Source organism: Microcoleus sp. A2-C3, assembly GCF_036706065.1.
GTDB lineage: Bacteria > Cyanobacteriota > Cyanobacteriia > Cyanobacteriales > Microcoleaceae > Microcoleus.
Genome location: NZ_JAUBVX010000024.1, coordinates 1 through 95496, shown reverse-complemented (window position 1 = coordinate 95496; position 95496 = coordinate 1). Strand labels below are relative to the sequence as shown.

At 45.1% G+C, this 95496-nt stretch carries 84 protein-coding genes, 1 tRNA gene and 2 pseudogenes; 44 read left to right on the top strand and 43 right to left on the bottom strand.

Annotated features, from left to right (window positions below):
* Positions 1-33: 33 nt before the first annotated feature.
* The gene (locus tag QUB66_RS15215) at positions 34-666 is read right to left on the bottom strand and encodes a macro domain-containing protein (RefSeq protein WP_332967386.1); all 633 of its coding nucleotides are present in this window, start codon (positions 664-666) and stop codon (positions 34-36) included.
* 93 nt (positions 667-759) lie between these two features.
* On the opposite strand from QUB66_RS15215, the gene crcB reads away from it, so the two are divergent.
* From crcB to QUB66_RS15200, 3 genes are all read left to right on the top strand, one after another.
* The gene (gene crcB, locus QUB66_RS15210) at positions 760-1158 is read left to right on the top strand and encodes a fluoride efflux transporter CrcB (protein ID WP_332967384.1); all 399 of its coding nucleotides are present in this window, start codon (positions 760-762) and stop codon (positions 1156-1158) included.
* A gap of 408 nt (positions 1159-1566) precedes the next feature.
* Entirely contained in the window at positions 1567-1788 is a 222-nt protein-coding gene (locus tag QUB66_RS15205) for a hypothetical protein (RefSeq protein WP_332967382.1), read from the top strand.
* A gap of 250 nt (positions 1789-2038) precedes the next feature.
* Positions 2039-3382 carry an ABC transporter ATP-binding protein gene (locus QUB66_RS15200; protein WP_265235617.1) on the top strand — a complete coding sequence of 448 codons (1344 nt, stop codon included), beginning with the start codon at positions 2039-2041 and terminating at the stop codon, positions 3380-3382.
* 166 nt (positions 3383-3548) lie between these two features.
* Here the strand turns inward: QUB66_RS15200 and QUB66_RS15195 are convergent, their stop codons facing one another.
* Entirely contained in the window at positions 3549-3734 is a 186-nt protein-coding gene (locus QUB66_RS15195; protein ID WP_332967379.1) for a hypothetical protein, read from the bottom strand.
* On the opposite strand from QUB66_RS15195, the gene QUB66_RS15190 reads away from it, so the two are divergent.
* The 3 genes from QUB66_RS15190 (at position 3709) to QUB66_RS15180 (ending at position 8242) form a co-directional block, all read left to right on the top strand.
* Entirely contained in the window at positions 3709-5445 is a 1737-nt protein-coding gene (locus QUB66_RS15190) for an ABC transporter permease (RefSeq protein WP_332967378.1), read from the top strand. The genes QUB66_RS15195 and QUB66_RS15190 overlap by 26 nt on opposite strands.
* 311 nt (positions 5446-5756) lie before the next feature.
* Positions 5757-7154: a magnesium transporter gene (gene mgtE, locus QUB66_RS15185; RefSeq protein ID WP_332967376.1), complete on the top strand. Its 1398-nt coding sequence runs from the start codon at positions 5757-5759 to the stop codon at positions 7152-7154.
* Positions 7155-7318: 164 nt separating this feature from the next.
* Positions 7319-8242, top strand: a complete 924-nt coding sequence (locus QUB66_RS15180; RefSeq protein ID WP_265235613.1) for a hypothetical protein — start codon at positions 7319-7321, stop codon at positions 8240-8242.
* Here QUB66_RS15180 and QUB66_RS15175 read toward each other — a convergent pair.
* The 3 genes from QUB66_RS15175 to QUB66_RS15165 all read right to left on the bottom strand — a co-directional run bounded on the left by QUB66_RS15175 (position 8225) and on the right by QUB66_RS15165 (position 10074).
* The gene (locus tag QUB66_RS15175) at positions 8225-8368 is read right to left on the bottom strand and encodes a hypothetical protein (protein ID WP_332967374.1); all 144 of its coding nucleotides are present in this window, start codon (positions 8366-8368) and stop codon (positions 8225-8227) included. The genes QUB66_RS15180 and QUB66_RS15175 overlap by 18 nt on opposite strands.
* 87 nt (positions 8369-8455) lie before the next feature.
* Positions 8456-8971, bottom strand: coding sequence for a hypothetical protein (locus tag QUB66_RS15170; protein ID WP_265235611.1), 516 nt, complete (start codon positions 8969-8971; stop codon positions 8456-8458).
* Positions 8972-8991: 20 nt separating this feature from the next.
* A complete protein-coding gene (locus QUB66_RS15165) occupies positions 8992-10074 on the bottom strand; it encodes a ParM/StbA family protein (protein ID WP_265235610.1) in 1083 nt (360 codons plus the stop codon).
* Positions 10075-10765: 691 nt separating this feature from the next.
* Here QUB66_RS15165 and ftsH2 point away from each other — a divergent pair.
* The 5 genes from ftsH2 to QUB66_RS15140 all read left to right on the top strand — a co-directional run bounded on the left by ftsH2 (position 10766) and on the right by QUB66_RS15140 (position 19770).
* Entirely contained in the window at positions 10766-12655 is a 1890-nt protein-coding gene (ftsH2, locus tag QUB66_RS15160; RefSeq protein WP_265235609.1) for an ATP-dependent zinc metalloprotease FtsH2, read from the top strand.
* Between the two features lie 208 nt (positions 12656-12863).
* The gene (locus QUB66_RS15155; RefSeq protein WP_332967373.1) at positions 12864-13262 is read left to right on the top strand and encodes a hypothetical protein; all 399 of its coding nucleotides are present in this window, start codon (positions 12864-12866) and stop codon (positions 13260-13262) included.
* A gap of 122 nt (positions 13263-13384) precedes the next feature.
* Positions 13385-15955: a PAS domain S-box protein gene (locus tag QUB66_RS15150; RefSeq protein WP_332967372.1), complete on the top strand. Its 2571-nt coding sequence runs from the start codon at positions 13385-13387 to the stop codon at positions 15953-15955.
* A gap of 8 nt (positions 15956-15963) precedes the next feature.
* Entirely contained in the window at positions 15964-17190 is a 1227-nt protein-coding gene (locus QUB66_RS15145) for a hybrid sensor histidine kinase/response regulator (RefSeq protein ID WP_265235606.1), read from the top strand.
* Positions 17191-17286: 96 nt separating this feature from the next.
* Positions 17287-19770 carry an ATP-binding protein gene (locus QUB66_RS15140; protein WP_332967371.1) on the top strand — a complete coding sequence of 828 codons (2484 nt, stop codon included), beginning with the start codon at positions 17287-17289 and terminating at the stop codon, positions 19768-19770.
* A 102-nt stretch (positions 19771-19872) separates the two neighbouring features.
* On the opposite strand, the gene QUB66_RS15135 is transcribed toward QUB66_RS15140, so the two are convergent.
* Both QUB66_RS15135 and QUB66_RS15130 read right to left on the bottom strand, forming a co-directional pair.
* Positions 19873-20457 carry a D-glycero-alpha-D-manno-heptose-1,7-bisphosphate 7-phosphatase gene (locus QUB66_RS15135; RefSeq protein WP_265235603.1) on the bottom strand — a complete coding sequence of 195 codons (585 nt, stop codon included), beginning with the start codon at positions 20455-20457 and terminating at the stop codon, positions 19873-19875.
* Between the two features lie 185 nt (positions 20458-20642).
* Positions 20643-21359, bottom strand: a complete 717-nt coding sequence (locus QUB66_RS15130) for a DUF305 domain-containing protein (RefSeq protein ID WP_332967370.1) — start codon at positions 21357-21359, stop codon at positions 20643-20645.
* A gap of 244 nt (positions 21360-21603) precedes the next feature.
* Between QUB66_RS15130 and QUB66_RS15125 the strand changes: the two genes are divergently transcribed.
* From QUB66_RS15125 to QUB66_RS15105, 5 genes are all read left to right on the top strand, one after another.
* Positions 21604-21798 carry a heavy-metal-associated domain-containing protein gene (locus tag QUB66_RS15125; RefSeq protein ID WP_265235601.1) on the top strand — a complete coding sequence of 65 codons (195 nt, stop codon included), beginning with the start codon at positions 21604-21606 and terminating at the stop codon, positions 21796-21798.
* A 214-nt stretch (positions 21799-22012) separates the two neighbouring features.
* Positions 22013-24265, top strand: a complete 2253-nt coding sequence (locus QUB66_RS15120; RefSeq protein ID WP_332967369.1) for a heavy metal translocating P-type ATPase — start codon at positions 22013-22015, stop codon at positions 24263-24265.
* 19 nt (positions 24266-24284) lie between these two features.
* The gene (locus tag QUB66_RS15115; protein ID WP_265235599.1) at positions 24285-24797 is read left to right on the top strand and encodes a cupredoxin domain-containing protein; all 513 of its coding nucleotides are present in this window, start codon (positions 24285-24287) and stop codon (positions 24795-24797) included.
* Positions 24798-24907: 110 nt separating this feature from the next.
* The gene (gene gloA, locus QUB66_RS15110) at positions 24908-25303 is read left to right on the top strand and encodes a lactoylglutathione lyase (protein WP_265235598.1); all 396 of its coding nucleotides are present in this window, start codon (positions 24908-24910) and stop codon (positions 25301-25303) included.
* A gap of 124 nt (positions 25304-25427) precedes the next feature.
* Entirely contained in the window at positions 25428-26078 is a 651-nt protein-coding gene (locus QUB66_RS15105; protein WP_265235597.1) for a Uma2 family endonuclease, read from the top strand.
* Positions 26079-26267: 189 nt separating this feature from the next.
* On the opposite strand, the gene QUB66_RS15100 is transcribed toward QUB66_RS15105, so the two are convergent.
* Positions 26268-27218 (bottom strand): SGNH/GDSL hydrolase family protein, encoded by a 951-nt coding sequence (locus QUB66_RS15100; protein ID WP_265235596.1) that lies wholly within the window; start codon positions 27216-27218, stop codon positions 26268-26270.
* A gap of 126 nt (positions 27219-27344) precedes the next feature.
* Positions 27345-28760: an MBOAT family O-acyltransferase gene (locus QUB66_RS15095; protein ID WP_332967368.1), complete on the bottom strand. Its 1416-nt coding sequence runs from the start codon at positions 28758-28760 to the stop codon at positions 27345-27347.
* 251 nt (positions 28761-29011) lie between these two features.
* Here QUB66_RS15095 and QUB66_RS15090 point away from each other — a divergent pair, with 251 nt between their 5' ends.
* Positions 29012-31978 carry an ATP-dependent Clp protease ATP-binding subunit gene (locus tag QUB66_RS15090; protein ID WP_332967366.1) on the top strand — a complete coding sequence of 989 codons (2967 nt, stop codon included), beginning with the start codon at positions 29012-29014 and terminating at the stop codon, positions 31976-31978.
* 82 nt (positions 31979-32060) lie between these two features.
* Positions 32061-32318 carry a DUF433 domain-containing protein gene (locus QUB66_RS15085; RefSeq protein ID WP_332967365.1) on the top strand — a complete coding sequence of 86 codons (258 nt, stop codon included), beginning with the start codon at positions 32061-32063 and terminating at the stop codon, positions 32316-32318.
* Between the two features lie 95 nt (positions 32319-32413).
* Here the strand turns inward: QUB66_RS15085 and QUB66_RS15080 are convergent, their stop codons facing one another.
* Entirely contained in the window at positions 32414-32644 is a 231-nt protein-coding gene (locus QUB66_RS15080) for a photosystem II protein, Psb35-related (protein ID WP_332967364.1), read from the bottom strand.
* A 380-nt stretch (positions 32645-33024) separates the two neighbouring features.
* Between QUB66_RS15080 and treS the strand changes: the two genes are divergently transcribed.
* Entirely contained in the window at positions 33025-36411 is a 3387-nt protein-coding gene (treS, locus tag QUB66_RS15075) for a maltose alpha-D-glucosyltransferase (protein WP_332967389.1), read from the top strand.
* A 144-nt stretch (positions 36412-36555) separates the two neighbouring features.
* Here the strand turns inward: treS and QUB66_RS15070 are convergent, their stop codons facing one another.
* The gene (locus QUB66_RS15070) at positions 36556-36876 is read right to left on the bottom strand and encodes a 2Fe-2S iron-sulfur cluster-binding protein (protein ID WP_265235590.1); all 321 of its coding nucleotides are present in this window, start codon (positions 36874-36876) and stop codon (positions 36556-36558) included.
* 129 nt (positions 36877-37005) lie between these two features.
* A complete protein-coding gene (locus QUB66_RS15065) occupies positions 37006-37653 on the bottom strand; it encodes an RNA polymerase sigma factor (protein WP_265235640.1) in 648 nt (215 codons plus the stop codon).
* Positions 37654-37852: 199 nt separating this feature from the next.
* Between QUB66_RS15065 and QUB66_RS15060 the strand changes: the two genes are divergently transcribed.
* A complete protein-coding gene (locus tag QUB66_RS15060) occupies positions 37853-38125 on the top strand; it encodes a hypothetical protein (RefSeq protein WP_332967361.1) in 273 nt (90 codons plus the stop codon).
* Positions 38115-38342 carry a hypothetical protein gene (locus QUB66_RS15055; RefSeq protein ID WP_332967359.1) on the top strand — a complete coding sequence of 76 codons (228 nt, stop codon included), beginning with the start codon at positions 38115-38117 and terminating at the stop codon, positions 38340-38342. Before QUB66_RS15060 ends, QUB66_RS15055 begins: the two co-directional genes overlap by 11 nt.
* A gap of 163 nt (positions 38343-38505) precedes the next feature.
* Here the strand turns inward: QUB66_RS15055 and QUB66_RS15050 are convergent, their stop codons facing one another.
* A complete protein-coding gene (locus tag QUB66_RS15050; RefSeq protein ID WP_332967358.1) occupies positions 38506-42240 on the bottom strand; it encodes a hydantoinase B/oxoprolinase family protein in 3735 nt (1244 codons plus the stop codon).
* A gap of 230 nt (positions 42241-42470) precedes the next feature.
* On the bottom strand, positions 42471-43322 hold the full coding sequence (locus tag QUB66_RS15045) for a M20/M25/M40 family metallo-hydrolase (protein ID WP_332967356.1): 852 nt from the start codon (positions 43320-43322) through the stop codon (positions 42471-42473).
* Between the two features lie 47 nt (positions 43323-43369).
* On the opposite strand from QUB66_RS15045, the gene QUB66_RS15040 reads away from it, so the two are divergent.
* From QUB66_RS15040 to QUB66_RS15030, 3 genes are all read left to right on the top strand, one after another.
* On the top strand, positions 43370-44611 hold the full coding sequence (locus QUB66_RS15040) for an AAA family ATPase (RefSeq protein ID WP_332967355.1): 1242 nt from the start codon (positions 43370-43372) through the stop codon (positions 44609-44611).
* Positions 44612-44692: 81 nt separating this feature from the next.
* Positions 44693-44983, top strand: a complete 291-nt coding sequence (locus QUB66_RS15035; protein ID WP_332967353.1) for a hypothetical protein — start codon at positions 44693-44695, stop codon at positions 44981-44983.
* Positions 44980-45399, top strand: a complete 420-nt coding sequence (locus QUB66_RS15030) for a type II toxin-antitoxin system VapC family toxin (RefSeq protein WP_332967351.1) — start codon at positions 44980-44982, stop codon at positions 45397-45399. Before QUB66_RS15035 ends, QUB66_RS15030 begins: the two co-directional genes overlap by 4 nt.
* Positions 45400-45412: 13 nt before the next feature.
* On the opposite strand, the gene QUB66_RS15025 is transcribed toward QUB66_RS15030, so the two are convergent.
* Positions 45413-46483, bottom strand: a complete 1071-nt coding sequence (locus QUB66_RS15025) for a DMT family transporter (RefSeq protein WP_332967350.1) — start codon at positions 46481-46483, stop codon at positions 45413-45415.
* Between the two features lie 215 nt (positions 46484-46698).
* A complete protein-coding gene (locus QUB66_RS15020; protein ID WP_332967349.1) occupies positions 46699-46890 on the bottom strand; it encodes a hypothetical protein in 192 nt (63 codons plus the stop codon).
* A 16-nt stretch (positions 46891-46906) separates the two neighbouring features.
* Here QUB66_RS15020 and sppA (QUB66_RS15015) point away from each other — a divergent pair, with 16 nt between their 5' ends.
* The 4 genes from sppA (QUB66_RS15015) to QUB66_RS15000 all read left to right on the top strand — a co-directional run bounded on the left by sppA (QUB66_RS15015) (position 46907) and on the right by QUB66_RS15000 (position 48973).
* A complete protein-coding gene (gene sppA / locus QUB66_RS15015) occupies positions 46907-47725 on the top strand; it encodes a signal peptide peptidase SppA (protein ID WP_332967348.1) in 819 nt (272 codons plus the stop codon).
* A 196-nt stretch (positions 47726-47921) separates the two neighbouring features.
* Complete coding sequence (gene aroH / locus QUB66_RS15010) at positions 47922-48329, top strand: chorismate mutase (protein ID WP_321161626.1); 408 nt, start codon at positions 47922-47924, stop codon at positions 48327-48329.
* A 228-nt stretch (positions 48330-48557) separates the two neighbouring features.
* Positions 48558-48803 carry a hypothetical protein gene (locus QUB66_RS15005; RefSeq protein WP_265237140.1) on the top strand — a complete coding sequence of 82 codons (246 nt, stop codon included), beginning with the start codon at positions 48558-48560 and terminating at the stop codon, positions 48801-48803.
* Positions 48794-48973, top strand: coding sequence for an HNH endonuclease (locus tag QUB66_RS15000; RefSeq protein ID WP_332967346.1), 180 nt, complete (start codon positions 48794-48796; stop codon positions 48971-48973). Before QUB66_RS15005 ends, QUB66_RS15000 begins: the two co-directional genes overlap by 10 nt.
* Positions 48974-49130: 157 nt before the next feature.
* Here the strand turns inward: QUB66_RS15000 and crtR are convergent, their stop codons facing one another.
* Positions 49131-50021 carry a beta-carotene hydroxylase gene (crtR, locus tag QUB66_RS14995; RefSeq protein ID WP_265237216.1) on the bottom strand — a complete coding sequence of 297 codons (891 nt, stop codon included), beginning with the start codon at positions 50019-50021 and terminating at the stop codon, positions 49131-49133.
* Positions 50022-50450: 429 nt separating this feature from the next.
* On the opposite strand from crtR, the gene pyk reads away from it, so the two are divergent.
* The 4 genes from pyk to QUB66_RS14975 all read left to right on the top strand — a co-directional run bounded on the left by pyk (position 50451) and on the right by QUB66_RS14975 (position 54254).
* Positions 50451-52238 (top strand): pyruvate kinase, encoded by a 1788-nt coding sequence (gene pyk / locus QUB66_RS14990; protein ID WP_265237144.1) that lies wholly within the window; start codon positions 50451-50453, stop codon positions 52236-52238.
* Between the two features lie 93 nt (positions 52239-52331).
* Positions 52332-52403, top strand: a tRNA-Thr gene (locus QUB66_RS14985).
* 425 nt (positions 52404-52828) lie between these two features.
* Complete coding sequence (locus QUB66_RS14980; protein WP_332967344.1) at positions 52829-53887, top strand: hypothetical protein; 1059 nt, start codon at positions 52829-52831, stop codon at positions 53885-53887.
* Between the two features lies 1 nt (position 53888).
* On the top strand, positions 53889-54254 hold the full coding sequence (locus QUB66_RS14975) for a hypothetical protein (RefSeq protein WP_265237148.1): 366 nt from the start codon (positions 53889-53891) through the stop codon (positions 54252-54254).
* A 134-nt stretch (positions 54255-54388) separates the two neighbouring features.
* Here QUB66_RS14975 and QUB66_RS14970 read toward each other — a convergent pair whose 3' ends face one another.
* From QUB66_RS14970 to QUB66_RS14930, 9 genes are all read right to left on the bottom strand, one after another.
* Positions 54389-55447, bottom strand: a complete 1059-nt coding sequence (locus QUB66_RS14970) for a potassium channel family protein (protein ID WP_332967342.1) — start codon at positions 55445-55447, stop codon at positions 54389-54391.
* A gap of 80 nt (positions 55448-55527) precedes the next feature.
* Positions 55528-58470 carry an AAA-like domain-containing protein gene (locus QUB66_RS14965; protein ID WP_332967341.1) on the bottom strand — a complete coding sequence of 981 codons (2943 nt, stop codon included), beginning with the start codon at positions 58468-58470 and terminating at the stop codon, positions 55528-55530.
* A gap of 19 nt (positions 58471-58489) precedes the next feature.
* Positions 58490-59026, bottom strand: coding sequence for a type IV pilin-like G/H family protein (locus QUB66_RS14960; protein WP_332967339.1), 537 nt, complete (start codon positions 59024-59026; stop codon positions 58490-58492).
* A 53-nt stretch (positions 59027-59079) separates the two neighbouring features.
* Entirely contained in the window at positions 59080-59577 is a 498-nt protein-coding gene (locus QUB66_RS14955) for a type IV pilin-like G/H family protein (RefSeq protein WP_332967337.1), read from the bottom strand.
* Between the two features lie 106 nt (positions 59578-59683).
* Entirely contained in the window at positions 59684-60070 is a 387-nt protein-coding gene (locus QUB66_RS14950; protein ID WP_332967336.1) for a type IV pilin-like G/H family protein, read from the bottom strand.
* A gap of 382 nt (positions 60071-60452) precedes the next feature.
* Positions 60453-61013 (bottom strand): SPFH domain-containing protein, encoded by a 561-nt coding sequence (locus QUB66_RS14945; protein ID WP_332967335.1) that lies wholly within the window; start codon positions 61011-61013, stop codon positions 60453-60455.
* A 121-nt stretch (positions 61014-61134) separates the two neighbouring features.
* Positions 61135-61677 carry an NfeD family protein gene (locus QUB66_RS14940; RefSeq protein WP_265237157.1) on the bottom strand — a complete coding sequence of 181 codons (543 nt, stop codon included), beginning with the start codon at positions 61675-61677 and terminating at the stop codon, positions 61135-61137.
* Positions 61678-62230: 553 nt separating this feature from the next.
* Positions 62231-62851, bottom strand: coding sequence for a type IV pilin-like G/H family protein (locus QUB66_RS14935; protein ID WP_265237159.1), 621 nt, complete (start codon positions 62849-62851; stop codon positions 62231-62233).
* A 33-nt stretch (positions 62852-62884) separates the two neighbouring features.
* Positions 62885-63022, bottom strand: coding sequence for a hypothetical protein (locus QUB66_RS14930; protein ID WP_332971247.1), 138 nt, complete (start codon positions 63020-63022; stop codon positions 62885-62887).
* 175 nt (positions 63023-63197) lie between these two features.
* Between QUB66_RS14930 and QUB66_RS14925 the strand changes: the two genes are divergently transcribed.
* Entirely contained in the window at positions 63198-65009 is a 1812-nt protein-coding gene (locus QUB66_RS14925; RefSeq protein ID WP_265237161.1) for an AAA-like domain-containing protein, read from the top strand.
* A gap of 7 nt (positions 65010-65016) precedes the next feature.
* On the opposite strand, the gene QUB66_RS14920 is transcribed toward QUB66_RS14925, so the two are convergent.
* Entirely contained in the window at positions 65017-65577 is a 561-nt protein-coding gene (locus QUB66_RS14920; protein WP_265237163.1) for a Uma2 family endonuclease, read from the bottom strand.
* Positions 65578-65868: 291 nt separating this feature from the next.
* On the opposite strand from QUB66_RS14920, the gene QUB66_RS14915 reads away from it, so the two are divergent.
* The 3 genes from QUB66_RS14915 (at position 65869) to QUB66_RS14905 (ending at position 69037) form a co-directional block, all read left to right on the top strand.
* Positions 65869-66432, top strand: a complete 564-nt coding sequence (locus QUB66_RS14915) for a type IV pilin-like G/H family protein (RefSeq protein WP_265237165.1) — start codon at positions 65869-65871, stop codon at positions 66430-66432.
* 23 nt (positions 66433-66455) lie between these two features.
* Complete coding sequence (locus tag QUB66_RS14910) at positions 66456-67760, top strand: sterol desaturase family protein (RefSeq protein ID WP_265237167.1); 1305 nt, start codon at positions 66456-66458, stop codon at positions 67758-67760.
* A 176-nt stretch (positions 67761-67936) separates the two neighbouring features.
* On the top strand, positions 67937-69037 hold the full coding sequence (locus QUB66_RS14905) for an iron-containing redox enzyme family protein (RefSeq protein WP_265237169.1): 1101 nt from the start codon (positions 67937-67939) through the stop codon (positions 69035-69037).
* A gap of 52 nt (positions 69038-69089) precedes the next feature.
* On the opposite strand, the gene QUB66_RS14900 is transcribed toward QUB66_RS14905, so the two are convergent.
* From QUB66_RS14900 to QUB66_RS14890, 3 genes are all read right to left on the bottom strand, one after another.
* Positions 69090-69809 carry a methyltransferase gene (locus tag QUB66_RS14900; protein WP_265237170.1) on the bottom strand — a complete coding sequence of 240 codons (720 nt, stop codon included), beginning with the start codon at positions 69807-69809 and terminating at the stop codon, positions 69090-69092.
* A gap of 784 nt (positions 69810-70593) precedes the next feature.
* Complete coding sequence (locus QUB66_RS14895) at positions 70594-71076, bottom strand: YqhA family protein (RefSeq protein ID WP_265237171.1); 483 nt, start codon at positions 71074-71076, stop codon at positions 70594-70596.
* 342 nt (positions 71077-71418) lie between these two features.
* Positions 71419-71787: a Lin0512 family protein gene (locus QUB66_RS14890; protein ID WP_332967328.1), complete on the bottom strand. Its 369-nt coding sequence runs from the start codon at positions 71785-71787 to the stop codon at positions 71419-71421.
* A 306-nt stretch (positions 71788-72093) separates the two neighbouring features.
* On the opposite strand from QUB66_RS14890, the gene QUB66_RS14885 reads away from it, so the two are divergent.
* On the top strand, positions 72094-73008 hold the full coding sequence (locus QUB66_RS14885) for a branched-chain amino acid transaminase (protein WP_332967327.1): 915 nt from the start codon (positions 72094-72096) through the stop codon (positions 73006-73008).
* 121 nt (positions 73009-73129) lie between these two features.
* Here the strand turns inward: QUB66_RS14885 and fghA are convergent, their stop codons facing one another.
* From fghA to QUB66_RS14865, 4 genes and pseudogenes are all read right to left on the bottom strand, one after another.
* Entirely contained in the window at positions 73130-73984 is an 855-nt protein-coding gene (fghA, locus tag QUB66_RS14880) for an S-formylglutathione hydrolase (RefSeq protein WP_332967325.1), read from the bottom strand.
* 90 nt (positions 73985-74074) lie between these two features.
* A pseudogene (locus QUB66_RS14875) lies at positions 74075-74341 on the bottom strand (S-(hydroxymethyl)glutathione dehydrogenase); the annotation flags it as partial.
* 28 nt (positions 74342-74369) lie between these two features.
* Positions 74370-75436 (bottom strand): ISKra4 family transposase gene (locus tag QUB66_RS14870; protein WP_332967387.1). Its coding sequence is split into 2 segments (ribosomal slippage): positions 74370-75268 and positions 75268-75436, totalling 1068 coding nucleotides; the frame shifts between segments, so codons are not numbered across the junction.
* 78 nt (positions 75437-75514) lie between these two features.
* A pseudogene (locus QUB66_RS14865) lies at positions 75515-76372 on the bottom strand (alcohol dehydrogenase catalytic domain-containing protein); the annotation flags it as partial.
* 81 nt (positions 76373-76453) lie between these two features.
* Between QUB66_RS14865 and QUB66_RS14860 the strand changes: the two are divergent.
* From QUB66_RS14860 to sppA (QUB66_RS14850), 3 genes are all read left to right on the top strand, one after another.
* Positions 76454-77137, top strand: coding sequence for an SDR family oxidoreductase (locus tag QUB66_RS14860; RefSeq protein WP_265237180.1), 684 nt, complete (start codon positions 76454-76456; stop codon positions 77135-77137).
* A gap of 180 nt (positions 77138-77317) precedes the next feature.
* Entirely contained in the window at positions 77318-78367 is a 1050-nt protein-coding gene (gene fni, locus QUB66_RS14855; RefSeq protein WP_332967323.1) for a type 2 isopentenyl-diphosphate Delta-isomerase, read from the top strand.
* A 217-nt stretch (positions 78368-78584) separates the two neighbouring features.
* On the top strand, positions 78585-80405 hold the full coding sequence (gene sppA, locus QUB66_RS14850; RefSeq protein ID WP_265237184.1) for a signal peptide peptidase SppA: 1821 nt from the start codon (positions 78585-78587) through the stop codon (positions 80403-80405).
* A 235-nt stretch (positions 80406-80640) separates the two neighbouring features.
* Here the strand turns inward: sppA (QUB66_RS14850) and QUB66_RS14845 are convergent, their stop codons facing one another.
* Entirely contained in the window at positions 80641-80910 is a 270-nt protein-coding gene (locus QUB66_RS14845; RefSeq protein ID WP_265237186.1) for a GlsB/YeaQ/YmgE family stress response membrane protein, read from the bottom strand.
* Between the two features lie 298 nt (positions 80911-81208).
* Here QUB66_RS14845 and QUB66_RS14840 point away from each other — a divergent pair, with 298 nt between their 5' ends.
* Positions 81209-82396, top strand: coding sequence for a tetratricopeptide repeat protein (locus tag QUB66_RS14840; RefSeq protein WP_332967320.1), 1188 nt, complete (start codon positions 81209-81211; stop codon positions 82394-82396).
* A gap of 173 nt (positions 82397-82569) precedes the next feature.
* On the opposite strand, the gene QUB66_RS14835 is transcribed toward QUB66_RS14840, so the two are convergent.
* Positions 82570-83280: a carbonic anhydrase gene (locus tag QUB66_RS14835; RefSeq protein WP_332967319.1), complete on the bottom strand. Its 711-nt coding sequence runs from the start codon at positions 83278-83280 to the stop codon at positions 82570-82572.
* Between the two features lie 217 nt (positions 83281-83497).
* On the opposite strand from QUB66_RS14835, the gene QUB66_RS14830 reads away from it, so the two are divergent.
* Positions 83498-84313 carry an MOSC domain-containing protein gene (locus QUB66_RS14830; RefSeq protein ID WP_332967318.1) on the top strand — a complete coding sequence of 272 codons (816 nt, stop codon included), beginning with the start codon at positions 83498-83500 and terminating at the stop codon, positions 84311-84313.
* Between the two features lie 169 nt (positions 84314-84482).
* On the opposite strand, the gene QUB66_RS14825 is transcribed toward QUB66_RS14830, so the two are convergent.
* The 3 genes from QUB66_RS14825 to QUB66_RS14815 all read right to left on the bottom strand — a co-directional run bounded on the left by QUB66_RS14825 (position 84483) and on the right by QUB66_RS14815 (position 87738).
* A complete protein-coding gene (locus QUB66_RS14825) occupies positions 84483-86096 on the bottom strand; it encodes an adenylate/guanylate cyclase domain-containing protein (RefSeq protein WP_332967317.1) in 1614 nt (537 codons plus the stop codon).
* Between the two features lie 75 nt (positions 86097-86171).
* Positions 86172-87026, bottom strand: a complete 855-nt coding sequence (ylqF, locus tag QUB66_RS14820; protein WP_265237196.1) for a ribosome biogenesis GTPase YlqF — start codon at positions 87024-87026, stop codon at positions 86172-86174.
* Positions 87027-87324: 298 nt separating this feature from the next.
* Positions 87325-87738: a universal stress protein gene (locus QUB66_RS14815; protein WP_265237199.1), complete on the bottom strand. Its 414-nt coding sequence runs from the start codon at positions 87736-87738 to the stop codon at positions 87325-87327.
* Between the two features lie 185 nt (positions 87739-87923).
* Between QUB66_RS14815 and QUB66_RS14810 the strand changes: the two genes are divergently transcribed.
* A complete protein-coding gene (locus QUB66_RS14810) occupies positions 87924-89123 on the top strand; it encodes a phosphoglycerate kinase (RefSeq protein ID WP_265237202.1) in 1200 nt (399 codons plus the stop codon).
* Positions 89124-89314: 191 nt separating this feature from the next.
* Entirely contained in the window at positions 89315-90031 is a 717-nt protein-coding gene (locus QUB66_RS14805; protein WP_332967315.1) for a pentapeptide repeat-containing protein, read from the top strand.
* Positions 90032-90156: 125 nt separating this feature from the next.
* On the opposite strand, the gene QUB66_RS14800 is transcribed toward QUB66_RS14805, so the two are convergent.
* The 4 genes from QUB66_RS14800 to QUB66_RS14785 all read right to left on the bottom strand — a co-directional run bounded on the left by QUB66_RS14800 (position 90157) and on the right by QUB66_RS14785 (position 95190).
* Complete coding sequence (locus QUB66_RS14800) at positions 90157-90822, bottom strand: response regulator transcription factor (RefSeq protein ID WP_265237206.1); 666 nt, start codon at positions 90820-90822, stop codon at positions 90157-90159.
* A gap of 314 nt (positions 90823-91136) precedes the next feature.
* Positions 91137-92483: an EAL domain-containing response regulator gene (locus QUB66_RS14795; protein ID WP_332967313.1), complete on the bottom strand. Its 1347-nt coding sequence runs from the start codon at positions 92481-92483 to the stop codon at positions 91137-91139.
* 425 nt (positions 92484-92908) lie between these two features.
* Positions 92909-93178 carry a hypothetical protein gene (locus QUB66_RS14790; RefSeq protein WP_332967311.1) on the bottom strand — a complete coding sequence of 90 codons (270 nt, stop codon included), beginning with the start codon at positions 93176-93178 and terminating at the stop codon, positions 92909-92911.
* A gap of 80 nt (positions 93179-93258) precedes the next feature.
* Positions 93259-95190: a serine/threonine-protein kinase gene (locus QUB66_RS14785; RefSeq protein WP_332967309.1), complete on the bottom strand. Its 1932-nt coding sequence runs from the start codon at positions 95188-95190 to the stop codon at positions 93259-93261.
* Positions 95191-95496: the final 306 nt, after the last annotated feature.

The window sequence follows — 95496 nt, the reverse complement described above, 5'->3', positions numbered from 1 at the left end:
TTTTTTATTGTCACAATCAATTATTGCATATAATTATATCATAATAAGTGTAGATAATGATTTAGGATTGCTATATAATAAATGATGAGACTTTTGGGCATCCAGCCAAGATGCAGGAAATTCATATTGAGATAGGAAGATATCTTGAAGAGCAACTTGCATCTGATGCGCGCAGATATCCGGCGGCACTTTACCTGTACCCGTACCCATGCCGGGAATTGCGATCGTTTCAATGATATGTTTAACAGGCGTTCCATCTGGAACAGTACCAAATTTTACGAGAGTTAAAATAGCGCGAGTTGCTAGATAAACATTGACTGTCTCTGTTAAGATTGTCGGAACGCGCATGGTTGGGGCAGCGATTAAATAGGGAATTTCTGCATGATCAGTATCTACAACTTCGGCTAATCCTACTAATAGTTCGCCGTGATATCGAGTCTGAATTAGTTTTTGCAGACGTTCTTGAACGTGACTGCCAAAATATTCCGAAATTGCTAAATCTAAGCCGCCGTCCATAAAGCCAAAACTATTCGCCGGACTCACAATCGCATCGCATTTCACATCAAAGATTGAGCCTCGATGTATTTTGACGTTTTCAATATTGCCACAAGTGCTTTCCCAGGCTCTAACTAAGTCATTGTCTACGGCAGCCAGCACAATTTGCATAGATACTCTCTATAATTTTAAAAATGGCGATCGGCATTTTAATCATACAATAATTTAGATGAGTCCGCTCAATCTCAAATCTAAAATCCTTTGATGCTGCAAGACCCGAATCTCCGCCATCCGATCGCCATTAGTTTCGGTGCCATTGCCGGCGCATTGAGCCGGTATTATATCACCTTATGGTTTGCCAACCGTTTCGGCACAGCTTTTCCCTACGGAACTTTTTTTATTAACATCACGGGTTGCTTGGCTATGGGATTTTTTATCACCCTGGCTTTTGAACGGGTGCCGGCGATTCCGACGGAAGTGAGGTTAATCGTTGCGACGGGATTTTTGGGCGCTTATACTACTTTTTCGACTTACGGTTTAGAGTCAAATGTCTTGTGGCGCGATCGCTTTTACAGCTTGGCTACTTTTTACTGGGCTGGCAGTGCCATACTTGGAGTAATCGCCGTTCAGTTAGGTGCAACATTAGCTCGTTTAGGAAAATAGAGACAACTGATAAAAATTAATAATCGACAACATACAAATCCCCGTGATTTTGAACCAGGAGCGTTTGAAATCAAAGGGAAGGTCTGCTGAAGCCTATTTTGGGTTTATTTAGGTGCTGTAGGGCTGATTGAGTCGGGCTATGCAGATTTTCCGCTGATTGCGTTTCACTTTCACAAAAGCGCGATCGCCCCGCTCAACCAAATTCCGCTATTCTAGGCTTGGGCTACTGCCGTTGACCCAGCAGCCGCTTTCGTCTTTGGGCGTTTGTTCGATCGCATCGGCATCTCGGCTCTCATCTTAACAGTCGTTTGCTCTTCACGGTTTGCCCGATCAATGTTCTTCGGTAACGGGCAGGGGGCATTGCTAGGAATGGCTTGATGCGTTATAGGTACGGGAGTCCAGGAATTGATGGTGAAAGCCGCCGTAGCTGGACTCGTGCCTGCGGACAAAAGAGGTTCCGCCTATGAGATATTTAACACAGGCTATGGCTTATCATGGTTTCTGGGCAGTTTGGCGATGGGAATTTTGTGCGATCGCTCAATTACTGGGCTGGTTGTATTTTCAGTTGCGCTCCAACTCGCTGCTATTCCAGTCTTATTCCTGGTGAAAAGGCGATCGTCTATCACATGAAATTGACCGAATACTCGGCAGTCAGTGATCAGTAATCAGTGATCGGTCAACAGTTGTGATTTTCGCAGAGTCTTTTGCTAATGACTAATGACTACTGACTACTGACTACTGACTACTGACTACTGACTACTGACTACTGACTACTGACTACTGACTACTGACTACTGACTAATGACTACTGACTACTGACTAATGACTACTGACTACTGACTAATAACTAAATTTCAACAACAAGCGAGGGGGTTTAGCTGTGATAGCTAAAACAGCAACAGAGTGCCTCATTACCTTAAAAGACGTTAGCAAAGCTTACCAGCAGCCAAACGGTCAAAAAATTTCTATTTTAGAGCCAATTAATTTAGAACTGCGATCGGGCGAAATAGTAGCTTTGCTCGGGCCTTCCGGGTCAGGTAAATCAACATTAATGCGGATCATAGCCGGACTAATCCCGCCCAGCGAAGGTCAAATTCTCTACCACAATCGTCCTTTAGTCGGCTTAAATCCTGGGGTAGCAATTGTATTTCAAAACTTTGCTCTTTATCCCTGGCTGACGGTACTAGAAAATGTAGAATTAGGCTTGAAAGCTAAAGGAGAAATGCCAGAGCCGCGCCTCCAAAAAGCCTTGAAAATGATTGATATTATCGGTTTGGACGGATTTGAAAATGCTTATCCGAAAGAACTTTCCGGCGGAATGCGGCAGCGGGTGGGATTTGCTAGAGCTTTGGCGGTGGAACCCGAACTGCTTTGCATGGATGAACCGTTTTCAGCTTTAGATGTTCTGACTGCTGAAAACTTGCGGTTTGAGTTATTAGATTTGTGGCTGGAAAAAAAGATTCCGACTAAAGCTGTGTTAATCGTAACTCACGGGATTGAGGAAGCGGTTATTTTAGCCGATCGCATTGTAGTCCTCGGCCGCAATCCGGGGCGAATTCGCGCCGAATTGACCGTCACTTTGCCACATTATCGTGATCGCAAAACTCCCCAATTCCAAGCCCTCGTAGACCAAGTGTACAAAATTCTGACGAATCCAGAGTTAAGCTGCGAAACCGTGGTTGCACCCGCTGCAAGTGCCACTACTGTGTCTCAACCTGAACCCGCGCCCAGTGCTAAATACCAATCTCTGCCGCAGGTGCGAACAGGTGCGATCGCCGGCTTATTGGAACTCCTGGAAGATCGCAAGGAAAAAGACCTCTACCGCCTTGGTCAAGAATTAATGTTAGAGGTTGACGACATTTTGCCGATCGTAGAAGCAGCAAAATTAATGGATTTTCTAATAATCCAAGAAGGCGACCTGCTGTTAACACCAGTTGGCATTCAATTCATTGCCGGCGGAATTGACCAGCGCAAACAAATTGTTCGCACCCAAATTCTCAGCAACATTCGCCTCGTACAGCAAATTTCTCGAATGCTTCAGGCCAAGCGCAATCACCGCATTTCTGAAGAGTTAATTCTGGATATTCTGGAAGCACACTTTAGCCCGAAAGAAGCCATGCGACAATTGCAAACAGCTATTGATTGGGGTCGCTATGCCGAATTATACAGTTACGACGAACCAGGGGGCGAAATCTTCCTAGAATCAGAAACTAAAGATGAGTAGTCAGTTGAAAGTTGAAAGTTGATAGTAGTCAGTTGATAGTTGACAGTTGATAGTAGTCAGTAGTCAGTTGAAAGTTGATAGTAGTCAGTAGTCAGTAGTCAGTAGTCATTGGTATTTTTACCGAATCATTAATAACAACTTCTGACTTCAACCTTCCATTCATCCGTTAAATCCGTTGCCGAACCTTCCATTCATCCGCTAAATCCGTTAAGAAATCCGCTGCCGAACTTCCTTCTGCCTTCTTCCTTCTGCCTTCTTCCTTCTTCCTTCCTTCCTTCTTTCTTCTTCCTTCTGCCTTCTGCCTTCTTTCCTCTTCCTTAGGAATTATGACAAGACCTCTAACACCCGCCAATAAAACATTAGAAAGATCAGCTTGGACTTGGCAAGACGGCTTACTAATTTTAGCAATTTTCTCTCTAATATTAGTAATTGTCCAAACAGCATCTCAATTCAACAGTGACTACAACCCAAACTTTAAAATTGAGACCACGCTAAATGTCTTGCCAGCGTATACAGCCCAGACTCTTTTACGCATGACAGCAGCCTATTTTTTAGCCTTGCTATTTACCCTAGTTTATGCTTATTCAGCTTACCGATTTCCCCTTGCAGCGAAAATTTTAATTCCCTTATTAGACATTTTGCAGTCGATTCCGGTTTTATCCTTTTTACCCGGAGTTGTTTTAGCATTAGTTACTTTATTCCCAGGTCAAAGAATCGGCGTAGAACTCGCATCGATTATCTTAATATTTACTGGGATGACTTGGAATATGACCTTTAGTTTCTATCAGTCGCTTTCCGGCATTCCGCAAGAACTTAAGGAAGCTGCTCAAGTTTATCGGCTGAATGCTTGGCAGCAGTTCTGGACGTTAGAATTGCCCGCTGGTGCGATCGGACTGGTGTGGAACAGCGTCATGTCAGTGGCGGGCGGCTGGTTTTTTTTAATTGCGATCGAATCCTTTACCTTGGGCGAGAAAAATTTTAATTTGCCCGGACTCGGTTCCTATTTGGGCAAAGCAGCTAATGAAGGCAATTTTGGGGCGATCGGCTGGGGTTTAGCTGTATTAATTGGTGTGATTATCGCGATCGACTTTTTGATCTGGCAGCCTTTGATTGCTTGGGTAGAAAAGTTTAAATATCAAGCCGTAGAAGCGACGAATGTACCGCAGTCCAAAGTGTTGGATTTTTTAAGGCGATCGGCGACGCTGCGGGTGTTGAAGTCGCGAATATCGCCCGTAGGTGACAGTTTCGATCGCGCGCTGGCAAGAGGTTTTGCACCTGCTCATTTACCAAAAAGCCCTCGGCAACAAAGCCGCCTCGGCAATTGGATAAATTGGATATTTGTCAGCGGGTTTGCTGCGATCGTACTTTGGGGAACCTGGGAAGCGGTGCTGCTGCTCAGGTTCCTGAGTTTGTCTGACTGGCAAAACGTCGTGGGAGGTGCATTTTTCACGGCTTTGCGAGTGATTTGCGCCCTATTTCTATCGCTGTTGTGGACGGTGCCTGTCGGAGTTGCGATCGGTCGAAATCCGCGTTTAGCCCAGATTTTGCAACCATTAGTACAAATAGCCGCTTCTGTACCAGCAACGGCTTTATTTCCCGTATTGCTGCTAGGTTTAATTCACGCTGGAGGCGGCTTGCAAATTGGTTCTGTGGCGCTGATGATGTTGGGTACAATGTGGTATTTGCTGTTTAATGTGATTGCGGGCGCTCAAGCCATACCTTCGGAGTTGTTTGAAGCCGCGCAAGTTTACAAGCTTTCCCTCATGCAACGCTGGAAAACTTTAATTTTGCCTGGAATATTCCCTTATTTAATTACAGGAATCATTACGGCGGTGGGCGGAGCTTGGAATGCGAGTATTGTCAGCGAATACGTGCAGTTTAAGGGTGAAATTATTAGAACAAGCGGTTTGGGCGAGACGATTTCTGAAGCTACGGCATCGGGCAATTTTCCTTTACTGTTAGCGGCTACTTCTGTGATGTCGCTACTGGTTGTATTGACTAACCGTTTGGTGTGGCGACCGCTTTACCGTTTGGCTCAAGAAAAATATCAGTTGTTGGTTTAAATTGACAGTTGACAGTTGACAGTTGACAGTATAGCCATTCTCAACGGCGATCAGGTATGTCAGGTAATTGGTAATGGGTAATTGGTAATCGATCGCACTTTCCCGAACTCACGCTCTTTGGCGCTAGATCAAAAACACAATAGCAAGAAACTCGGTTTCGACAATACAGCTTGGTTTTGGTGGTGCCGCATCTGCCAAAAAATTGGGTTGCTCACCCCGCCCGTGTAAATCGTATAACTGCAACCAGTGGTGTCAATAGGCTATAAACTGGATTCAGGAAGGCGCGCAGCACAGGTTTAGGAGGGTCATCAGTGACAGAAAAAAATTATCAATCGTCTTCGCTACCCATCTACGCGCGAAAAGAACTGCGGGAATTAGTTCGATCGCAGTTAAAGGCCCTGTTGGAACAAGGAGACTTTCAAGGAGCAAAAGCGATTTTACAGCCGGTGCAGGAAGCAGACATCGCTGAAGCTATCGAAGGCCTACCAGAAACCATGCAAGTAATAGCTTTCCGGTTGCTTGCTAAAGACGAAGCGATCGCAGTTTACGAATATCTCGACTCCAGCGTTCAGCAGTCCCTCTGCGAAAAATTCAAACGCCAAGAAGTCATCGATATTGTAGACAAAATGTCCCCGGACGATCGAGCTAAACTTTTTGACGAACTGCCGGCAATCTTAGTCCGCCGCCTCTTAGGTGAATTGAGCCCAACGGAACGCGAAGCTACGGCCCAACTTTTGGGTTACGAAGCCAGTACCGCCGGCCGGATCATGACCCCAGAATACATTTCTCTCAAAGAAAGCTTTACCGTCGCCCAAGCTTTAGACCGAATTCGCTCTTTGGCTAGAACTACTGAAACAATTTATTCTCTTTACGTCACCGATGCGGCGCGATGCTTGAGTGGCATTTTATCCTTGCGGGATTTAGTCACTTCTCCCCTCGACAAAACTGTCGGCGAAATTATGACCCGCGAGGTAGTTTCTGTTCAAACGGGAACGGATCAAGAAGAAGTAGCGAGGCTGATCCAGCGTTATGATTTTTTAGCTGTGCCCGTTGTAGACCGCGAACAGCGTCTGGTGGGGATCATTACAGTTGACGATGCGATCGACATTTTAGAACAAGAAGCCGACAAAGATATTTATGCCTTGGGTGGCGTCCAGTCTGGTGGTGACAATTATTTTCAGACCGATTTAATCACCGTTGCTCGCAAAAGGGTCGTATGGCTGTTTATTCTGCTTTTAACCAATACTGTCACTGGCGCAATCATTAGAGCTCAAGAAGATATTTTGCAACAAGTAGTCGCCCTAGCAGCCTTTATTCCGCTGCTGACTGGCACTGGAGGTAATGTCGGAGCTCAGTCCTCAACAGTTGTAATTCGCGGTTTGAACACTGACGAAATTACAGCAATGGGGCCGATGAAAATAATTGTGCGGGAGGGGATGGCGGGAGCGCTACTAGGAGCTATATTGGGGACGGTAGCGACTGGCTGGGCTTATATTCTGCAAGGGAGTTTAGCGGTGGCCATCGCGGTGGGGGTGAGTTTGTTTGCGATCGCAATTTTAGCTTCTATTGCCGGTTCATCTCTGCCGTTTCTGTTTCGTTCTTTGGGTTTAGACCCCGCTTTAATGTCAGCTCCTTTTATTACCACCGCAGTTGATGTCCTCGGAGTTTTGATTTATTTCACTTTAGCTCGACTAATTTTGCAAATTTAATATATTTAAGTAGATTGTTATATAAAAAAAACTATAGTAATTTTCAATTCGGCGATCTACAGCCTCCCAATGCCCAATGCCCAATTCCCAATGCCCAATTCCCAATACCCAATTCCCAATGCCCAATGCCCAATTCCCAATTCCCAATTCCCAATTAATAACCTATGTCATCATCTAATTCATCAACCAAAATCCAAAATCCAAAATCGAGCAATTTGTTAGAAACTGCTGAATTAATCTTTCTTGCTGCCTCGGCTGTGGGATTGGCTGCGAGTTTGGTTTGGCAGCAGAGCGTTTATGCTCAAATTCCTGTAGTGATTTCCCTCGTGTTGAATTTTGTGAACCGCCAGAAGTTGCGCGGGCAAGTTAAAACAAGTACGGTGGCTGTGTTCGATCGCGTAAACCAACAAGCAGCTACTAGCGATCGCGCGATCGAACAATTACAACTCGCTGTCAATGCTGTAGACGAAGCTCTTGCTCAAACATCTCGCGAAAATCAGAATGTTGGACAGGGAGAAAACACACACTCTATAATTTCAGCAATTGAGAACCTGCGCCAGCGGATCATAATTTTAGAAAAAACTATAAAAATGATTCAAAGCGAGATCGAAATCACCAGCCGCCAATTCAAACAACGACCGGAGTTGCAACAAGTCGAAACTTTGACAACAATAATTCTGGACTTGCAGGAGTTTATCAACGAACTGCCGCAGTGGGGAAATTTGCAGCAGCGGCAGCTAACAGAACTTCAGCAAAAAGTAGACAATGCTTTGGCTGAGCTGGCTCAAGAAATGGCTGTGATTCCCCACCGTTTGCAGGAGGCTGTAGCTAGTCGCGGCGGGGAAATTAATCAACCGTTGGGTTCTGGTTTGAATGTCGAGCCAAAAAATGCCGATCGATCTAAAACCCAAAATGAGAAAATTCGCCAGAAATATCCCAGAGCTTATATCAAGTGGAGTCGGGAGGAAGACGAGAATTTGCAGAAAGAATATGCAAGCGATCAACAAATTGGCGAATTAGCTCAGAGATTTCAGCGACAGCCTGCTGCTATTCGTTTGCGATTGCAAAAATTAGGATTGATGGAATAATATCGAGGTAATTGATAATTGGTAATTTGGCAATTTTTCCCTCTCCCCTCTCCCTTCTTCCCTCTTCCTTCTTCCCTCTTCCTTCTTCCTTCTTCCATAACAAAGTCGATCGCCCTTTTTATTCAAAAGAGCGATCGACTTTGTTTATTTATTCAGTACCCGCTGCCAACAGCGAGCCACTAACATCACATCTCAAGGCTAAAAAGCCTTGGCCTAGAAATCTTGCGGTAACAAAGAACTTAAACGCTCCAATAAAGGATCGGACTCCCGACGAGGAGCAACCTCAGCGTCAGAAACTAGATCATTCGCTACAGATTCAGACTCAATCGGATCAGGCTCTACTACTTTTGAAACTTGGGCAAAAGAAACTTGAGCAAACTTACTGTTAACACTCCCCTGCAACTGATCCAACTGTGCGCCCAATTGACTCAGGTGATGTTCCAGTCCCTCCAAACGGCTTAATTCCTCAGCAGAAACATTGCGCTCAAACTCAGCAAATCTGACCGCAAGTTCAGCAATACGCTCTTCCAACCGCTGAGAGCTATCTGTAGAGATAGGAGACTCAGATACAGACAAAAACTGCCACAAAGCTTGCTTGCAGAGATTGCTGAAAGTCTGATACTTCGTAAAAGCCAACTCTTTTTCAATAGCCGCCAGCAAAGTTTGATCCGCAGCATCTTCCGTAAACGCCACCGAGAAATTCGCCTTATTTTTTGCCCACAGTGCCATAGGGTTCAAGCCTTAATGCGTTACTTTATCGTGGCTAGCTGAGCCTCAGCATAAATAAACTGTCCCAAAGCATTAGCTTTCCGAGAAGGCTGAGCCAAGTGAGCCTTAAGATTGGCGTCTTTCAGCAAAGGTTGGAGAACCTCCCAGAAAAACTCGCCGCCACCGCCAGTCAGAACTACATCCGTCACCCGTTCCGGCAGCCACTGCACCAAACGTTCGGACAGTTCGTTAGCGAAAGCCTCCCGCAAATCCTTAATAATCGGATCTAAATTAGTCGGCTTAGTCGCTCCTCTAGGACGGTAGAAACGTTGGCCTTCCGGCTTATTCACCGCTTCTAGTAAAGACAGAGATTGAGGGTCTGCGCCCGGAATCTTTGAGGCAACTTGTTCGTAGAACTTGTTCATGGCGAAGGAATCGCTCTTAGAAGCCGCGCGGGCGAACCGGAAACGATCGACCATTAACAAATCGGTAGTTTGGTGTCCGATATCGACAACAGCCACCGACAGTTCCGGCAACTCCGGCGAAAACTCCTTGTTGTCTTGAGCCTCGCACCAAATTAGGCTGCCGAATCCTTCCGGCATCACCCAAACGTGGCGGATGTCAATTTCCAAACGTTCGCCGCGATAGATCACAACGTGGGGAGAGCGCAGTTGGCTGATAATCTCTTCCTTTTCTTTCTCAAACTGATCCTGCGAATAAAAAGGCAAACCCAGCACTACTGCCATTTCGCCCTTCATTTGGAAATATCCAGCACAGGAAAAAACCTTAACCAAAGCATCTACTACTTTCGACTGGTCAGCGCCGCCGAGATTAGCGCCAAAGTCCGCGGCCAGTTGGCCGATGGCGTACCCCTTGCCTTGGTGCTCCAGCCACATATCCAACAGAGGGTCTGTTGCTTTTGACTCAAAGCTGCCGCCCCGCACCTTTTCGACGGGCATCGCAGCCACGTTGGCAGGGATGAATACAACACCATTTGGGTTGCGACTCACGCAAGCTTTAGTTGCTGTACGACCCAAATCAGCACTAATAATCGATTTGTGAGAAGCGATCTTAGTCTGCTGCGTCAGCATAGCCGAATTAGGAACAAGCTGTCTAGTTGTCATCAGAAAAATGGGTAGAAACCCCGTCCTTCTAGGACGGCTTTATTATTGTTTTGGATATACTACCGCCTTGGGATTGGTTGGTTCGGTGTGCTTTTGTGTTGCACTCTCAACGGGACAGTTACCGTTTCAAGTCTCCCAATCCTGTACGCATAGCATTTTGCTCTTTCGAGCCTCCCTTGCGGGGTAAAGTTAGCTTGTCGGCCAATGTTTTCTGAGCTTTTTAGACTTGCAGCACTGTTTCAGTGACCTTGAAACTGTTTAACTGCAAATGACATGGCAGGGGACTAGCTAAGCATCCGCCCGGTGTCGTGACTCAAAAAACGTAGTCAGTTAAGACTTAGGCTGGTCAGAACGGCTTGCTAGATTTCTCTTTCAAGCCTCATGCCGTCAGGGCTGAGGTTCCTGACGCCTTATCCCTTGACACTGCCGCGCTTAAAGACAGTGGGTTTTGCGGCGATTCTTCTAACTTTACCTAGATTGGTATCGAAATCAGCATCAAACATTATATTCGGGACGATCGCCCTTATGGTAACTAACCTAACTTTTTCTTGATCGCGACGATCGTCATCATCTTGCCCGATCGTGCATTGTTAAGTTAAATTTAGTTAAGATTCTGAGTGTAAACTTTTGTCACACTCATCCCACACCGCCAGCTTACCCGATCTGTCCCCAATTCAAGGCACCCGCATTTATGAAAATTTCTTGGCAAACTATACTACTTTGGACTTTACCCGCCCTAGTCATCGGCTTTTTCCTGTGGCAGGGAGCCTTCGCCGCATCCCCCGCAGAGATGAGCAAGAACACCGCCAGCACCCGCCTGAGCTACGGTAGATTTTTAGATTACTTAAACGCCGATCGAGTCACCAGCGTTGATTTGTACGACGGAGGCCGCACAGCGATCGTCCTAGCCGTCGATCCCGAACTGGACAATCACGAGCAGCGGTGGCGGGTGGACTTGCCCTCAAATGCCCCAGAACTCGTTGCTAGACTCAGAGACTCCAAAATCAGCTTCGACACTCACCCGCTGCGCAACGACGGCGCCATCTGGGGAGTTTTAGGCAATCTAGTATTTCCCCTATTGTTAGTAGGAGGGCTGTTTTTCCTGTTCCGCCGAGGTGGCGGCAACGTGCCAGGAGGCCCAGGTCAAGCCATGAATTTTGGCAAATCCAAAGCACGCTTTCAAATGGAAGCTAAAACAGGCGTACTGTTCGACGACGTAGCAGGCGTAGAAGAAGCCAAAGAAGAACTCGCCGAAGTCGTGACATTCCTCAAAAAACCCGAACGCTTCACCGCAGTCGGCGCGAAGATTCCCAAAGGCGTACTGCTAGTTGGCCCTCCCGGAACAGGTAAAACCATGCTAGCAAAAGCGATCGCAGGCGAAGCCGGCGTCCCTTTCTTCAGCATCTCCGGTTCCGAATTTGTCGAAATGTTCGTCGGTGTCGGCGCATCCCGCGTCCGCGACTTGTTCAAGAAAGCTAAAGAAAATGCTCCTTGCATCATCTTCATCGATGAAATAGATGCAGTTGGTCGTCAGCGCGGCGCTGGTATCGGCGGTGGTAACGACGAACGGGAACAAACCCTGAACCAGTTGCTGACCGAAATGGACGGTTTTGAGGGCAATACTGGCATTATCATCATTGCTGCCACCAACCGCCCCGACGTGCTCGACTCAGCGCTGCTGCGTCCGGGACGTTTTGACCGCCAAGTTAGCGTCGATGTACCGGATATCAAAGGTCGCTTGGAAATTCTGGAAGTTCACGCGCGCAACAAGAAGCTATCTGCGGAGATTTCTTTGGATGCCATCGCCCGCCGGACACCCGGTTTTACTGGCGCTGATTTGGCTAACTTACTCAACGAAGCTGCTATTTTAACGGCGAGACGACGCAAAGAAGCGATTACGATGCTCGAAATTGACGATGCAGTCGATCGCGTCGTCGCAGGTATGGAAGGCACACCGCTGGTAGACAGCAAGAGCAAACGCTTAATTGCTTACCACGAAATCGGCCACGCGATCGTCGGTACTGTAATTCAAGCCCACGATCCCGTACAAAAAGTTACCTTAGTTCCTCGCGGACAAGCCCGCGGCTTGACTTGGTTTATGCCTAGCGAAGACCAAGGTTTAATTTCTCGATCGCAAATCCTAGCCCGCATTAGTGGTGCTTTGGGTGGACGCGCCGCCGAAGAAGTAGTTTTCGGCGATGCTGAAGTCACCACCGGTGCCGGCAACGACTTACAGCAAGTCAGCGGCATGGCCCGCCAAATGGTGACTCGCTATGGGATGTCTACCTTGGGGCCGATCGCCCTAGAAGCTCAACAAAGCGAAATTTTCCTCGGCCGCGACTACACAGCGCGATCGGAATATTCCGAAGAAATTGCTTCTCGGATTGACTCGCAAGTTCGGGAAATTGTCGATCGTTGCTACGACGACGCCCGCCGAATTATTCGCGAAAATCGCACTGTGATCGATCGCCTAGTAGATTTGTTAATCGAAAAAGAAACCATCGACGGCGAAGAGTTGCGGCTAATCGTCTCTGAATACACTTTTGTTCCTGAAAAAGAACAATATGTTCCTCAGCTTTAAAAAGCTAATCTTGACGGCAAATATTCAGGGCGAATAGAATTCGCGACTACACAAACAAAGTCCGCCGACGCGGACTGAAGAAATTCAACCCGCCTTACAGCGGGTTTTGTCTGTCTAGGAGCGATTTTAACCGCTGAGTTGATTTTTCGATATAATAACCGCAGATGTAGGCGCTTCGCCTTCGGGAAGGGTACGCAAATTAACGCAGATGCAAACTAGATTTTTAAAACATACAACTAAGAATTTGTCAAGCCTTTTTCTAGCTACTTTGATTTTTGTTTCCGTCAATACTTTGAGCGCCAGCGCCGAAAAATTAAGATGTTTTGTAGATATTTGCATCGATCCCAGCAGCGTAAAATTAAGTAAATCAAATTTTCCCGGCGCTCCCTCTTATCCAGTCAGAATTATTTTAGGAACTCAGAAGTTTAGTGACCAGAAAATGCGGGCGCAGATGGAAGTTAACTGCAAGCAGCGAGAGTTTAGAACTGTCAGAATTAGCGAAGATGGTGAAAACTGGTCGAATTTCGATCCCAGATGGACTTTAGTCGATCGCGACTCATTTTTGTCAAGGCTGGTTGACTATACCTGTAAATTGGCGATCGAATAAGCATAAAATGTCGATGGAGACTTCCTAATTAGACCTCTTGCAAAAATAGCTAGAACGGGCAAGATTCCCAATTCCCAATTCCCAATTCCGAATCTGTACCTCACTCACTTGAGAATTGCTATATGTGTATTGATCCCACCGAGTACGCGCGACGTAGCTATCCCGCAGGAAATCAACTTCTCGATACCTGCGAAGCATTGGTAGCAGAGCAAAGCGAAAAAATTCGCGAACTCGAAGAGCATTTGCAGCAGCAGAGAGAATTGTGTCAGAAATTAGCAGCACAACTCAAAGCAGTCAAAAATGCAGGTTCTTTGGGTTTCGCAACTGAATTGGATATCGCCGACGACGAGCGAAGTCAGTTAATCGCATCTCTCGAAAAAAGTCAGGAAATGTACCGAACTCTGATCAAACATTATCCGAATGGCTCGGTGTTTTTGTTCGATCGCGATTTGCGGTATACTCTCGTTGACGGTCAAGGTTTGGCACCAGTTGGTTTGTCCAAAGAACTGTTGGAAGGCAAAACATTGTGGGAAGTATCGCCACCTGAAGATTTGCCACTTTTTGAGACTACATATCGCGCGGCTTTGGCAGGAAAAGAGAATAATTTTGAATATAAATACCGCGATCGCATTTATTCAACAACAATTGCTCCCGTTAAAAACGACCGGGAAGAAATTTTTGCAGGAATGGTCGTTACTCAAGATATTACCGAAAAAAAACAGGCAGAAATAGCGCTGGAAGAAATCAAAAATCAGCTAGAAATTAAATATCAAAAGCGCACTGAAGACTTAAAAAAAGCTAACAATCAATTGCAGGAAGAAATTATCTATCGCTGGCGCGCCGAAGAAGCTTTGCGGGAAAGCCAGGAACAGCTAGAATTGTTTTTCTCTCAATCTTTAGATGGCTTTTTCTTTATGATGCTGGACGAACCCGTGCACTGGGACGATACAGTTGACAAAGAAAAAGTTTTGGATTACGTATTTACTCACGGGCGGATAACGAAGGCAAACGATGCTTTAATAGATCAATACGGAGGTACTAGGGAAGAGTTTATTGGCCAGACGCTTCACTCTTTTTTCTCCCACAACTTGACTGGTGGCAGAGAGATAATCAGACAATTGTTTGATGCTGGCAGAATTCACATCGAAAATGACAATCGCAAGTTTGACGGGGTTCTAATTTGGGTGGAAGGCGACTATATTTGCATTTACGATTCCCACGGCAGAATCGCGGGCTATTTTGGCGTGCAGCGCGATATTAGCGATCGCAAAAAAACCGAAGCAGCACTGAAAGAAAGCGAAGAAAGGTTCCGACAGCTAGCAGAAAACATTGAAAGCGTGTTTTGGATGGTAAACGTTCAGCCCCAGGAAATTATTTATATCAGTCCGGGTTACGAAAAGATTTGGGGCAGAAGCTGTGCTGATTTGTATGCTTACGGGCGCTTTTTTGCAGATTCCCTCCATCCAGAAGATCGCGCTCGCGTTATTGATAATTTAACTAAAAAAATTGAGTCTGAAGGCGAGATAGAATATCGAATTGTCAGACCAGACGGTAAAATTCGCTGGATTCGCGATCGGGCTTTTCCCATTATAAATCAAGCTGGTGAAGTTTACCGCGTTGTTGGCATTGCAGAAGATATTAGCGAAAGCAAACAGGCCGAAAAAGCGCTCCGTGAAAGTGAAGAACGCTTTCGCCAGCTAGCAGAAAATATCCAAAATTCCTTCTGGCTAATGTCTGCTGAATTCACCGATTTATTGTATCTGAGTCCAGCTTACGAACAAATCTGGGGGCGCAGCAACGAAGAATTATATGCCGAGCCCTTAAAAATGATGGAGTGGGTGCATCCAGAAGATAAACATTTGTTGGAAGACTCAATGGGGCGAGTGTTGCAGGGTGAGTCCACCAATATCGAATATCGGATTTTTCGGCCAGACGGCACAATGCGCTGGGTGTGCGATCGAGCTTTTCCTATTTACGATGAATCGGGCAATATTTACCGCATCGCTGGTATTTGCGAAGATATTAGCGATCGCAAATTGACTTCTGCTCGCATCCAAGCAGCACTCCGCGAAAAAGAAGTATTGCTCAAAGAAATTCACCACCGAGTCAAAAATAATATGCAGGTAATTTCCAGCCTGCTGCAACTTCAAGCTCAATACATTGAAGACGAACCTACGCTAGCTTTATTTGAAGAAAGCCAAACCCGCATCCATTCAATGGCTCTGATTCACGAGCAACTTTATCAATCCGAAAATCTCGATCGGATCGATCTCCCGCCCTACGTTGAAAATTTGGTTGCTAATTTGTATCAATCTTTTAGTTCCGGCAATACTTCCATCCAATTCAATATCAACGTTGATCCAATTTCTTTAAATATAGAAACCGCAATTCCTTGCGGTTTAATCATTAATGAATTGGTTTCTAATTCCTTAAAATATGCCTTTACCAAAAGTTTGGCAGGTGAAATTAATATTAATTTTCATGAAATAACTTCTCAGCAATTTCACTTAAGTATTCAAGATAACGGCAGGGGATTTCCGGCGGGTTTCGACGTAGAAAATACCGAAACATTAGGATTGCGATTAGTGCGGATGTTGACTTGCCAATTAGATGGAACTCTTGTCATTGACAGTGAGTGCGGAATTTGTTACGATATTAGTTTCGCTGAGTTGACTTATCGACGGCGCATTTAAAAAATAATATGAACCCGATCAAGATTTTGGTGGTCGAAGACGAAGTGATTGTCGCCGAAGACATAGCAGGCAGGTTGAAAAAACTGGGTTATACAGTAACAGCTACGGTTGCTTCAGGGGAAGAAGCCCTGGAAAAAGTCGCAGAAGAACGGCCAGATTTAGTGCTGATGGATATCGTGCTTAAAGGTGACATGGATGGTATAACAACAGCCGAAAAAATCAGAACCAAGGTAGATGTACCAACAGTATTTTTAACAGCTTATGCCGACGAGAAAACGCTGCAAAGAGCGAAACTTACAAACCCATTTGGTTATATTATCAAACCATTTCAACAACATGATTTGCGGGTGGCGATCGAGATTGCCCTGCACAGGCACGAAATCGAAACCAAGATGCGACAAGCTCTCAAAGCTTCGGAAGCAGCGAGAAATTCGGTGGAAGAAAAATCGCACCGCCAAAACCAATATATTTCAATGGCTGCTCACGAATTGCGGAATCCGCTCAACGCGATTTTAATCTCTGCGGAACTCCTAGAGCTCGATCGCACTCGCAGCAGTGACGAATCCCAAGTCAGAACCCTGCGGCTAGTCCACTCAGCTACCCAGAAGATGAACCAGCTAATCGACGATATGCTGTTCATGGGGCGAGCAGAAGCAGGCAAACTCAAATGTCATCCATTACCGATAAATTTAGTCGAATTTTGTCAAGACTTGCTGGATCAATTGCAGTTAGGAAATGAAGCAAAACACAAACTAACATTAATTACGTCAGATGTTACCAGCGCCATATTAGATCAACAATTGCTCCACGGCATTATTTCTAACTTAATCGTCAACGCTATCAAATATTCGCCAAACGGCGGGCAAGTCATTTTGGAATTGGAATGCCGTCAAGCAGGCGAGGGAGACAAAAAAGCTATTTTCTGCTTATCTCCTCAGTGTTTGTTTGCCAATTCCCAATTGACAAATATTAACTCTCCGTTACTAATTATGCGCATCCGAGACGAAGGTATCGGCATCCCAGAAACCGAAGTAGGGAAAATATTTGAAATGTTCTACCGCTGCAAGAATACTGGAAAGATTAAAGGTAACGGTTTGGGATTAACAATTGTTAAAAAAGCGGTTGAATTGCAAGGAGGTGCGATCGGCTGCGAAAGCAAAATCGGCGTTGGTACTACCTTTACAGTCGCGCTTCCTTACGTGGCTCTTTCCTGCAAAACTCAGTCAGATCGATGAGAAGAAAAGAAAACTTGCACCGAACTGCGGCTGGTTGCTTTGTATTTCAAATGGTAAATGAGACTATCAAGGTAATAGCTAAGGAAAAAGGCAACGATGGAGTATTCCACACCGATTCGGTTACAGCGCACCCTCACTGTTGCGGAAGCCTGGGGCTTTAGTGTCGTGGGATTTCTCATCTGGCTGACGCTGGCTCCCACGATCAATCAAGAACTGGGTACAGCCGCCCTGTGGGTTTGGATTCCCGGTGTGCTGGTGGGGATGCTATTGAGCCTACAAATGCGGCAACTTGGCAGCAAGTGGCAAGATGTTTCCGGTGGGACTCCCAGCTATGTGGCTCGCTTGCTGCCGAACTATCCGGCAGTGGCGCGATATGTGGGTTTTGCCTACTATTTGAGTTGGGTGTCGGTTCCTCCGATTAACGCGATCGTCCTCACGGCTCTGGTGCAACATCATCTCGAACCGATGAATCTGACAGTGCCAGAGAAAGCCCTGGAAATTGGCTTCACGCTGGTTGCATATTTTGTGGCGTTTAGTGGGTCGCGAGCGCTGGCAATTTTGCACCTCTTCTTTGTGCTACCGTCGATCGGCTTTCTCTTCCTATTTATTGCTCAAGGCTTAGGCTGGTTAGCCTTTGCACCCGACAGTCCGGGCTTGTTGCCATCTAAATTCAGCTCCATTAGTTCTCCCAACGGGCTGAAGTGGTATTTCTGGGCAGCCTATGCTTTCTACTCCTCTGACACTGTGGCCGCCTTTATTGCAGATAGCAAAAAACCAGAGATGACCCTCAAATTTCTGTCCTGGTTTGCCTGGTTAATGCCCTTCGTTTACATTGGGGGCTCCTGGGTGTTCATGCGACTGGCAAGCGACACATCGCTCGGTAGCGATCTCTATGCCAATTTGGTGGCAGCAGCTAAACCGTTTTGGGGATCTTATACCTCTTTGTTGATGACCCTGTTGATTACCTCTAGCTGCCTTCTGGGAACCGCCACAACAGTGTCCAATACGCCGCGCTTTTTGTATCAGGGAGCGTTAGATGGAAACATGGCTCCAGTGTTTGGAGTGTTGTCGCGTCGAGGAACACTGGAACCTGCGCTGATTTTAACCTTACTCAGTAGCCTCCTGTTTTTGGTATGGGGTGATGTCAACCGCATTGTGGTGATCTCTTGTGTGTGCTTGGTCGTTTCAATTATGTTCGTTCATCTGGCGCTGTGGCTGCGCCGCCACGATCCTGATGTCCGATGGGGACATTTGTCCCTTGGGATTGCGATCTTTGAATTTATTGCCTTAGTAGTGGGAGGGGTTGCCTGGGGTTGGCAAGATTTTCTGATTGGTATTCTGTTGCCGATCGTTCTGATTGCCCTGGATGCGATCGTTCGACGCAGTTCCTTCGCGCCATTCGGGCCCGCCTGGTGGGATCGACTGCACGCGAAACCCCAAAACCCAGTCAAAGACCGAGATTTTCTAATGGCTCAGGTCAGCATTCTAATTTTGCTGGTCTGCGCTGCATCCACGGTAAGCTGGTTCGTGTGTACCTGGATTCGCCCTACAAGCAATGCTCTCAATCCCGAAATTCTGATTATTTTATTGATGACGCTGGCGTTTGTAGCGGTGGCGATCGCCTGCTGGACTTCCCTACCTCAAGTTGCTGCCATTCACGAACTGGCAGTCATCGCCACCGATCAAGCTCGGCAGCTAGAGCAAACCCTGAGCGCGCTGCAAACCGCTCAAGTGCAAATGGTGCAGAACGAAAAAATGTCCAGCCTGGGTCAACTGGTGGCAGGGGTTGCCCATGAAATCAACAATCCAGTCAACTTTATCCACGGCAACATCACGCCTCTGAATGATTGCACTGAAGATTTGCTGCGGATGATCCGCCTCTACGAACAGCGCCATCCGGGCGACGATCCAGAAATTCGCGCCTTAGCTGAGGAAATCGATCTGGAATTTCTGGTAGAAGATGTGCAAAAAATGTTGTCTTCTATCAAACTTGGCACAAATCGGATTCGGGAAATTGTCATATCGCTGCGAAACTTTTCTCGCCTTGATGAGGCCCAATTCAAAGCGGTTGACATTCATGAAGGCATTGACAGTACATTGCTGATTCTGGGACATCGCCTCAAAGTCAAGACGGAGAACCCTGAGATCGAAGTGATTCTGGACTACAGTCAGTTGCCTCATGTCGAATGTTACCCCGGACAATTAAATCAGGTGGTGATGAATATTTTGGCAAATGCGATCGATGCGTTGGATGAAGCGAATGCCCAGCGTACTTACCAAGAAATCAAAGCCAGCCCCAATCAAATTATCATCCGCACTACGATGTTAGGTTCAGATTGGGTAGAAATTGCGATCGGCGACAATGGATCGGGAATGCCTGAATCGGTGAAACAGAAAATCTTCGATCCATTTTTCACCACTAAGCCCGTAGGCAAAGGAACGGGCATGGGGATGGCAATCAGCTATCAAATCATCACCGAAAAACATGGCGGTAAGCTAGAGTGTTTTTCCACGCTGGGCCAAGGAACTAAGTTTTTGATTCAAATTCCGATCCGTCAGCCAGTCCGTGAGGCAGCATAACGAGATTCCCTAAAAAGTCTTCCACCTTAGACAATATTGCAAAAATAATTGGGACGGGCTCAAAGCCCATCCCGAATATACAATGTTTATTTGCTGACTAGCTTAATCATCAAAATCTTGCAAAATCCACTCAACCCCCGCAGCTAAATTTGCAGCAATAAAATCCGGTTTAGTATGGTGCTGATACTCCCCGCTCAACACGCTTTCGCCGTAACCAGTCTGCACTAAAATACCAGTACAACCGGCATTGTGAGCCATATCAACATCAGTCGCTTTATCCCCCACCATAAAACTATTGGGCAAATCCAAATCGTGTTCCCAAGCCGCCGCTACTAACATCCCCGTATTCGGTTTTCGCCAAGTCGTATATCGCGTAAATTCTGGGTTTGTTCCGCCTTCCGCTTCGCTCAAATAAGGACAGTAATAAAGAGCATCTAACCTCGCTCCAGCTTCTTGTTCTAATAACAAACACAGGCGTTTGTGCAAAGCTTCAACATGGCTGACCGGATAATAACCCCTCGCAGGCCCGGATTGATTGGAAACCAAACAGCAAAATATTTGTCGATCATTTAAACGGCGTACAGCTTCAGCTATGCCTGGGATTAAATGCAAATCTTCTAGTTTGTGAATGTAGCCAGCTTCGATATTGAGAACGCCATCGCGGTCGAGAAATACTGCTCGTTTCATAGAATTGCGATCGGATTGTAGATACTGTCTGGAACTGTCAAGGAGTAGCGCTCAAATAATTGGAGTTTAAAGGCTTTTGGGATTTTAAGATGCCAAAAACCGTTTGACCTCAATTATACTCTAGCTACCATGAAAAATTCAAGCCAGTATCCATAGATATTGCAATTAATTGATCCGCCCCGTCACTACTTTTTGTACCAAGCTTGGCGCCACTCTTTCATTTGCTCAATTTCTTGCTTTTGCGAAGTCAGAATCTCTTGAGATAATTTCTTCATTTCCGGCCGTTTCGACTTGTTCAAAGCATCTTCAGCCATCACTAAAGCTCCTTCGTGGTGGGGAATCATCGCATTCAGAAATCGCAGGTCAAATTCAGCATCAGCCGCCCCTAAATCCATACTCATCATCATGCTTTGCATTTGTTCGGGAGTCATTGCCATCATGTCACCCATTTGAGCGTGATAAGCCATCGGTGTATTTTCGGCTTTGGCGTACCAGTTTTTTCGCCACTGTTTCATTTGATTGATTTCGCGGTTTTGAGCGGCAATCATGTTATTTGCTAGTTTTTTTATTTCCGGGCGTTTGGATTTATTTAGCACATCTTTCGCCATGTTTATAGCACCTTGATGGTGTACTGTCATGCCATCAATAAATCGCAAATCGTAGTTGGCATCAGCAGGGCCTAAATCCATTGACATATTGTGATTCATGCCATGATTCATGCCACCGCTGCCGCCTTGTGCCACGTCTTGCTTGTTGTTCGTTTGAGTTGCTGTCGTAACATTTGGAGCTTGAGTTTGGCTTGTCGGAGCTTTTGAACAAGCTGCAAGCACTCCGCTGGTTAAAACGGCTGTGGCGGTCAATGTCAGCGCTGCAAAGCCTGTTTTTAATGAAGTTGATTTCATTGATTTTATATCCTTAAAACTGCCATTTATATTTAGTTTCTCAGATAGAAATGAAATCAGGATGAAATTATTGATGATCATCTGTAAATAATTCTTGCTGTGCCGTCTCAGGTAGCGTGTTAAACCACTTTTTTCATAATTCCAGATTTATTTCGCAATTCCCTTGACTCTCCTGCTGACTGGAGACTTTACAATGGAGTTAATTCATTAATTGAGCAGAGTAGTTTCTGCTGAGGTTCCAATTATGACTTTACAGCTAAAAGTACCCAAGATGGCTTGTTCTGCTTGTGTGAATACAATAACCAAAGCAGTCCAAGCCATTGACTCAGCCGCCGCTGTTGAGGCGGATCTCAAGACAAAATTTGTCACGATTCAAACGGCTAAGGAGGAAAGTGAAGTTAGAAAAGCGATCGCATCTGCTGGCTATCCTGTAGATTAATTTTTAGGTCAACGCCAGCGGTTTCTAACTTTAGGAATACAGCCATTTCATCTTAATTTCACATTAGGGTGAAATGCTGAAAACTATAACCGTAGCGTCCAGCAATCGCACCAATCATTTCGAGCGCAATTCTCCTCAGTAATTTGGAAACTCGGTCATGCCAATTACTAAATACCTTGGCAACCTGCGCTCTTATTTAGTTTAGGAGTACCCTATGGACAATCTTACACTTAAATTGGGGGGCATGAGTTGTGCTTCTTGTGCTTCATCTATCGAACAAGCGATTAAATCTGTTCCCGGCGTAATTGAGTGCAGCGTCAATTTTGGGATGGAACAAGCAGCTATCCAATACGACTCTAAGCAAACCAATTTAGCAGCAATTCAATCGGCGGTTGATGCTGCGGGATACGAAGCTTTGCCACTTCAAGAAATGGTGGCTGAGGATGATACAGCCAAAGCCGATCGCAAATCTGAGTCTCAAAACTTGCAGCGAAAACTCTGGACAGCAGGTATCATCAGCATCCTGCTGTTTGTGGGTGGTATTCCAGCCATGACTGGCTTGCACCTGCCATTCATCCCCGCATGGCTGCACAATTTTTGGCTGCAATTAGTGCTGACATCACCGGTACAGTTTTGGTGCGGCAAATCATTCTATGTGGGCGCTTGGAAATCCTTCAAACGGCGCGTCGCTACAATGGATACCCTGATTGCTTTGGGAACGAGTGCTGCTTACTTTTATTCGGTATTTGTGACATTTTTTCCCGGCTTTTTTGCGGCACAAGGTTTGACTCCTAGCGTTTATTACGAAGTTGCCGCCAGCGTTGTAGCTTTAATTTTGTTGGGGAAAACCTTAGAAAATCGGGCGAAGGGAGAGACTTCGGAAGCTATTCGCAAACTCATGGGTTTGCAAGCAAAAACTGCTCGGATCGTTCGCAACGGAGAAGAGTTGGAAGTGCCGATCGCCAAAGTGGAAATTGGCGACATCGTACAGGTGCGGCCGGGCGAGCAAATCCCCGTAGACGGAGAGGTAATTGAAGGCTCTTCGACGGTAGACGAAGCAATGGTTACGGGAGAAAGTTTGGCTGTCAAAAAGCAGCTTGGCGACGAAGTGATCGGAGCGACAATTAACAAAACTGGCAGCTTTAAGTTTCGCGCGACAAGAGTTGGCAAAGATACATTTTTAGCTCAAATTGTCAAGATGGTGCAGGAGGCACAGGGTTCAAAAGCACCGATTCAAAAGTTAGCAGACCAAGTAACTGGTTGGTTTGTTCCCGTAGTAATTGCCATCGCTTTAGCTACTTTTATTATTTGGTTTAACGCGACGGGTAACTTCACTTTGGCGACTGTGACAATGGTGGAAGTGTTAATTATTGCCTGTCCCTGTGCTTTGGGTTTGGCGACTCCGACTGCTGTGATGGTGGGAACTGGTAAAGGTGCGGAAAACGGGATTTTAATTAAAGGAGCCGATAGTTTAGAATTAGCGCAAAAAATTCAAATTATTGTGTTAGATAAAACTGGGACTCTCACGGAAGGGAAGCCGACTGTAACTGATTTTGTGACTGTCAAAGGCACGGCAAACAGCAATGAGTTAAAGTTGCTGCAATTAGCGGCTTCTGTAGAGCGAAATTCGGAGCATCCTGTGGGGGAAGCTGTTGTGAGGTACGCTCAATCTCAAGAGGTGAATTTGACAGATGTTCGGGATTTTGAGGCCGTCGCGGGTAGCGGTGTGCGAGGGGTTGTGGGCGGAAAGTCGATCGCCCTAGGGACTCTCAGGTGGATGCAGGAAATGGGCTGGGATACTGAGTATCTGGAACTGCGCGCGAGAGCTTTGGAAGTTTCGAGCAAAACGGTGGTTTGGATGGCTGTAGAGGGCAAAATTGAGGCAATTATGGGCATTGCTGATGCCCTGAAACCATCGTCAGCGCAGGCTGTGAAAGCGCTGCAAAAGCTCGGTTTGGAGGTGGTGATGCTGACTGGGGACAATCGATCGACTGCGGAGTCGATCGCCCAATCTGTCGGTATTACTCGCGTTTTTGCCGAAGTTAGACCAGACCAAAAAGTCGCTAAAATCCAAGCGCTGCAAGGGGAAGGCAAGATTGTGGCGATGGTGGGAGACGGGATTAATGATGCACCGGCTTTGGCCTTAGCAGATGTGGGAATTGCGATCGGTACCGGCACCGATGTGGCGATCGCAGCCAGCGACATTACCTTAATTTCAGGAGATTTGCAAGGCATAGTTACAGCAATTCAACTGTCACGCGCTACCATGCGGAACATCCGCGAAAACTTGTTTTTTGCCTTTATTTACAACATCGCTGGAATACCGATCGCCGCGGGCATTTTGTACCCAATTTTTGGCTGGCTGCTAAATCCGATTATCGCCGGTGGTGCAATGGCTTTTAGTTCGCTTTCGGTAGTGACTAATGCTTTGCGCTTGCGGAATTTTAAAGTTAAATCTGTTGCGTAAATTATGAGGAATTTGAAAAATGTTTAGTCAGCGTCAAATTTTAGGAAGCATCGGAAGTTTAGGAATTATAGTGGGAATGGCTTTCGGAGTCCAAGCTTCCCAAATGCCATTCAAAAATTCTACTTCAACCACTCAATTTCGCCCCATTCAACAACCATTCGGTTTAAAAGTTGGCGTAACTCTAGGAGGGTTGGCATTAATTGGTCTAGAATTGTGGTGGTTTCTATTTAGTAAAACTCAAGGGCAGCAAGCTGAGTCTATTCAGGGAATACAAGAGTTAACTATTACTGTAGACGGGGGTTATGAGCCTTCCACTGTAGTTGTGAAAGCAGGTCAATTAGTCAGGCTCAATTTCTTGAGGCGCGACCCCAATAGTTGTCTTGAAAAAGTGTTGTTACCAGATTTTCACATTGTGCGAGAATTACCTCTAAATCAGGTAACGGCTGTTGAATTCACCCCTCAAAAACCTGGACGATACCTATTTACTTGCGGCATGAATATGTTTAGGGGTGTGGTGGAAGTACAAAGCTAAATCAAATAGACAGTTATCAACCTGCGGCAACTGCGACGGTTGAGGCGCGAGTTTTTTAAGCAAGAAATCGCTAAAATAGATGAAAGCTTAAGAAATTTGGAGTGAGCTAAATGCAACTACTACACACGATGCTCCGAGTCGGCAACCTGGAAGAGTCCCTCAAATTTTACACCGAGGTTCTGGGCATGAAATTGCTGCGGCAAAAGGACTATCCAGACGGTAAATTTACTCTGGCTTTTGTGGGCTACGGCGACGAATCCGATACTACGGTTTTGGAATTAACATATAACTGGGGTGTCGCAGAGTACAATTTAGGCGATGCTTACGGTCATATTGCGATCGGCGTTGACGACATTTACGGTACTTGCGAAGCAATTAAAGCCCGCAGCGGTAAAGTTATTCGGGAACCAGGCCCGATGAAACACGGTTCAACTGTCATCGCTTTTGTGCAAGACCCAGATGGATATAAAGTTGAATTAATTCAACTGGAAAATCCACTCGACTAATCCAAGAAACCGGGTTTCTGCGATATTTTTGGTATCCTCACGAGATTTTGCAAGAAACCCGGTTTCTGAGGCTCCACACGATCGCTGTTATCATCAAATCACTTCAGATCAGAAGGGAACGACTATGCAAACCCAAGAAAAACCAGCAATCGCCAAGCAACCGCCAACCGAAAAACGCCACTACACCCCGGAGGAATATCTCGCATTAGAAGAAAGTGCGATCGACAAAAGTGAATACCATGATGGAGAAATCATACCCATGACAGGCGGAACAGCGAACCACAATAAAATTGCACTAAATTTTTGCCGAAAATTCCCCTTGAGTGTGAATGGTCAAGATTACGAGACTTTTATCAATGATCTGCGGCTGTGGATACCCCTAACTCGCCGCTACGTCTATCCCGATATCATGGTGATTCAAGGAGAACCACAATATCAAGGAAGTAACAAAACAATTGTTACAAATCCTCTGGTAATCGTCGAGGTTTTATCGAATTCAACCAAAGACTACGATCGCGGTGGTAAATTTCTCGCCTATCGCTCAATTCCTGAATTTCAGGAATACATTTTAGTAGATCAATATAGCTATCACATTGAGCAATTTGCCAAAAACTCTAACGGGAAATGGGTATTAACAGAATATGATTCAGAGGAATCTCTATTAATCCTAGAATCCGTAGAATTTCAAATGCCACTGAGAGAGATTTACGAACGAATTAACTTTGATGTTAAAGACGAAGAAGTAAGCCAGCCAACAAGTAATATTGAAGAATAATATCGAGTTTTCCCATAATCTAAGAAACCGGGTTTCTGCGATAATTTTGGCATCTTCACCGAGGTTGAATGAAGAAACCCGGTTTCTGACTAGCACACATCGCCCCATAATCTAAGAAACCGGGTTTCTGCGATAATTTTGGCATACTCACGAAGATTTAGTGAAGAAACCCGGTTTCTGACTCCCAATTTATGGCTTATTCTTAGGAACCTTTAAGACTTTATCCTTCGCCATTTTGTCAACAATTACGTCGCTGATAATGTGAGCTCCGTGGGAAGTAAAATGCACGCCGTCATTAATTTTTACATAGCCTCGCTTCCCCGATTTGTCAGCAACTATCGGAACAAATTTTCCCGATTCTGCAAAAGTTTCCCAAGTAGAAATAAATTCAATTTTGGGAGAAGCTTTTTTAGCATTTTTATAAATATTGTTCATGATTGGAAAAGCTTTGATATACGCAGATCTATTAGAGTTAGATTGACCTATCCAATACACTTTTCTTACGGAGGAAGAGCCAAGTAACTTGGCATATTTATCTACTCTTTCTTGATAAGCTTTTTGCCATTCTGGGGTCAGGATTGCCCGGTATTTTCCTTGAGAATCAATGATATCTTGAGGATCGTTGCCTCCGAACAAAATTATCACTACATCTGGTCGATAATCCTGGATAATTTCGCTGGTTCTGGCATACCAGTCATAATAATCTATCCGATTTAATCCGCTCGATACTTTGTAGTCAAGTTTTGTATTTGCGATATTGTATTTTTCCTTGAGAGTGTACTGGAGTTGAGTTCCTAAGTCGAACATTACGGAATCTCCAATAAATAAAAATTTGCGATAAGGTACGGTTAGTTTTGGTTTAGCTGGAGTTTGTTTTTTAGCAGGTTTTGGGGCTGCAACTGCCGATTTTGTTGCGGTTGTTACAGGAGAAGTTGCGGATTTTTTTGGAAGGCTATCGAAATTAATATCTTTAATTTTGCTCCAAAAATCTTGTTCTGATTTCCTGAAACCGTCTATTTCAATCTGGCGCGCTGCTTGTTTAATTTCGGAACTGGCTAAAGGAGTTGAAGAAAAGCTTTTCAGAAATAAGGATAAATTAGAAAACATTAAAGTGAGAATTACAGAAGTAACGATCAGCAAAAATTCTCGGTCTCTCATAAGAAGGAAGAAGGAAGAAGGAAGAAGGGAAGAAGGGAATAAGACATACACAGGAATCTTTTTAGCGATCCGTATTTTACGTTTAATTAGGTGGATTTACTTGCTTTTTTAGAAATTAAAGTAAATAAAAGGTGGGACGGTGCTCGGCCCCAGCATCAAGATAGCATACACGAACAGCGAAACTAAGACAACCCGAAAGAACAGGTTTTTTAAGGAAAATACGGTTTGCAATAGCTTGGAAATGCGATCGCCCCACAGGTTGATCGCGCCAATGACGGCAATTACTAGATACAATTGCCAAAAGTTGAATTGAAAAGTTGCAGCCGAAAAACGAAAGATTCCCTGAAAAAACCCGATCGCAGTTTCCCAGTTGGGAGTACCGAAAAATACCCAACTACAGGTAACAAAGGTAAAGGTTAACAACCAACTGCAAAATTTTGTAAATGTGGGAAAGCGATAGTCTATTTTCCAGCCGATAGCTTGGGGGATATCTTTACATAGATGGTTGACAACCAATCCTAAACCGTGAATTGCTCCCCAGACAATAAAGTTTAAACCTGCGCCGTGCCAAAATCCGCCGATCGCCATTGTGATCAGTAAATTTACGTACTTCCGCAATTTGCCGTATTTATTGCCGCCCAAGGGAAAGTAAAGGTAATCTCTCAGCCACTCGGAAAGACTGATGTGCCACCTTTTCCAAAATTCTTGCAAGCTGAGCGATCGGTATGGCATATTAAAGTTGGCAATGGGTTTGAAACCCAGCAAGCAAGAGATGCCATTAGCTAAATCCGAGTAGCCGCTGAAATCTACATAAATTAAACAGGAATAGGAAATTGCGGCGAGGATTAAATCGATGCTGCTGTATTGCTGGGGAACTTTGAATGGGAGTTGGGTGAAGTTAAACAAAAAGCTCGATAAAGTATATTTTTTGAAGAGTCCCGACAAAATTAAAACTATAACTTCTTCGATTTGATAATCGTATTTTTTAGGTGAATTTAGCTGCGTGTAAAATTCGCCAGCCCGCGAGATTGGCCCGGAGGCAATTTGGGGAAAGTAGGTAATGTAGGTGGCGTATTCTACAAATTTTGGACAGGAGATTTTGTGTTGGTAGCAGTCGATTAAATGGGAAATCATTCTAAAAGTGTAGAATGATACGCCGACGGGGGCGATTATTTGCAACACTTGAAAGGTAGCGGGAATCTGTAGCTGGTTTAGTACCTCAAATAAGGAAGTTACAAAGAAGTTGCAATATTTAAAGATGCCGAGGTTGGCAATGTTGAAAATTATGCCGGAGACAAAAGCAAGTTTTTTATATTTGCTGTGGCAGACAGCCCGGAGAATGATATAATTGTAGACAGTGCCTAAAACTAGGAGCCAGAGAAAATCAAAACTCCAAAAGGAATAAAATAATAAACTGGAAACTAGCAAGACAATTTTATATAAATCGATTTGAGGCTTCAAAGAGAGGATTGTGCTAAAAAGAATCAGGAAAAATACTAAAAATTGGTAAGTGGGAAATAACATAAATCTCAGTCGATTTTTTTTTAAATGCTGGCAATATTTTCCTAAGTTCGATCGCGCGATCCGGTCAGACTACACCAAATTTTGGGGTGGATTGCGGACGGTAAGCTTGTACAAGCGGTCAATTGTGTGGCAACTTCCGCTCTTGTTAACCGCACTCATAGATTCACACATCGTGTTTCAAGATTATGATGGTTGTGAGACGATATATTGACGAATAACAACAGGAATCCCCTTGATTGTGAGGAACCAACGTGCAGCCAACAGACCCTAGCAAATTTACAGATCAAGCCTGGGAAGCCATAGTCAAATCCCAGGATGTAGCCCGCCGCTTTGCCAATCAGCAGCTAGAGGTTGAACATTTAGCGATCGCCATTCTAGAACAGCAAGCCCTAGCAAACAGCATTCTCAGCCAAGCTGGAGTCGATGTCCCCCGCTTGGCGCAGCAGTTAGATGCCTTTGCTAAACGACAGCCGAGAGTTGCCAACGCTGACCAACTATACCTTGGCCGCGGCTTAGAAGTGATGTTAGATGCTGCTGAGTCTGCCAGACAGACTTGGCAAGATAATTTTATCGCCGTTGAACATTTATTAATAGGCTTCCTAGAAGATGAACGAGTTGGTAGGCGATTGCTGACTAGGGGCGATGGGCCACCAGGCCGCCCCGGATACGATCGCAAACCAGCCCCAGGGACGATCGATCGCGCCAAACTCGAAGAAGCAATCAAATCGGTTCGCGCTACTACCAAAGTCAAAGATCAAAAGCAAAGCCAAAGCCAAAGCCAAAGCCAAAGCCAAAGTCAAAGTCAAAACCAAAATCCCGAAGCCAACTCCGACGCGCTGAGTAAGTACGGCCGCGATTTGACAGAAGCCGCCAAAGCAGGCAAACTCGACCCAGTAATCGGCCGCGATGAAGAAATTCGCCGCGTCGTCCAAGTTCTTTCGCGCCGCCAAAAAAACAATCCGGTGTTAATTGGCGATCCCGGAGTTGGAAAAACTGCGATCGCCGAAGGTTTAGCCCAGCGAATTGTCAACGGCGACGTGCCCGAATCTTTGAAAAATCGCCAACTATTCAGCCTCGATATGGGCAGTTTAATTGCTGGGGCAAAATTCCGAGGTGAATTTGAAGAACGATTGCGTTCTGTCCTGCGAGAAGTTATCGATTCCGACGGGCAAATTGTCCTATTTATTGACGAATTGCACACCGTTGTTGGCACTGGCGGCGGCGGCAGTTCCGGTTCGGGAATGGATGCTGGCAATTTGTTGAAACCGATGTTAGCCAGAGGCGAATTGCGCTGTATCGGCGCTACAACTCTCGATGAATTCCGCAAAAATATTGAAAAAGATCCGGCACTAGAACGCCGCTTTCAACAAGTATTTGTTGGCGAACCGACTGTGGAAGATACTGTTTCAATTTTGCGCGGATTGAAAGACCGCTACGAACGCCATCACGGGGTAAAAATTACCGATTCGGCGCTGGTTGCTGCTGCAACTCTGTCTTTTCGCTATATTTCCGATCGCTTTTTGCCGGATAAGGCGATCGACCTTGTAGATGAAGCGGCCGCCCATTTGAAAATGGAGATTACCTCCAAACCCGTGGAATTGGAAGGAATCGACCGCCGGGTGATGCAGTTGGAAATGGAAAAATTGTCGATTGAAGGCGAGGGAAAAGGTTCTCCCAGCCCCACCATCAGCCCCCGGATCGATCGCATCAAAACAGAGATTGACATCTTAAAAGTCAAGCAGGAAAAATTGTCATCTCAATGGCTGGGCGAAAAGCAGTTGTTGGATGCAATCAATAAATTGAAAGCAGAAGAAGACCAATTGCGAGTGCAAATCGAACAGGCAGAAAGAGCTTATGATTTGAATAAAGCGGCGCAGTTGAAATACGGTAAATTGGAGACTGCGGTGCGCGATCGCGAAGCCAAGGAAGCCGATCTTTTGAAACAGCAAGCTCAAGGTTCTTCACTGCTGCGGGAAAAAGTTACTGAGGGCGATATTGCGGAAATTGTGGCGAAGTGGACGGGAATTCCGGTCAATCGGTTGTTAGAGTCGGAACGCCAAAAATTGCTGCAATTGGAAAGCCATTTGCACAAAAAAGTCATCGGTCAAGAGGAGGCTGTAACGGCGGTTGCTGCGGCGATTCGGCGGGCGCGGGCGGGGATGAAAGATCCCGGTAGACCGATCGGTTCTTTCTTGTTTATGGGCCCCACAGGCGTGGGAAAAACCGAGTTAGCGCGGGCGTTGGCGGAGTTCTTGTTTGACAGCGATGATGCGATCGTCCGCATCGATATGTCCGAATACATGGAGAAGCACAGCGTCTCCCGGTTAGTCGGAGCTCCCCCCGGATATGTCGGTTACGACGAAGGCGGACAACTTTCCGAAGCTGTGCGGAGACATCCTTATTCGGTAGTGCTGTTTGACGAAGTAGAAAAAGCGCACCCCGATGTATTTAACATTTTGCTGCAAGTGTTGGATGACGGCAGAATTACCGATTCTCAAGGTCGAGTTGTTGACTTTAGAAATACCGTAATTGTGATGACTAGCAATATCGGTAGCGATCACATTTTAGAGGTGTTTGCGAAGAAAGAAAAAACCGCCAAGAAACCAGCAACTCGCAAGCACGAACCGAAGGAGGTATCAATTCCCAAGACAGATTATAAAGTTGCTGATGATGGTACTGTCGAGGTGTCAGCCCAGCGAGTTGATATTGACAGTGAAGGTAAGACGGAAAGTAAGATTGAAATTAAGTCTGAAAACAAGTCTAACAATGAAAAATCCTTGACTCAAGAACGGGAGACAGACGAAGAGTACGAACAAATGCTAAAACGGGTGATGACTGCTTTGCGATCGCACTTCCGGCCAGAATTTCTCAATCGGGTGGATGAGATCATTTTGTTCCACACGTTGAGCAAGATCGAACTGCGGCAAATCGTCACCATCCAAGTGAAGCGGATCGAGCGGTTGTTGGCGGAGCAAAAAATCACTTTGGAACTCTCAGATGCGGCGAAAAACCATATCACAGATGTCGGTTACGATCCAGTTTATGGCGCTCGTCCCTTGAAACGCGCCATCCAGCGGGAGCTGGAAAACCCGCTGGCTAACAAGATTCTGGAAAATGCGTTTGTCGAAGGTGATACAATTGCGATCGACTGCGTAAATAACGCTTTGCAGTTTCGCAAAAAAGACTCTCTCCCCGCCCTGGTAGGTAACAGTTTGTAGCTGGATTTAGGAACAGGCTTTCTGGCCTGTTCCACCAAAAATAAATCTTCTTGTGTCCCAGAAAGCCTGGTAGTTTACAATCATGAAACAACTAACTAGAATCACTCTGAATCCAGAGGTAATGGGTGGAAAACCCTGCATTCGCGGCTTGCGAGTCACTGTTGGCACGATAGTCGGACTGATGGCATCGGGACACTCAGCGTCCGACATTTTGCAGGCTTATCCCTACCTGGAAGAAGCAGATATATATGAAGCACTTGCCTATTCAGCGTGGCGAGTTGAAGAAGTAGAAATTCCTATCAAGGTGGAACAGGCATCCTGCCTGTTATTGAAAAATTAAAAACAGGCTTTCTGGCCTGTTCCACAAGCAGATTAATTTTTGTGGAACAGGCCAGAAAGCCTGTTATTGAAAATAGTGAAGCGTGCTACTGAATATTACGAATTGGACATGGTGCGGCTGGTATAAGCATCCATGCTGTATGCGGGAACGCGAACGCGGTAATCAATGTCTGTTCCAGTCACAGATTTTGCCAGTTGTTCAAAAGATTCATCATTCCAATTGCGATCGTGAATGGGCTTTGACTGTTCGCCCAGAAAATATGCTTGAGTACCAATCACTGAGGCCGCTACCCAACCGACGACCAAAAGAGCGATTACAATAATCATTTTTGTTTTTTCCTTAACTTTTGTTGCTTTATGTAAATAAATGTAACAAAATTTAGCAATCAACGTCAAGGTAGTGTAATGTCGTGCCAACCGTCCAGCAGGTACGGGATACCGCACCTTTGAGGGAAATATAGGGTGTAGTTAGCAAGCACCGGTATCCCAATTGTGAACTGTATCCGCAATAGCAAAATAGATTGTTTAATTTTTTAATTAAGAAATTATAAGTTTTGCGTTAATAAATTACGATTAAAACTCTGCCGCTAGCATGACGAATCGTGGCAAAATTATGCGTTATGATTTATCAGTTTGGATTTGAACTAACAAATCTCAATTACCAAATCGCCATTCCCAAATCAAAATTACCAATCACCATAAAAATTATGCCCAACTCAATGTTAAATGACGATCCATTGTGGTTCAAAGACGCCATCATTTACGAAGTACCAATTCGCGCTTTTGCAGACAGCAATGCAGACGGCATCGGCGACTTTCGGGGACTGACAGAAAAACTGGATTACCTGCAAAACTTGGGAGTAACAGCAATTTGGGTACTGCCATTTTTCCCCTCGCCGCTTCGAGACGACGGTTACGATACATCTCACTATACCACCGTCAACCCAATTTACGGCACGTTAGAGGACTTTAAAGAGCTTTTAGAAGCAGCGCACCAGCGGGGAATTAGAGTCATTATTGAGTTGATTGTCAACCATACTTCCGACCAGCACGCATGGTTTCAGCGAGCGCGCCGCGCCCCGAAAGGCAGTAACGAAAGAGATTTTTATGTGTGGAGTGATACGCCGGAAAAATATCAAGATGCTCGGATTATTTTTCAAGATTTTGAGACTTCTAATTGGGCTTGGGATGCGGTAGCAAAAGCTTATTACTGGCACCGTTTTTATTCCCATCAACCAGATTTGAATTACGACAATCCAGCCGTCCGCCAAGCTATCTTAGATGTGGTAGATTTCTGGTTGGAACTGGGAGTAGACGGACTGCGGATGGATGCGGTGCCTTACCTGTACGAGCGCGAAGGTACTAACTGCGAAAACTTGCCAGAAACTCACGTATTCCTGAAGCATTTGCGCAAGCACGTAGATGAGAAATTTCCCAACCGGATGCTGCTTGCTGAGGCGAATCAGTGGCCGGAGGATGCGGTTGAATATTATGCTGGTGGCGATGAATGTCACATGAACTTTCATTTTCCGCTGATGCCGCGTTTATTTATGGCTTTGCACATGGAAGATAGCTTCCCAATTAGCGATATTCTCCAGCAAACTCCGCAGATTCCCAATAATTGTCAGTGGGCATTATTTTTGCGGAATCACGATGAATTGACGCTGGAAATGGTGAGCGATGAAGACCGAGATTATATGTATCGGGTTTACGCTCAAGACACTCAGGCGAGAATTAATTTGGGTATCCGCCGCCGCTTGGCTCCGCTGATGGGAAACAACCGCCGCCGCATTGAGTTGATGAATGCTTTGTTGCTGTCTCTTCCTGGTACGCCGGTGCTTTATTACGGCGATGAGATTGGGATGGGTGATAATATCTATTTGGGCGATCGCAACGGGGTGAGAACTCCGATGCAGTGGAGTAGCGATCGCAATGCAGGTTTCAGCCGCGCTAACCCGCAGCGGCTGTACGCGCCGCCAATTGTTGACCCTGAATATCACTACGAATCGGTTAACGTGGAAGCGCAGCGGGCGAATCCGAGTTCTCTGTGGTGGTGGATGAAACGCTTGATTGCTGTTCGCCAACGCTTCCAAGCATTCGGCCGCGGAACTTGCGAGTTTCTGTACCCAGAAAACCGCAAAGTTTTAGCTTTTGTGCGCACTTATCAAGACGAACACATTCTGGTAGTCGCTAATTTGTCGCGCTTCGTGCAGACGGCAGAATTAGACCTTTCACCGTTTAAAGGTGCTGTTCCGGTGGAGATTTTCGGTCGCACTGAGTTTCCGCAAGTTGGCGAGTCGCCTTACTTTTTGAGCTTGAGTCCTCACACGTTTTACTGGTTTACTCTTACTGTTAAACAAGAAGATTTTTCACACGGCTTTAAAACAGAGTTGCCGAGTTTGGCGGTCATCGGCAATTGGAAAAATGCTTTTGCTACAAGTCAATTAAGCGAGATGCTGCTCTCTGTTTTGCCTAATTACTTGCACAACCATCGCTGGTTTGTGGGTGCAGATAGGACGATTCAATCGTTAGAAATTAGCGATATCGTGCCTGTTGAATGCCACAATAGTACCGGAGATGATTCTAAAGTTTACATTCTGTTTTTGTTGTTGAACTATACTGAAGGAATGCCGGAAACTTATGTTTTGCCTTTAGGTTGGGAAGAGATCAAAGGTGATTTGGACGATCGGGCGATCGCGCGCCTGCACTTCCCTGAAAGCAACGAAGTCGGGGTGCTATTTGATGCTGCTGGGGACAAAGGCTTGCTGAGCGCGCTGCTGGGGGCGATCGCCAATTCTCGCAGTTACGCAGGTGCAGCAGGTCAACTGCTAGGAATTCCTGACATTGCATTCAGCTCAGAACAAGATTTATCCGACCTGGAGCCTCACCTGTTCAAAAAAGAACAAAGCAATACATCCGCAGGTTACGGCGATCAATTCGTCTTGAAAATATTGCGAAAAGTCGAGGAAGGCATCAACCCCGAATTAGAAATCGGACGCTTTTTAACAGAGCACAACCCGATCCAACACTACGCTCCAATTGCCGGAGCATTGGAATACCGCACAGCAGAAAAACAAGTAATTACAGTTGGAATACTGCAAAAACTCATCCCCGACAGTAGGGACGCTTGGTCTTATACATTAGACACACTACGCGACTATTTCGAGCAAGTAATGACAGTAGAAGCAAAGTATTCCGGCGAGTTTTTATCTACTTCTCCCGAAGATTATTTACCCAGCGCTTTGACCGCACAAATGCGACAGTCAAACTCGCTAGTAGCCGATTTATCCCTAGAAATTCCGGCATTAGCTCGCGAACTCATCGGCTCTTACTTAGCATCAGCCGAACTTTTAGGTCAGCGGACAGCCGAACTCCACCTCGCTTTAGCTTCTGAGCCAGAAAATCCCGCTTTTGCCCCTGAAAACTTCACCTCATTTTACCAGCGTTCTATCTATCAACAGATGAGAAATATGGCAGGAAGAACTTTGCTGCTGCTGAAAAAGCATTTGTCCAAACTGCCACCAGAAGCACAAAAAATGGGACAAAGTATCCTCAACCGCGAAGATTTGCTCATGGAACATTTCAAGTCTATTTTGAACTTGAGAATCACGGCCGATCGAATTCGCTGTCATGGGGACTTTCATTTCGGGCAAGTTCTTTATACAGGCAAAGACTTCGTAATTATTGATTTTGGAGGAGAACGCAATCGACCATTAAGTGAGCGGCGGATGAAGAGATCGCCCCTGCGAGATGTTGCGGGAATGCTACAATCTTTCAATTATGCTTCTGTTTTTGCACTCCGCAATGAAGTACAAAGTGGCATGATTCGCCCTGAAAATCTTCCGGAGATGCAGCAGTGGGCGAACGTTTGGCACCGCTGGGTCAGCCTCACTTTTCTTAACAGCTATTTGGTAACAGCAGCCGATGCAAATTTCTTACCCAAATCTATACCAGAACTGCAAGTTTTGCTGGATGCTTACATTTTGGAAAAAGGGGTTTCTGAGCTGGCCTACGAGCTCAATTACCGATTGGATTGGGCGGAAATTCCGCTGAAACGGATTCTAGAATTGCTGAATGTCAATCACAGGCCGTAGCTGATTTTTAAGTAGTGAGTAGGGTGCGCAGTGCGCACCTTATATTAACTAAATCTGCTTTGATATTGATTTTATCGGCGAATAGAATTCGCGACTACACAAACGAAGTCCGCCTTCGCGGACTCAAAAATAAACCACTTTGCATTACTTAAAATAAAGAGCTGCTTGATATAAAACTTGTTCTTGATGAGTTAACAAAGTGCAATCAGAAAGCGGGTAAGCAACACAAGTAACAGCGTAGCCAGCTTGCAATTCTGAGGGCTTCAAAAACTTTTGTTCGCTTTGGTCGATTTCACCGCTGAGCAGTTTGACAACGCAAGCAGAACACTCTCCTTGCTTGCATCCATTGGGCAAGCGGATGCCGGCTGCTTCTGCCATATCTAAGATATACTGGTCGTCCGGTACGGCGATCGTGCGATCGAGGGCGATCGCTTCATTCACTAGCCGAACTTGATAAACTGCCATTTCCACCTCTTATATTATGTCTGAGTTTGAGTTTCAGGAGTCGGCGGTTGAAACCGCTACTACACAAACGAAGTCCGCCTCCGCGGACTGAAGAATAATTGGTATTAGCGAATTTATCGGATACAACATTTAGACCAGTGCTTGTTGATATTCGAGATGTTCATCTAGATAAATAGCGCGAATATCCTCCGGCAAATTTGATTCTAAAGTTTGATATCCTTTTTGGAGCAAAGCCTTGACTTGAGCGGGCGAAATTGCTTCACCTTCTGCTTGCAAATAAGCTGCGATTCGAGTTTCGCTCCAGCGGAAAGTCTGAGCCATCAACACGACTAAACGCGGCAGTGGCGCTAACAATTCTAAGGCTTGTCTGACGTAACACCAGAGGGGAGGTGAAGCGGATTGCAGAGAGTAGTGAATCGACTCTACAGGGGGCAATTCGGCTTGATTGATGCAGATAGCGGTGACATTAATCAGCCAGTTTTGGAGGCTGAGATTGTCGCCATCAGAGTCTGGCATTTCGTGGCGCAAATCGAGGCCTCGGAGCTCGTGATAGATGTGCAGCCAAGTGTGGGCGAACAGGTAATCGCCTTGTACGGGCGATCGCACGGAATGGCGGATCAGGGAGTGGACAATTTGAGCGTAGCGGCAAAAAATTGCCGTGAAGAAGCGCCCTTGATCGGGATGGTTTTGAAACAAAGTCAATAATTCGCGATCGCTGTGGTGGAACAGGGATTTGACCACAGGATGGTTTAGTTCGGAAAAAACAGGTGTTTGCACAATTGTTCTGGAACGGTTGTGGGAATAAATGCTGGTGCAGCATGATTCTACACGATTTGTCGATCGACATTCCAGATTTGAGGGCGATTTTTTAGCGGTACGATGCCCGCAGATCGGTATTCCTGGCATTTTGCCGGTGTTTGAAGATAGTATATAATGTGAATCCGCGCGATCGAGCTTTTCACAGAGCAGAAAAGTTATGAAAAACTCAGGCTATATTACTCCCAATCAACAAGAACCCGTACCAGAAAAACCTGTAGCGGTTGATGACGGTCAATTAAGAGCGATCGCCTACAGTATGGATGCTCTGATTCCCGGTTTTTATGCTTGGTTTGGCCCGCTTAAAATCCGTCTTGGTGGCAGTGAAGCGGAAGAAACATATCCGGGAACAATTCACAGTTTTGCTGGCCTAGGGCTAGTATTGTCAGACTATCGAATCTATACCACTTATCAGGGGAGTTATGACCCTTGACAAGCACACAATTCAAGGTGTTTCGCCAATTCTATCTAAAACTTTGCCTGTAGCTGACTTTGAACAACTGATGTTCAATGCAGGTTACACTCGTATTGGCTCAGCTCCAGCAAAAGGCAGTAGAATTAAATTTTGGTGGAGTCATCCGACTTTTCCTAGAGTCGAGTCTATCTACAGTTCTGACCTAAAAACTGCCATAACTGCTTACCATGTTTAGTGATTCGCAGCGTTTACAGTGCATACCTTATATCATGTCAGGCAAATGACAATAACAATGACAGTTCGATCGTTTGGACTTCAGTCCACAGCTTGAGAACGGACTGAAGTCCGCATTAAAAACCAATCTTATTGCGGTCAATCGATCGGACATGATATTACTACTAAATAAAACCATAACCGCCGCCACCCGGAGTCTCAATTACAAACACATCCCCAGCCTGCATTTCCACACTCGCCGTACTCCCCAACTCCTCAACATTTCCATCAAATCTCTCAACATAATTCCGCCCAACTTTCCCCGATTCACCCCCATGCAAACCGCAGGGAGAAATCACCCGCCGCCCCGATAAAATTCCAGCCGTCATATCCTCCAGAAACCGCACTCGCCGCACCACTCCATTACCCCCGCGATGAGCTCCATTCCCGCCGCTATTAGCCCGGATTGCAAAACTTTCTAACAACACCGGAAACCGCCATTCCAACACTTCTGGATCGGTTAAACGCGAATTAGTCATGTGAGTTTGCACCGCATCAGTACCGTCAAAACTTGCACCAGCACCCGAACCGCCGCAAATTGTTTCATAATATTGATAGCGGTTATTTCCAAAGGTGAAATTATTCATAGTGCCCTGGGAAGATGCGCTCGCCCCCAGCGCACAATACAAAGCATCCGTAATATTCTGCGACGTTTCCACATTTCCCGCCACCACAGCCGCCGGATAGCGTGGATTCAGCATACAGCCTGCTGGATTGATGATTTCCAGAGGTTTCAAACAGCCCGCATTCAGGGGGATATCGTCATCTACCAAAGTGCGGAAAACATACAATACAGCCGCTTTACACACCGCCGCGGGAGCATTAAAATTGTTAAATTGCTGAGAAGATGTGCCAGTAAAATCTATTTTTGCACGGCGCGCCGACTTGTTAATTGTAATAGCTACCTTAATCTGTCCGCCACTATCCATAGGATAAGTAAACTCGCCATCTTTCAAAACCTCAATTACGCGCCGCACCGATTCTTCAGCATTATCTTGCACAAAGCCCATATAAGCTTGTACCGTTTCTAAGCCGTAATGTTCAACCATCTTGAGAAGTTCTGCTACACCGCGATTGTTTGCAGCAACTTGAGCTTGCAAATCCGCGATATTTTGTGCGACATTGCGAACCGGAAAATCTCCGGCTGTGAGAGTTTCTAGTAATTCTGATTCTCTAAAATTCCCCTCGCTAACTAGCTGGAAATTGTCAAATAATACGCCTTCTTCAGTTACTATTTTACTATGCGGAGGCATGGAACCGGGAGTAATGCCGCCGATGTCGGCGTGGTGTCCCCGCGAGGCTACATAAAACAAAGGAAGGGAGGAAGAATTATCAAATACGGGAGTAATTGCGGTGATATCTGGTAAATGCGTGCCGCCGTTGTAGGGATTGTTAGAAACATAAACATCCCCAGGTTTAATTGTATGACTTTGTGCTAAAATTAAAGCTTCTACGCTTTCGCTCATTGAACCTAGATGCACGGGAATGTGCGGCGCGTTGGCAACTAATTGCCCGTTTTGGTCGAATACTGCACAGGAAAAGTCGAGGCGTTCTTTGATGTTGACGGATGAACTTGTATTTTGTAATGTAACGCCCATTTGTTCGGCGATCGCCCGAAATAAGTTATTAAAGATTTCCAGCAAAACTGGATCTGATTTAACCGCAGATAAACGCGAATTAACGCGGATGCGATCTGCGTCTATCTCCGTGGATCTGCGGTTCAAAATTAAATCGTTATTTTCCGTGATCGTCGCTTCCCATCCAGGCTCTATAATATTAGTTCCAGTTGCTTCTACGATCGCAGCAGGGCCGCTAATGCAGTCGCCCGATCGCAAATCTTCCCTCCGATAAACAGGCGTTTCCCGCCACTCACCAGCAACATACATTTGCACGGTAGAGATTGGCTGCTGGGCGATCGCTTCCGCATCACGAGAATTAGCAACTGTCGATTCATCCGGCACATTCATGGTTTCTACAACTTCCACCGAAACCGCCTCAACAATCAGCGATTTTTCCCGCATAATAAAATTGTATCGCTGTCGGTGCAATGCTTCAAACTCAGCCTGCATCTCCTCAAGATTTACCGCAAAATTTACCAGCAAAACCGCATCACTTCCTTGATATTTTAGATGTAGCTTCCTAATAACTAAAACCTCTTTCTCTTCCTCTGTGCCCTCTGCGCCTCTGCGGTTCAATTCCCTCTTTCCCTCCGCCTCCAATTGCGCTAAAATATCCTGTAAATCACCAATTAATTCACCAGTTAATAATTCCTCGATCGCCCTTTCGCGCATAACCCGCACATCAGCCAAACCCATACCGTAGGCGGATAAAACCCCCGCGTAGGGGTGAATAAACACCCGTTTCATGCCCAAACAATCGGCGATCGCACAAGCGTGTTGGCCACCAGCGCCGCCGAAACAGCACAATGTATACTCCGAAACATCATAACCGCGCTGAAGCGAGATTTTTTTCACCGCATTAGCCATCTTTTCCACCGCGATCGCCAAAAAACCCTCCGCCACCTGTTCCGGTGTCTTCTCGCCCCCAATTTCCCCCGCTAACTGCACGAATTTTTGCTTGACTACCTCAGTGGCGATCGGCAAATCTCCCTGCAATCCAAACACTTTCGGAAAAAAATCCGGTTGAATTGTCCCCAACATCACATTACAATCAGTCACCGTCAAAGGCCCACCCTTCCGATAGCAAGCCGGGCCTGGATTAGCGCCCGCAGACTCCGGCCCGACGCGGTAGCGCGCCCCGTCAAAAAACACAACGGAACCGCCACCGGCTGCTACAGTGTGAATTGCCATCACGGGCGATCGCAATCTCACTCCAGCAATTTCCGTCTCAAATTCCCGTTCGTATTCGCCGTTAAAATGGGCAACATCTGTCGAAGTTCCGCCCATATCAAAGGTAATAATTTTGTCGAAACCTGCCTTTTTACTGGTTTGAACTGCACCGACAATTCCCCCAGCAGGCCCGGATAAAATACTATTTTTTCCGTGGAATTGGGCGGCATCTACTAAGCCGCCGTTTGACTGCATAAACATTAATTTTGGGGATTGGGGATTGGGGATTGGGGATTGGGCATTGGGCATTGATAATCCCTCATTCCGAGGATCTACCTCAATTAACTCACTGGTGACTTGTTCGACATAACGGCGTAAAATCGGAGATAAATAAGCATCGACAACTGTGGTATCTCCCCGCGAAACTAATTTCATTAAAGGGCTGACTTCGTGAGATACTGAAATTTGAGTAAAGCCAATTTCTTTGGCTATTTGAGCAACTTGTTTTTCGTGTTCCGAGTAGCGGTAGCCGTGCATAAAGACGATCGCACAACTGCGAATTCCCTCATCATAAGCTTGCTGCAAAGATGGGATAAAATCCAAATTCACAGCCATTAATTCTTCACCTTGGGCGCTGTAGCGTTCTGCAACTTCGATCGCGCGATCGTAAAGCATTTCTGGTAAAATAATGTGGCGGGCAAAGATATTCGGGCGGTTTTGATAGCCAATTCTCAGCGCATCGCCGAAACCCTTAGTAATTAGCAGAATAGTGCGATCGCCCTTACGTTCCAGTAAAGCATTTGTCGCCACCGTCGTACCCATTTTAATCGCAGCAATCTCCCCCACCGGGATCGATTCCCCCGCCGCAATCCCCAAAATATCGCGAATTCCTTGCACTGCTGCATCCGTGTAGCGATCGGGATTTTCCGACAGCAGCTTGTGAATAACTAACTTACCATCGGGCTTTTGGGCTACTATATCGGTAAAAGTGCCGCCGCGATCGATCCAAAATTGCCAGGAAGTGCGATCGGGAAAATCAGCATTCAGATTTTTATGATGGATGTTTTGCATGAATTTTTGATAGATAAGTCAACCGCAGATGAAAGGCAGATGGACACAGATTAACGCAGATAATTTTAAGTTATACCAATTAAAAAAACATTGCTACAAAAAATAAATTAGAGGTTTTTACCTGTAGGGACACGGCACTGCCGTATCCGGTAATTTATGATTCTGATAGATAATTTATATACGATTAATAACCGTAGCAACAATTGGTCAAATGGTATTAAATAAAACTACTATCTAATGTTTTTAATCGCCTCAACCAAACCCCGACAAACACCCGCAAGAAAATCCAAATCCAAAGTCTCAATCTTATCACTCGCTTGATGATAATGCGGATTCCGCATATTAGCCGTATCCGTCACCATAATAGCCGGATAACCATTATCCCAAAAAGGAGCGTGATCGCTGCGGCGAGTATCCGGTACAATTAAACCTCGATTCGGCACCGGCAACCACTCGCAAGGCTGACCAGATTTGCGAATATTCCCGCTCAAAGTAATCATATCGCGAACAGTCCGCAAGTTCCCAATTAAAGCAATAAAATTGCCAATATTCGGATAAAAATATTTTAGTCCCGCCGGGTAGCTTTGGGAGTTGGGAGTGCGATCGCAATAACCCAACATTTCCAAAGAAATCATCAACCGAATTGACTGTTTCTGTTGCTTGTATTTAGCTGCATAATGCTTGCTTCCCCAACAACCAGCTTCTTCCATATCGAAGGCAACTAATTGTACTGGATATTTGAGCGGCTGAAGTGCGATCGCCCTAGCCAATTCCAGCAACACAGCCACACCCGTAGCATTATCATCAGCCCCAGCCGTCCCCGGCACAGTATCATAATGAGCGCCTATTATAATCGGCAGCAACCCCTGCTTCGTCCTCTTTTCGGAGGGGGGTAAATCCAAGATAAAATTGTGATGAATTCGCCCGCGCACCGCAAAATTGTCGATTTCTACAGTTCCCCACTGTCCCAATTGTTCGCGGAGGTATTGCTGCACGTAGAAATGCCCTGCAGAGGCTAAGTAAGGATTGCGATCGCGTACAATTTGAATTAGATGGCTGTGCAGGCGTTCTTTGAGCTCCATGCGATCGCAGATACAATGAGTACACTAAGATTATATGGGATTGAATTATGATTGGAGAAGTCAGAATCGAAAATTACAAGTCTATTCAAAAGCTGAAGCTGGAATTAGGACGAGTCACCGTATTGATTGGGGAAAATGGCTGCGGTAAGAGCAATATTTTGGAGGCGATCGCCCTGGCTTCTGCGGCGGCGAGTGATAAACTTGATAACGAGTTCCTAGCTGCACGGGGGGTTCGGGTGACAGAACCTCGATTTATGCGATCGGCTTTTGAAAGGAAAAATTTGGTTAAAAATATCAAAATTGATATTAAAGAAAACCAAGGAGAAAACTTTAGTTATCTTTTACACAATGATAACTATCCCTATTCAGACTGGGAAAATAAAATTTTATCTGCTAAGGCAATTTATTTAAAAAATCTTGTTTCTTACTCTAGGCAAAGACAAAATGTTATATCTACAAACCAAAAAAACAAACCTGAGAAAGTAAGTTTAGAAGCCTTTAAAAAAAGTATAAAAGCATTAGAAGGAGGATTAGAAGACGAATTAGAAGCAGGATTAAATCCCAAAACAGTACAAGAACTCTTGTTGTTGTTAGGATCAATAAACAGAATGTTTTCCCCGGATCATTTAATTGACTTCACAATTTACTCTCCGGAAAACCAAGCATTACGAACTTTTGAAAAAGAAGGACAGATTCAACCATTAGGCATTAATGGTGAAGGCTTGTTTAAACTTATAAATGTTTTGAATGCAGAGCAAAACCAAGATAAACTTAATCAAATCAAAGAAAAGTTGCGATTGATAGATTGGTTTAAAGATTTTGAAGTTCCTCAAAATCTATCAGCAATGCAAACTTCTCTCCAAATCACAGATAGATACTTAGATGCAGATTTAAGTTACTTTGACCAAAGAAGCTCGAATGAAGGCTTTTTATTTTTACTGTTTTACTTTACCTTGTTCATCAGCGAACTCACGCCTAAATTTTTTGCAATAGATAACATTGACGCTTCTCTCAACCCTCGATTATGTCGCAGATTAATCGAAGAATTAGTCGAACTAGCAAAAAAGAACGATAAACAAGTCATCTTTACAACTCACAACCCGGCAGTTTTGGATGGTTTGGATTTAGATGATGACGAACAGCGCCTGTTTGTGATCTACCGCAGCCAATTAGGGCATACTAAAGCAATACGCATTCTCAAACCTGAACCTTTGGAGGGACAAGAATCTGTATCATTATCAGAGGCATTTTTGAGAGGCTATATCGGCGGACTTCCTAAGAATTTTTAATATGATTAGTTTTGGATTGATTACAGAGGGACTTCCCAAATTTTTATGTCGTATAATAGAGACAAAACTTAGGAGATTAGTATGCAAGCATACAAACTTAGAGGTAAAATCGATGCAACTGGCAATTTGGTAGCTTTGGAACCCGTGGATATGCCGCCCGGAGATGTGGAAATCATCGTTTGGCCGGTGGCTAATGCGGTTGTCAGTTCCCCAGAGTTAGTAGTTGAGTCGCAGGAAGCAAATCCTAAAAGAAAAGTGACAACTAAAATCAAGGCTTTGCAAGCCTGGTTTGAGAATACTCAGCCTGTCCCGCCTGACTTCGATGCAGAGGAAGCTAGATGGGAAGCTTTGAAGGAGAAACACAATCTATGAAAATCTTGCTAGATACTAACATCATCTTAGATATCGCCCTTGAACGACAGCAATTTTTTGATGAAAGCGAACAAGTTTTGTCCTTTGTTGAACAGGGACAACTAGAAGGCTATATTTCAGCCTCTACTTTTGGCGACCTTTACTACATCATACGCAAAGTTAAAAGTCGAGATTCAACGCTTGAATTTTTGAGACATATAGCCACATTTTGTCAAGTCGCGACAGTCGATAACTCTGCTATTTCAATGGCATTAACCTCCAATTTCAAGGATTTTGAAGATGCGATTCAGTACAGCACTGCCGTAGTCAATCAAATTGATGCCATTGTCACCCGCAACCCGCGAGATTTTCCGGTGACTATTCCTCGAATTGTAACTCCAAATCAGTTAATTCAAGAGTTAACCAATTCTCCCTAAATTTCCCCAATCCCTAAACCTCAGATTCCAATTCTGTAGCCCGTAATTTCACTGGAAATTCAACCTTCTTCAACTCGGACGACTCTAATAACTGCACTTTTTCCTCAGAATTAGCTTCACCATTCCGCCCTTTTCCCAACTTCTCAGCCAAAGTATCCCGCTGGTTGATCAAATAAATACTCACCAACGTCAGCCCTACTCCCATCGATTGCAGCGGATTCAACACCTCACCCAAGAACAAATTGCCGAACAGCAAAGCAAAAACTGGGGTAAGAAAGGTAAGAGAACTTAAACTTGTCAGACTGCCGCTAGAAGCAAAATAAAAGAATAAACCGTAGGCGATCGCACTTCCGAACACTGTAGAATAACCTAAAGCCATCCAACCAGAAAAATCGATATTCACAAACTGCTCCGACTCAGTAGCCGCCGACATCGCCAACAACGGCAAACCGCCTAAAATCATGTGCCAGCCCGTCGCCACAATCGGGTCAACATAACGGCAAACCCAGCGCACCAAAACCGTACCCACAGCCATCGACAAAGCCGCCAACAGCATCAACCATTCCCCGCCCTCAAACACACTTTCGATACCCGCAGAAACCTGCGCGCTTTCAGGATGAAACAGCCCCAAAATAAAGCCATCTGGCAACCCAATTAAACTGATGCCGATAACGCCGATTGCTAGTCCCAACCAGCCCCAAAAACCGATTTTTTCTTGAAACAGCCACAAACACAAAATCGCCACTGCTAGCGGTTGAGAATCAATCATCACCGAGCCCAAACCCGCACCGGTTCTCGCCAAACCTTCGGCTAAAAAGCCTTGAAACAAAGTACCGTCCACCAAAGCAAACAACGAAATCCACAGCCAAGCCTTCCAACCCTGTGGTTGCTTTTTTCCCATCAATGCCGCCGCCAGCAACACCAACACGCCCGCAGGTAATAAACGCACGACAGCCACAAACAGCGGTGTCGTTTGTGGCATCACCCCTTTCATCGCTACCATCGCGGTTCCCCACAGGAAAAACGGCGCGATTAGCAACAGCGGCGCAAAGGGCAGTTTAGAATCGGTAATTTTTAGCTGCATGGCGGGACTCCAAATAATTGATGAGAGTGGCTCTCACGGGAATGATGTAGATTTGTTAAGCAATTTTTACAATTATAGATCGAAGGTGGGTTAAGTGCGATCGACCGATCGGCAAGAAACCGGGTTTTTTCACCCAGATATTTCCCTCAAACCGTTAATATCGCTAAAAAACCCGGTTTCTTTAGTCTCATCGAGTAGCCAGAAACCGGGTTATTTCACCCAAATATTCGCTTTAAACCGTTAATATCGCTAAAAAACCCGGTTTCTTGAGTCTCACGAGTTCCCGTCTTCCCTCTTCCCGTCTTCCGTCTTCCCTCTTCCCTCTTCCTTCTTCCCTCTTCCTTCTTCCCTCTTCCTTCTTCCTTCAGATGAGTCACACTATAGTTAGCTACAAAAAATCGTAACATTGCCTGTAAACTGCCCATGATTTGGCCATTCAAGCCCCGCTACCGCAAACAAATCGCCCGTATCGAAGTCACCGGCGCGATCGCCGGAGAAACCCGCAAACGAGTCCTAGAAGCTCTCAAAATCGTTGAAGAACGCAAATTTCCCGCCTTGCTGCTGCGGATAGACAGCCCCGGCGGCACAGTCGGGGATTCCCAGGAAATTTACAGCGCGCTCAAGCGTTTGCAAGAAAAAATCAAAATAGTCGCCAGTTTCGGCAATATTTCAGCTTCTGGCGGAGTCTATATCGGCATGGGAGCTCACCATATCGTTTCCAATCCCGGTACAATTACCGGCAGCATTGGCGTGATTATCCGGGGTAACAACCTAGAAGGGCTGTTAGAAAAAGTCGGCGTTTCTTTTCAGGTGATTAAATCGGGGCCGTATAAAGATATCTTGGCATTCGATCGACAATTAACTGATTCCGAACAGCAAATTCTGCAAGACTTAATCGACACCACCTACCAGCAATTCGTCGAAACCGTCGCCGAAGCCCGGAAACTCCCAGTTGAAAAAGTCAAAACCTTTGCCGACGGTCGCATTTTTAGCGGTCAGCAAGCCTTAGAATTGGGTGTAGTCGATCGACTTGGAACCGAAGAGGACGCTCGCCGCTGGACAGCCGAACTCGCAGGCCTAGACCCCGAAAAAACTGAATGCTGCACCCTAGAAAAAGCCAAACCTTTCCTAAATCGGGTCTTGGGGAGTAGTCTGGATACATCCGGGCTTTCAGCTTACAAAAACTTGCTGGAATTCGAGCTTTCTACTAGCGGTTTACCGCTGTGGCTGTATCGCCCGTGATTTAATAGTCAGTTGGCAGTTGGCGGTTGGCAGTAGTCAGTTGGCAGTTGGCAGTTGGCAGTTGGCAGTAGTCAGTTGGCAGTGGTAATTGGTAATTGGTAATTGCAACTAACAACTAACAACTAACAACTAACAACCAACAACTAACAACTAACAACTGACAACTGACAACTAGCAACTGACAACTGACAAAAAAATGGAGAATATTTGCGTGGAATGGCAAGTGCGGGCGATTCGCGGGGCAACAACTGCCAGCGAGAATTCGGTAGAAGCAATTCGAGAATCGGTGAGAGAATTGTTAGATGAATTAGAAACAAGAAATAATTTAGAGCCGGAATTAATGATTAGTGCTACGTTTTCAGTCACCCGCGATTTGGATGCTGTCTTTCCGGCCGCGATCGCCCGCGAACGTCCCCGCTGGTGCAATGTTCCTTTGTTGGATGTCCAACAAATGCACGTTAAGGGTTCTTTAGAACGCTGCATCCGCTTTTTAATTCACATCAATTGGCCGGCACATACCGAAATTTATCATCCTTATTTGCGCGGAGCTCAAAATTTGCGCCCCGATTGGAATTTAGCCGTCGCGCTTGCCGCAGAAAAATAAGAAAATCACTTTTTGATTGATTCAAGAGTTAACCCACCAGCAACGGTGGGTTTATTTTTAACTGAGTTAGCCCACTTTTCAGAAATGGGAAACGATACAGACGCTCTTCCGTTTCTCTACAAACGATCCTCTATAAACTTTATAAAAATTAACCCAAAAGAAATAAAATTGAGTCAATTTTATGGTATAATTAGTGTTTAAAATTAGTAATTAAATCATTAAATAACCATGATAGCTGAACTTATGGTACAACCTTCCTACTGGATTGATAGTGACATATCAATTCAGAAAGTCAGAAATCTTTGCTTATTCAAATTTACCGAAAATCTGCAAGCTAGATTGGAAGAACTGGCAGAGGGAAAAAAGGCTAATGTTTTAAATTCAGAAGAGGTTGTAGAATTAGCAAGCTTACTAGAACTGGATCGGATTTTTACCTTAATTAACGCTAAAGTTATAGCAGCCTCATGTCCATAAACCGTACTACTCGAAATTTAGTAAGAAGTAGGGCTAGTTTTTTTTGTGAGTATTGCCATTCTGCCGAAGAAAGTAGCTCTACTTTATTTACGATAGATCATATTTTACCTCGATCAATTGGTGGTAGTGATGAACTCGAAAACTTAGCTTTAGCTTGTCATTACTCCTAATCTAATTCGCTCCGCACCATCTATTCCAGAGGTGCGTCAGTTGTGAGATTGTGAGGAAAGTCACGAAAATTTAATTCTTCCCTCTTCCTTCTTCCTTCTTCCTTCTTCCCTGTTCCTTCGCAAAAAAACCGGCTTCTCAAAGAAACCGGATTTTTCGTCAATCATTAGCCTTCTTGTGATGCAGCCTAATCCCTAAAAAGATGTCATATATAAAACTCCAAAAATCCTTTTTACCTTCCAATATTCCCAGACTTTGAGGAGAACCCTTTTCATCTAATAGCGGCTTCACAGCTTCGTAAGCTGGCTGGTAATTGTACCAAGGAATTGAAGGCCACAAATGATGAATCAGGTGATAGTTCTGCCCCAAAATTAAAATATTCAGAATTGGACTTGGATATACTCTGGCATTTTTCCAGCGATCGCGCTCGTGAAACGGACGGTGCGGCAAATAATCAAAAAATAACCCCAAGGCTAATCCCACCACCAAAGCAGGAGAAAACCAGAAATTCAGCACGTAACCCAAATGGTCGTATTGAATTGAGATATAAACCACTCCGATTACAAACAAGCGGCTAAAAAACCATTCCCAAAGTTCGTATTTCCGCCACAGTTTACGCTTAAAGAAGAAAATCTCGTGGTAAAAGAACCTTGCAGCAATCAACCACAGAGGCCCGCCAGTAGAGACATAATGGTCTGGATCGTTTTCTGGGTCATTGACGTGGGCGTGATGCTGCATATGTACCCGCGTAAATACGGGGTAAGCAAAGCCCAACATCAGCGCGCTACCATGTCCCAAAATAGCGTTAATTGTGCGATCGCGATGCGCTGAATGGTGAGACGCATCGTGAATGACTGTTCCGGCCATATGCAAGGCCAGCACGTTCAGCGAAAAACAACACCAATCTGGCCAGTTTCCGTACCAGTAACCCACAAAGGAAATCGCGATAATCGCTAATGCACTCAAAAACAACAGCAGCGTCGGATTCAAGTCACCCGGAGGACTCAGAAACTCTTTCGGCACTGTCAGTGGCCGTCCTGCCTCCGACATCTTTGTTAACACTCCTTAATATTTCACCCTTGCGTAGTATAAGATATCAAGTCTCCAAATAGTAAAGTTTGGTAAAAAAACTGAGTTGGCTCAGAAGACACTAGCGCCTGCACCACAAGCAAAGTATTGCTGCTCGGAAACCATACCAATGCTAGATTAGTCAAAGGGCAGAGCAGCCCAACTCAAATAAATGGGTATATCTGTATTTATGTCAAGCCTGGAATCGGAAATATTTTCAAAAAAGGGCGATCGCCAAGAAAAGATTACCGATCGGTAAAAAGTCAGATATTGTATATATTGGTCAATGCCTGCTGTTTTGACCACTATCAAAATTTTTAAGACTTGAGACTAGCGTCATTCCTTGTAGTAAAAGATGAAACGTTAGCCGAAATTTAAACAAGAAATCCTCCAGCCACCCCATCTCAATTCATGCAACCGTCAAAAGCCCTACGCCGAACTAAAATTGTCGCCACCATTGGCCCAGCCACATCCAACCCACAAGTGCTGCGGAACCTCATAGAAGCTGGTGCGACAACTTTGCGACTCAACTTTTCCCACGGAACAGAAGAAGACCACCAGCGCAGCATTCGCTTAATCCGGCAAACCTCCTTTGAACTCAACCAGCCGGTCGCCATCCTCCAGGATCTCCAAGGCCCAAAAATTCGTTTAGGGCGCTTTGAAACAGGCTCTATAGTTGTCAAAAACGGCGATCCTTTCATTTTGACCAGCCGCCCGGTTGTCGGCACAGAGCTCATTTCTTCCGTCACCTACGAAACCCTAGCTTCGGAAGTCCCAGAGGGAGCCACGATTCTGCTCGACGACGGGAAAGTGGAAATGCGCGTCGAAAAAGTAGACCGTGGCGCGGGAGAACTCTACTGCCGCGTTGTCGTTGGTGGGCCGCTTTCCAACAACAAAGGCGTGAATTTTCCGGGAGTATACCTGTCAATTAAGGCGCTGACTGATAAAGACCGCAAAGATTTAATGTTCGGCCTCGACCAAGGTGTCGATTGGGTAGCCCTGAGTTTCGTGCGGAATCCCCAGGATATGCTCGAAATTAAAGAACTGATTGCCAGTGCGGGTAAGCAAGTACCGGTGATTGCTAAGATCGAAAAGCACGAGGCGATCGAACAAATGGAAGAAATTCTCGCCCTTTGCAACGGCGTGATGGTCGCCCGCGGCGATTTGGGCGTGGAACTACCCGCCGAAGACGTGCCGATTTTGCAAAAGCGGCTGATTGCGACTTCCAACCGCATGGGGATTCCGGTAATTACCGCTACCCAGATGCTCGACAGCATGGTCAACAATCCCCGTCCTACCCGCGCCGAGATTTCCGACGTGGCTAACGCCATTCTGGACGGAACTGATGCGGTAATGCTCTCCAATGAAACCGCTGTCGGCAACTTTCCTGTGGAAGCGGTGGCGACGATGGCGAGAATTGCCGTCCGCATCGAGAGGGAAGGAATTAGGGGCAATATTAGAAATGTAGAAGATGTTGGTCGATCGATCACCAACGGCATCAGCCAAGCAGTCAGCCAAATCGCCGAACAGTTAAACGCCGCAGCGATTATGACGCTGACCAAAACCGGCTCTACAGCCCGCAATGTCTCCAAATTTCGACCAAAAACTCCAATTTTGGCAATTACTCCCCACGTAGACGTAGCCCGACAACTGCAATTAGTCTGGGGAGTAAAACCCCTGTTGGTGCTAGATTTGCCCTCCACAGGCCAGACATTTCAATCTGCGATCAATGTCGCCCAAGAAAAAGAATTATTGTCCGACGGAGATTTAGTGGTGATGACCGCCGGTACTCTGCAAGGGGTTGCCGGATCGACGGATTTGATCAAAGTTGAAGTAGTGACAGCGGTTTTAGGCAAAGGCACCGGTGTCGGTTTGGGCTCGGTAAGCGGGATGGCCAGGGTTGCTCGCACTGCTACGGATGTGGCGAATTTCCGCGCTGGCGACATTTTGGTAGTGGAGCGCACCAGCGCCGATTTTGTGGAGATGATTCGCAAAGCCGCTGGTGTGGTGACGGAGGAGGAAAGTTTGACTTCTCACGCTGCGATTATCGGTTTGCGCTTGGGCGTGCCAGTGATGGTGGGTGTGGAGAATGCGATGCGAATAATTCGGGACGGCACTATGCTGACGCTGGATATGCAGCGGGGTTTGGTTTATTCCGGGGCCAGAGCCGGCTCAAATGACGGGGAACTGGTTGTTTAACAAGTTCTGAGTTAGGAGTTGTGGAGTTTTGAATTTAATTCTACAGCTTCTTGCTTTTTTATCGAAGTTATGCTATAGTCAAAAGTTGTTTGTGCCGATGTAGCTCAGGGGTAGAGTATTCGATTCGTAATCGAACGGTCGTGGGTTCAAATCCCACCATCGGCTTTAAAAAATTTCGACCTTTGGGTATTCTGGGGGTTAGCTGTTCCGCGAGGCGCTGGATCTGGATTTTGACGGGTAAGTTTGTTGTGTCGGTGTGGTTGGATGTGATTTATGGGCGATCGCGTGAGAGAGTAAAGAAGTAGGGTGCGATCGCTCCAAATGGTAAAGTTTGATAGGTCGAGGGCGATCGTATGACTGAAAACAGGTGAGCCTGTGATTCCGGTATGGTTATATCGGATACAGCATTTGGCAAGTAGGTTAGCAGGGGAGAACGAGAGTGCTATTGCCTGTGTTGGGAGTGCTATTGCCTCTGTTGGAATAGTGCGCCTTGTCAGAGATACAAGGCTAGAGATACCAGAAAAAAAATTTAGCTTTTAAGCCTTTTTTAGGTTAAGATTAAGAAACAATAAAAGCCACTATATAGAAAAATGTCTCTCGCACAACCCCCAGAAGCAAAAGCCACTATCCGCTTGATGGGTCAGGAAATGGAGAATTGTGAAGTCCCCATCGAAATTTTAGTGCGTGTTCTAGGTGGATTGCAACAAATTATTTACCTACTCGCTACTGTCGAAGAAAAAGGGACAGTGAAACAACGATTTAAAGTGCCTTTGGAAATGCAGCAGCGTTATGCTTTACGTGCTAGCATTCCTCAACCTGGAAGCTATACCCTTCCAGTTGTGCTGAACTCAGGTTTTAATAGTCACGTGGGCAATTATACAGCAATTATGGACAAACTGGAGGAATTTTTTTCCAGTTTAATCCATTCAAACTTTAACCAAGTTCAGGATATTTTCCCCGATTCTAAACTCAGGAATAGAGCTTTATTAGAAAGTAAAAGAATCCTACCAAAAGCCGGAGAAAATTGGAGTTTAGGATTTTCACTAGCTGATAGACCTGAATTAAATCTCACCAACGAATCTACCGCTTATATCAATGATTGGCTCAATCAAGAATCCTCTGAAGATACTGTAATGACAGTCACAGGAGAACTAATTCGCATTGACTTTGATAAACACACGGTAGTTTTAAAGTATCCACCTACTCATCAGGAAATCGAATGTTTTTACCTGGAAGAGTTAGAAGATTCAATGATTAAAAATCGTCGCCTGCCAATCCAGGTAACAGGTCAGTTTACTTTGGATGCTGATGGTCATCCTACTAAACTAACAGATGTTACCAGAATAGAACCTGTAGAACTATCTCCCATTATTCTGCGAGAAATTTCCTGGTTAGATAGAAAGCTTATTTGCAAAAATCCCCTAAGACTGACCCCTAAAATGGATGAAGATACCAGTCAATTATTTGTTGTTGAAGAACCTAACATAGGGATTGACGTTTTTGCTTATACTCGTGATGATTTAATTAATGAAATTAATGAACAAATTGTGATGATGTGGGATGAATATGCCAAAGCGAGTGTTGAGGATCTAGCCTCAGATGCTCAACATTTAAGAAAGCAGTTACTCAACCAAATTGAAGAGGTCTAGAATGCCACGCCCGAAATCAAAAGTTGAGTCTGGATTATTAAAAAAGGGATTTCAAGAGTCAGAAGGAGATCATCATTATTTCATTTACTTTACCCGAGACGGCAAAAAAACAGCAGTAAAAACTAAAACAAGCCATACAAAGAAGATGAAAGATATTCCTGATAATCTTTTGGGTCAAATGGCGAAACAGTGTTTTTTAGCAAAGCAACAATTTTTAGATTTGATTGATTGTCCACTGACTCGAGAAGACTATGAAAAAATTCTCCAAGTCAAAGAAATTATAAATACTTCTGATACTTCACCATTTCCCCAAACTCCAGAAAACAATGCTGACACTGGCCATCCACCCAAAGGGCCGACACCTTAAACCGCGCCCCACAATGAGGACACTCCGATCGCAACCTTAACCCATGCCTCCCACAGCCCTGCATCCCCTTAAACTGCCACTCAATCTTCTGACAAGGCGACTCCCCATAACAAGCCCCACATAACTCGGCTCTATTACTTCGGAGGGCGAGGGACGCGAGAACTCAGCGGGCTGAGGATTTGATTCAGGGCTCGCAATTGTTCAGCAGTACCCAAACAAATCAGCATATCTCCTCCTTCGATCGCAGTTTCTCCAGTTGGCCCCACAATCAAATGGCCGTCAGCCCGCCGCACTGCTAAAACTAAGGCCCCGGATTGCGATCGCAATTTGGCATTTCTCAAAGTTTCTCCGACGTAAACACAACTATTCGGATCTACCAGAAATTCTTCCATGTAAAAAGAACTATCGGTTCCCGTCAGAACCCCATCTAAAAAATCCATCACTTGAGGGCGCAAAGCAGCCGCTGCCATCCGTTTGCCTCCGGTAATGTAGGGGGATACGACGGCATCGGCGCCGCCCCGCTGCAACTTCTTTACAGCTTCTTCTGTGGTGGCGCGGGCGATCGCCCTTACCTTCGGATTCAGAGTTTTCGCCGACAGCACAGTGTATAAATTCTCAGCATCCGATGGCAAAGCTGCTACGATACAAATTGCGCGATCGATCCCCACATTCAGCAAAATTTCGTCCAGCGTCGCGTCTCCCTGCACCGCCTTGTACCCCAGCGCCAAGGCAGCCTCGATCGAATGTATCGCCAAATCTACCACCACAAAAGGGATTTTTTCTGCTTCAAATTCCAAGGCAATCTGCCGGCCGGTGCGCCCAAAACCGCAGAGAATATAATGTCCGATCAAAGAATCTACCAAACGCCACTGCTGCCTAATTCTTGCTCCTTCTTGAAAATACCCTTGAATCAGCGCTTCTGTAAAGCGGTTAACGATATAACCAATCACCATCACACCCATCAAAATCAAACACATGGTAAACATTCGCCCGCGGCTGCCCAGGGGGTGAATTTCGCCATAGCCGACAGTTGCTAAAGTAAATACAGTCATATAAACTGCATCCAGCAAAGACCATTTTTCTACTTGCCAATACCAGAGAGTACCCGTGCATAAAACGCCACCAAGGGCGATCGCGCCGCCCCTTAACTCTTTTTCCAAATTCTGATACTTTTGCTCTTGAGTTGAATACACCGATCGCCCTGACCTATTATTTATTAGCTGCTACATCTTAGACCAAGTTTCAAACTCCCAGATTTATCTGTGGAGTAAATCTAAAATCTCAAATCGACTGACTGAGTTCCAATCCCGTCGCAGAGGTAGCGATTGTTTTGATTTGCGATCGGATTTGTCTGAAAATAATTGCGGGCAACCTTGCAACCCTGCACCAACAAATCGTCAAGATTAAAATTCCACAGCATCACCGTACCGTCAGCACTAGCACTAGCGATCGCCTTACCGTCAGGACTAAAACTCGCACTCCAAACAGCATCCTTGTTACCTTTTAAAGTTCCGATCAATGTGCCATCAATTTTCCACAACCTCACCATTTTGTCTGTGCTTGCAGATAGCAACATTTGACTGTCGGGACTAAAGCTAATATTTGTCAATCCACTTGTATGTTGCAAAATACTCACCGGCGTGCCGTCTTTGCTCCAAAGTCTTGCAGTTCCCCCAGCACTTGCAGCCGCTAGCATTTCACCGTCGGGACTGAAACTTACACTCATAATTTTATCACTTTCTATGTGTAAAATTCTGAGCAATTTGATATCCCTACTTGCCTCGATTGACTGCTGTTTTTGCAATTGTTCCACAACCTTTGTCAAACTCCAAAGTTTAACAGTGCCATCAGTACTAGCCGCAGCAAGTATCTGACCGTCTGGGCTAAAACTAGCACTGGTTATCCAACCTCGCTCCACTTTTAAAGTTAAAAATTCTGCACCGTTTATTTGCCATAGCTTAAGAGTTCCATCGGTACTTGCTGAAGCAATAATTTTACCATCTGGACTCAAACAAACGCTGGTTAATTTAGCGCTATGTCCTTTTAAATTGTGCATCAATTTTCCGTTGTTTTGCCAAATTTTGACAGTTTGGTCGTCGCTGGCGGAGACAATTATTTGACTGCTAGGATTGAAGATTGCACTTATAATTTTATCTGTATGCCCTGTCAGTGTTGCTTGCAAAGTTCCATTAGTTTGCCAAAGTTTGATAGTATTGTCATCGTTAGGTGTAGCCAGTATCTGACTGTCGGGGCTGAAACTGACGAAAGCAAGGGTACTGGTTTCACCCTGTAAGTGGCGGCGTTCCCGAAAGCTGTAAACTATTTGTTCTAGGGCGATCGCCACTCGCGTCTGAATTTCTGAACTCACTCCGAGCGATCGCTTAATTTCAGTAGCCGCCCTGATGCTTTCTAGCAAAGCTTCATCTTTTTTGCCAGCAGCAAATAGCGTTTCTGATAATACACTGAGAGTCAGAATTTTGTTATTTCCTTCTTCGATTGACGGTTTCACCCAAAATGCTACAATCAGGATTGATATTAATATTCCTGCGGCCCCTGTAATAGTTGCTAATCTGAGGTTGTACTCGCGCCATAACTTATATTGAGTAATTCTTTTCTGTTTTTGTGCTTCTGCTAGTTCCTCTAGTAACTTTTTTTCGCGGCGCAGTTGCTCCATTTCAGCTTTAGTTTGTTTTTCGCGATCGCGAAATCGGGCAAATTCCGCTTCTTGGCTAGCACCTAAAAATTGATAATCTTGCGCGCTCAAGCTCTTATTTGCCGACCACTCTCTAGCCTCTTCCAGCGCTTGACCGCGCAACAAGCGAGATTCGTCTTGACAATCTGATGCTATCCATGCTGTTAGGGATTCCGCATAGGGGCGCAAGTCGCCGAGTGCTTTTTCTACCCAGTTTTGATTGAATATAGCTGCATAAATGCGGTTGGATACGGTTAATTTGCCACCTCGTTTTACCACTAATCCGCTCAGCCGCAATTCTGTTTCTTCGGGAGTATCATCGGCCCCGATTCCCCCTGCCCCCCTTAACAAGGGGGGTTCTGAAAGTTCCTCATTCCTGGTTAATTTGACTGAGGGGAATTCTGGCATTTTCTCCCCCCTTGTTAAGGGGGGTTGGGGGGGATCGACTTGCATTTTCTCCCCCCTTGTTAAGGGGGGTTGGGGGGGATCGACTTGCAAGATTTTTTGATACAATCCCAATAACCTACTAGCGCGGTGCTGACTTCTCAAAAGGCGATCGCGAATTGTTTTAAGGTGTACCGGTTCATCGGATGATTCCCAATTATCAATAATCTGAGATTGCACTATCTCAGCAATGAATAGGTTCGTAGTAAGGACTTCAGTCCTTCTTTCCTCCAGGTTCGTAGTAAGGACTTCAGTCCTTCTTTCCTCCATTGCACCATAAATAGTAGAAGCATCTTCTAAGCATTTGATATTTTGAAGTATAATTTTGCAAAGCTTTTGAGTCAGAAATGGTTGCCCTCCCGTCCAATCCAAAATCTCTTGCAAAACCTCTTGAGGATTGTCAACTTTTCCATCAAATCCCTTAGCTAAAGGCAGAGCTTCCTGTAAATTAAAGCCGTACAATTCAATAGCCAAACCAATATTAAACGGCGTGCGGATTGGATCTGAAATCAAATCAGACGGCGAAGCTACTCCCAGCAAAGCAAAAGTTAACCGCCGGTATTCTGATTTGTGAGCGCGTTTGTTGTAGCAAGCTCTAATTAACGCAAAAAAATCATCTAGCGGTTCTTGGAAACTGAGAATACTATCAATTTCATCAATAAAAATTACAATAGGTTGAGCAATTTTTGCCAGCAGCAACTCCTCAATTAACTCTCCTAAACGCTGCACGGGCGGCATCAACTCTCTCTCCCGCCACCAAGCCATAAACTCGACGGCGTTAAATAGGTTGAAGCTGCACAAAAGCTTGTAAGCGACGCCGCCGTACCACTTATCCAGAGAGACTTGCTGGCTGCCAATGTCCGAAAGGTCGATCGTAGCACAAGAAATGCGATCGGCCGAGAGCTTTTGTACAGTTTGAACTAATAGGCTGGATTTGCCCATTTGTCGGGAATTGAGCACGTAACAAAACTCTCCAGCTTTCAGGGCTTGATAAAGTTCCGAGTCAGCTTGACGCATTACATAAGTAGGTGCATCTTGCGGGAGACTGCCGCCGATTTGATATTGGTAATCGACTGTCATAATGTTGCCTATAGTTAGATTATTTTGTCACTTGAGTTGTGTCTTGACCGCAAATAAGCTTGCCATTTTGATAAGTTGGTTCCGCTGGTTTCATTGTACCCGGAGCATCAGCTTCGCACAAGATGGATATGGATGATGTTGTCATCGCATCTTTAGGATCATTGGGATAAACAGGAACTAGAAGCACACCGCCCACATAACTTTTTGCTTTTTTTTGCTTGGATACTCCATAATTAAAAGCAGCTTGCTTTGTCACACGAAGTGAATATTTGTAGTTGGTGGTTTCTGTTTTAAGTCCAAGTTCTAAAGCTTCAATGGAAGTGGAAAAAGCATTTTTTTCTGCATAATAAGCTTGCTGACCTTTGTTCAGCGAACTAACATACTGTTTTGCTTCCGATTGCGGAGCCCTATTTACGCTATTCAGATAAGATGGTAGAGCGATCGCTGTAAGGATCATTAAAATCACTAAGCATCCACAACTATTATATAAAATTCTAGCTGACTTAGAAGGACGCTTATAGAAAAGGCTAGCTGGCTTAAAATCATGTTGACTCATGGTATTGTCTCCTCTCTGTTTGTAGTCAGGAATTGATCTTGGTTCTAATTAGATTATTTGGCCACTAATGTTGTACCTTTACCGCAAATAACCTCGCCATTTTGATCAATTGGTTCTGGTGGTTTAATTGTACCGGGAGAATCAGCTTCGCACAATATAGAGTAAGTTGTTTTTGCCTCTCCAGCGTCAACTAAAAAGACACCGCCGACATAACTTTTTTCTGTTTTGTGCTTGGATACTCCATAATTAAATGCTGCTTGCTTTGTGGCGCGAAGTGAATATTTGTAGTTGGTTGTTTCGGTTTTAAGCCCAAGTCCTAAAGCATTAACAGAATTGCTAAAAGCACTGTTTTCTGCATAATAGGCTAGCTGACCTTTGTTCATTGAACTAATATACTGTTTGCCTTCCGATTGCTTGGCCTTATTTGTACTACCACACACAAAAAATGATAAAACTAAAACACCAATTACTGGTGTAAGCAATATCAAAAGCACTAAACATCCGCAACCCTTGGGTAAAAAGCTAGGTGAATTATAATCTCGTTTACTCATGGTATTTTCTCCTCTCTGTTTGTAGTAAGGACTTGAGTCCTTAAATAGTGAATTAAATGCCGATTTGAGCTCGTAATCGGCTGTCATTATCCGCCCTGGAATTCGATTATTCTGTTACTGCTATCGTGCCTTTGCCACAAGCAGTTTTACCATTTTGATAAGTGGGTTCTGCCAGTTGAATTGAACCGAGAGAATCAGCTTTGCACAATATGGCTATTGCCTTGAGTTCATGTTGGGCAGCATTTGGTTCAACTTCTTTAGCAGGAACTACAAAGACAGCGCCCACATAACTTGTACTTTTGGGGTGCTTGGATACTCCATAATTAAATGCTGCTTGCTTGCTGGCGCGAACTGAATAGTTGTAATTTGGGGTTTCAGTTTGAATGCCTGTTCCCAACGCTTCAACAGAATTAGCAAAAGAGTTTTTTTGAGTAAAATAGGCTGTTTGTTCTCTGTTCATTGAGCTAAGATACTGTTTTGGTTCCGATGTCATCTCCAGAATTTCCTCGTTACGTTAATAAATGAGGGGCTAGCTAGCACGCCAATTACTCCGACGTAGATTAAAAACAACAAGCATTCGTAACGATAAAGTGAAAGGCTAGATAACTGAAATTTTTCTTGACTCATGGTAGTGTACTCTTTGTGTTTCTAATAAAACCGATAATCCGACAGTCCGACAGGGAATGAATTCCCTGTCTCAAAGCTTAAGTCCTCTGAAGAGGACTATGAGTTTAAAAGTCTTCTTCTTAGTCCTCTAAAGAGGACTTTCGCTTTGAGACAGGGGTTTAAACCCCTGCTGGAATGTGGGAAAGCGCGTGTTCGTTGTCAGGGATGGGCAGATACTTGGAACGAGGAAAACAAGGAAATAGTAATTCCTAATATCGCAACTTTTGTGCTTCTTTTTTGTCGGAATATTCGGGTTTAATCGCTTTAGTGCCGATCGCAAAATCGCGCAATTCCACCCTCGTAAACTTCACACCCCACGGATCGGTGGTTGTATCCAACTCCTCCACTAAAGTATTATTGAGTTGATGACGAACTGTATGAAGTTCCTCGACGGTTAATTTAGCAATCTGAGTCCGAATCGAAAGAATCAGCATATTGAACATAGCTTCCTTGAGGTTCTGCACTTTGTAAGAAGCTTTTTCTAAGTCAATGATTCGCCAGTAAACAATAAAATCAAGGGTAACAAAAACCCGATCGCTAGTTGCACATTGTTGCGGTGGCAGTTTTAACATTTGCTCCCGCAGAGTTTGTTTATAGGCGACTGTTTCGACAAACGGAATCAGAAATGTCAAGCCAGGTTCGAGTTTTTTGCGATCGTACTTTCCGAAAATTTCAACTAAGGCTTCATCTCCTTGACGGACGATTTTCACGCTGCTGACTAAAGATACTCCGGTGATTGCAAACAACACCATCAAAAAATACTGATACATAGTGAATCTCCTGGTAAATAGTTGACAGTTGAAAGTTGATTTGTTAGTCCGCGAAGGCGGACTTTGTTTGTGTAGAAGCGATTTCAATCGCCGATTGATTGAGGAATCAACAAACCCGGATTTAGCTGTTGATGTTAATTAATCTGTCAGGTATCACAATCAGCGTGTTGCCTTCGCGACGCAAAACGTATACTTTTTGTCTGGGTGCGATTACTTGGTTATCTTCATTGCGAGCTTTCCACGAAGCACCTTCATAAATCACCATTCCGATTTCTCCAGATAAAATTTCTGAGATAGTTGTTGCTGATGTTGCTTCGGGAATCACAAACTTTTTGCGAACAATGAAAATTGGTCGAATCCAGATACTCAGCGCGAGGGCTATTCCCATCCAGTAGGATATCTGCCAGTCAAAATCTTCATACATTACATTTGCCCAACTAAACTCAAATGCGACTGATCCTCTCCACAAAATAAAGGATGAAATTAGAGCAGCAACTCCCATCATCAGCAGGTAAAACCTGTATTTTTGGGGCTGAGTTTTTTGGATGAATAGATCGATCGCACTTAGCACAACTCCCAGCACAAACCAAAACATCGGCGGTGTGAAAGCGAAAGTTGGTTGATTAGTGGCTGACGCCAGCGACCAAATTAGGATAGAATGCACAATGCTTTTACCTCGTTGTGATGGGATTCAACCTTGTTATTTCTAATCTAATCAGGCCGCTATTTGAGTTGGTGAGTGAGTTATTTGAGAATTCATCGACTTGTCATCGACTTGTCATCGACTTTGGGGACGTTTAGCAGTCAATTTAAGGTCAAACGCGCATTGAGGCAGGGGTTTAAACCCCTGCCTCAATGCGAAAGTCGGTTAAAACCGACTATCAATTTGAGATTTGAGATTTGAGATTGGTAATTATTGATTTGAGATTGGAGTTTTTAGATTTAAAATTGAGGATTAAAAGGTTTATTTAATTAGCTCTTCAGTCCTCTTTGAGAGGACTTTCACTATGAGACAGGGAATTAATTCCCTGTCGGACTGTCGGACTTACAAACGATATCGGTACAGGTACAGCATTTTAATTCCATAACAATCGGCGGTTGAAACCGCTACTACACAAACAAAATCGGCCTGCGCCGATTAAAGAATAAAGGAGATGAAAAACCTGGTTATGGTATCAGTTATCAAGCTGAAATATTCTGGAAATTGCTTAGTTAGATTATCTGGTCAATTCTGTTGTGCCTTTACCGCAAATAACCTCTCCATTTTGATAAATTGGTTCTGCTTGCTCATCCGGCTCATCTGTTCGTTTAACTCTAAAGAAAGGGCGCTTTTCAGTTTCGCAAAGTATGGTTACAGTCATCATTTCATCTCGACGGGCGTTTGGATCTAATTTTTGAGCAGGAACTAGAAAGACACCGCCGACATAATTTTTAAGAGTCTTGTCCTTGGCAACTGCATAATTAAATGCTGCTGTTTCAGTGGTATGAGTTGAATATTTGTAGTTGTTAGTTTCTGTTTTAATGCCAAGTCCTAAAGCATCAACAGAAGTGGCTAAAGCATTATTTTCGTAAAAATAAGTTTGCTGGACTCTGTTCATTGAACCAACAAACTGTTTGCCTTCCACCTGCTTAGAATTAGTTACCATACTTGCAGATAACCCTAGCAATATCTCAACTTGCTTATCCCTAATTCCAAAAGAAAAAAATAATGGCATGACAAACAGGGTGAAAAATGCAATCAATCCAATGTACGCAAGCAATAAGCATCCACCAACCTTGAGTAAACCGCTAAAAACCTGGAGTAAAATGCTATTTGACTTAGACTTTTGTTGACGCATGGTATTTTTTCCTCTATGTTTACGATCGCAATTTTATCTGGGCGGGTGAGTTGTGAGAATGAATAGATCGATCGCACTTAGCGCAACTCCCAGCAACAATATCGGCGGTGTGATGGCGCAACCTGGTTGATCTGTAGCTGATGCTAGCGAACAAATTAGGAGAGAATACACAATGCTTTTACCTCGTTTTGATGCGATCCAACGTTGTTATTTCTCATCTAATCAGGCCACTATTTGAGTTGACGAGTGACTTATTTGAGAATTCATCGACTTTTCATCGACTTTTTATCGACTTTAGGGACAATAGGCATTTATGATGGTTTCAATGTCTCGATCGTTATAACCAATGCCTCGATCGCTCAGGCTGCATCTCCAGTACATTCCCACAGTTAAATCGTCTCTGCTGAGAAATGGCTTTCCCAGTCAGAAAATCTTGGCTGAGGATTTAGGGATAGCCCAATCTACTGTCAGTCATTTCCTGAATGGCAAACCTGTGGATTATGCTAATTTCATCGAAATTTGTCGCGGCTTGGGCCAGGAATGGCGCGATATAGCCGATTTTGAGACTCAGTGCGAATCGGTAGAAACACAGTCGATCGCAGCCAAAATAGCCAAAATTGCGATCCTCTTCGTTGATCAGCCTCCCGTAGGGGCGGGCAACGCTTACGCGCGATCGAACCCAAACCACACCCTGATTCAACAATTGCACCAAGCTTTGACTTTTGCTAGCCACGAAGTCTTTTTAGTTAACAACAGCAGCAAAGATAACTCATATTTAAAGCTTTGCGATTATTTGCTGTTACCGATATCCGCAGAATATGCCGCTAGCGAAATGATATTAGAACAAGTACAGCTAGCCCAAGAATTGCACAGTTTCACTAATAAAAAACCAGCCATATTACCAATTTGCATTGAATTAAATGCACCATTTTCTTTTGATTTATTGCATTATTTAGCAGGAGTCCAGTCTTGGCATTGGCGGTGTGCGGCCGACTCATCAAAGTTAATTTCAGAAATTTTAACCGTAGTTAAAGAAGGTCGCACATCCTTAAATGCAGACCATGAATTAGCTGTCAATTTGAGCGAAATTCCTAGCACAAAAAATTCGATAATTCAACCCATACCAGCAGCAGCGCCAGAATTGCCGGGAGGACAAGTAGATTTAGTTTCTCACTTTTATGTCGATCGCCCTCCGATAGAATCCCGCTGTTACGAGGCGATCGCCCAACCGGGAGCCCTGATCCGCATCAAAGCACCCAGACAGATGGGCAAAACTTCATTGATGGCGCGGATTTTGCATCATGCAGAAGCGCAAGGTTCTCGCACGGTAGCGCTGAGTTTTCAGCTAGCAAATAGGAGAGTTTTCGCGAATTCAGATACATTTTTGCAGTGGTTTTGTGCTAGCGTCGGTCAAGAGTTGGGAATGCTGGATCAGTTACCTAAATGCTGGGAATTAGCAGATTTGATTGGCAGCAATCAGTGCTGTAAAGCTTTCTTTGAACAGTATTTGCTGTCGGAATCGTCACCACCTCTGACATTAGGCTTGGATGAGAGCGATCGCCTGTTTGAATCGCCGGAAATTGCCGATGACTTTTTTGGGTTATTGCGCGCTTTGCACGAAGAAGCAAAACGGCGAGATATTTGGAAAAAGTTTCGTTTAATTGTGGTACATTCCACCGAAGTTTATATTCCGCTGGATGTGAACAAATCGCCGTTTAATGTCGGATTGCCGATCGAATTGTCGGAGTTTAGTTCGCAGCAAGTGCAAGAGTTAGCAGCGCGACACGGACTGAATTGGAATGCGGTAGAAGTTGAGGAATTGATGGCGTTAGTGGGAGGACATCCCTATTTAGTGCGGCTGGCTATGTATCGCATTGTCTGTCAAGATGTGACTTTAAATAATTTGCTTAAATCGGCGACAACGGAGGCAGGAATTTACAGCGATCATTTGCGTCGGCATTTGTGGAATTTAGAAAAATATCCAGAATTAATCGAGGCGATGAGAGAGGTTGTGAGTGTCTCAAATCCGGTTAGATTGAAGTTAGAATTAGGGTTTAAATTAAATAGTATGGGGTTGGTGAAACTGGAGGGAAATTATTGCAGTGCGAGATGCAGTTTGTATGAGGAGTATTTTCGCGATCGCCTAGAATGCAAATAATCCCAATTTAGCCGATCGCCAAATCCACACTAACTACAAATTCTGGAAATGCCAGCGGCGAAACTTCGTCGCCCCGCCAAAACCTGAGAATTACACTGTAACCGTTAACCGTTGGCTGGCGGTATACTTCCAAGCAATTTTCCTGTAAATTGACGATCCAGACTTCCTGAATTTGCGATCGGGCATAAATAGGAAGTTTCACATCTCTGTCATAATCTATTGAAGTGTCAGCTACTTCTATTAACAGCAAAACTTCCGATGGTAGGGGATGGGCGGTTGAATAGTAATCGGCGCGAGGTTGTAACAATACTAGATCGGGTTGCGGTTCAGTGCGATCGCTCAACTGGACGGGGTTCTGCACATCAAAAGTAGCCAAATTTTCGGGAATTTGGCTGCACAGTCTGGCTAAGCGCCTCACAGAGGAAGCATGACGAGTTCCAATAGCGGCCATTTCAACAAATTCTCCTTCGATCAATTCTACGCGATCGCCCTCCGAAAGAATCCCAGCTTTACTCATTTGATGGTATTCTTCTACTGTGAAAAGTCTTTTGAGCAACTGCACAGCCATAACTTACCGTTCCTCTAATCATTTCTTCAATTATAGTCAGTCGCACCATTAAATACCACTAATTTCTAAAGTCGATGAGAAGTCGATGAGAAGTCGATGAGAACTCACTCATGTTCTCAAATAGCCTGGTGATTTAATAGAGATAGAGTAGAAGCAAAGCACAATATGCGAGGTTTACAAACCTCACCGCACTCAAATGAGGCATTTACCTAAAACCTAAATATGCTCGCGCATCTCCTCTAATTGTGACTTGCTTGGAAACTACTCTGCTAACTCATTTGGAGAACAATCATGTTGCTTAAAATAAATCCTCGACTCGATCAACTCAAGAAACAAGCAAAATTTTCACAAACAAACATTACTCGCAACAAAAAAAACGATGGGGGATTCACTTTAGTAGAACTCACTATTATACTCATGATAATTACAATCCTTTCTGCGATCGCCCTCCCTGAATTCGCCCGTTGTAGGCCGTATAAAGCTATGCAGTCAGAAGCTAAGCAATATGTTAGCTCAATTAACCGCGCCCAACAAGCTTATTTTGGGGAAAAAGGTGCATTTTCTAATTCCATTAATCCTTTGGCTATCGGCATTAAAACTGAGACAACCAATTATAACTATTCAGCCATAGCTACCAAAAATGCTGCGTTTAGTTATGGGGTATCCCGTAGCAATAATATTCGTAGTTATGTCGGGGCTGTATTTTTACTACCTGTTTCCCCAGCTAACAACGACAAGACTACTGTAGGCATTCTGTGTGAAGCAAATTCTCCTGGGAAGATCCAACTGCCTAATCCTATCCTTCAGAATAATGTTCCTGTCTGCGCTGCTGGTAGTAGTGAAGTGACTAAGTAAATATCGACATTACCGAGAAGCTCATGTTACCAGAAATTGTCAAAGGCTTCATCATCTTAGCCTGCATCTTCATTCCCCTAGAAAGAATCTTTTCCTTGCACAAGCAAAAGATATTTCGTCTCGGATGGGCAACCGATGTCACCTATTTTTTTACAGGTCACTTTATTGGCAGATTTGGTGCCATTGTTGTGACACTAACTTGGTCACTGATGACGAATTTTCTCAACTCAGAATTGCAAAGCAAAGTAGCTTCTCAACCTATTTGGTTGCAGTTTGCAGAAGCAGTTATCGTTTCAGATATGGCATATTATATCGCTCACCGTCTGCTCCATGAAGTACCCTGGCTTTGGCAATTTCATGCAGTCCATCACAGCATTGAACACATGGACTGGTTGGCAGCAGTGCGGGTGCATCCCTGCGAGCAACTCTTTACTCAGATTTGCAAAATTATGCCTCTTGTCTGGTTGGGATTTAGCAAAGAAACTTTTGTGGTTTATGCTCTTTATTCGGCGGCGATCGCCTTTTTGATTCATGCTAATATTACTCTCAAATTTGGAGTGCTAAAATGGTTTGTGGCTACCCCGCAATTTCATCAATGGCATCACACTAAAATTCCGGAGATTTACAACAAAAACTTTGCGGTTCAGTTGCCACTCTTAGATTTACTATTTGGCACTCTGTATATGCCAGCAGGGAAAAGACCCCGAAAATATGGTGTCTCCGATCGCATACCTGTTGGCTATCTCGGACAATTACTCTATCCGTTTTTCGGAAACATTAAAATGGTAAATAACCAATTAAAACAAGGCATGAGTCGCTATTTTCGCCCTTTGCCTGTAACGCTTGGTGCGATATTAGTTGCGGTTAGTTCTCTGAGTGCAGTTTCCTTAATTAATCACATGGATATTCCTACTTTTATTGCCAGTTTGAATTCCCAAAAAATAACTGTTGCCGAATTGCAGCAGGGTAAGTTGAAACCTGTGATTTTGATTGACGTGCGATCGCCCGAAGAGTACGCAGAAGATCGCATCGGTGAAAGTCCGCTGGTTCCCCTCATTGACATTGAAGCTGGATTCGGTGTCAAGCAAGTGCAAGCTATTGCTCGATCGAGCGTCAAATCTAATCAAACTCAGCCAACTATTGTACTTTATTGCGCGCGGGGAGGGCGATCGGTTAAAGCTTACCAAAAATTGCAAAAAATAGGCTTTAATTTAGCTTTTCTATCGGGAGGAATCGCCGCGTGGCGGGAAGCTGTGCCTGCCAAACAAGACTCTGAAGTATTAGCGCCAATTATTCGATCGCCAAAAGAGACTGTCAGAAGTAATTAGTTAGTTAAAAGAAAAGCAGAGAACAAGGGAAACTCAAAAATATCTATCAATAGAAAGGTGTATCCGGCTGACTGATTCGCTATCTTGAAAACAAGTAGCCAAAATCTTCAGCAATCTGCAAAGGTTGGCTGTTTTGGCAAGCTCCACAATAATCTGAGTTAGCATAATTTGATTCCATGCAAAACACCCTAGAGATACTTTCTACTTCTGAGTCGCCGAGTCTTCCCAAAAATCAGCAGGCACTCCCAAATTATGAAGCAGCCGATCGCCAATTTGTCAATTTGCTAGAGGTAGAGGATTTAGACAAGACAGTGGCGGCTAAACCGTTACTCGTCAGCGATTTTGAAAGCGCGATCGCCTATGCACTTCAAGCAGCTTACCAACAGGAACCGGGCGACGAAGCCGCGCACCGTTTCTTGCAGCGCGTGCTCTACCGCATCAACCGCCTCAACTTGTTTTGGTACGACGATTTGCGCCGCTACAACAACGAGCGATCGCACTATTTGCGAGGAGTGCGCGATCGCATCGAATCACCCTGGCAGCAATGGGAAAGCGCCCAAATCGACGTTGCAGCGCTGCAAAACATCGAGGATGTCAAGCAAGCCCTGCGCGATCGCGCGGCCGCTGATGTCGATCCAGAGCTCACTGAGATCGATCGCTACCTGCGGGAACAGATGACTGAAGAGGGATACAAGCACTTGCTGGCGATCGCCTCCTTCGACGGTTTAGTGGAAGCCAGCCGCGTTTCTCGGATCATCGGCGGTGCTGGCAACGAAATTCAGTCAACGCTGACGCGGGTGCTGATCGAAGAATACGGCGGCGGTCGCTTAGCCCGCAAACACTCGACCTATTTTGCCCAAATGCTGGCAGAATTCGGGATGAGCACGGAACCGGAAGCCTACTTCGATTTAGTGCCTTGGCAAGTGCTCGCCAGCATCAACCACAACTTCTTGCTTACCGAACGCAAGCGCCATTTTCTGCGCTACAACGGCGGACTCACCTATTTTGAGGTGGCGGGGCCTGTCGCTTACCGCAATTATCTAGCCGCGGCGCAGCGTCTGGGCCTCTCGCAAGCCGCGATGGGTTATTGGGAATTGCACATCCGCGAAGATGAACGTCACGGGCGCTGGATGTTGGATGAGGTGGCGCTACCGCTGGTTGACAGATACCCGCAGGAAGCGTGGGAATTGGTGTTGGGGTACGATCAGGAGAAGTCGATCGGCGATCGGGCTGGGTTGGCTGTAGTGCGATCGATCCAAACCGCAGAACAAAATTAACCGCTATGCGCGGGTGCGTCAGTCTGTGGCACACCCGCACCCAGGCTAGATATTAAAAAGCAGTCAATAACTGAATTAGCTCGATCGACAAATCTCTTTGCGACTTTTGCTGCTTCTGAAACAAAACTCCAGCCAGCAGATAGATATTTTCCGAATAAAAAGCCATTCCCTGTTTTCGGAGATTGGCGATCGCGCTTTTCACCTTGGGCTCCGAACTGTAATAGCCAAAATTTAAAGGTGCAATCTCAAAATTCGCCACCGAGTAGCCTAGATCCAAGGCATAATCTATCAAACCCACAGGATTAGAATAGCTAGAAACCATCAGCAAAACTCGATCGCAGTCCAAAGATAAAAGTTTCTTAGCAATTGTCGAACCATCAGTCCCGCCGTGCAACAGCGGCTGATAAATCTTGTCATCCACCGCAGGCAAATAAGGCGGATTTGAGATAACACAATCTGCCGACTGATATAAAAGCGAATCAAAAAAAGAGCAATTGTTGACCGTATATTTTTCGCTGATTTGATATTGCTTAATTTTAGATTGAGCAATTTTCCAAGCTACATTATTTAACTCAAATCCTTGTATTGTCCCGTTAAAATCTGTTCTCAGCAAAGACTTAATAACTGGACTTCCTTCACCAGAACCAAACTCTACGATACGTCTAAATTGGTCGCTGGCATTTAACACTAAACTTTCCAAGCAGTGCGAGTAAAAATTCGATTCTTCCGGGCAGTGGAATACCTGTTTGAGTGGATTTGAGGAAGTGATCATAAATTCTGTAACAAGGTTTACTATTGTAAAAATATCTAAGAAGCAATAGTGCAGCCATCTGTCGCAAGAGCTATTTAATCAACTTTGATAGCAGTTCTATCTAAAGATGAGAAATATATCTCAATACGGTTCACTTAACATATTTATGCCCCGGAGATCCCCCTCGCATCCCCCTTAAGAAGGGGGACTTTGAGAGCATTCTTGTCCCCACCTTGGGAAGGGGGGTTAGGGGGGATCTGTCTTAAGTGAACCGTATTGGAATATATCTCTCCCTCATCTTTCGTTCGATTCTCCCATTTAAAATCTCTACTCAAAAAATGAAAAATCTATAGCAGTTCGAGCCAAAGATGAGGTATTGAGCGATCGAGTTCTCAATCCCTCAATTCTTCAATCTCAAATCGAAAAATGGAAAATCTCTTCCTGTTTGAGTTGGTGCGATTGTAAAATTATTACTTTCGAGCGATCGTAAAATTAATAATATTCATCCTATTGATAGATGGCAATTCTCTAGCAATCCGTTCATAAATTTAAATAAGTGGTTCCCAGTTCGAGCGAAAGGAAACCATGCAAGTGAGGAAGAGCCTCAGCACACGACTAGATCCGCTCTTCCTCGCCTGTGGGTTCTGCTTTCCCTCGAACTGGTAACGAGCATTCCTACAAATCCTGCGAGGATTGCTATAGTGATTAACAGGTTTTAGATAAAATTTATTGTGAGCCGATAGTCCCATTTTCTTGCTCTTGCTTTATCAGCAAAATTTGGGTAATTTCCCTGCTCAAACAGGCCTTAATCTGACTTGGACTTTTTCACCTGCGAATTCAAAAAATACGTCAGTGAAGCGATTACTAAAGCGATACTTGCTCCCAAGGGAAGGATGTTATCCGCACCGTTCCACTTAACTACCTGACCGAGATATAATACGCTCAATACGACGACGATCACGCTGGTGAGTTTGCTTTTGAGGTCGTCTATGGTGTGAATTTCTAGCCAGTCTGGTACTTTGATGCGCTCGTCAATAAACAGTTCGTAAAGTCCGAGTGCCGTAATATAAAATACTGTGGCTAGCAGAAACAAATCTACAACTTCGACAAAGGACAGAATCAGTGTTTTAGAGTTTTCGCTGGAAATCGGCCCTGTAGTGATAATGTAGCCGATGGTAGCGATCGTTTCCAGGGCACCGTAGATCAAAAGCGTCACAGAGGCTACAAAAGAACCGAGTACAGCAATTATCATTAGATACCGACTTTTGGCAAGAATTCGATGCAGCATAGTTGATGTCCGCTGGGGAAATTTGTGAGAGAAGAACCGCTCTCTGGCATACCTTTGGCTTTACTATATCAAGGTTTTGCCCGATCGCCCGAATAACTTCGGTTGGCTGGGCACCTTGGGCGCGTTGGGTTTGCTCAACTTGCTTCGGAAATACCGTGCAGCGTCCGATCGCGTGAAAGTGCGATCGGACTACCACTAAATTTGTAGGGTGCGTCAGAACCTCGCCTTTTCTCCCCTATGTGAGGCAAAATCTCTGACGCACCCTACCACTTTCCCTAAATTAATCATAATTTTCTCACGGGCGATCGCACTTCAGGGCTGATTTATTCAAACAACACAAAATTAGTCCTCAGCGTCCACAAAAACAGTCACAGCCGCCACAGCGATTAACATTTCATCATTTTTATCATTCAGAGAGGCGATCGCCCTTCCTGGTACAATCATCCCGCCCTGCTCCACAATCAGAGTTTTGCTACCAAAAGGCAGCGCCGCCAAAACTTCGTCGTGACGCACTTGTTCCGGGTAAGGAACAGCCACCTTTACCTCAACAATCATCTGATTCGGATCAGTCAAACCCGCCACTTCCCAGACACCTAGGAGAGCATTATGGGCGATCGCATTCCGTACAGCCCTAGCCGCCGCTACAGTCGGTTCCTGCCCGTGCTGGTCGATACCCATCCCCATTTCAATGATGAAACATTTATGTGCCACAGTTACCCCTTCGTTGATATTTGCTTGCAGTCGTTAGCGAAGCCCCCAAACAGGATCGCACTCTTGCTCAAAACAATCCAATTATCTCCCAACCTGACCGCTATTTATATTATTTTATCGATCGATACAACCACACAACAATCATCCCAGTTTAAACAAATAATGCAACTGTCTGCAAGCGCCAAAGCCCGATAGTCATCAATCAGTCTTAATTTAAAATATAAAATCTAAAATCGTCTAACTTATGGTAGTATAACTCAATTCACGACTCCTCGCGGAAAGCCAAACTCATCTCCAGCTTAAATCATGGATAGTTTTCTACCAATTGCCTACTTTCAAAACCAATTTCTCCCATTTACCGACGCCAACATTTCCATAGCCACCCACGCCCTGCACTACGGAACCGGAGTTTTAGGCGGGTTGCGAGGAATTCCCGACCCCGAAAATGCCGATCGCATCTTACTATTTAGATTAGACCGCCACTGTCAAAGATTAAGTCAAAGTGCCAGCTTCCTCCACTGCGATCTCCCCGCCGACAAAATCCAACAAGTAATCACTGATTTTGTTAAAAAAAATCAGCCCAAAAAATCATTTTACATCCGCCCCTTCATCTACACATCAAGTTTAGGAATAGCCCCCAGACTGCACAACGTAGAAACAGACTTTTTTGTCTATGGATTAGAACTCTCAGACTATTTGCCAAAAGAAGGAGTCAACTGTAGAATTAGCTCTTGGTATCGCCAAGAAGACCGCAGCTTGCCCTTAAGAGGTAAAATTAGTGGCGCTTACATCACCTCAGCTTTAGCCAAAACAGAAGCAGTAGAATCCGGCTTCGACGAAGCGATTATGATGAACACCCAGGGAAAAGTCAGCGAAGCTTCAGGAATGAACATATTTGTCGCCAGAAACGGTAAATTAATTACTCCAGGTTTCGACCAAGATATTCTCGAAGGAATCACCAGAGATAGCGTGATGACAATCGCCAAAGACTTAGGAATTGAAGTCATAGAAAGACCAGTTGACAAATCAGAACTATTGATTGCAGACGAGATTTTCCTATGCGGAACCGCCGCCAAAATCACCCCAATTAACCGAGTAGAAAACTATCAACTGCCCAAAAACCGACCCATCACCGAAAAACTCTTGCACAAAATCACAGGGATTATGGAAAATCGCGATAGTAAGTACAAAGAGTGGGTATTTGCGATCGATCTGAATTAAGCTGTTCTGCCTTTAAATCGTATATCAAGAAATAATCAAACTCTTGTGGGGTGGGCTTCGACGCTGCCCCGAATATGCAATTTCAATACGCAACAACTTAATTTGTAACTACAAACAAGTTTTACTGACACAAAGCAGCCGCATGATGGCGAATATGATCCTCCATAAAACTAGCTATAAAATAATAGCTATGATCGTAACCTTCCTGCATCCTTAAAGTCAGCGGCTGTCCCGCTTTTGCACAAGCATCTGCGAACACATCCGGCAACAATTGCCCCTCAGCAAGATAGGAATCAGCAGTGCCACAGTCAATCAGAATCGGGCGGTTGTATTGCTTTTCCCGAACTAATTCGCTCGCATCCCAAGCCCTCCAACTCTCTCGATCGCCCCCAAGGTAGTGTCCGAATATTTTTTGTCCCCAAGGGCAGCGCACTGGCGCGCAAATAGGCGCAAACGCGGAAACTGAAAGATAGCGATCGGCATTTTTTAACGCGCAAATTAAAGCCCCGTGTCCGCCCATCGAATGACCAAAAATTCCCTGTTTTTCCGGTATCGCTGGGAAATTTTCAGCGATTAAATTTGGCAATTCATCAACCACATAACTGTACATTCGATAATGAGAATTCCAAGGTGAGGCTGTCGCATCCACATAAAAACCCGCGCCACTTCCCAAATCCCAATTGTCGGCTTCCCCAGGAATGCCAGTATCGCGCGGGCTAGTGTCTGGTGCAACTAACATTAACCCGTATTTTGCCGCAAATTGTTGCGCCCCCGCTTTTGCCATAAAGTTCTCTTCGGTGCAGGTTAAACCTGATAGAAAATACAGGACTGGTACGGGTTGAGTTTGGGCTTGGGGCGGCTGATAAACAGTGAATTTCATCTCGCTGTTGCAGGCTGAGGATTGATGGCTGTAAAATCCTAGTTTGCCGCCAAAACTTTTATATTGTTTTTCCAGTTTGAGGGATTTAGAGAGCATATTAATTCTCTTTCATTTCTGAATTAGATTTTTTTTACCGCAGAGAGCGCAGAGAGCGCAGAGGAAGAGAGAAGAGAGCAAGATTTTTGTTCAAAATGTCAAAACTGTGCGAATTGACTTGCCTTGGTGCATCAAATCAAAGGCTTGATTAATTTGCTCGATCGGCATTACTTGAGTTATCAAGCTATCAATATCAATTTTACCATCCATGTACCAATCAACAATTTTTGGAACATCAGTTCTGCCCTTCGCCCCGCCAAAAGCCGAGCCTTTCCAAACCCTACCAGTTACTAGCTGAAATGGGCGGGTACTAATTTCTTGACCTGCTCCCGCTACTCCAATAATCACGCTGACTCCCCGGGTGCATCTCACTTTGGCAAATACATCAAATTGAAAGTTGACCGTTGAGGTAAGCACAGCGAAGAGAAAGGATAGAGGGAACGCTCTCAATATTCCATTGCGCTCCTGATATTTTCACCCTGAATCCAATTCGTTTAATAATTGATTCAACTGTTCCAGAACCAATCGAACTTATGGATTCTTCTTTATAGTATTGGTAGTTGACTATTCGGCAGCGATGGGTCTCCAAATAGTTACAAAATGTTTTAAATTCTTTTTCTTTCATTTCTTTAAATAGATTTATAACTTCATCTATCTTGCCTTGCCACAACATATTTTCTGCTAGTTTTAAACGTTTTATTGAACCTCCTACCTTGTAAAGATTTTCTTTCAGATGATACCAATCTAAGATTTCTTGTCTTTGCTCGGTGTCTCCAATTTCTTTAAATATTTTCCAAATTCCGGCATGACCATCTCCTAGACAATACATAGGATGTAGCAATTTTTGGCTGTTAGTCCAATCAATTAAATCTTGATTATTTTGAAAAAATGCTCCCGAATAAACGTTATCGAAACAAACGGCTTTATAGTCTTTCCAGCAACACGCTTCGCCTTTGGATTCGTTGCGTAGCCTGACTTTTCCGCCATCTAATGTAATTTCTTGGACTCCTTGTTTCGATGCAGGTAATTCAAATTCTTGTCGATTGACTAATCTATGTAATGTACTGTGAGAGATTTTGACACCAGTGAAAATCTCTAAATCTTTTTCTGCCATTTGATAAGATTCGTTGGCACTGATTAAAAGACAGCATTTTTCCATCAGTGGACTGAATTGACTATAAGCTTTCAATCCAAAATATTTCGCCTGATTATCTGTAATGTCGAGAGAACCGACTATTGATTTTATTTTCCGGGGTTTTCCTGTTTTAATTCCTGATGCTGCCGAAAAAAAAAGCTACCTAGTTCTGGACCCACTTCTTCTAACATTTTTTGACGGAGAGATTTTTCGATACTGTCAAAACTTTTTAACTCGGTTGGATCTGTATTTTTGTAAAGAATTTCTGCGGCAGCTTTTAAGTGGGCTTTTAGCTGTTCTTGGTCTGATGGTGTCATTTTCTTTACCTCATTTTTATTTGGCAATTTTACTAGCTTTTTGATTTTAACCCTTTTTTGGCATACTCGCCAAAGTGAGATGCACCCGACTCCCCAACCTTTGTGACAGCATTCCAAAGCTTGCCGCATCACATTAATGTTGCCGATACATTCAAAAGTGTAATCAGCTCCGCCTTTGGTTAAGTCTACCAAATAAGGCACTAAATCGCCTTCGACTTCGCGGGGATTGACAAAGTGAGTCATGCCGAATTTTTCCGCCATTTTTCGCTTGTCTGGATTCAAATCTACGCCGATAATCATGTTAGCTCCCACCATGCGAGCCGCTTGAATTACATTCAAACCAATCCCGCCCAATCCGAAAACTATGACATTAGAACCTGGTTCAACTTTCGCCGTATTGATGACAGCACCGATTCCCGTCGTGACGCCGCAGCCGATTAAACAAACTTTATCAAAAGGAGCATCATCGCGAATTTTTGCTACGGCAATTTCTGGCAATACTGTATAATTGGCAAAGGTAGAAGTTCCCATGTAATGGAAAATTTTTTCACCGTCAATTGAAAACCTGCTCGTGCCGTCGGGCATCACTCCTTGTCCTTGAGTGAGGCGAATTGCTTGACAGAGATTCGTTTTGCCGCTCAAACAATATTCGCAGTTGCGGCATTCGGGAGTGTAAAGTGGAATTACCCGATCGCCCTTTTTGACACTCGTTACTCCCGCTCCAACATCTGCGACAATCCCGGCTCCCTCGTGGCCTAAGATAGCAGGAAACAAACCTTCGGGATCAGCGCCGGAAAGAGTGTAAGCATCGGTGTGACAAACACCCGTCGCTTTAATTTCCACCAGCACCTCACCAGCCCGCGGCCCATCCAGATCAACCGTCTCAATAGTCAAAGGTTTGCCGGCACTGCGAGCAACTGCTGCTTTTACTTTCATGCTTTTTCCCCGTGCGATCGATTTGTCAACTGACCAGTCAATATGTATTGTATTACTTAATCACAAAATTGCACCAACTCTATGACAAAATTAATTGTAATTACCGGAGTCAGTCGCGGTCTAGGTCTCGCCATGACCGAAAAATTTATAGAATTGGGACATACAGTTCTCGGATGCGCCCGTTCTTCCGAAGCCGTTGAACAACTCAACCAAAAATATAGTGCACCCCACCATTTTACTTGTTTGGATGTCGCCAGCGACGAGCAAGTCAAAACTTGGGCAACAGAAATTATCGCCAAAAAACAGACTCCCGACTTGCTGATTAACAATGCAGCTTTAGTCAACAATCCCGCGCCGCTTTGGTTAGTCAGCAGCGAAGAATTTTCGCAGCTAATAGATGTTAATATTAAAGGTACTGCTAATGTGATTCGCCACTTTGTCCCGGCAATGATTGCGAGAAAAAGTGGCATAATTGTCAACATTAGTTCCGGTTGGGGAAGGTCAACTTCGCCGGAAGTCGCGCCCTATTGCGCTTCCAAATGGGCGATCGAAGGACTGACGCGATCGCTAGCCCAAGAACTCCCGCGAGGGATGGCCGCAATTCCGTTAAATCCCGGCATAATTCACACCGATATGCTGGACATTTGTTTCGGAGAAGAAGCAGCAAATTACACGCCAATCAAAGCGTGGGTGGAAAAAGCAGTGCCTTTTTTGCTGAAATTGAAACCTTCAGATAATGGCGTGCCAATGACAGTTCCAGGATAATAATAGACTGCTTACACTCACGCCGAAATCATCTAAAAATTATCTGTGTTAATCCGTGTTAATCTGCTTGACATTTGCGGTTCACCTATCAATTAAAAACTCATGCAAGAAGGATCATAAAATAGTAAAATAAGATTCCTGTCAGATCCAACGCCAGAAATTTCTCCCCAAATAACCACTGTGAACTTGCCGCTAACCTCGCCCTCGCAAACCGAAACCCGCAAAGCAGACCACCTCAGGATCTGCCTCGAAGAAGATGTACAATTTCGCGAAACTACCAGCGGACTAGAAAACTACCGTTTTGCTCACTGTTGTTTGCCAGAACTCGATCGCACCCAAATCGATTTAACCTCCACATTCCTCGGCAAAAAACTAGCCGTACCCCTGCTAATTTCGTCAATGACAGGCGGCACCGAACTAGCCCAGACAATCAACTATCGCCTCGCCGATGTCGCTCAAACATACAAACTGGCAATGGGAGTCGGTTCCCAGCGATGCGCTGTCGAAAACCCTCAACTAGCTCCTACATTTGCCGTGCGGCGCCGCGCTCCCGATATTCTGCTATTTGCTAATATCGGAGCGGTTCAATTAAACTATAATTACGGTTTGGAAGAATGCCAAAAAATCGTTGATATTCTCGAAGCAGATGCCCTTATTTTACACTTAAATCCGCTGCAAGAGTGCGTTCAAACTGAAGGTGATACTAACTTTAAAGGACTCCTAGATAAAATAGCCAAATTGTGCGCTAAATTACCAGTACCGGTGATTGCGAAAGAAGTCGGTAACGGTATTTCTGGAAAAATGGCACAGAAATTGCTCGCGGCTGGAGTAAGCGCGATCGACATTGCCGGAGCCGGAGGCACTTCTTGGGCGAAAATAGAAGGACAGCGAGCCCTCGACGACAAGCAGCGCAGGTTGGGCGCAACCTTTGCCGACTGGGGAATACCCACAGCCGAGTGCATTGTCAGCACCCGCGCCGTAGCGCCGGATGTTCCCCTGATTGCCTCTGGAGGCTTGCAAAACGGCTTGGATGCAGCAAAAGCGATCGCCCTGGGCGCCGATGTGGCGGGACTGGCGCGGCCGTTTCTGCAAGCCGCAGCGGAATCGGAATCAGCCGCAGCCCAGCTAGCTGAGGTTTTAATTGCAGAAATCGCTACCGTGATGTTCTGTACTGGCTGCGCTAACTTGGATGAGTTACAACATTCTGGGGTTTTGGAAAGGTTAAGATAGAAAGATGTCAGTGGGCAGTGGGCAGTGGGCAGTCGTTAGTTGTTAGTAGTTACTGATTATTGGGAGAGATTCAAAAATAACAAATAACAACGGCCAATCACCAAATGTTAATTACCAAATGTTAATTATCAACGGTCAACTGCTAATTACTAACTATCAACTGTCAACTGTCAACTATCAACTGTCAATTATCAACTATCAACTATCAACTATCTAAATGAAAGATTTCCTAAAATATACTTGTGCAAGTTTGCTCGGAACCTTCCTCGGACTGTTGCTGCTGGGCGGCGTTGGATTGGGAGGACTGGTACTGTTAATTACTGTCGCGGCATCGTCATCTAAAGATTCAGGCCCGCAAGTTAAAGATAAGTCTGTATTGGTATTAGACCTTTCTTTAAATATCACGGACAGCAAACCGAGTCGCAGCACTAGCGCGGCGATTCAAGAAGCGCTTTCGGACGAGTCCGGCGATGCTGTGACGCTGCGGACTGTTTTAAATGCGATCGAATCTGCGAAAAAAGACCCGAAAATCGTGGGTATGTATCTCGAAGGCAGTTCGGATGCCAGCAGCAGCGGGTTTGCTAATCTCAAAGAAGTTCGATCGGCATTACAGCGCTTTCGAGATGCCAAAAAACCCATTATTGCTTACGAAATGGACTGGAGCGAGCGAGATTATTACCTCGGTTCAGTTGCAAATACAATTGCAGTCAATCCTTACGGATCTGTAGAAATCAACGGTTTTAGCAGTCAGGCAATGTTTTGGACTGGTGCTTTGGAAAAATACGGCGTGGGAGTGCAAGTGACTCGCGTCGGCAAATACAAGTCAGCCGTTGAACCATTTTTGCTCAAAAAAATGAGTCCAGAAAATCGCCAGCAAACTCAAAAATTGCTCGGAGATATTTGGGGAGAATACCTAAAAACTGTCGGGCCAAGTCGCAAATTGACCGTTCCGCAACTGCAAGCAGTGGCAGATAATGGCGGAACTTTGATGGCTGATGAAGCTCTCAAAGGCAAGTTAGTTGATAAAGTTGTATACTTTGACGAAATTGCCACCGAACTTAAAAAACTGACAGGAACTGATGCAGAAAATAAATCTTTCAAACAGATAAGTTTGAAAAATTACGCGAGAATTGCTGAGAATAAAAACTCAACTCGCGCTAACAAGAAAAATCAGATTGCTGTACTTTACGCTGAAGGAGAGATTGTAGACGGGGAAGGCGGCCCGACTCAAGTAGGAGGCGATCGCATCGCTCAAGAAATGCGGAAAATCCGCGAAGATGACGACGTAAAAGCAGTAGTTTTGCGCGTTAACAGCCCCGGAGGCAGCGCGACGGCGGCGGAAGTCATCGGGCGCGAAGTCGCGCTGACGGGCAAAAAAAAGCCAGTTATCGTGTCGATGGGCAACTTAGCAGCTTCCGGCGGCTATTGGATTTCGATGGGTTCTAGCAAAATCTTTGCCGAAGCGAGTACGATTACTGGTTCCATCGGCGTTTTTGGAATGCTGTTCAATGCCGAAAAATTGGCTGCTAACAACGGCATAACTTGGGATGTGGTGAAAACCGCCCGCTTTGCCGATACTAACACGGTTTCCCGCCCGAAAAATCCTCAAGAATTGGCAAATATTCAGAAAATAGTCGATCGCATTTACGATCGATTTGTTACTAAAGTCGCCGACTCCCGCAAACTGCCGAAAAACAAGGTGCAAGAAATTGCTCAAGGCAGAGTCTGGTCTGGTACGGCAGCGAAACAGTTGGGTTTAGTCGATGAAATTGGCGGGCTAGAAGATGCTGTTAGAGAAGCGGCGAAGCAAGCTAAACTCGGCGACGATTGGCAGTTGGAAGAATATCCAAAACGCCGCAGTTTCGAGGAGCAAATTTTGGAAAGAATTTCCGGCGTTCATGTGTTAAAACCAGCCACCAAACTCGACCCGCTGACGGCAGAAGTTAAGAAAATGCAGGATGAATTGGCTGTTGTCAAGTCGATGAACGACCCGCAAGGAGTTTACGTTCGCTTACCTTTCAACTTGCGGATTGATTAACCTTACTCTTCAACCCGCGCACCATCCGGGTTTTGTTTGTGTAGTCGCGGTTTCAACCGCCGAGTCCGATCTTCAACCCGCGCACCATCCGGGTTTTGTTTGTGTAGTCGCGGTTTCAACCGCCGAGTTTCAACTGAAAAACTGAAAAACTGAAAAACTGAAAAACCCGGTTTTTTCAAGAAACCGGGTTTATGAATACCCTAAAAGTCGATCGACTGGGAATTGGCAATATTTATTATGCTGCACGCTGAGTCAACAATCCCCAGATGAAAAGTACCACGATCGCGCCGATGACTGCAAAAGCTATGCTGGGTAGAGTTAATGCTCCGAAGGATGCCCCCGCGCTAGTCCCCACAAAGACTTGACCTAGATAACCTCCCACTAGCGCACCCACAATTCCTAAACCTGTTGTTGCCAGGAAGCCACCGCCTTGAGTTCCCGGATAAATGGCTTTGGCGATCGCACCGGCAATCAGTCCTAAAACGATCCAAGCAATAATTCCCATTTCTCTTTCTCCTGAGTGCTTAACTTTTGTCTGCCTTGTCTTATGTTCTAAGAATAACAACAGATATCCCGTCCTTTCCTCTACCGTAGGGAGGAACCAAAAGTGGTAGATTTTTTGATGAATCGTCGGATTTTGAGGCTTTTTAATCAGTCAAAAGAGTTAAGCCATTTTTTTTCGCGCCGAAAGATACTTATACTTGAAGCCGAAGGGAAATAAAAGAATTTTTTCTGGGACTTTTTGTGTTTTACTGGTAAAAAAAATTACAATATTTCTGTCAAACTAGGAAAATTGACCGCCGATGAATCTAAGTCTGTGCACGATCGTGAAAAATGAAGAAGCAACACTGTCGCGGACTTTGGACAGCGTTAAGGGTGTTGTTGACGAAATTGTGGTGCTAGATACCGGTTCGGGCGATCGCACCCGTGAAATTGCCCGAGCATCCGGGGCCAGAGTTTATGACTTTGAATGGTGCGACGACTTCGCAGCCGCGCGCAACGAGTCTCTCAAGTACGCCCAGGGCGACTGGATTTTGGTGTTGGATGCCGATGAGGTGCTGGTACCGGAGATTGTACCTCAACTTAAGCAGGCAATTAAGAGCGATCGACTGCTGCTAATCAATCTCATCCGCCAAGAAATCGGCGCATCTCAATCTCCCTATTCCCTAGTGTCGCGCTTGTTTCGCAATCGCCCCAACCTCCGCTTTTCTCGCCCATACCACGCAATGGTAGACGACAGCGTGGCTGAGATTTTGCAGCGGGAACCGCAATGGAAAATAGCTTCTCTCCCCGATGTGGCGATTTACCACTCTGGTTATCACAAAGATGCGATCGCCACCAAAGGTAAATTCCAAAAAGCTCAAGCAGCAATGGAACGCTACATAGCTTATTATCCAAACGACGCTTATGCTTGTAGCAAATTAGGCGCGCTGTACGTAGAAAGCGGGGAACTTCAGCGGGGAATTAATTTATTAATAAAGGGCTTGACTGCTGCGACAATTGATGATTCTATTGTTTACGAACTCAACTATCATTTGGGAATTGCTTACCGCCAGCAACAGCAATTCGCCAAAGCAAAAGAACACTATCAAGTCGCAATTAATACAGATGTCTTCCCGGCGCTCAAGTTAGGTGCTTACAATAATTTGGGCAATTTGCTCAAAGATGAAGGAGATTTGCCAGCCGCTGAAAAAGCTTACAAAGCAGCCTTAAAAATTGACCCCAATTTTGCAGCAGGTCATTACAATTTGGGACTGACGCTGAAAGCAGCCGGAAATTTGGCAGATGCGATCGCCTATTACCGACAAGCCATTAAACTCGCTCCCGAACACGCCGAAGCTCATCAAAATTTGGCAGTAGCGCTGCTGAAAATTGGTAAAATGCCAGAGAGTTTAGCAGAATTCAAAAGAGCGATCGCCCTTCACGAACAGCGCCGCCCCTTTGAAGCCGAACGCCTGCGCCGGGGACTGCAAGAAATGGGTTTAATCTAAACTTGCATATCTACTTTATTGACTAATGACCACTCTTCGACTTCGCGATCGGGCAAGATGACCAATGACTAATGCCCAATGCCCAATGCCCAATCCCTCCGCTTCGCTTCGCCCAATGCCCAATGCCCAATGCCCAATGCCCAATGCCCAATGACTAATGACTTACAGCAAAATCAAGCAATTATCTCTACTTTGCCGCTATCCAAATCGTAGCGCGCCCCAACAACTTTAAGCTTACCTGCTTTAACTGCTTCAGCTAAAATAGGCGACAAGGATTGTAACTTATTTACATTCATTTTCACATTAGCTCTGACTGCGTTATCCCACGCATCACCTGTTTGACCTTTAGTCGAATCAACTGCCGGTTTAATCGCCGCCACCAAAGTGCTAAGGTGACCTGGAAGAGCTTTGCCATCTAAAGCTGCTTTAACAGCACCGCAGCGTTCGTGACCCAAAATTACTAATAGCGGAACTCCTAATTCTACTACGGCATATTCCATATTTCCGAGAACCACATCATCGAGAAAATTTCCAGCTATTCGGATATCAAATAAATCCCCCAATCCTTGGTCGAAAATAATTTCGGGAGTAGCCCGCGAGTCAGAACAAGCCAGAATGGTTGCAAACGGATGTTGACCCTCTGCTACTTCTACAATTCGCGATCGAGTTTGGTCGGGAAATGTCCGTTTTTGCTCAATGTAGCGTTGATTCCCCTCCATCAATTTTTTGAGAGCACCGTCGGGAGTAATGTCAGAGATTCCCTCTGCCTTTGCGACTTGAGCTTGTAAAAGCACAGGTGCAATGCTTGCCACCAGCATCCCTGCACCAGCCCTCAACATTAGATTACGTCGCGAAATCATACCTGTTTTTTGGCTTTGTGTCATTGGCTGCAACTCGGTTCAATTGTTTGTATTTTTTAGCATAATATATACCACAAGCTTAGCCAGACTTGTTTAATTTTTCTTTACAAGCAGCTACGGCAAAATGTAAACTTCAAAAAGTTGCCCCTTTTTATTTCATAAAGCTAACAGCAGTCATGCTTCTGCCTGCAAGGGATGCTAGAATGTATCTAAAACGACAATTATTTATCAATGAATCGCAATGTCTTACGTCGCCAGCATTCATATCTATCCGGTCAAGTCCCTTGACGGTATAGCTGTCAGTCAAGCCACTATTCTAGCCAGCGGATCTCTAGAAGGCGATCGCTCTTTGGCAATCTGCGATCAAGCAGGAGAATTGGTTAACAGTAAGCGCAACTGCGGAGTCGATTTTCTGCACTTATCATTTGACATCAAACAGAGAATTGCCTGCCTGAAAATTAAAGACACCGAACAAGAATTTTTTTTTCATGTAGATAGAGAACGCCCAGGCATAGAATGTTGGTTGAGCAGCTACTTCGGTTTCCCCGTCAAGTTAATTGAAAACTTGCTGACAGGCTTTCCCGACGATACCGCTACACCGGGGCCAACCATTATCAGTACCGAAACAATTGCCGAAGTAGCATCTTGGTTTCCGAGAGTTTGCGTTAACGAGATGCGCCACCGCTTGCGAGCTAATATTGAAATAGGAGATGTCCCGGCTTTTTGGGAAGACCAACTTTTCCCAGAAGCCAATGAAGTTCTCAGGTTTAAAATAGGGACAGTAATATTTGAAGCTATTAATCCCGGTCAGCCCTGTATCCGATCTACGCGAAATTATGCGGCGACAGAAGCTTATTCAAACATCAAAAATGTACTAGCAGCCAAGCAAAAAGAAATTATGCCTGACTTGGTAAAAATAGGGCGTTTAAATAACTTTAGTCGGCTGATAGTTAACACGCGAGTGCCACATCAAGCAGCCGGACAAATAGTACACATAGGAGATGAAGTTCAAATCCTCAGCGTCAGCAAATCCCTATTTAATAACATTCCTGATTAGTTCTCAAATTTTTATGAGAAATTCCATTCCTCACCGATCGCTAAATCCTTCTGACTTAAACGTCGCAATGACAGTTGACAGTTGACAGTTGACAGTTGACAGCTTGCGAAAGAGAAGGGTTGACTAATGACCAATGACCAATGACCAATGACTAATGACTAATGACCAATTACCTTTGATTTCGGTTGGTACTATAAACCACAATCGGTCTGTCAATTCCTTTAAAACGGAAATCTCCCATCGGCTCAAAACTTTGGGGCGATCGCAGCAACTTGTAAGTAGCTTCGCTCACCACACATTCCCCTGGCAGACAAATCCCCTCCATCCGAGCGGCCAGATTAATTGTCGAACCCAACACAGTATAATCAACTCTTTTAAAACTGCCGACATCCCCAATTATCGCCTTGCCACTGTTAATAGAAATCCGCAATTGCAGCGGTTCACTCAAACTGTTATTGGCATTGAGTTTGTCAAGACGGTTGAGCATTCCCAAAGCAGCGGCCACAGCCCGATCGGCATGATCCGGTTGAGGTTCCGGCGCTCCAAAAAATGCCATAATACAATCTCCAATAAACTTATCTAAAGTTCCTCCTTCGCCAAAAACTTCTTGCAACATTTCCTCAAAAAAATTGTTGAGCAACCGGGCAATTTCAGGTGGACTCAACCGCTCCGACATCGCAGTAAAGCCAACAATATCTGCAAACAAAATGCTGATTTCGCGTTCCACAGGCGGCAAGCGGTGATTGATTAAAGTTCCCGTATTCATTAAATGCTGGACAACAGCCGGAGAGTGATAGCGTTCCAATCTTTGCCGCATAGTTTCTTCGGTGCGGAGTTTCTGTGTCAGCAGCCACCGCTGCACGCTGGAAGCGACGATATTGCCTAAAGCTGAAAAAAAGCTCAAGTCTTCATCTCCGCCCTGATGCCACTCTCTAGAAGTCAGTTGAGCGTCGCCGTAAAGCACTCCAAAAACTGTATTTTCATCCCAGAGAGGAACAGCTATCGCCGTGCGAATTCCTTTATCGATCATACTCAGATTGTCATCAAACTGTTCGTCAAACTGAGCATCCGCAGTTTTGAGAGCAACTTGTTCTTCCAATACTTTGCGGCAAATAGTGCGGCCGATCCAACTGCCGTCAGCGGGGATATATTTATTTTTAGCTGTGTTTCTGGCAGCAGTTTTAATTACTTTCAATTCGCCGTTATTTTGGAAGTGTATTAATAGTGCCAAACGTTCAATGTTTTTGATGTCCCGGAACACAATTTGCTGGACTTGATCGAAAATTGCTTCGATGGATTCAGCGGTGTTCAAATACTTGGCAATATCGACTAAATATTTTAAACGCGAGATCGCTTGTTCGTAGTTTTTTTCGATTTTTGTGTCGGGTTCTATCCACTGCTTTTGCAGTTCTTTGGCTTTGCCGAGGATGGTAAATCCTTCGGGCATGGTGCCGATTTCGGGAAGTTGGGGGTCGGAGCGATCGAGTAAAACGACAATCAAATTAATCCGGTGTCCCAAATAAATCACATCGCCCTGATTGACTACGTGAGGTTGGTTGAGGGGACTGTTGTTGAGTAGTGTCCCGTTGGTACTGCCCATATCCTCAACTAGCCAATCCCCTGAAGCTATTTTAAACAAGCGGGTGTGGTGCCGGGAAATGTCAGAAAAAGGCAGTTGTAAATCGCATTTTAGCAATCTACCGATAATAAATTCCTCGCCCTCGACAGGCACGGTTTTTTCGATGATTCCATTAATTTGAAGTTCCAGATTCAATTCATTCATACACAGCACCGCTGTTGAATTTTCAAGACTTTGATAAGAATTGAATTCATCAGATAAAATCTTCCACCAGTCCGATCAAGTAGGCGGCAACTCCAAATTAAGCTGACCCAACACACCTGTTCTAAAATCGTTTAACATCTGCCGCGCCGTTCGTTCCACATCTCCTTTATACCTGTCTTTTGCTACCTCGTGCAAATAATCTTCGCCATTACTAGATGCTATATCTAATTTATACCTGGATTTGAAACCAGATACTGACATCAAAGTTTCATCAGCAGCCTCAAGCTCTAGGAGCAAATCTACCATAGCTGCGGCTACTACCTGATTGTCGTAAGCTGCTTCGCCAATATCTTCGCAAATAGCTAATTTTATGGCATTTTCTTGATTGTTAATGCGGGTGGGGATGATTCCGGGGGCATCTAATAACTCAATTTCGTCAGAAATGCGAATCCATCTGAGTGATTTAGTTACTCCAGCTTTGCGGGCACTGTCTACCACTCTCCGCCCTAACAGCCGATTGATTAAAGCAGATTTTCCGACATTTGGGAAGCCCATTACTACGGCGCGGACTGGACGGGGTAGCATACCTCGATCGAACCTGCGTTTATTTAGCTGCACCCCAGCTTCCTGGACAGCATCGGAAACATCGTGTACTCCTTGCCCGTGCTCGGCATTGGTAAAATAGGCGGTTTCTCCCTGGGACTCAAACCAGGTTTCCCACGCCTCGCGCGATCGACCAGTAATCATATCCATACGGTTAACGACCAATACTCGCGGCTTACCGCCCACCCAGCTCGGCATTTGGGGGTGGTAAGTAGCCAATGGAATGCGCGCATCTCGGACTTCGAGCACCACATCTACGCGCTTTAGTTGTTCTTTTAATGCCCGTTCAGCTTTGGCAATGTGACCGGGATACCAGTGAATTTTCATAATATGAAGGAAGTTCGGCAACGGATTTTGTAACGGATGTAACGGATGTAACGGATGTAACGGATGGGCGAAAAAAGGAGTCGAGAAGAAGGAATAAAGAAAGAAGAAGAAGAAGAAGAAGAAGAAAGAAGGAACTAACCGCAGAGAGCGCAGAGAGCGCAGAGCAAAAGAAGAGGGAATAAATAAGGAAAAGGGATTAAGGAAAATGCAAAAAGCAATAAGAAAGAGTTGTCTTCCTTCTTCCTTCTTCCTTCTTCCTTCTTCCTTCTTCCTTCTTCCTTCTTCCCTCTTCCTTCTGTTAAGGCACAATCAAAACTGCACAAGGAGACAGATTGATCACTCGACTGGTAACGCTGTCAGACGCTCCATCATCAGTTAAACCCATCCCCCGACAGCCCATCACAATCAACTCGGCCCCAATTTCGTCAGCCACATCACAAATCGTGAAAGCGGGTTTGCCTTCTCGTTCTATGATTTCAGCTTCGATTCCCTGCTGGGAAAACATCGATTGGGCCTCAGACAGCAGTTTGGCGACGGCTTCGGGGGAAGTCATCACCTCTGGCGGCTGGGTGTCGCCCTCCTCGGCTGGGGGTTCGACTACCGACAGAATAACTAAACGAGAGCCGTAGGTTTTCACAATGTTGACAACCTTTTCCGCGGCTTCGCGGGCTTCTTGGCTTTGATCTACAGGAAATAAGACAGTCTTGAACATAGTTCGCATTTCCCGGACACGGACTCCGATAAAATGTTTACGTTGAGCCAAATCAGTGCCGTTTGTTTCATCTTCCGTTTTGTGTGCGGGCGCGGTTGAATGCGTCCGAGGCGCCAAGTGCAAGTGACGAGTGCTGCCATTTCAACGGAATTAGACAAAAACACAAATATTAGGAGGTTAATCCTGTGACAAAAAAAACTGTAGCAAATTTATCAGCATCAGACTTATCGGGCAAACGGGTATTGGTGCGGGCGGACTTTAACGTGCCGCTCGACAACGGCAATATCACTGATGATACTCGCATCCGGGCTGCTCTGCCGACTATTCAGGATTTAGCGTCGAAGGGCGCTAAGGTCATTTTGTGCAGTCACTTCGGGCGTCCCAAGGGTGTGACGGAGAAGTTGCGCTTGACTCCGGTTGCTAAGCGGCTGTCGGAATTGTTGGGGAAAGAGGTCAAAAAGACTGACGACTGTATCGGTGATGAAGTGGCTGCTACAGTGGCGGCGATGGCTGATGGCGATGTGGTTTTGCTCGAAAATGTCCGTTTCTATCCAGAGGAGGAGGCAAATGACCCGGAATTTGCGAAGAAGTTAGCTTCTGTGGCCGATTTGTATGTGAATGATGCTTTTGGTACGGCTCACCGGGCTCACGCTTCTACTGAGGGTGTGACTAAGTATCTGAGTCCTTCTGTGGCTGGGTTTTTGATGGAGAAGGAATTGCAATATCTCGGTAGTGCGATCGACAATCCTCAGCGTCCCTTAGCTGCTATCATCGGTGGTTCTAAGGTTTCCAGCAAGATTGGAGTCATTGAAAAACTGCTCGAAAAGTGCGACAAATTGCTGCTGGGAGGCGGCATGGTGTTCACGTTCTACAAAGCTCGCGGTTTGAACGTGGGTAAGTCTTTGGTGGAAGATGACAAGTTGGAACTGGCTAAGTCTTTGGAAGCTAAAGCAAAGGAACGGGGAGTTACTTTTCTGTTGCCTACTGATGTGATAGTTGCTGATAAGTTTGCTGCTGATGCTAACACTCAAACTGTCTCCGTTGAAAACATTCCCGACGGTTGGATGGGTTTGGACATTGGCCCGGATTCAGTGAAAACTTTCCAAGATGCTTTGGCCGATTGCAAAACGGTAATCTGGAACGGGCCAATGGGCGTGTTTGAGATGGAGAAGTTTGCTGCGGGTACTGAAGGTATTGCTCATTCTTTGGCGGGAATTACTAAAACTGGTACTACCACAATTATCGGCGGCGGTGATTCAGTAGCGGCTGTGGAACAGTTGAATTTGGGCGCAGAAATGAGCCACATTTCTACTGGTGGCGGTGCTAGTTTGGAACTGCTCGAAGGTAAGGAATTGCCTGGTGTTGCTGCTTTAGATGAAGCTTAATTAAGTTAAGTAGGGCGGGCAAAGCCCGCCTTGCTGGAAGCAGGTCTAAATTGTTGGCTGCGAATCATGTTTTTGAAGATTTACCGCAGAGGGCGCAGAGAACGCAGAGCAAGAGAAAAGAGAGAAGGATATGGGTTTAAAGTCTACAGTTTGCTAGTATAATTTGTTTGAAGTAGCAGTGAGGTTTGTTTGTGAAACTTAAACTCTTGGCAACTGTAACGGCTTGTTTAGCTTTGTTTGGGCTGGCAGCTCCCGTCACAGCTCAAAATCCAGATCATGTTAGGCAATTGCTGGAAACTAAAGAGTGCGAAGGCTGCGATTTGAGAAATGCTGATTTGTTTAAGGCGAGTTTGTACAGAGCTAATTTAAGAGGAGCTGATTTAAGCGGAGCTAATCTCTACGAAGCTAATTTGCTAGAAGCAGATTTAAGTGGCGCTAATTTGGCGAATGCTAATTTAGTTAATTCGGAGATGTATGGGGCTGACTTGGACAGTGCTAATCTGCGTAATGCGGATTTGTCTAATGCTTTTTTGGGGCGGGCAAATATGACGAGAGCTGATTTGCGCGGTGCTAAACTTTTTAATGCTAATTTGGGCGAAGCTTATCTGCTACAAGCTAATTTATCGAATGCTGATTTGCGGCGTTCGCTGCTGTTTAGGGTTAATTTGAGTCGCGCTAATTTAAGCGGTGCGGATTTGTCTTTCGCTGATGTGCGCGATACTAATTTGCAGAGTGCTATTCTGTCTAATACCAGGCTTCCTAGAGCTCAATTGAGCGGGACAAATATCGATGCGGTTAATAACCTGCGTCAGGCTGATTTGGAGCGTGCAAATTTGCGGGGTACGAATTTGGGGCCGGTTGTTTGTGTAACAACGAATTTTCCTTATTGTGTTTTCAGTGTGGAATAATATCATTTCCAAAGAGAACTACCACAGTCTGATTGGTTTGTAGTGAGGAATTTAGTCCTCACTACAAACCGTTTTCTATTACGGGTAATTAAAGGCTGGCGCGCCCTAAGTTGTTGAGATATCAGCTAAGTTTGAGGTGGTTTGTATCCCCTTTCTAGGGCGAATTTCACAAGCTGGGCGCGATTTTCTAACTGTAGTTTGCTGAAAATGCTGCCTAAATGAGCTTGGACAGTTCGGGGACTAATAAATAGTCGATCGCTAATTTGTTTGTTAGTATAACCCTGGATCACCTCCCAAAAAACTCTTTCCTCGGCTGGTGTCAGAGGTAAAGGTGCAGGGTTAGGCAATACTGCGACAACTTTTGGTTCCGGCGCCCAGGCGGTAGAAGTTTGCAACAGTCGGACAATCTCAGCGTGAATGCGGTGAGAGCGTTCTAACTGCGCTTTCACTTTAGCCAAGATTTCTTCAGAATGAAAAGGTTTTACCAGATAATCGTCCGCGCCGATCGCATGACCTTCAACTTTTGCCTCAATTTCGCCTTGACCAGACAAAAATATAAACGGCACCAATTGTCCCAAACGTGTAGTGCGCAAGCGGCGACAAAACTCAAACCCGTCCATTTCCGGCATCATCACATCGGAAATTACTAAATCTGGGGGGGCATTCTCAAAAATCGAGAGTGCCTCAGCGCCAGAAGTAGCGCATTCAACGCGGTATCCTTGACTTTCCAGGTACATTGCTAAGACTGTTTGACAGTCTGCTTCGTCGTCAACTACTAAGATTCTTTCCATTACAGCCTTGCACCAATTCGTCAGTTGACAGTTCTTGAAACTGCGGTTCCCAAACTAGGAACTTAAATGAGTTTACTTGCTGCAACTTGATCAAGGTTCCCAATTTCAAGACGGCACAATTCCTCAAATAGTCCAATTACGGGCGTCAAGCGAATAAAATGGGAAGAAGTAGAGGAATATTGGGGAAAATTTCCTTTTTTTATTTGCCTATCCAAAAAAGTTACAATTTTTTATGGGGCATCGTCAACTTTTCCGCAGAAAATAGCAGCTAAAAGCCAGAATTTTGTTTTATTATACACAAATCCTGCTAACGTTTACACTATTCCTAGACTCGACATGGAAAGGTTTTTAGATTTTTCTGGTTCGGACAGGGGTACAAAGGGCATAACGCGAGCAGTTGCAGCAGCAGCGGGCGGCGCGAACAAACGCTGGTCGGCAACTAGGATACTTTCAAATATCGTTGCGGGTTCGGGGCGGCTGAACAGATACCCCTGGATGATGTCGCAGTTGTGCTGTTTCAAGAAAGCTAGTTCTGCTTCTGTTTCCACTCCTTCAGCAATTACTGTCATATTTAAGCTGTGACCCAGTAAAATTACTGCTGTGGTAATAGCAGCATTTTGAGCGTCTTCGTTGGCATTTCGCACAAAAATGCGATCGATCTTTAAACTGTCAAAAGCATATTGCTTGAGATATCCTAAAGTCGCATAACCTGTGCCGAAGTCGTCAATGGCAATCCGAATTCCGAGAGCTTTAAGTTCGTTTAAAGTTGTGCCTGCGACTGTCGCATTTTCTACCAAAGCGCTTTCGGTCATTTCTAATTCTAAATTAGCAGGCTCCAAGTCTGTAGTTTCTAATATTTGCACGATTCGGGCCTTGAGTTCCGGGTCGGACAACTGCCGGGCCGACAAATTTACTGATATTGTAAAAGGCGAGAACCCCGCTGCCAGCCAACTCGCAGCTTGAGCGCAAGCTGAAAGCAGTACCCACTCGCCAATCTGAATAATTAAACCTGTTTCTTCGGCTAAGGGAATAAATTCGGCGGGAGAAATTATACCTCGATCGGGATTTTGCCAGCGCACCAAAGCTTCAGCGCCGATAACTTGTCCGGTAGCAATATTCACCTGCGGCTGATAGTATACCTGAAACTCACCTTGTGCCAAAGCGCGGCGCAGCAGAGCTTCCAGAGCCAATTTTTCGGGAGAAAGGACACAAACCTTGGTAGAGTCGTTAACTAAATCTTTGAGTCTGGCTTCTGCTTGGTGAAGCGCGACTGTCAACGGTTGGGTAATAGTTTGCCGTTTCGAGACGCGAGAAGCAATGGCCCCCAGCAATTCAGCCTTAGTAAACGGCTTTGTTAGGTAATCGTCAGCCCCCAATTCCATCCCCCGACGAAAATCGGTTTTGTCACTTTGAGCTGTGAGGAAAATAAATGGAATTGTTGCAGCTAGCGAGTTTTGCCGCAGAGTCCGCAACACGTCATAACCGTCTATCTCCGGCATCTGCACGTCGCACAAAATTAAATCGGGGATCTCCGAAAGTGCCATCTGCACACCAAATCGACCGTTTTCTGCCACGATGACCCGGTAGCTGTGAGATTCCAGGAGTTGTACAAGAGTTTCCCGGATTAATTCGTCGTCTTCAATGACTAAAATTTTGAGCATGATACTTAGATTACAGATGGCACTATATATCAGAACCTGACTAACTCTAGCATACTCAAACTAGCGATTTACTGATTAGGCCAATTAGCCAATAAATTATTAGCCATTTGGCTAATGATTTATCTTCGGTTTTTAAGTCACATTAAAGAAGTGGCTAATTTGGGAAGAGTTCGAGGAGAGAAAACTGCTGCGCCAGACTATTTTGATAAATTTTTATGACAAATTATCGGTTGTTTCTCATAAAAAATGCCGTCAACACTTTCACTGCGCGGATGGCGGCAAGATCTATATAATGTCCGGTCAATTCGCTCTAAAAAAGTGTTCGCTCGTTCTGACTTTAGTCCTATGATGAATACGGACTAAAGTCCGAACGATCAAATCAATTTTATTGGATAGTTCGAGGGGACATCGTAGGATGCACTGGATTAATTCACAGGCTTAGTGGAATTTGTGCAAAACTTGTCATCTACAATTGCAGAATTGATCCTGACAGCCTGCATTGATGATGACGGAATGATCAGGTTTTGCGGAACTATAACTGTCTTTTTGCAAACCAGTTCGCTGCTGCCTACAGAGGCAAAGTTCCAAGCATAAAATTCGGGATTGCTGACTGTCGCACTGGCGGGATATAAACCAAATGCAGTCACTAATACTAATCCCAAAGTTACTAAAGCTATGATCGCGAATCTCAGCATATTCTTTTTGTAAACCGGAAAATTTACCCGATCGGGATTACTTGATTATCGCCCGATCGCACTTCCTGCGTCAATAGCCCTTATTTGATCGCCAGATTCAATTCGTAGGCGATCGCCTCGGATGACTGAGAAACCACCACAAATTCATAAAAACCAGCCTCATCCAGAGTTCCAGACCAACTTACCTCCTCTGCATCTTCCAGCAGAGCCTTGGCTTTGTTTGTCCGCCCAGGAGAATAAATTGATAGCAGAGTCGATTTGCCCGCAGCTTGCAAATTTACACTCAAAATCTGATTTTGGGCGAACCGGGCTATGTAAGCTTTGCCTTCTCCGGGCTTGAGATTGCCCGTGAGGGCTTTGCTGTTGGAGCGGCGGTCAAATTCAACACTTTCGAGAGTTGCTCCCGCTTGCAAAGCTGTGAGGGCGTCGGCGGTAATTGCTTGCCAAATTTGTCCGATCGGCAAACCGATGATATTTTTATTCCGTGACTGCTGTGGAAACCAATAAAAGAACTTAGCATCAGCCAAATCGTACAGCGCCCGACTGCTCAAATTCAGCTTGTTAACCTCCGTTTTCCAGCGCTGGATATCGGCGGTGTCGTAACTGCCCAACCGCGCTCTAGCGTCGCTGCTGAGGTTTTCGAGCTTGTCGAGCAAGTCGTCGCCGATTTTCTGCCATTTTTCGCGCCATTGGCGATCCTCGTCGCCTTCTTTTAACAGCCGCCCGTTCAATTCTGGGTATTTGGCATAGAAATTTTCATCTACAAGATTGACGTAACCGTTGTAAAATCGATCGTCTATTTTAAGTTGAGAGTAGCGATCGCGCAAAGCATCCTCTTGCTGCTGCTTCGGGCCCGGAGTCACGGGAATCTTCTGCACTTTTGATTGCAAATTTAACACATAATTGCCCGCAAACCAGCCAACTCCGCCCATACTTGAAAGCACTGCCACTACGAACAAAAACATTTGCCAAGCAGGCATCTTTTGTTGATTGCCAATCATCGCAACTCGCACCGGAGTTCCCGGCAGTTTCGGGGCGGGGGCGGGTATGGGTATAGGCGCGGTGAGAGGTGTGTGATCCGGTGGTGGCTGCGTCAGCCCAAAATCCGGCGGTGGGGATGGTTGTGCCTGTGGCTGTAACAGCGGATTACCTTCGAGAGCGAGCAAAACCTCGCGAGCCGAGGAGTAACGCTGGCTCGGCTGGTGAGCGAGCATTTTATCCAGCACCAAGGACAAATTCGGGGATAGAGAACAGTGCGATCGCCAGTTCCAATTCAACGTCTGACTGTCGAGCAATTGATGCGGTTCCTTCCCCGTCAGCAACACCAAAACCGTAGCTGCGAGGGCGTACAAATCGCTGTGCGGATAGACAATCCCCATTTGCATTTGTTCGACGGGAGCATAGCCGAGTTTGCCGATGCGAGTCGCGGGGGCGGGAGTGACATTAGTTTCAGTTTCAGCAAATAGAGATTCTACGGTGGCGGCGACTTCTTTGACTCCGCCGAAGTCAATCAGTACGGGCATTCCGTCAGATAGGCGCAGAATCAGGTTGTCGGGGGAGATGTCGCGGTGAATCACTCCCAAGGAGTGAATGTATTCGAGGACTGGTAAAATCTGAATCAGCAGTTGATTTATTTCTGCTTCTATGAACCGCAAACCCTGACGTTTGCGGGCATCCAGCAGAAAGCGGTAGGTTTGGCCAGGTACGTAGTCTTGGACGAGAAATAGATAGCCTCGATCGACTATACTGACGCGAAACAGTTCGCGGAAGCGCGGGATTTGATTGTGTTGCAGCTTGTAGAGCACTCCGGCTTCGCGCTCGAAGAGTTCCTCGGATTTTTGTAAGGCGTAACTTCCTTGTACTTGGGGCGCAAATTCTTTTAAAACGCAGGGTTCGTTAAATCGGTGGGCATCTTCAGCGAGGTAGGTGCGCCCGAAGCCTCCGTGTCCCAATTCGCGGACTATGCGGTAGTGGTTGTTGAGAGTTATGCCGGGGTAGATGGGATTGTTCATTGGAACTTGCTGCGTCGGATGTTTACGCTTGATTGAGATTGGGAGTTTTGGGCGATCGCGCTAATTAATCTTGACATAGTGTGTCAGTGTTGATTAGTCGATCGGCAGCTTGGCTATCCCCTGCGGTTATTCTTAAACAAGCGGTTGTCTGCGATACAAGTTTATGGATTGTGCCGTGTGTGCGATCGACCTCAAAATGCGATCAAATTTTTAGTAAGCTGTTGTGCAGTTAAATGATATATTGAAGTTCCCTATTCCCTACTCATCTCCCCCTCTCCCCCTCTCCCCATCTCCCCCTCTCCCCCT

What these genes read in the sequence shown, in the direction of transcription:
- QUB66_RS14945 (WP_332967335.1), bottom strand. Translation starts at nt 61,013, where the DNA reads ATGTATCAGTATTTTTTGATGGTGTTGTTTGCAATCACCGGAGTATCT.
- QUB66_RS15045 (WP_332967356.1), bottom strand. Translation starts at nt 43,322, where the DNA reads ATGGAGCTCAAAGAACGCCTGCACAGCCATCTAATTCAAATTGTACGC.
- QUB66_RS15070 (WP_265235590.1), bottom strand. Translation starts at nt 36,876, where the DNA reads ATGGCAGTTTATCAAGTTCGGCTAGTGAATGAAGCGATCGCCCTCGAT.
- QUB66_RS14815 (WP_265237199.1), bottom strand. Translation starts at nt 87,738, where the DNA reads ATGTTCAAGACTGTCTTATTTCCTGTAGATCAAAGCCAAGAAGCCCGC.
- QUB66_RS15060 (WP_332967361.1), top strand. Translation starts at nt 37,853, where the DNA reads ATGAAAAACTCAGGCTATATTACTCCCAATCAACAAGAACCCGTACCA.
- QUB66_RS15165 (WP_265235610.1), bottom strand. Translation starts at nt 10,074, where the DNA reads ATGACAACTAGACAGCTTGTTCCTAATTCGGCTATGCTGACGCAGCAG.
- QUB66_RS15190 (WP_332967378.1), top strand. Translation starts at nt 3,709, where the DNA reads ATGACAAGACCTCTAACACCCGCCAATAAAACATTAGAAAGATCAGCT.
- QUB66_RS15135 (WP_265235603.1), bottom strand. Translation starts at nt 20,457, where the DNA reads ATGAAACGAGCAGTATTTCTCGACCGCGATGGCGTTCTCAATATCGAA.
- QUB66_RS14960 (WP_332967339.1), bottom strand. Translation starts at nt 59,026, where the DNA reads ATGAGTCAACATGATTTTAAGCCAGCTAGCCTTTTCTATAAGCGTCCT.
- QUB66_RS15205 (WP_332967382.1), top strand. Translation starts at nt 1,567, where the DNA reads ATGGTGAAAGCCGCCGTAGCTGGACTCGTGCCTGCGGACAAAAGAGGT.
- sppA (WP_265237184.1), top strand. Translation starts at nt 78,585, where the DNA reads ATGAAAGATTTCCTAAAATATACTTGTGCAAGTTTGCTCGGAACCTTC.
- QUB66_RS14920 (WP_265237163.1), bottom strand. Translation starts at nt 65,577, where the DNA reads ATGGCTGTGCAGTTGCTCAAAAGACTTTTCACAGTAGAAGAATACCAT.
- QUB66_RS15115 (WP_265235599.1), top strand. Translation starts at nt 24,285, where the DNA reads ATGTTTAGTCAGCGTCAAATTTTAGGAAGCATCGGAAGTTTAGGAATT.
- QUB66_RS14795 (WP_332967313.1), bottom strand. Translation starts at nt 92,483, where the DNA reads ATGCTCAAAATTTTAGTCATTGAAGACGACGAATTAATCCGGGAAACT.
- QUB66_RS14965 (WP_332967341.1), bottom strand. Translation starts at nt 58,470, where the DNA reads ATGACAGTCGATTACCAATATCAAATCGGCGGCAGTCTCCCGCAAGAT.
- QUB66_RS15025 (WP_332967350.1), bottom strand. Translation starts at nt 46,483, where the DNA reads ATGCAGCTAAAAATTACCGATTCTAAACTGCCCTTTGCGCCGCTGTTG.
- QUB66_RS15150 (WP_332967372.1), top strand. Translation starts at nt 13,385, where the DNA reads ATGTGTATTGATCCCACCGAGTACGCGCGACGTAGCTATCCCGCAGGA.
- QUB66_RS15120 (WP_332967369.1), top strand. Translation starts at nt 22,013, where the DNA reads ATGGACAATCTTACACTTAAATTGGGGGGCATGAGTTGTGCTTCTTGT.
- QUB66_RS15095 (WP_332967368.1), bottom strand. Translation starts at nt 28,760, where the DNA reads ATGTTATTTCCCACTTACCAATTTTTAGTATTTTTCCTGATTCTTTTT.
- QUB66_RS15005 (WP_265237140.1), top strand. Translation starts at nt 48,558, where the DNA reads ATGATAGCTGAACTTATGGTACAACCTTCCTACTGGATTGATAGTGAC.
- QUB66_RS15145 (WP_265235606.1), top strand. Translation starts at nt 15,964, where the DNA reads ATGAACCCGATCAAGATTTTGGTGGTCGAAGACGAAGTGATTGTCGCC.
- aroH (WP_321161626.1), top strand. Translation starts at nt 47,922, where the DNA reads ATGGAGAATATTTGCGTGGAATGGCAAGTGCGGGCGATTCGCGGGGCA.
- QUB66_RS14800 (WP_265237206.1), bottom strand. Translation starts at nt 90,822, where the DNA reads ATGGAAAGAATCTTAGTAGTTGACGACGAAGCAGACTGTCAAACAGTC.
- QUB66_RS15155 (WP_332967373.1), top strand. Translation starts at nt 12,864, where the DNA reads ATGCAAACTAGATTTTTAAAACATACAACTAAGAATTTGTCAAGCCTT.
- ftsH2 (WP_265235609.1), top strand. Translation starts at nt 10,766, where the DNA reads ATGAAAATTTCTTGGCAAACTATACTACTTTGGACTTTACCCGCCCTA.
- crtR (WP_265237216.1), bottom strand. Translation starts at nt 50,021, where the DNA reads ATGTCGGAGGCAGGACGGCCACTGACAGTGCCGAAAGAGTTTCTGAGT.
- QUB66_RS15055 (WP_332967359.1), top strand. Translation starts at nt 38,115, where the DNA reads ATGACCCTTGACAAGCACACAATTCAAGGTGTTTCGCCAATTCTATCT.
- QUB66_RS15020 (WP_332967349.1), bottom strand. Translation starts at nt 46,890, where the DNA reads ATGTTACGATTTTTTGTAGCTAACTATAGTGTGACTCATCTGAAGGAA.
- QUB66_RS14935 (WP_265237159.1), bottom strand. Translation starts at nt 62,851, where the DNA reads ATGCGTCAACAAAAGTCTAAGTCAAATAGCATTTTACTCCAGGTTTTT.
- ylqF (WP_265237196.1), bottom strand. Translation starts at nt 87,026, where the DNA reads ATGAAAATTCACTGGTATCCCGGTCACATTGCCAAAGCTGAACGGGCA.
- QUB66_RS14885 (WP_332967327.1), top strand. Translation starts at nt 72,094, where the DNA reads ATGGATAGTTTTCTACCAATTGCCTACTTTCAAAACCAATTTCTCCCA.
- QUB66_RS15000 (WP_332967346.1), top strand. Translation starts at nt 48,794, where the DNA reads ATGTCCATAAACCGTACTACTCGAAATTTAGTAAGAAGTAGGGCTAGT.
- QUB66_RS14845 (WP_265237186.1), bottom strand. Translation starts at nt 80,910, where the DNA reads ATGGGAATTATTGCTTGGATCGTTTTAGGACTGATTGCCGGTGCGATC.
- fghA (WP_332967325.1), bottom strand. Translation starts at nt 73,984, where the DNA reads ATGCTCTCTAAATCCCTCAAACTGGAAAAACAATATAAAAGTTTTGGC.
- QUB66_RS14910 (WP_265237167.1), top strand. Translation starts at nt 66,456, where the DNA reads ATGTTACCAGAAATTGTCAAAGGCTTCATCATCTTAGCCTGCATCTTC.
- QUB66_RS15050 (WP_332967358.1), bottom strand. Translation starts at nt 42,240, where the DNA reads ATGCAAAACATCCATCATAAAAATCTGAATGCTGATTTTCCCGATCGC.
- pyk (WP_265237144.1), top strand. Translation starts at nt 50,451, where the DNA reads ATGCAACCGTCAAAAGCCCTACGCCGAACTAAAATTGTCGCCACCATT.
- QUB66_RS15180 (WP_265235613.1), top strand. Translation starts at nt 7,319, where the DNA reads ATGTCATCATCTAATTCATCAACCAAAATCCAAAATCCAAAATCGAGC.
- QUB66_RS14835 (WP_332967319.1), bottom strand. Translation starts at nt 83,280, where the DNA reads ATGACACAAAGCCAAAAAACAGGTATGATTTCGCGACGTAATCTAATG.
- QUB66_RS15030 (WP_332967351.1), top strand. Translation starts at nt 44,980, where the DNA reads ATGAAAATCTTGCTAGATACTAACATCATCTTAGATATCGCCCTTGAA.
- crcB (WP_332967384.1), top strand. Translation starts at nt 760, where the DNA reads ATGCTGCAAGACCCGAATCTCCGCCATCCGATCGCCATTAGTTTCGGT.
- gloA (WP_265235598.1), top strand. Translation starts at nt 24,908, where the DNA reads ATGCAACTACTACACACGATGCTCCGAGTCGGCAACCTGGAAGAGTCC.
- QUB66_RS14895 (WP_265237171.1), bottom strand. Translation starts at nt 71,076, where the DNA reads ATGCTGCATCGAATTCTTGCCAAAAGTCGGTATCTAATGATAATTGCT.
- QUB66_RS15080 (WP_332967364.1), bottom strand. Translation starts at nt 32,644, where the DNA reads ATGATTATTGTAATCGCTCTTTTGGTCGTCGGTTGGGTAGCGGCCTCA.
- QUB66_RS14975 (WP_265237148.1), top strand. Translation starts at nt 53,889, where the DNA reads ATGCCACGCCCGAAATCAAAAGTTGAGTCTGGATTATTAAAAAAGGGA.
- QUB66_RS15140 (WP_332967371.1), top strand. Translation starts at nt 17,287, where the DNA reads ATGGAGTATTCCACACCGATTCGGTTACAGCGCACCCTCACTGTTGCG.
- QUB66_RS14860 (WP_265237180.1), top strand. Translation starts at nt 76,454, where the DNA reads ATGACAAAATTAATTGTAATTACCGGAGTCAGTCGCGGTCTAGGTCTC.
- QUB66_RS14980 (WP_332967344.1), top strand. Translation starts at nt 52,829, where the DNA reads ATGTCTCTCGCACAACCCCCAGAAGCAAAAGCCACTATCCGCTTGATG.
- QUB66_RS14840 (WP_332967320.1), top strand. Translation starts at nt 81,209, where the DNA reads ATGAATCTAAGTCTGTGCACGATCGTGAAAAATGAAGAAGCAACACTG.
- treS (WP_332967389.1), top strand. Translation starts at nt 33,025, where the DNA reads ATGCCCAACTCAATGTTAAATGACGATCCATTGTGGTTCAAAGACGCC.
- QUB66_RS14925 (WP_265237161.1), top strand. Translation starts at nt 63,198, where the DNA reads ATGCCTCGATCGCTCAGGCTGCATCTCCAGTACATTCCCACAGTTAAA.
- QUB66_RS14915 (WP_265237165.1), top strand. Translation starts at nt 65,869, where the DNA reads ATGTTGCTTAAAATAAATCCTCGACTCGATCAACTCAAGAAACAAGCA.
- QUB66_RS15035 (WP_332967353.1), top strand. Translation starts at nt 44,693, where the DNA reads ATGCAAGCATACAAACTTAGAGGTAAAATCGATGCAACTGGCAATTTG.
- QUB66_RS15105 (WP_265235597.1), top strand. Translation starts at nt 25,428, where the DNA reads ATGCAAACCCAAGAAAAACCAGCAATCGCCAAGCAACCGCCAACCGAA.
- QUB66_RS14950 (WP_332967336.1), bottom strand. Translation starts at nt 60,070, where the DNA reads ATGACATCGGAACCAAAACAGTATCTTAGCTCAATGAACAGAGAACAA.
- QUB66_RS14830 (WP_332967318.1), top strand. Translation starts at nt 83,498, where the DNA reads ATGTCTTACGTCGCCAGCATTCATATCTATCCGGTCAAGTCCCTTGAC.
- QUB66_RS15085 (WP_332967365.1), top strand. Translation starts at nt 32,061, where the DNA reads ATGAAACAACTAACTAGAATCACTCTGAATCCAGAGGTAATGGGTGGA.
- QUB66_RS14955 (WP_332967337.1), bottom strand. Translation starts at nt 59,577, where the DNA reads ATGAGTAAACGAGATTATAATTCACCTAGCTTTTTACCCAAGGGTTGC.
- sppA (WP_332967348.1), top strand. Translation starts at nt 46,907, where the DNA reads ATGATTTGGCCATTCAAGCCCCGCTACCGCAAACAAATCGCCCGTATC.
- QUB66_RS14905 (WP_265237169.1), top strand. Translation starts at nt 67,937, where the DNA reads ATGCAAAACACCCTAGAGATACTTTCTACTTCTGAGTCGCCGAGTCTT.
- QUB66_RS15040 (WP_332967355.1), top strand. Translation starts at nt 43,370, where the DNA reads ATGATTGGAGAAGTCAGAATCGAAAATTACAAGTCTATTCAAAAGCTG.
- QUB66_RS14790 (WP_332967311.1), bottom strand. Translation starts at nt 93,178, where the DNA reads ATGCTGAGATTCGCGATCATAGCTTTAGTAACTTTGGGATTAGTATTA.
- QUB66_RS14785 (WP_332967309.1), bottom strand. Translation starts at nt 95,190, where the DNA reads ATGAACAATCCCATCTACCCCGGCATAACTCTCAACAACCACTACCGC.
- QUB66_RS15125 (WP_265235601.1), top strand. Translation starts at nt 21,604, where the DNA reads ATGACTTTACAGCTAAAAGTACCCAAGATGGCTTGTTCTGCTTGTGTG.
- QUB66_RS15130 (WP_332967370.1), bottom strand. Translation starts at nt 21,359, where the DNA reads ATGAAATCAACTTCATTAAAAACAGGCTTTGCAGCGCTGACATTGACC.
- QUB66_RS14900 (WP_265237170.1), bottom strand. Translation starts at nt 69,809, where the DNA reads ATGATCACTTCCTCAAATCCACTCAAACAGGTATTCCACTGCCCGGAA.
- QUB66_RS15215 (WP_332967386.1), bottom strand. Translation starts at nt 666, where the DNA reads ATGCAAATTGTGCTGGCTGCCGTAGACAATGACTTAGTTAGAGCCTGG.
- QUB66_RS14825 (WP_332967317.1), bottom strand. Translation starts at nt 86,096, where the DNA reads ATGAATGAATTGAATCTGGAACTTCAAATTAATGGAATCATCGAAAAA.
- QUB66_RS15170 (WP_265235611.1), bottom strand. Translation starts at nt 8,971, where the DNA reads ATGGCACTGTGGGCAAAAAATAAGGCGAATTTCTCGGTGGCGTTTACG.